The following is a 111,506-nucleotide window of genomic DNA, read 5'->3' on the forward strand; positions in this document are numbered from 1 at the left end:
TCAAGCGATGGGGCCAGCGCGACGGGCTGGGGCAGAAGATGTATGCGGCGCTCGACAAGGCCGAGGCCGTCGACGCCAACTCATTCAAGCTGGTTTTCAAGGACACCTTCGGCATGGTGCTGGACGCGCTGAGCAAGCCCTCGTCGAACCCGCCTTTCATCATGCCGGCGCGCGTGGCCGCCACGCCGCCCGACAAGCAGATCGACGACGCCACGGGATCGGGCCCCTACATCTTCAAGAAGGACGAGTACCGCCCGGGCGAGAAGATCGTGTACCTGAAGAACGCCAAATACGTGCCCCGCGCCGAAGCGCCCTCGGGCACGGCGGGCGGCAAGAACGTGTATGTGGACCGCATGGAATGGGTCATCCTGAAAGATGCGCAAACGCAGGCCAACGCGCTTGCCAACGGCGAGGTCGACATGATCGAGTGGCTGCCGCCCGAGCAGTACACGGCGCTGAAGGGCAACACGTCCATCACGGTCGACAACCCGATTCCGAAGGGCTCGTTCGCGCTGCACCTGAACCACGTCATTCCGCCCTTCGACAACCCGAAGATCGCGCAGGCCGCCATCATGGCCATCAACCAGGAGGCGCTCATGCGCGCCCAGATGGTGCATAAGGAGCTCTACAACAGCTGCGCATCGGTGTACCCGTGCGGCACGATCTTCTCCAGCGACAAGACCGGCTACTTCACCGGCAAGCCGCAGTTCGAGAAAGCCAAGGCCCTGCTGAAGGATGCCGGCTACGACGGCAAGCCCGTGGTGCTGATGTACCCGGCCGACTTTGCACTGCTCAACAAGTTTCCGCCCGTGATGGCGCAGCTGCTGAAGCAGGCCGGCTTCAATGTCGACATGCAGTCGATGGACTGGCCCACGCTGGTGACGCGCCGCGCCAAGAAAGACCCGGTCGACAAGGGCGGCTGGAATCTCTTCATCACCGGCTGGGGCATTGCCGACAACATGAACCCGATGTTCTATGCGCCGCTCACGGGCAACGGCGAGAAGGGCTGGTTCGGCTGGGCCACCGACGAGAAGCTGGAGCAGCTGAAATCCGACTTCCTCGCGACGGCCGACGAACCCCGGCGCAAGGAGCTGGCCACGGCCATCCAGCAGCGCGTGTACGACACCGGCATCTACGCGCCCATCGGCGAATACAAGCCGCTCACCGCCTACCGCAAGGCTGCGGTGAGCGGCGTGGTGCGCTCGCCCGTTGCCGTGTTCTGGAACATCAAGAAGAACTGACGGGCGCTCTTTTCTGGAAACCCCATGCTGATCTTCCTTGCGCGCCGAATCCTGTCGACCGTGCCGGTGCTCGTCATCGTTGCGCTGATCGTGTTTCTCATGCTCCGGCTGGCGCCCGGCGATCCGGCGGCCGCCATCGTGGGCGACAGCGGCACCAGCGAGAACATCGCCAAGGTGCGCGAGCAACTGGGGTTGAACGAATCGCTCCCCGTGCAGTTTCTGCACTGGAGCGGCCGCTTGCTGCAAGGCAACCTGGGCGAGTCCTACTTCATGAAGAAGACGGTGGTGGAGCTCATCGGCCAGCGCATCGAGCCGACGGTGTCGCTCGCGGCGGTGACGCTGGTGGTCACCATCCTCATCGCGGTGCCGCTCGGGGTTGTTGCGGCCTGGCGGCACGGCGGCTGGCTCGACCGCATGCTGATGGGCTTTTCGGTCATGGGCTTTTCCATACCGGCGTTCGTGATCGGCTATGTGCTCATCTGGATCTTTGCGCTGCACCTGCAGTGGCTGCCGGTGCAGGGCTACCAGCGGCTGAGCCAGGGGCCGCTGCCCTGGATCAAGCACCTCATCCTGCCGTCGATCACGCTGTCGATCATCTATGTAGCGCTGATTGCGCGCGTCACGCGTGCGGCCGTGGCCGAGGCCATGACCGAGGACTACATCCGCACCGCGCGCGCCAAAGGCATCTCGGAAAAGCGGGTGCTCATGCGGCATGCGCTTGCCAACGCGGCAATCCCCATCGTCACGGTGATCGGCATCGGCATTGCACTTCTGATCGGCGGCGTGGTGGTTACCGAAACCGTGTTCGCCATTCCGGGCCTCGGCCAGCTCACGGTGGATGCGGTGCTGTCGCGCGACTTTCCGCTGATACAGGGCATCACGCTGTTCTTTTCAGTCGTCTATGTGCTGGTCAACCTGCTGATCGACCTGAGCTACCTGGTGTTCGATCCGCGCATTCGCTATTGAGGCGCAAGAAGAAGCAAACACATGACCGATTCACTTGCCACTCCCATGCCTGCAGGCGAAGCCATCGTCGAACCATTGCCGCCGCCCAGGCGCCGGTCGCTGCTCAAGCGCATCCTGGCCGACTGGTCGGTGCGCGCCGGCGGCGGCGTGCTGATGCTGCTGGTGCTCATCTCGCTTGCCGCGCCATGGCTCGGCACCATCGACCCGACCGCCATCGACCCCGGCAGCGGCAACCTCTTGCCCGGCACGCGCGGCGAGTTCAACAGCCTGGCGGGCGACATTTTCGAGCACCTGTTCGTCATGGGCACCGACAGCCTGGGCCGCGACATCTGGAGCCGCACGCTCTACGGTGCGCGCGTGTCGCTCACCGTGGGCGTGTCAGTGGCCGTGCTGGCGGTGGTGTTCGGCATGCTCGTCGGCTTGCTGGGCGGCTACTTCCGGCGGCTCGACAGCGCGATCATGCGGCTGATGGACGGCGTCATGGCCATCCCCGGCATTCTGTTTGCGATCAGCCTGGTGGCGCTGTTCGGCGGCAAGCTGCTGACAGTGGTGGTGGCCATTGCGGTGCCCGAGATTCCGCGCGTGGCACGCCTCGTGCGCTCGGTGGTGCTCACGGTGCGCGAAGAGCCGTATGTGGAAGCGGCCATTGCGCTGGACACGCCGACGTGGAAGATTCTTGTGCGCCACATCCTGCCGAATGCCATTGCGCCGCTCATCATTCAGGCGACCTATGTGTGCGCCTCGGCGATTCTTGTCGAAGCCATCCTGTCGTTCCTCGGCGTCGGGCTGCCGGCCGACATGGCGACCTGGGGCAACATCATGGCTGAGGGCAGGGCGCAGTTCAACCAGTTCCCGCACAACGTGCTGTTCCCCGGTATCTTCCTGGCGCTCACGGTGCTGGCGGTCAACATCCTCGGTGACGGGCTGCGCGACACGCTCGACCCCAAGTTCAACAAGCGCGGGGGCTGAACATGACGCAAGCACCTGTTCTTTCCGTTCGCGACTTGGCCATTTCGCTTCCGCGCGGCGGCGATCGGCCGCATGCGGTCGACAAGATTTCCTTTGACGTGCCGCCCGGCAAGATCGTGTGCCTGCTCGGCGAGTCGGGCTCGGGCAAGTCGGTCATCGCCAATGCGGTGATGGGGCTGCTGCCTTCGGCCCTGGTGCCGGTGCGCGGCGCCATCGAACTGCAGGGCGAGAACCTGCTGGCCGCAACGCCCGCGCGCCTGCGCCAGCTGCGCGGACCGTCGATGGCCATGGTGTTCCAGGAACCCATGACCGCGCTCAACCCGGTAATGACCTGCGGTGCGCAGATCGACGAAATGCTGGCGCAGCACGTGCAGATGGGCTCGGCCGAGCGGCGGCAAAAAATCATGGCCATCATGGCGCGCGTTCGGTTGCCGGAGCCCGAGCGCATCTACGCTTCGTATCCGCACCAGCTTTCGGGCGGGCAGCGCCAGCGCATCGTGATTGCGATGGCGCTCATCCTGAAGCCCGTGCTGCTCATCTGCGACGAGCCGACCACCGCGCTCGACGTGACCACGCAAGCCGAGATCTTGCGGCTCATTCTCGAACTGCAAACCGAGAACGGAACGGCCGTGCTCTTCATCACGCACGATTTCGGCGTAGTTGCGGAAATTGCCGACGAGGTGGTGGTGCTGGAGCTGGGCGCCATGATCGAGAAGGGCGACAAGATGGCGGTGCTCACGGCCCCGCGCGAGCCCTACACGCGGATGCTGCTCGATGCCGTGCCCGAGCTCTCGCCGCCGCGCCGGCCGCCGGTGGTGGACAACTATCCCCTGCTCAACGCGGTGAACATCTGCAAGACCTACATCACGGGCAGCTGGCCCGGCAAGCGCCGCACGGTGAATGCGGCGCGCAACGTGTCGCTCGAAGTGCGGCCCGGCGAAACCGTGGGCATCGTGGGTGAATCGGGCTCGGGCAAGTCGACGGTGGCGCGTTGCATCGCGCGGTTGATCGACCCGAGCTCGGGCGACATCTTTGCAGACGGCCGCTCGGTGGCGCATGTCAAAGGGCGCGCGCTGTCGCCGTTCCGGCGCACGGTGCAGGTGATTTTCCAGGACCCGTACCGTTCGCTGAATCCGCGGCAGACCGTGGGTGCCTCGATCGTCGAAGGCCCGGTCAACTTTGGAACGCCCTACGAGCAGGCGTGGGCGCGCGCCGAAGAGCTGATGCGCCTTGTGCGCCTTTCACCCGATGCGCTGCGCCGCTACCCCAGCGAGTTTTCGGGCGGCCAGCGGCAGCGCATCTCGATTGCGCGCGCGCTGGCCTGCGATCCCAAGGTGCTGATTGCCGACGAGGCCGTGTCGGCGCTCGACGTCTCGGTGCAGGCGCAGATCCTTCGGTTGCTCGACGAGATCCAGCAGCGGCTGAAGATCGGCATTCTCTTCATTACCCACGACCTGCGCGTGGCCAGCCAGATCTGCGACAGCGTGCTTGTCATGAGCCAGGGCGAGATCGTGGAGCGCGGTTCGGTGCGCGACGTGTTCTTCGCGCCCAGCCACGACTACACGCGCAAACTGCTGGCAGCGGCGCCGGGCCGCGACTTTGCCTTTGCACGCAGCTGAAATTCTTCGTTCCCACGTTCAAGAAAAAAGGGATTCCATGAAAGTCTTCATCGCCGGTTTCCAGCACGAGACCAACACTTTCGCGCCCAGCAAGGCGGACTGGGCCGCATTCAACGCCGGCTCGAGCTTTCCTCCGTACCGGCGCGGCACAGAGATCATTGCCGCCTACGCGGGCAAGAACATTCCCATCGGCGGCTTCATCGATGCGGCGCGCGAGAACGGCTGGTCGCTCGTGCCGTCGGCATGGGCAGGTGCCACGCCGTCGGCCCACGTAACCGAAGACGCGTTCGAGCGCATTGCGGGGGCCATCACCGAAGACCTGGCCGCCGCGCTCGCGCAGGGCGGCATCGACGCGGTGTATCTCGACCTGCATGGCGCGGCCGTCACCGAGCATCTTGAAGACCCCGAAGGCGAACTGATTGCGCGCATCCGCAAGCTCGTCGGGCCCGACGTTCCCATCGTTGCGAGCCTTGATCTGCACGGCAACATCACGGCGCAAATGCTGGCCGAGGCCGATGCGCTGGCCACCTACCGCACCTATCCGCACGTCGACATGGCAGACACCGGGAAGCTGGCCGCCCGGCTGCTCGCGCGCCGCATTGCACGCGGCACGCGAGAGCCGCTGCATGCGCGGCGGCTTTCCTTTTTGCTGCCGCTCAATGTGCAATCGACCATGATCGAGCCGGCCGCCTCGGTGTACCGGCTGCTCAAGGAGCTGGACGAAAAGCACGATGCGGTGCTGAGCTTTGCCACCGGCTTTCCGGCTGCCGACATTGCCGAATGCGGCCCGGTGGTGTGGGGTTATGGCGACGACGCGGGTGCCGCCGTTGCCACGCTGTTCGAGCGCATCGACCAGCCACGCTCTCAATGGCGGCTCGAAGTGCTGGAGCCGCGCGCCGCGGTAGCCCGTGCGCTTTCGCTGGCCGAAGGCGCCGGCAAGCCGGTGGTCATTGCCGACACGCAGGACAACCCCGGCGCAGGCGCGGACAGCAACACTTCGGGCATGCTGCACGCGCTGCTGGCCGAAGGCGCGGGCAAGCGCTACCCGGGCAAGATCGCGCTCGGCCTGATGTTCGATCCCGCCGCCGCGGCGGCCGCCCACGAGGCGGGCGTGGGCGCGCAGATCCGCATCGGCGTGGGCACCTCGGTGCCGACCTGGGGCGGCAGGTTCAGCGACAAGCCGGTGGAAGGGCTGTTCACCGTGCGGGCGCTGAGCGACGGCGTCGTGACCTTCAAGGGCCCGATGTTCCGGGGCGGCGCGGTGCAGTTGGGCCCGAGCGCCTGCCTCGAGATCGATGGCGTGCTGATTGCCGTGGGCAGCGGCAAGAGCCAGATGCTCGACCGCGAGCTGTTCCGCTTCGTCGGCATCGAGCCGGAGGCGATGAAGGTGCTGGTCAACAAGAGCTCCGTGCACTTTCGCGCCGACTTCGCGCCCATTGCGAGCCACATTCTCGTGGCCAAGGCGCCCGGTCCGATGGCGGCCGACCCGGCCGACCTGCCGTGGACCCGGCTGCCCGCCTCGATGGCGCTGCAGCCCTGAGCAGACCTTCCGTCATCCATCCACCCATTCGCAACACGAGACCACGATGCCTCAAAGCGCCCAGCACTACCTCGAGTACATGAGAAAGAATGCCGCCGAATTCGTCACGGTGCGCCAGAAGATCCACCAGAACCCAGAGCTCGGCTTCGAGGAATTCGGCACCAGCGACCTGGTGGCCGAGCGCCTCACCGCCTGGGGCTATGACGTGGAGCGCGGCCTGGGCGTGACGGGGCTCGTGGGCCGCCTGAAGCGCGGCAGCGGAACGCGAGCCATCGGCATTCGCGCCGACATGGACGCATTGCCCATCGAGGAGAAGACTGGCCTTGCCTACCGCAGCGGACGGCCCGGGATCATGCATGCGTGCGGGCACGACGGCCACACCGCCATGCTGCTCGGCGCGGCCAAGTACCTCGCGCAGCACGGCGAGTTTTCGGGCACGCTCAACCTCATCTTCCAGCCGGCCGAAGAGGGCATGGGCGGCGCCGTGAAGATGATGGAAGACGGCCTGTTCGAAAAGTACCCGTGCGATGCGGTCTATGCCATGCACAACTCGCCGGGGCGCCGGCAGGGCGATCTGGTGTTTCGCGAGGGCGCGGCCATGGCCTCGTCGGACTACGCCACCGTCACGCTGACCGGCGTGGGCGGCCACGGCGCCATGCCGCACCGCACGGCCGACCCGATCGTTGCTGCGTCGAGCATCGTGATGGCGCTGCAGACCATCGTCTCGCGCAATGCCGATCCGCAAGAGATGGCGATCGTGACCGTGGGTGCCATTCACTCGGGCAAGGCCAACAACGTGATTCCCGAAACGGCGGTGCTCGAGATCAGCGTGCGTTCGCTCAACCGCGAAGTGCGCGTGCTGCTCGAAAAACGCCTGAAGGCCATCGTCACGGCCCAGGCCGAGAGCTTTGGGGTGAAGGCCCAGGTCGACTACCGCAAGGGCTATGCGGTGCTGGTGAACACGCCCGAAGAAACGGAGTTCGCACGCCGCATCGGCTACGAGCTGGTGGGCGCCGAACACGTCGAGCCGCAAGGCCCGGCGGTTACCGGCAGCGAGGACTTCGCGTTCATGCTCGAGAAGAAACCCGGATGCTATCTCTTCATCGGCAACGGCGCGACAGGCGAGCACGGCGGCTGCATGGTGCACAACCCGGGCTACGACTTCAACGACAGCAACCTGCCGATCGGCGCGGCTTACTGGGCGATGCTGGCCGAGAGCTACCTGCGATAGCGGGTAAAACAAATGCGGTGCGCCGGCCTCAGCGCCGCGGAACCGTCACCGCGCCCACATGCATCGTGCGCCCCGCGCCGAGGCCCGCAATCACCAGCGCAATGCCCAGCCCGATGAAGAGCCACGACGATGCGCGGAAGCTCCCGGTCCAGCCATGCAGCAAGCCGGCAAGCAGCGGGCCGCACGCGGCCACCATGTAGCCCACGCCTTGCGCCATGCCCGAGAGGTGCGCCGCCACATGCGAATCGGGCGAGCGCAGCACCATGAACGTGAGCGCGAGGGCAAAGGTGCCGCCTTGCGCAATGCCCAGCAGCACGGCCCAGAACCACACGCCGGAGAGCGGCGCAAACAGCATCGCCAGCATGGCGGCCAGGGTGAGCAGGGCCAGCCCCACGGCAAGGCCGCGCTGGTTGCGCAGCTTTACCGCCACCGCGGGAACGACGAGGCAGGTCACCACCTGCGTCATCACGGCGAGCGACACAACGTAGCCGGCGGTTTCGCCGCCGAGCCCGCGCTCGCGCAAGATCGGCGCGAGCCAGCCCATCACGATGTACGCGAGGGCCGACTGCAACCCCATGAAGAAGGTGACCTGCCAGGCCAGCCGGTCGCGCCAGAGCCCGCGCACGGTAAAGCCCGATTCGCTTGCCACCGGCTTCAGCGGCAGGGCCTGCGGCGCCCAGATCAGCGTGACGAGCAGGGCCGGCAGCGCCCACATGGCCAGCGCGGAGGTCCAGCCGCCGCCCAGTGCATGTTCGAGCGGTACCGTGAGCCCCGCGGCGCTGGCCGCGCCGCCGCACACCGCCATGGTGTAGAGGCCCATCATCAGCGCCGCCTGTCCAGCGAAGTCGCGCTTCACCAAGCCCGAGAGCAGCACGTTCGACACCGCAATGCCGCTGCCCGCAACGGCCGAAGCCACGAACAGCAGCGGGATGTTGCCGGTGCCGCGCAGCGCGGTGCCCACCAGGATGAGCAGCATGCAGCCGAGCAGCGTGCGCTCGGTGCCGAAACGCCGGCCCAGGCCCGGCGCCAGCGGCGCGAACACGCCCAGGCAGACGATCGGCAAGGTGGTCAGCAGGCTCGCGGCCGTGGCCGAAAGGCCGGTGGCCGCCATGATTTCGGGCAGCATCACCGAAAGGCTGGCAAACACTGGCCGCAGGTTGAAGGCAATCAGCACCACGCTCGCACCCAGCAGGATGCGGCGGGCCAGGCTCGGTGCCGGCGTGGGGTGCGGGGCGGGCATGCTGTCGGCCTCGGCGTCGATCAGCAGTTCACCGGCGGCCCGGTTCGTGGAGAAGGGCACTGCGCTCATCGGATGCCCTTCATGGCTCGGCTCGCGAGAGCGCGTCGATCATGGGTGCCATGAAAGCGCGAACTGCTTCCGCGGCGCGGTCGGGGTCGCGGCTGGCAATGGCTTCGACGATGGATTCGTGCGCCGCCTGGTCGGGTTCCGGCAGGCTGGTGCCGATCGAACTGCCGATGGTGTCCTTGATGTAGCCGGTAATGAAGCGGCAGGTTTCAGCCAGCGCCAGGTTGCCCGAAACGTCGACGATGGCCAGGTGGAAGTCCAGGTCACGCTGGATGAAGCTTGCGCCGCCATCGCTTGCGTCCGGCAAGCCGCGTTGGTCGAGCAGCGCCCTCAGGTTGCGCAGGTCCTTGGCGGTGTGGCGCACGGCGGCAAGCCGGGCGGCTTCTACCTCGAGCGCGCGGCGCACCTCGAACTGGTCGCGCAGGCTCGCGCGCCGCATCTTCTGCAAGTTGGCTGACGGGTCGAACCCCGAGCGCACATAGGTGCCGGAGCCCTGCCGCACTTCGAGCAGGCCGCGCGAGACCAGCGTTTTGACGGCTTCGCGCACGGTGCCGCGGCTCACGCCGAGAAGCAGCGCAAGCTGCGGTTCGATGGGAATGCGTGAACCGACGGCCCAGCGGCCGGCCGAAATTTCGGCGCGAATGCTGTTGGCGGCGCTGTCGGCCAGGGAGGTTCGGGGTGCTTGGGCCAGCATAGGAGTCAGAAAGGCCTATTCATTGAATCATTGGATGAATTGTCCGCCGGCTTCAATGCCGCAGTCGCAAGCAGGGGATTGCAGCTACCAGCTGCCGGATGCCCCGCCGCCGCTGCTGGAGCCGCCGCCCGATGAAGATGACGAAGACGACGACGAGGAAGAAGAGCTGCTGGAGGAACTGCTGCCGCTCCAGCCACTGTCGCCCGAGCTGTAGCGAACGCGGCCCGCGCCGTTCCCATTGCCGAAGGCGAGCGGAAGAAAGGCGAATGCCGATGTCACCACAGCCACCAACGTGAGCGGCATCCACATCGTGTCCTCTGCAATGCCCTGGAAGGCCGTCGCGCCCATCACGGCCATGGCACCGAGCACGAAAAGAAGGCGCAACCCGAAGCTGGCGAAGCTTGCGCGCCAGGCATTGCGCATGCCGAACGCCACGCCCGAGGCGAACGCAAGGCCGATCGTGGCGGCGAACAGATACATGGCGCCCTGCAGCAGCACGTCCGCTCCCACCCTGCGGGCCGCCACGACGAGCAGCACGATCAGCAGCACCGCGGCGGCGGTAACGCGCCGCGCCGTGCGCGAGCGGGCGCAGGCCATTCCCAGCCCGAAGCCGAGCGGGGCGGGCATCGTCGCAAGCATGAAAAGCATCACAGGTTCGCGCAGGATGACGGCGGCCGCCAGCGCAGGGGCCATGAGCATGCCGAACGACAGCTTCCAGTGGGAATGGGCGCGCAAGAAAGAATCCGGGGCCGGGGCGGCCGCGCGCCTGCGCTTCGGCTTGCCGGACCGCCGGCTGTGCCAGATGCCCACGCCAACGCTCCAGAGCAGAACGCCGAAGAGGGCCCAGCCCGCAGGCGTCACGCGGCCCATGCCGGTGGGGCCGCTTTCTTCCGGCTCTTCCTGTGCTTGCAGCGTGTGCTGTTCGTCCTCCGGCGTGTCCGGCTCGGCGATCATCATGGAGGGCTGCGTGCCGGCCCGCTGCGACAGCACCTGCAGCATCGCCTCGATGCCCTCCGCGAACTCGCCCTTGCGAAAGGCCGGCGTCATCTGCTCGTCGATGACGCGGGCGGCCTGTATGTCGGTGATGGCGCCTTCCAGGCCCGTGCCCACCTCAATGCGCATGCGGCGGTCTTTCAGCGCCACCAGCAGCAGCACGCCGTCGTCTTCTTGCTCGCGGCCCAGCTTCCAGGCGGCGAAGACACGCGTGGCGTACTGCTCGATCGAGTCTTCCCCGGTGGTCGGCACGATCAGTACCGCAAACTGCGCCTGGGTTTCGTTCTCGATGGATGCAATCTGCTGCCGCAAAGCCTCGGCTTGGGAGGGCTTCAGCGTCTTCGTCAGATCGACCACGCGCGACTGCATCGGCGGCACAGGCACCGGCTTGGCTTGCGCCGGCAAGGGCCACGCGAGCAATGCCGCCACATGCAGGCTCAACCACCACCAGAGCCGCAGAGCCCGTACCCCGCCGATGATCGCCTTCATCGGCGGGCGTTTTTCGCAACCACGCCTGCGCCGCGTACTTCGATCCTGCGCTGGTCGACCACCTTGCCCGTCGCGTCGACGAGTTCGATCACGTGGCGCCCCGGCCAGGGCAGCCATTGCGCGCTGTTGCCGCGCGCAAAGTGCTTGCCGTCGATGCGCCATTGCACGCCGCGGCCTTCGGACTCGAAGCGCACGCGCTGGTGCAGCGGCGGAATGTCCGGGTCGAGCGCGATGATGGTGCCGTCGACCGGCGCGATGATGCGCGCCGCCGCGGTGTTTGCCGCCGGCGTGCCCGCGCCGGTGTCGAGCGCAAAGAGCGGCTGCTCCGTGCCCTGCAGGAACCACTCGCTGCGCGCCGCTTCGAGCGGATTGCCGTCGGCGCCGGGACCGAAAGCCACGCGCGCCTCCACCAGGCCAGCGGGCGGCCTGGGCGCGCGGCTCGGCTCGCGTGCGTGCAAAAAGCGCATTACCTCGGCCCACACCGGGGCTGCGCCGCTGGTGCCGCTCACGTCCCACATCGACGCGCCGCTCGCGTTGCCGACCCACACGCCCACCGTGTAGCGCTGAGACCAGCCCACGGCCCAGTTGTCGCGCATGTCCTTGCTGGTGCCGGTTTTCACCGCGGTCCAGAAGCGCGTGGAAAGAATGCTGTCGAGCCCGAAGGTGCGCGTGCGCGCGTTCGCGTCGGACAGGATGTCGCCGACGATGAAGGCCGCGGCCGGGTCAAGCATGGGCGCGGCGGCGGATGCGTTGTCCCCAGCCTTGGCTTTTGTTGGCGAGGCCGCTGGCGGCGCGGCCGTGCGCGCCGTGAGCGTGGTCGTCTCGTAGCGCCCGCCGTTGGCCAGCATGCGATAGGCATTGGTGAGCGACAGCAGCGATACCTCGGCGCTGCCGAGCGCGAGGCTGTAGCCATAGTAGTCGCCGTTTTCGCGCAGCGGCAGCCCGGCCGCGCGCAACTGCCGCGCGAACGATTCGGGCGACACCATCACCAGCGTTCGCACGGCCGGCACGTTGAGCGATGCGGCAAGCGCCGTGCGCGCCGACACCGGCCCCTTGAACTGGCGGTCGTAGTTCTGCGGAATGTAGAGGCCGCTGGCGGTGTTGATCTGCGCCGACGAATCGTCGATGAGCGATGCCGCGGTGAGCCGCCGTTCGGCAATGGCCTGTGCATAGAGCAGCGGCTTGAGCGTGGAGCCCGGCTGGCGCAGCGCGGTGACGGCATCGACCTCGGCCGCCTGGCTCAGCGGGCCCGACGAGCCGACCCATGCCAGCACCTCGCCGCTCGCGTTGTCGAGCACCACGAGCGCGCCGTCTTCCACATGGCGGCCGCGCAGTTCCTTCAGGTGGCGCTGCAGTGCGTCGAGCGCAAAGCGCTGCAGCGGCGCGCGCAGGGTGGTGCGCACGGCTGTTTCCCTCGGGCCTGCTTGCCGCGCGGGCGCCGCGGACTTTGCGGTGGCTTCGGCTTCGGCCAACTCCTTCAGCACGCGCCGCGCCGCATGCGGCGCAATGCCTTCGTTCGCATCGAACGCCCGCCGCTGCACCGCCGCGCTGGTGAACATGTCGAGCGCATCGCAGTCGATCTTCTGGCCCGGCTCCATTGCGCGCATGACCTCGCATGCGCGCTGCGCCACCTGCGCGGGCTTGGCGTTGGGCGCGCGCACCAGCGCCGCGGCCACGGCCGCCTCGCGCGCGTCCAGCCCGCTCGGCGCCTTGCCGAACAGCGTGCGCGAAAGCGCATCGATGCCTACGATCTCGCCGCGGAACGGCACGGTGTTGAGGTAGGCCTCCAGGATCTGGTCCTTGCGCCAGTTGCGCTCCAGCTGAGTGGCCGCCATCGTCTGGCCGATCTTCTGCGTGAAAGTGCGCCCGCTGTTGGCGCGGCGCAGGTCTTCGTCGAGCAGGCCCGAGAGCTGCATCGTGATGGTCGAGGCGCCGCGCGTGCGGGTGTTCCACAGGTTGGCCCACGCCGCCGACGACACCGCGCGCCAGTCGATGCCGCTGTGCTCGTAGAAGCGCCGGTCCTCGCTCAACACCATGGCCATGCGCAGCGCCGGCGACACATCGGCCAGCGCAATCCATTGGCCGCGCCGCACCGTGGCGTCGGTGCGCACGCGCTGCAGCAGTTCGCCGTTGCGGTCGAGCACCGCGGTGTCCGACGAGCGAAACCCGCGCTTCACCTCGTCGAAACTCACCGCACCGGCGGCAAACGCCAGGCCCGGCTGCATGCAGCTTGCCACGATCAATGCAGCGGCAAGATGGCTGGCGGTAAATGACGGGCGATGCATGGAGGGCGTGAACTGGAGGCGGGCAAATAGATGTCGAAGCCGCGCCATTCTCGGCGATGCGCCCACGGGAACTGCACCTACTCCGACTCGGGCGTGCCGCCGCCTCCCTTGCTCAGAAATTACAGCCAAAGTTCGCAGCAAGGTTCCACATCCGGTAACGAACTTCACGCCCAAGCGTCATTCGGGATACGCAGCCGAGACGGAGGTGGCCTTAAATGCAGACGACGGCTTGCGGAGGCAGGCCGCGTTTAAAAACTCCAAGGAGAAAATCATGAAAAAGACATTGGCCATTCTGCTTGCCGCATCGGCTGTTCTGGCCGGCTGCGTGGTTGCACCTTACGACCGTCCGCCTCCGCCGCGCGGCCAGTACTACGGCGGCGACCGAGACCGCGACGGCGTGCCCAACCGCTATGACCGCGACCGCGATGGCGACGGGGTGCCCAACCGCTACGACCGCAGGCCGAACAACCCGTATCGCTGATCCAGGCTGCAGCGCGCCTCAGACGGGCCGGCGCGCGAGCAGCGCCCACACGCCCGCCGCGCTCAGCAGCGAGCCGCCCGCAAGGTTGAAGCGCCGCTGCGCGCGCGGCGATGAAAGCAGCTTGCGGGCCGATCCCGCAAACACCGCATAGAGCGTGGCATTGAGCGCCGCCATGGCCACGAAGGTGACCGCCAGCATCCACAGCTGGCGCGTCATGTCGGCCGCAGGGCTCAGAAACTGCGGCAAGAACGCGACGAAGAACACGATGCCCTTGGGGTTGAGCGCCGTCACCAGGTAGGTATTGGCAAACAGCCGCCAGCGCGAATCGGGCGCCGCAGGCGCCGCGACTTCGGACGACGTGATGCCCGCGCGCAGCAGCTTGATGCCGAGGTACAGAAGGTACAGGCCGCCCGCCCACTTCACCACCGTGAACCAGAACGCCGAAGCGGCCAGCAGCGCACCCAGGCCGAGCAGCGAAACCACCAGCGCCGTCGAATCGCCCAGCGCCACTGCCGCCACCAGCGGCACATTGGCGCGCCGGCCATGCGACATGGAATAGCTGATCACCGTGAGGATGGTCGGGCCGGGAATGATCAAGAGCACGGCAGATGCCGCCACGAAGGCGAGCCAGAGTTCAACGGGCATGAAAAGTCTCCAGGGTTGTTGTTGCGTTCAGGTGCCGAAGCGCGCGGCCGACCTGGCCTTGGCGCGCTCCGCCTCGATGGCCCGGTCGCGCGGCTCGGCAGTGGTAACCAGCGAATCGATCAGGCGCGCAGCCGTTGCAGCCACTTCGTCGACCGCGCGCTCGAAGGCCTCCTGGTTGGCCTTGGAAGGCACGCTGAAGCCGCTGAGCTTGCGCACGAACTGCAGCGCCGCAGCGCGGATCTCCTGCTCGGTGGCCGGAGGCTCGAAGTTGTAGAGGGTCTTGATGCTTCTGCACATGGGAACTCCATTTCACTCGATCAGTCCGCGCTCCGCGGCCTGCGCCTGGTTCTCGAAGACGGCCATGGCGGTCTTCATGCGCCTGAAGCCGAACTTTTCGTAGAAGGACTCCTTGCCGGCCACCGCATACAGAATGATCTTGCGGTGGCCCTTCGAAAGATCCATGAGCCGAGAGACGAGCTGCTTGCCGAGGCCCGTGCCCTGATGCGTGGGGTGCACCGCGACGTCGCAGATGTAGGAGCAGTCGAGCCCGTCGGCCACTGCACGCCCGGCGCCGACCATGCGGCCGTTGTCGTACACGAAGCACTTGAACATGCTGTTGGAGAACACGAGCTTCAGGCCGTCGGGCTGCTTGTTGCCGAGCGGTGCGGCCTGGTAGAGCCGGGAGAGTTCCTCCCAATCGATGCCTTCGAGCGAATGGCGCCATTCGAGTGTCATGGAGCGAGCCTCTCTGTTTTTGGCCGGTCACCCAGCCGCGTTCAACCGCAGAATGGCCTCCGCCACGGCCTCGATGCCTCGGTCCGTGAGGTCCGGCGCAGCCACCTGCTGGCGCAGCGGCCACTTTTCGAAATGGCGCGCCTGCGAGCGTTCGTAGTGCGGATCGTAATGAAGCGCCATCAGTTCCGCAAAAAGCTGCGGCAGGTCGCCCGCCATCGCCCATTCCTGCCAGCGCTGCACCACGGCCTTGCCTTGCATTTCCTTCAGCCTGCCTAGCTGTTCCGCGAGCGTCGCGCGGTCGTCGCCCAGGTAGGCATAGTCGCGCAGCAGGTAGTCGAGCCGGGCGGCCGCATCCGCCTGAATTTCGATGCATGCGGCGGCGCGCATGTGCGCGACCAGGGGAATGGGAACCGAGAGCCGGCCGATGCGGGCGCTTTCGCCTTCCACATACAGCGTGCGCGAGAGGTCGAGCGCACCGAAGCAGGTGGCAATGCGCGTTTCGAACTGCTTTTGCGACGGCTGCGGCACGCCGGGCAGGGCGCCCAGCAGCGAGCCCTTGTGGCTGGCGTAATGTTCCAGGTCGAGCACCTGTTCGCCGCGCGCGGCCAGCGCCTGCAGCACGCGCGTCTTGGCGCTGCCGGTGGCACCGCAGATCACCTTGAGCCGAAGCTTCGGCACCGCGGCCTCGATTTGCGCCAGCACATGGTGGCGAAAGCTCTTGTAGCCACCGGCAAGCTGCTGCGCGTCCCAGCCGACCAGGCGCAGCCAGGTGACCATCGAACCGCTGCGCAGCCCTCCGCGCCAGCAATACACGAGCGGCCGCCAGTTGGCGGGCTGCTCGCCGAAGCGTTCGCGCAGGTGCCGCGCGAGGTTGGCGGCCACCATGGCGCCGCCGACGCGCCGCGCTTCGAACGCGCCGGTCTGCTTGTAGATGGTGCCGACGATGCGGCGCTCTTCGTCGTCGAGCACCGGGCAGTTGATGGCGCCGGGAATGTGGTCGAGCGCAAACTCGGAAGGCGAGCGCGCATCGATGACGGTGTCGAACCGGTGCAGGTCCGCCACGCGCGTGGGCTGGTGGCGCGGGTTGTCGTGCTCACGCATGGGCGTGCCCCAGGTTGCGCCGCAGCCGGCCGCTTGCCAGGTCGACAAGCGCCACCAGGACGAACATTGCAATCAATACGGTCATGGCCTGCTGCTGTTGAAAGATCGACAAGTGAAAGTAGAGAAGCTGGCCCAGGCCGCCGCCGCCGACAAAACCCAGCACCGCGGCCATCCGGATGTTCATTTCCCAACGATACAGCGCATAGGCCACCCATTGCGGCAGCACGAGTGGAAGGCTGCCGTAGGCGAAGGCCGCCGCCGCGCCGCTGCCGCTGAGCGACAGCGCCTGTTCAGGCTCGCGCGGCGCGTTCTCAAGGCTTTCGGCGAACAGGCGGCCCAGCACGCCGGTGGTGTGCAGCGCGAGCGCGAGCGCACCGGCAAACGGGCCGATGCCCGCGGCCAGCACCATGAGCGCGGCCCACACCAGTTCAGGCACGCTGCGCAGAAAGTTGAGGACAAAACGGCAGCCCTGCCGTACCAAGAGGCCCGACCGGCCGGAGGCCGGTAACGCCAGCGCGGCGGCACCCGCGGCAGCCAGCAGCGTGCCGAGCGCCGAGACGGCCAGGGTCTGCAGTGCGCCCCACGCCGTCTTGGCGAGAAAGGCGCTCGACAAATCGGGCGGAAAGAACTCGGCGATGAACTTGCCCATGAAGCCGATCGACTCCGCTGTGAACAGCGCACGGTAGTCGATGGCCAGGTAGGCGAAGCTGGCCACCACGGCCGCGAGCACCAGCGCCGATGCGATCCAGCAGCGGATGCAGCGAGGTGGTCCGGCCAGGTCGACGTGCCCGTTCATGCCAGCAGCCGCCGCAACGCATTGCTCAGCGCATCGGCGAGCAACACCAGCACCAGGAACACCAGCAGGATGCTGCTGGCTTCGCCGCCGTTGAGCATCTTCATCGACTGGTCCATGAGCTGGCCCAGGCCGCCCGCGCCCACGAAACCCATCACCACCGAGGCCCTGACGGCGCATTCCCAGCGGTACACGGTGTAAGAGATGAGCTCCTGCGCGGAGTTGGGCAACAGGCCGTACACCAGTGCGGCAAAGCGCCCGCTGCCGCTTTCCAGCAACGCGCGGGCGGGGCGGGTGTCGGTCGATTCGAGCACTTCGGCATACACCTTGCCGAGCATGCCGCCATAGGTGATGGCCAGTGCCAGCACGCCGGCCGCCGGGCCAAGGCCCAGCGCACGCACGAAGACCAGTGCCCAGACGATCTCGGGCACGGCGCGCAGCACCATCAGCACCGAGCGCCCGGCTTGCCGCACCATGCCGGCTTGCGCACGGCCAGGTCCGGGGCCGATGCGCGAAACCGAGAGCGCGCGGGTGGTCACAAAAGCCAGCGGCGCGCCGATGACGAATGCCAGCGCCGTGCCGGCGGTGGCCATGGCCAGCGTCTCCAGCGTGGCCTTGGCCAGCATCGCCAGAAAATCCGGTGCGGTTTCCGGCGGCAGAAAGCCAGCGAGGAAACCGCCGATCACCTGCAGGTTGCCGGGCGCGAACAGGGCCGACGGCGCAAAGCCCGACAGCTGCAGCATCGGCCATGCGATGACCAGCGCGGCAAGCAGCCACACCAGGCGGCGGCGCGCCAAGGGGTCGCGCAGCGCGGGCGCTGTGCGTGGCGGCAATGGCTGCACGGTGCTCACAGGCAGTCCGGGCGTTCGATGGAGTTCACGGCGCCCGAAGCGAATCGACCCGATGCGAGGTCGAGAGGCTGTTGGCGCGCCTGCACCGGCAGGCCGCCTTCGCTTACGTAGAGGGCCACGAGCATCGACTCGGTCACGTTGCCTACGGGCTCGTCGAACACTACCTGCCCGCCGCGCATGCCCACGATGCGCGGAAACCAGCGCAGCGCCAGGTCGACCGCATGCAGCGAAGCCACGAGCGTGGCGCCGGTCGCTTCGCTTTGCGCCACCAGCTGCTGCAACGCGGCATCGGCCAGCGTCGGGTCGAGCGCGGACACGGGTTCGTCGGCCAGCAGCAGCGCGGGCCGCTGGTAGAGCACGCGCGCAATGCCCACGCGCTGCAGCTGGCCGCCGGAGAGGCGATCGCAGCGGTCGAACAGCCGGTCTTCGAGCGAGAGGCGCGACAGCACCTCGTGCGCCCCGGCAAGGTCTGACGGGCGCAGCAGCGAGGCCAGTGCGCGCATCGCGCTCCATTGCCCCAGCCGCCCCGAGAGCACGGCGGTGACCACGCGCAGGCGCGGCGCGATCGGCGGGCTCTGGTGCACGGTGCCGATGCGGGAGCGCAGCTTGCGCAATGCGGGCGCAGCCAGGCTCCAAGGCGATTCGCCGAGTAGCTGCACTGTGCCTTCGCCGGGCCGCAACGCAGCGCCGAGTACGCGCAGCAGCGTGGTCTTGCCCGCGCCCGAAGGCCCGATGACGGCGACCCGGTCGCCGCTGCGTGCGGCAAACGACACGCCTCGCAGCGCGCGATGGCCGTTCGGGTGAACCAGCCCGACATGGTCGAGCGAGAAACTCACGCGACGGCTCCGCTGGCGCGCCGCAATGACATCACTTGATCAGCCCAGCCGACTTGGCGGCGGCTTCGATGCCGTCGTAGTTGGACGACTTGGTGGCAACGAACTTGCTCGCGCGCTGTAGGGCCATGATGTCCTTCATGGCGGGGTTGGCCGGGTCCAGCTTCAGGAAGGCCTCGGTGAGCTTTTTCGTCAGTGCCGGATCGAGGCCGGGGCGCACCGTCCAGTTGTAGTCGTAGTAGGTGGGCGTGGTGGCCAGCACGCGCACCTTGGCGGCGTTCGGGTTCTTGCTTTCGACCAGCTTCTCCCACACCGATGCGTTCAGCACGCCGGCTTCGGCGCGCGAGGCGGCCACGAAGGCCACGGTGGCATCGTGCGCGCCGGAAAACGCGACCGTCTTGAAGTCCTTTTCCGGGTCGATGCCAGCTTGCATGAGGAAGTAGCGCGGCATCAGGCTGCCCGAGGTGGAGGAGGGCGCACCGAACGCGAAGGTCTTGCCTTTCAGGTCGGCCAGTGTTTTTACAGTGCTGTCGGTCGGCACGATGAACTTGCTGGTGAACACCTCGTCTTCCGCGCGCTGCACGATCGGCACTGCGCCGCCGTTGGTGCGAAGGCGGGCCTGCACGAAGGTGAAGCCGCCGAGCCACGCCAGGTCGATCTTGTTCGTGGCCAGGCCTTCGACCACCGCGGCGTAGTCGGTCACGGGCGTGAACTGCACCTCCATGCCGGTTTCCTTCTTCAGGTAGTCGCCCAGCGGCGAGAACTTGCGCTGCAATTCGGTGGGCGCCTCGTCGGGAATGGCGGAGACGCGCAGCACCTTGCCTTGTGCAAAGGCACCCAGGGCGAAGGCGGACAGCGAGAGTGCAAGGGCGATGCGAAGGATGGGTTTCATGGCGTGGCGCGGCATGGCGCAAGGAAGAAGGGACAACCTTCGATTGTAGAAACCCGTGTCCGGGCGCCGTTTGCGCGCGGCTTCGATAATGGGCGACTGCCCTGATACGGATTGCGCCATGACCGACACGCCGACGATTTCACCCCTCAACCCGCTGGCTCCGCTGCGGCTCACCAGCTTTTCGCACGGCGGCGGATGCGGCTGCAAGATCGCACCCGGCGTGCTGTCTGAAATCCTGAAGAACAGCGGCGGCGGCCTCATTCCGCCGGAGCTGATGGTGGGCATCGAAACGGCCGACGACGCGGCCGTGTACCGCCTGAACGACAAGCAGGCGCTGATCGCGACCACCGACTTCTTCATGCCCATCGTGGACGACCCGTACGAGTTCGGCCGCATTGCAGCCACCAACGCCATCAGCGATGTCTACGCAATGGGCGGCAAGCCGATCATGGCGCTGGCGCTGGTCGCAATGCCGGTCAACCAGCTGCCGGTGGAAGTGATCGGCGAGATCGTGCGCGGCGGGCAGGACGTGTGCCGCGCGGCCGGCATTCCGATTGCGGGCGGCCACACCATCGATTCGGTCGAACCGATCTACGGGCTCGTGGTGATGGGCCTGGTCGACCCGGTCCACGTCAAGCGCAACGCCGAGGCCCGCGCGGGCGACGTGCTGGTGCTGGGCAAGCCGTTGGGCGTGGGCGTGCTCTCGGCTGCGCTCAAGAAAGAAAAGCTTTCGCTCGCCGGTTACCGGCAGCTCATCGAGAACACCACGCGGCTCAACACGCCGGGCATTGCGCTGGCCACGATGCCGGGTGTGCATGCGCTCACCGACGTCACCGGCTTCGGGCTGGCCGGCCATGCGCTGGAGCTCGCGCGCGGCGCCAAGCTCACGGCCACCATCGACTGGCCGCGCGTGCCGCTGCTGGACGGCGTGGCCGCCATGGCGGCGGATGGTTTCGTGACGGGCGCCTCCGGCCGCAACTGGGCCGGCTACGGCGCGGAGATCGAGCTTGCGAAAGGCCTCCCGGCCATGGCGCAGGCACTGCTGAGCGACCCGCAGACCTCGGGCGGCCTGCTCGTGAGCTGCGCTGCCGAGTCGGCCGAAGCGGTGCTGCAGGTCTTTCGGCGCGAAGGCTTTGCGGATGCCGCTGTGGTCGGCCGCATGGAGCAAGGCCCCGCGCGCCTGCGCGTGTTGGCCTGAAGACCGTGCGGATGACGCCGAAAGCGCCGAGTTCGAGCCAGAATGATGCCAGGGGCAGACAACAACGCCAGGCTCCGGCAGCCAACAGCGAGGGTCGCATGATGCGCACAACGGTCTTTTTCATTTCGGTCTTTGCAGCCGCGGCCTTGGCGCATGCTGCAGACGTGGTTCGCTGCACCGACGCCAGCGGCGGCATCGTCTACACGCAGGGCCAGTGCCCGCCCGGTACCAAGCTTTCGCGCCAGGTGCCTATTTCCGAGCCGTTGTCGGTGGTACCGCCTGCTTCCTCCTCCGAAGAAGCGCGCCGCCCGGCCTACACGCCGCCGCCGTCGAGCGCGGCGTTGCCGCAGCCCCCCGTCAGCAATGTGCCGCAGGGCCCCGCCATCATTCCGCGCAACGTCGAAGAGCCGCGCGTGGCCCCCGAGCCGCCGCCGGTCTACAGCTGGGGGCCCGATCCGTACTACGACGGCGGCCGCCCGGTCATCCGCCCGCGGCCTCCTCGCCCGCAGGACCCGGGCCCGCCACCGGGCCAGCGGCCGTGCCAGAACCTGGCGGGCATCAAGCGCAGCAACTGCTGAGCCGACGCAGCCGATGCAACTTCGCCCGTGGACCGTGTACTGCGACGGCAGCGCCATGCCGAACCCCGGCCGCATGGGCGCCGGCGCGGTCATCACCGAGCCCGACGGCACCCGCCACACCTTGTCGCTGGCCAGCCACGCCACCGGCTGCAACAACGAAGCCGAGCTGAGGGCACTGACCCTTGCGCTCGAAGAACTGAAGGCAAGGGGAGCGACCGCGGTGCTGGCCTATACCGACAACAGCATCCTCGTCGAGCAGCTCGTCGAGCCCGGCGCCAGACCGATCGCGCGCATGGCCGGCTTGTTCGAGGATGCCCGAGCGCTGCTCGGCTCGTTTGAAGAAGCGAGCCTTCGGTGGGTGCCGCGGCACCGCAACCAAGAGGCCGACGCGCTCGCGCGCGCCTCGCTCGGGTTTGCGCCCAAGGCGCCCGCCAAGGCAACAAAGAAGCGGCGTTAAGCTGCGCGGTTCAGTTTTTCAGATAGATAACCGTTTATTCCATGACCGAAGCCAATTCCCTCCCGCCCCTTCCCGACCACCTGTCCACCGACCCGCGCAGCCCGCACCACGTCGCGGCCGTTTTCGAGCACGACATCGGCATCCGCTTCAACGACAAGGAGCGCCTGGACGTCGAGGAATACTGCATCAGCGAAGGCTGGATCAAGGTGCCCGCGGGCAAGACGGTGGACCGCAAGGGCAAGCCGCTGCTGATCAAGCTGAAGGGCAGGGTCGAGGCGTTCTATCGCTAAGAGAGCCCGCTCTCGCCCCGGTTGCCCGTTCATTCGACGCAGATCAAAGCCATGCCGAAAGCTCTTCGCGCCGTACGCGCCGACATCACCAAGCTGCAAGTCGATGCCATCGTCAATGCGGCAAATTCATCGCTGCTCGGCGGTGGCGGGGTCGACGGTGCCATTCATCGCGCGGCGGGGCCCGAGCTTCTGCATGAATGCCGCCTGCTGGCGGGCTGCAAGACCGGCGACGCCAAGCTGACCAAAGGCTATCGGCTACCGGCCAGGTTCATCATTCACACTGTGGGGCCGGTCTGGCGCGGGGGCTCGAACGGAGAGCCGGAGTTGCTTGCATCGTGCTATCGGAAGTCGATGGAAATCGCCGGACAGCACGGCGTCCGGACCATCGCGTTTCCGTCGATCAGCACCGGCATCTACGGCTATCCGATCGAGCTCGCGGCACCCCTTGCGGTGGCCACGGTTCGATCGGCACTGGCGGAGAGTGCCAGCGTGGAGGAGGTCACGTTCTGCTGCTTTTCGGACGCGGACCTGGCCGTGTACGAAGCGGCGCTTGCGGCAGCGGGGCCTGCCTAGAAAAGCAGGCCCCGCTGCACCTTGCCTCGCCTTACTTCGCCTTACTTCGCCGCCTCAACCTTCACTCGCGCATTCGGCGTTTCACCAAACATCTCGGGCGCATACATCGCTTCGACGCGGCTCGGCGGCAGCGCGAAGTCGCCCACGTTGTTGAGCCGCACGGTGTACTCCATCTTCACCACGCCCTTGGGCAGGTACTCGTAGTAGCTGCGGAAGGCTTCGAAGCTGCGCTCCTCGAAAGCCGGCCAGCCGGCACCCGACTTCTTCTCGCCTTGCGTGGCGATTTGCGAATCGCGGCCCAGGCCGCTGCCCAGGATGGTGGCGCCGCCGGGAATCGGGTCGCTGATCACGACCCAGGTCATGTCGGCGCTGGCGTTCACCTCGATGCTCACGCGCAGCACGTCGCCGCGCGTGTACTTGCCCGCGGTGGCTTGCTCGACGGGCGTGATGGTCTTCTTGAGCGCATAGCCGGCGGCGAACGGCGCCTTCAATTGCACGGCGGCAATCGACTGCATCGTGAGCCACGGCTTGCCGGTGCCTTGCTGGGTGACCAGCAGGGTGTCGCGCACCGGTGCACCTGAAGGCGAGGCCGCCCACGGCAGGAACATCGTGTTGTTCTTCAGGTTGCCCGGCGAGGCGGGCGCGCCGAAGAAGGTGCTCTGGTTGGGTGCACCGGCCGCATCGGTGGTCTTCACGCGCTCGACCTTGCTCCAGTCGACCTGTGCCTTGGCTGCGCCGAGCGTGGCGGCGGTGATGCCCGCGACGGGCGTGCTCTCGAACACCTTGGAGAACTTCTCGAGCGCGAGCCCGCCCCACAGGTTGGCGGTGGTGGTGTGCCAGGCGCCGTTCTGCTGCCGGCCGATGAAGCCGTTGGCGAGCTTGCCGATGTCGTCCTTCCATGCCGGGTCGTCCATCACGCTGAGCAGCAGGCGCGCGGTGTTGACGTCGCCGTTGGTCATGAGCCACCACCAGTAGTCGTCCCGCTCTGTGCTGAAGATGAGCTTGGTGCCCTGGTAGGACAGGCGCGCCTTCAGCACGTTGTTGGCCTCGTCGAGGCGCTGCTGACGCTGCGGCACGTCGGGCATGCGCTTGAGGATGTTGAGCCAGTCGATCACCGCGCTGGTGGGCCACTGGTTCGGCGCAATGGTGATGCTGCTGAGCATGCTGGCCTTGGCACTGCCGTAGCGCGACAGGGCCTCGAGCGCGGCGAGCTTGCGCACGTCCAGGTCCTTGCGCGGGCTCCAGAACTCGCGCTGGATGCGGCCTTCGACAAAAGCGATGAGGCCCGACTCCATGGGCGCGCGCAGGTCGTCCGCCAGCGCGAAGGCCGGGTTCAGCGCCGCGGCCTCGTGCGTTGCCGCCAGCAGGTACGAGGTGAGAATGTCGCTGCCGCGGTTGGCTTCGCCGTCGCGCGGTGGAAAGTAGTTGGCCAAGCCGTCGCTGTCCAGGTAGGTTGGCAGCTGGGCCAGCACGCCTTGCCACATCTTTGCGTCGCGCAGGCCGACCGATTTGCTGGTCTTCTGCTCGAGGCAGATGAACGGGTAGTTCGCAAACCAGTCGCGCACTCCCGGCAGGCCTTCGGCGAGCTTGGGCTGCAGGGCAAGCTTCAGGCCGCCGCGGCCCGGCAGGGCATCGGCCGGCGGCGCCACGTCGATGGTGAAGGGGCCGTCGAGCTGCACCAGCGTGGCCTGCTGCACCGTGAGCGGCACCGAAGGCACGATGCGCTGGCGCACCTTGAGCGCGTCGCGCGCGCCGCCGAGGGTGTCCTTGGCCTCGATCTCCCACAGGATGGCCTCGGCACGCGTCTGCGCAAGCTGCGCGGGTGCGGTCACGGTCCATGCAACTTCACGCGCCTCGCCGGGCGGAATTTCCACCGTCTGCGTCTCCAGCGTGAGCAGCGTGGCGCGCGGCGTGGCTTCCACCTTCATCGGCTTCTGCGTGGTGTTGCGCAGCGTGATCTGGGCGCGGAACTGGTCGTCCTCGCGCACCAGCGGCGGCAGGCCGCTGATGATCTGCAGGTCTTGCGTGGCCTGGATGCTGGCCTGGCCGGTGCCGAAGAGGCTGGTGCCCGCATCGGCCACCGCCACGATCTTGAAGGTGGTGAGCGCGTCGTTGAGCGGCACCGTCACCACGGCCTGGCCGTTGGCGTCGAGCACGACCTTCGGGTTCCACAGCAACAGCGTGTCGAGCAGTTCGCGCGTCTGGCCCTTGCCGCCGCCGCCGCCCGCGGGCACGGCCTTGCGCCCGTAGTGGCGCCGGCCGACGATTTCCATCTGCGCGGTGGAGGTGGAGACGCCCCAGCTGCGCCGCTGCAGCATGGCGTTGAGCAGGTTCCAGCTGTCGTTGGGCATGAGCTCCAGAAGCGCTTGGTCGACCGCTGTCAAGGCCACCTCGGCACCGGCCGCGGGCTTGCCGTCGGGCAGCTTGGCGGAGATGGTGATCTGCGCCTTGCTTCGCACCGGGTAGCTGGGCTTGTCGCTGGTCACGGTCACGTCGATCTGGTGCGCGCGCGTGCCGACGCGAATTTCTGCCATGCCCAGGCGATAGGCGGGTTTGCTCAGGTCGACCATGGCGGTGGGCGCGACGTATTCCTTGCCTTCGTACCAGAAGGCGGTCCACCATTCGCGCGGTGCCTTGAAGCCCCAGGTGAAGAAGCTGTACCACGGCACGTCGCGCAGGCGGCCGCGCAAGGCGAGCACGCTCACATAGGCGTTCGGTCCCCACTCGGGCTTGACCTGCAGGCTCACGGTCGGGTCCTTGCCGTTGAGCTGCACCACGTGCGTTTCGATGATGCCTTCGCGTTCCACCGACACCAGCGCGGTGGCAAAGCGGAACGGGCTGCGCACCTGGAACTTGGCGATCTCTCCGGGCTGGTAGCTCTTCTTCTCAGGCAGCACGTCGATGCGGTCGTTGTCCTCGCCGCCAAACCAGAGTTCGCCCTGCTTGGTCACGTACACCGAGCTGGCGGCGCGGCTGTCGCGGCCTTCGCTGTCGGTGGCGCTGGCCACCAGCTCGACCTCGCCGGCCTCCTTCAGCTCGGATTCGCACAGCAGCAGGCCGCGTGCGTCGCTCTTGCCGCTGCAGACCGTGCCGATGTCCTTGGTCTCGGTCTTGTTGTCGTAGGTGTAGAAGCCGCCCACCATGCGCTTGCGGCTGGTGGTGGTGATGCGTGCCACGGCGCGCACATTCAGCGTCACACCGGCCTGGGGCTTGCCCGAAAGGTCGAGCGCAAGCGCCTGGTACTTGAGCTTCTGGCTGGTCGAGACCCAGCCTTCGGTCTTGATGCCGGCAATGACGGAGGAGGGCCACAGCGTCTGCGTGCTGCGAATGGTCTGCACCTCGCCGTTCGGGTCGGCGTAGGTGGCTTCGAGCAAGAGCTCGCGCGCGGCCTTGACCTTGGGCACCTTGTCGATGGTGACCTTGCCGGCGCCGTCCTTGTTGAGCGTGAGCGGCAGCTTGTCGGCGATCACGCGGGTGTCGCTGGCGCTGTTGATGTCTTCCTCGCCGCCCGCGGCATCGGCGGCGGGCGTGGCCGCCTGGGCACCGTCGGCCTGCACGCGCGGCGGGCTGAAGCTGAAGGCCTCATGGTCGGCAAAGCTCAGGCTCTTGCCGCGCACCATGGCCGACACGCGCACCGGCAGGTTGGCGGCGCCGCCGCCCGCCACGTAGTTGATCTGCACGTCGGCCGGCACCGCGGTCACGCTCACCAGCGGCTTCTTGTCGGCGGGCGTGATGCGGCCTTCGAGCACCGGCAGGCGGAATTCTTCGACGCGGAACAGGCCGGTGGAGAAGCTCCGGTTGTAGTTGCCGTCTTCTCCGTCGCCTTCGGAGTCGCCGTCGCCGTTGCGCAGCATGACCTCGTACACGCCGAGCTTGGCGGCCGGCGGAATGGCGAAGGTGTTTTCGGCGCTCAGGCCGCCGGTCGGCGTCTTGCGCCATGCCAGCGGCTGCGTAAAGCGCTGGCCGCTGCCGGTGTGGGTTACCACCAGCGTGTCGGGCCGCTTTTCGGGCAGGCCGAAGCCCTTGCTGGTCTGGGTGCGGATCAGGTGCTTCATCGACACCGTTTCGCCGGCGCGCAGCAGCGTGCGGTCGAAGATGGTGTGGGCCACGCGGTCGGGCTCGGCCTGCAGGCTGGTGGGCACGTTGAAGCGCCAGGGCTCGATGCCGCGCTGCCAGTCGCTCCAGGTGAAGGCCAGGTCTTCGACGCCCTTGTCGTCCTTGGCGCGCGCGCTGACGAACCATGCGCCCGCGTTGTAGTCGTCCGGGCCGCTGCAGTTGGGCGCCTCGGGCGCGACGCCCGCCAGGTTGACCACGCCGTTGGCGTCGGTCTTGCCCGATGCGACGGCCACGCCGCGGCAGTCGGACACGCGCACTTCGGCGTTCGGCACCACCTTGCCCTTGTCGAGCGTGGTGACCCACGCCACCGAGTTTTCACGGCCGAGCTTGAAGTGCACGGCCAGGTTGGTGGCCAGCGCGGTGGTGCGCACATACATCGTGCGGCTGGCGCCGTAGCGCTCGTCGAGCAGCGCGTCGCCGAGCTTCTGCGACGCGATCTCGAGCACATGGAAGCCCGGCGTCAGCGGAATGCCGATGACTTCGAAAGGGCGTGGATCGCCGCTCTCGGCCTTGGGCATGTCGAGCGCCTTCACGCCGGGCTGGCCTGCCAGAAGGGACAGCATGCGGGTCTGGATGCGGGTGCGCTCGTTGGAGTCGATGACGGCGGGCAGCGCGCCCTTCACGTCCTTGCGCGCCTGCTCGCGGCTCACGGTGTACTCGTCGTAGCGGCGCACCTTGCGGAACCACGCAATGATCTCGGCGTCCGTCTTGGGGTTCATGTCGCTCACCTTGCCGGGCGTGAGCGCCTGCACCATGAGCGCGGGTTCCACGCGCCGCACGGTCACCGGCATCATGGCCGGTGTGCCGGGCTCGGCCAGCCGCTCGACCACGCCGAAAGGCGAGGCGGCAAACTTGGCCAGCGGCGGCATGGCGCCGGTTGCCACGTTCAGCGGAAAGCTGCCGGGCGAGGCCAGCGGCCGGCCCGATGCGTCCTCGAACTTGGCGGGCAGCTCGACGGTGAACTTGGTGTCCTCGGCGAGCGGCGGGCCAAAGCTTGCAGAGCTGACCACGTCGTCTTCGCTCGGCGTGCCGCCGTCGTTCTCAAGGGTGGCGGCAATCGATTTGCCGGCGCCCTTGAGCTGGATCTGCGAGGCCATCTTGCGCGTGACCGGCGCATTGAATTGCAACTGCATCGGCCGCAGCGGCAGGCAGGCGGCCTGCGCGTTTTCGCGCTCGCAGGTGAACGACACCGCGAACGGCTCGCGCACCTGGAAGCTCAGGCGGCGTTCCACGTTGTTGGCAACACCCGAAGGCGTGGCCACGCCCTTGCCGTAGACGATCTGCACCTTGCTGCCGGGCGTGAGCGTGCGGTTGCACTGCAGCGCAATAAAGCGCAGCGGGTCCTTCGCGGCTTCCTTCTCGCGGCTGAAGGCCTTGAGCAGGCCGGCGCGCTGCTCGCCTTCGAGCAGCCTGACGGGAATGCGCTCGCCAATGCCCTCGGCCGCGCACCACACGTTCTGGCGCACGCTTTCGACGGTGGCCGCGCCGTTGAGCTCGAGCATGAACATCTGCTGCTCGTCGATCCGGCCATAGCTGCCCGGCATGAAATTGCGCACGAACGGTCCGCCGCTATTGAATTGATAGCGTTCGGGCCCGGTCAACTCGCCGCCGCCGCTCGGCTTGAAGGTGGAAATCCGCGTGACGGTGCAGCGCACGCCGGGCGGCAGGTCGTTCTCGAAGTCGTACACCCACTGCTTGGCATCGGTCCAGCGGCCCGTTCCCTTGCCGGCCTGGGCGTCGGTGCAGCTCACGGCCAGCGGCGCGGGCGCCTTGGGATCGCCGAAATTCACGGCGGCCTGGTCGAACTTGGCAACGATCTGCCGTACGCGCGCCACTTCGCCCTGGGGCGTGAGGCTGGTGATCTGGAGGGCGTGGCCCGGGCCGGCAAGAAAAGCGCTGCCGGCCAGAAGCAGTGTTGGAATGGTTTTTTTCATTTATTCGTTTCTCCACCTTGAAGCACCGCGCAGCGTAGCCGATTTGAATGGCGGTTCGGCAGTGCCAGGAGTCATATGCCGTGGCGGTCTTCATACAATTGGAGGTGTCGTGCGTGCGCCGCGCGGACCGCCACCAAGACCTCGCCGCCGACCGATGAAACGCTACTGGGAAATTGACGCCTTGCGCGGGCTGATGCTCGTGCTGATGACCGTCACCCATTTGCCGACGCGTCTCACCGATCCGCTGGGGCAGCCGTTCGGCTTCGTTTCGGCGGCTGAAGGCTTCGTGCTGTTGTCGGCCTTTGTGGCGGGCCTGGTCTACAGCCGCATCGGCTACGTGCGCGGCGTCGATTCGATGCGCCAGGCCTTCTGGCGGCGCGTGCTCAAGGTGTATCTCTGCCAGGCGGCGATCCTGCTGTTCCTGTTCACGGTCATTGCCGCGCTCGGGCTGCACATCGACCAGCCGGCCGTGAAGAACCTGGTGTCGTACTACCTTGCGGAGCCGCGGGACGGGTTTCTGTTCGGGCTGCTGCTGGTCTACGAACCGGCGCTGCTCGACATCCTGCCGATGTACATCTTCTTCATGTTGATGAGCCCCTGGGTGCTGGCGTTTGCCATGCGGCACGGCTGGGCGCTGGTCATGGCCGTGAGCGCGACCGTGTGGGCCCTGGCCCAGTTCGGGCTCAGCGAATGGATCTACGGGCTGGCCGTGCACTACCTGGGCATTCCGGTGCCGTTCCATGAGATGGGCGCCTTCAACAGCTATGCGTGGCAGTTTCTCTGGTTCGCGGGGCTGTGCATCGGCGCCAGCCGCAACCTGCCCGATGCGCGGCCGATGCGTTTTCCGGCCTGGCTGTGGGTGCCCGCGCTGGCCATTGCGGTTTATGGCTTCTGGTGGCGCCACCACGGCATCAACGGCCAGGCGCCCTTCGGCGGCGACGTGGAGCTGAACCTGCTGTTCGACAAATGGCAGCTGGGACCGCTGCGCCTGGTCAACCTGGTGGCGCTGGGCATCCTGGCGGTGCGCTTCGGGCCTTGGTTCATGCGCAAGATTCCGCGCCTGCACTGGCTCGAGGCCATGGGCTCGGCCTCGCTGCCGGTGTTCTGCGCGCACCTGGTGGCGGTGCTGCTCGTGTTGGCCTTCTACGGCGACAGCCAGACCGCGCGGCCCTGGTGGGGCGATGGCTTGCTGCTGTTGGCGGTTTTTGCCGGCATGTATGCGGTGGCGCGGTTCACGCGCGGGGCCGACGTGCCGCCTCCGGCGGACGATGTGCCGACCGAGCCTGCGCAGGCCTGAGGCCGGTCAGGGCAGGGCAGGCGCCGGTGCCGGTGCCGTCGCAGGAACGGGCATGGGTGCCGGCGCGGGAACTGGGGCTGCCGCCGCAACGGCTCCCGGCAGCCGTGCCGCGATGATCGACTGCCAGAGCCGGTAGCCCTCGTCCGTCATGTGCAGCCTGTCGCTGCGGAACAGCTCCGGCCGCGGCCGGCCGTCGGCGCCGAGCATGGGCGTGAAGACGTCGATGTATTCGCTGTCGGGCAACCGGTTGAGGTAGGCCGCGATCACGTTGTTGGTTTCGCGCACCAGCGGCATCAGGTGCTCGCGCGAGGGACTCGGCTTGACGGAGATGAAGCTGATGCGCGTGTTGGGCAGTTCGGCGCGCACCGTGTTGACGAAGCGCGCAAAGCTTTCGAGCACCTGCAGCGGCGTGCGGCCTTCGGCCAGGTCGTTGTCGCCGGCGTACACCAGCACCTGCCGCGGCTTGTAGCGCACCACCAGGTCGCGCGCGAACAGGCTGCAATCGGCCATGGTCGAGCCGCCGAAGCCGCGGTTGACGACGCCGGGCACCTGGCGAAAGTCTTGCAGCAGGCTTTTCCACATGCGCACGGAGGAACTGCCCACGAACACCACGCCGCCGGGCGCCGGAAACTGCTGCTGGTCGGCGCGCGAAAAGGCCGCGAGCTCGTTGTGCCAGCGCGCCTTGGCCGCCAGGTATTCGGAAGACGTATCGACCGCCGTGCTGTCCAGCGACTCGTAGGGCAGCACGGCATTGTGGTTCTGGGCGTGCGAGGCGAGTGCCGCCGCGAGCAGCAAGGCCGCGGCCAGCGCGGTTTTGATCGAAGGCATCGGAAACAAGGCGGAACGCAAGTCAGGTGGTTTTTTCAGGCACGGCCCGAGGCTGGTCTTCGGCGCGGGCACGCGAGCGTCCTATTCTGACGCAGTCAGCTGCGGGGCGGCTCTGTCGCACCGGCCCATGCAATCCATTTGCGCTTGGCATGCGTACAAGCATGCGAGACCGTCCGGGCGCACGGCGCCGAGGCACGGACTCGCCTTCACGGGCTCGTCTTTTCATTCACCGCTCGCTCAGGCGACAAAGGAACCGACCATGACCATCCGCACCCTGACCGTCCTCGCAGCCGCCGCGGGCCTTGCCGCCTGTTCCGGCATGGGCGCCAAGCCCCCGATGTATTCCCAGGCCGGCCTGCCCGACGCGGTGAAGGTGCCGGCCGGCCACGCCGTGGTCATGGAAACCGTGGGCGCAGGCGACATCACCTACGAATGCCGCGCCAAGGCCAACATGCCCGGCCAGCACGAGTGGGTCTTCGTCGGCCCGGACGCCAGGCTGATGGATCGCGCCGGCAAGCAGGTGGGCAAGTACTACGGCCCGCCGGCCACCTGGGAGAGCATGGACGGCTCCAAGCTCACGGCCACCCAGGTGGCGGTGGCGCCCGCCGGCACCGGCAACATTCCCTACCAGCTGGTGAAGGCCAACCCGGCCATGGGCTCGGGCGCGATGCAGGGCGTGAGCTACATCCAGCGCGTCTCGACCCAGGGCGGCGTGGCACCGGCGGCGGCTTGCGGCGCCTCGAACATGGGCCAGAAGCAGGTCGTGAAATACCAGGCCGACTACATCTTCTACCGCGCCGTCTGACGCGGCTTTCAGGCCCCGTTCGCCGCCTCAGGAAACATTCGGCAACGTATACTTCCCCGCAAAATCGGAGCGGAGCGCACCCAGCGTGCGGGCGGGGAATGAAGCAAATTGCGATCGTTGTCGCGCTCTGCGTGGGCGCGTGGTACTTCTTCATCGGCGGGCGCAAGCTCGACGAATCGATGGTGCGCACGTACTACGAGAAAGAAGCCCACGCCATCTATTCGCGTGACGCCGACAAGCTGTGCAAGCAGCTCAGCAAGAAGGTCGTCATCCAGAGCAAGACGGTGATGATGGGCCGCACCACCGAGACCAGCAGCGACCGCGAACAGGCCTGCGACTCGTTGCGCAAGACTTTCAAGATGTTCGAGTCGGTGGGCGAGCGCATGGGCGGCATTCTCACCATCGAGTACGAGTACCACATCGACAGCATCGAGGTGGCTAGCGACCGCAAGAGCGCGACCGTCGAAGGCACCAGCGTGCTGAAGATGGGCGAGGCGGCCATGCAGTTCAAGAGCACTTTCACGCAGCGGCTGGAGCGCGAGCTCGGCCAGATGCGGCTGGTGCGCGGCGACGACGTCACCGTGGTGCGCATGGGCGGGCGCGGCGCCATGAGCCAGAGCGACTTCTTCAAGTAAGCGCGGAGCGCCGCCACCATGCTCGTCAACGACTCGCCGCCGCCCCCGCCGCCGTTCTGGCACCGCCTCAACAGCTTCTTCGCCTTTCCGTTCCAGCTGCGGCCGCTGATGTACGGCCTGGTGCTCGCGTTCTGCAGCCTGCTGTTCGAGGCCATTCCTTTTCTGCATCCCGGCCTGTCGCTGATCGTGATCGAGCTGGGCATCGTGCTGGCGGCCAGCCGCTACGGCTTCAAGGTGACCGCGCTCGGCTCGCGAGGCATCTGGCGTTCGGAAGATTTTCCGCGCGAGCTGAATGAAGACTGGGTCAACCTGCCGTGGAAGCTGTTTGCCATTTCGGTGGTGCAGGGCGCGCTGATCGGCTGGCTGGCCTGGTACGAGCCGGTGCTGGGCACCGTCGGGGTGTTCGTGGTGTCGTTCACGTTTCCGGCCGCGGTGATCGTGCTGGTGCAGTCGGGCAGCTTTTTCCAGGCCATGAATCCCGGCCACGTGATGGATGCGATGCGCATCATCGGGTGGCCGTATGCGCTGCTGTGCTTCTTCCTGTTTCTGTTGAGCGCGGGTGCGCAGATTGCCATTGGCATGGTGCTGCCGATGATCGACGGCCTCATCGTGCTGCCGATCGCCAATTTCGCGTTCATCTACTTCGGCTGGGTGATGGCCAGCCTGCTCGGCTACGTGATGTACCAGCACCATGACGCGTTCGGCATCGACCTGCTGCCCGGCGGCGGGGTGGACGACGGCGCGCCGGTAGACCGCCGCACGCCCGAGCAGATTGCCGCGCAGCGCACCGATGCCGAAGTGGCGCAGCTGGTGACCGACGGGGACGTGGCTGGCGCGCTGGGCGTGGCCTACGAGGCGCAGCGCGTGGCGGCGGCCGACGACCTGGCGGCGCAGCGCCGCTACCACCGCGTGCTGCTGCTTGTGCCCGACAAGGCGTCCACCTTGCTCGACCATGCGCGCCGCTACATCCCGCTGCTGCTGCGGCGCGACCTGGCGTCCGAGGCGCTCAAGGTCTTCAAGGCCTGCCGCGAAAAAGACAAGGCCTTTGCGCTGGACGACGCGCCCACGGTCATGACGCTGGCAAAAGCCGAATGGCGCAATGGCGATGCGCATGCCGCGCTGGCGCTGCTGTCGGGCTTCGACCGGCGCTTTCGCGGGCACGCGGCCATTCCGCAAGCCTACGAGCTGGCAGCCAGGGTGCTGGTGCAGGGGCTGGGCCGCGCCGACATGGCGCAGCCGATCCTGAAGACGCTCGAATCGCGCTTCCCGGACAGCGAGCAGACGCAGGAAGTGCGCTGGCTGCTGCGGCCCGCGGCCTGATCTTCGGCCGAGGCTAGGCGCGCTCGAGGGCGCGCGTCACCATGTCGTTGGGCGCGAGCCGGAGCAGATGCGGCAGCCAGCCCTTGGCCATCTCGCGCTCGCCGGCATGCAGCAATCCGTTGGCACAGGCCGACAGCGTATCGGCCAGTTCCGGATGGTCGGGCGCGGTCTTCAGCAGCACGCGGCACAGCTTGTCGGCGTCCTGGAACTGGCGCACGCGCGTGAAGCGCCGGGCGAGCCGGGCCATGTCGTCGGGCTTCAGGCGCGCGCCGGGCTTGGCCTGGTCGAGGTAGGTGGTGTAGCTGGCGTGCTGCAGCGCCAGCGTGTCGGGGTCGGTGGCGGGCAGGCGGAAGATGCGGCGCGCGGCCTGGTGAAAGTCTTCGCTCGCGGGCTGCAGCCGCGCGGTGTTGAACCAGGCGCGCAGTGTGTCGGTGTCGCCAGGTTGCAATGCGGCGGCGGCGCGCCATTCGGCGGCGGCGGCCTCGAACTTCATGGCGGCGCCCAGCCGCCGCGCCGCGGCCACGTGGCCGTTGAACTCCTCGTCGCCGTTCGATTGTTCCGAAGCCACGGTCTCCGGCGTCTTCACGCGGTTCAGCGCCATGGCGCAGGCCATCAGCGCCGCGCCGGTCAAAAGGCCGCCCAGGTGCGCCATGTAGGCAATGCCCCGGCCGCCCACCGCGTGCTGGAGCAATTCATTGGCAATCCACGCCGGCAGCAGCAGCAGGGCCGGCGCGGTGACGTAGTTGAAATAGAAGAACAGCTGGTAGAAGAACCGGATGCGCCGCAGCCGGTACATCACCGCGTACATGCCCATCAGCGCCGACACCGCACCCGAGGCGCCCAGGCCGTAGCTGCCCTTGCCCGCATAGGCCCAGTCGGCCAGCACCGAGGCGCCCACCGCGCCCAGGATGTAGAAGCTCAGGTAGGTGCCGCGGCCGAGTGCCAGCTCGACCGAAAAGCCGAACAGGAAGAGGAACAGCATGTTGCCCAGCAGGTGCCCCGTGCTGCCGTGCAGGAAGGCGGCGGTCACCCAGGTCCACGGCTTGAACTCCGCGTCCTTGGTGTAGTCCTGCGCCCAGCGCTCGGTGAACGGCGCGGGCTGCATCGATTCGTACTGCTGGCGGTCGCGCTTCCACTCGGCGTACCGAGGGTTCGCGGGTGTGACCACGCCATCTGCCCGCAGCTTTTGCAGGAACGCTTTTTCCTGCTGCATGCCGTCGAGCAGCGGCCCTGTCTGCTTGCGGGCCAGCAGCCGCTGCGCGGCCTTGGCGCGCGGGGAACGTGTTTCCTCGAGCCAGGCCACGAAGGGCGGCAGCTCCAGCTCGGGCAGCACGCTCTGCGCGTAGTAGTGGGCCGCGCGTTCGTCGGCCTTTTCTTCACTGCGCTGCGGCCCCCAGAACACGATCATGTTCACGAGGATCAGCAGCACCGTCATCCACGGTGGATTGCGCCAGCTCGGTTTGTTCTCGAGCGGGATGGCGTAGAACAAGCGGGGCCTTGAAGGTCAGGCGAGGCGTGCGCGATGGCGGGCGATCTGCGCCTTGACCTGCGCCGGCGCGGTACCGCCAAGGATGTTGCGCGCGTTGAGCGAGCCGCGCAGGCTCAGCACGTCGTACACGTCCTTCTCGATCTTCGGGTTGAACTGCTGCAGCACCGCCAGGGGCAGTTCCGCCAGGTCGACCTTGTGCGAGGTGGCGGCTTTCACGGCATGGGCCACGATTTCGTGCGCGTCGCGGAAGGGCAGGCCCTTCTTCACGAGGTAGTCGGCCAGGTCGGTGGCGGTGGCGTAGCCGCGCAGGGCGGCGGCCTCCATCGCCTCGGGCTTCACGGTGATGCCGCCGATCATCTCGGCGAAGATGCGCAGCGTGTCCTTGAGCGTGTCGACGGTGTCGAACAGCGGCTCCTTGTCTTCCTGGTTGTCCTTGTTGTAGGCCAGCGGCTGGCCCTTCATCAGGGTGATGAGCGCCATCAGGTGCCCGACCACGCGGCCGGTCTTGCCGCGCGCCAGCTCGGGCACGTCGGGGTTCTTCTTCTGCGGCATGATCGAAGAGCCGGTCGTGAAGCGGTCGGCGATCTGGATGAAGCCGAAGTTCTGGCTCATCCAGAGAATGAGCTCTTCGCTCATGCGGCTGATGTGCACCATGCACAGGCTGGCGGCGGCGGTGAACTCGATGGCAAAGTCGCGGTCGCTCACGGCGTCCAGGCTGTTCTGGCACACGCCGTCCATCTTCAGGGTCTTGGCGACCAGTTCGCGGTCGAGCGGGTAGCTGGTGCCGGCCAGTGCGGCGGCACCCAGCGGCAGGCGGTTCACGCGCTTGCGCACGTCCTGCAGGCGCTCGGCGTCGCGGCTGAACATTTCCACGTAGGCCAGCATGTGGTGGCCAAAGCTCACCGGCTGCGCCACCTGCAGGTGCGTGAAGCCGGGCAGGATGACGTCGACATTCTTTTCGGCGATGTCCACCAGCGAGACCTGCAGCGCGACGAGCAGGTCGGCGATCAGGTCGATTTCGCCACGCAACCACAGGCGCACGTCGGTCGCGACCTGGTCGTTGCGGCTGCGGCCGGTGTGCAGGCGCTTGCCGGCATCGCCCACGAGCTGGGTCAGCCGGGCCTCGATGTTCAGGTGTACGTCTTCGAGGTCGAGTTTCCACTCGAAGGCGCCCGATTCGATTTCAGCGCGGATCTGCGCCATCCCACGTTCGATTTCGGCGTGGTCCTGCTTGGCGATGATGCCTTGGGCGGCCAGCATGCCGGCATGCGCCAGCGAACCCTCGATATCGGCCTGCCACAGACGCTTGTCGAAGAACACGCTGGCGGTGTAGCGCTTCACGAGGTCGCTCATGGGTTCGGAGAACAGGGCCGACCAGGCTTCGGATTTCTTGTCGAGTTGGTTTTGGGTCATGGGAGCCGTTCGAGAGGCAATAATGGGTTGGTTACCCAATGTATCTGTGATGCGCAACCCGGCGATTTTATCGGCCACCTCCAACCCCACGCCTCCGTCCTCGCCGGAAAGAGGGCGTTTGCCTGCGCGCGGCGGTTCCGGGCTGTTCGACGCCTGCCAGATCGGCGTGGTCCTGCGCGCGGTTCTCTTCGTCGAGGCGCTGGTGGCAACCGCTACGCTTTTCGTATCGTCCTCCCCGGGCGAATGGCTGGTGCAGACCGCTACCGTCACCGGCGGTGCCCTGCCCGCTACGCTTCTTTGGCTGGTGGCGGCCTGCGCGCTCAAGAAGCCGCTCGGGCGCCTGCCGCGCCAGGCGCAGTACGCCGCGGGCGCAGTGCTGGGCGCGGTTTCGGCGCTCTACGGCTGCGGCCTGTTGCGGCTGACCGGTGTGCTGGGCACGGCGCCGTGGCTCGCCAGCGCCGTGGCGGGCGCCTTCATTGCCGGCATGGTCATGGCGGCCATGGTGCTGCGCGCGCGCGGCCAGACGCCCGCCGCCATGACCGCCCGGCTCGAGGAACTGCAATCGCGCATCCGCCCGCACTTTCTGTTCAACACCCTCAACAGCGCCATTGCACTGGTGCGCGAAGAGCCCGCCAAGGCCGAGACCATGCTGGAAGACCTGGCCGAACTGTTCCGCCAGGCGCTGGCCGACCCCGGCGAATCGGGCACGCTGGCCGACGAGATCGCGCTGGCCGAGCGCTACCTGGCCATCGAGCAGGTGCGTTTCGGCGACCGCCTGCGCATTCGCTGGGACCTCGATGCCGCGGCCAGCAGCGCGCGCCTGCCGCCGCTGCTGCTGCAGCCGCTGGTGGAAAACGCCATCAAGCACGGCGTGGAGCCCAGCCCCGAAGGCGCCAGGCTGCGCATCCGCACCGAGCGCCGGGGCGATGTGGTGGTGATCGAGGTGGTCAACAGCCTGCCGCCCCTGCGCTGGGCCGACGAGCCTTTGCCGCGCGGCCACGGCATTGCATTGGCCAACGTGCGCGACCGGCTGCGGCTGCTACACGACATGCAGATGCAGTTCAGCGCCGGCATGGACCAGAAGAACTACCGCGTGCGCATTGCCATTCCCGCCGAATCATGACCCTCAAGACCCTGATCGTCGACGACGAAACCCTTGCGCGTTCCCGGCTGCGCACCTTGCTGCGCGACTGCCGCTCGCCCGCGGCCGAAGTGGTGGCCGAGGCGGCCCAGGGCGCCGAGGCGCAGCAACACCTGGCGAGCATGGCAATCGACCTTGTGCTGCTCGACGTCCACATGCCCGGCGTCGACGGCATCGAGGTGGCGCGCATGCTGCGCGAGCAGGCGGACGCGCCAGCCGTGGTGTTCGTCACAGCCCACGCGGCCCATGCGGTCACGGCGTTCGATCTCGATGCGGTCGACTACCTGACCAAGCCGGTGCGGGCCGAACGCCTGCAGCAGGCGCTGCAGAAGGCCGAGCGTTTTCTGAAGGAGCGGCGGGCGCTGCAGGCCAACGCCGTGCAGGAGAGCGTGCTCATTCAAGACCGGGGCCGCGCCGAGCGGGTGCCGCTTTCGGAGGTGCTCTACCTGAAGTCGGAATACAAGTACCTCACGGTGCGCACCGCCACGCGCAGCCACATCCTGGACGGTTCGCTGAACGAATTCGAAGAGCGGTACCCGGGGCGCTTTCTGCGGGTGCACCGCAATGCGCTGGTGGCGCGCACAGCCATCCGCGCATTGGAGAAATACGATGACGGGGAAGACGCCGAAGGCTGGGCCTTGCGGCTCGACGCGATTCCCGAACCCGTCGCGGTTTCGCGGCGGCAACTGGCTGCAGTGCGCGAAGTGCTGAAGGAAGCCCGATGACCGACGACAAGAAAACCGCCGACGAGACAACGGCAGGACAGCCTCCGCCGGAGGCTGCCGAAACCCCACCCGAACTGCCCCCTGAGCCCGTTGCGGCGCCTCCGCCGCAAGCAACGGCTTCCGAGCCTGAACCGGAGCCCGAACCCCAGCGCATGCTGCTGCACATGCCGGTCGATGTGCGCAGCGCCTCGCTGGTGGTGCTCGCGGTGCTGGCCGGCGTCTTCGCGTTGCGATGGGCTTCGGCGGTTTTCATTCCGCTGATGGTGAGCCTGCTGCTGAGCTATGCGCTGTCGCCCCTGGTCGACCGGCTGGAGCACTGGAAGGTGCCGCGCTGGATCGGCGCCACGGTGATCCTGCTGGGCCTGACCGGCGGCCTGGGCTGGACGGGCTATTCGCTGTCGGGCAGCGCCTCGGAGCTGCTCGATTCGCTCCCGGTTGCCGCGCAAAAGCTGCGGCAGGCCACGCGCAGCAACAAGAGCGCCACCGCCACGCCGCTCGACAGCGTGCAGCAGGCCGCCGCGCAGCTCGAACGCGCGGCCGAGGAAAATTCGGCCCGCGTTGCGGCCCGCAAAGGCGTGGCGCGCGTCGTCATCGAGCGGCCGGCCTTCAATGTGCGCGAGTACCTGTGGAGCGGCACCGTCGGGCTGCTGGCCGCCGCGGGGCAGTTCACGCTGGTGATCTTTCTGACCTTCTTCGCGCTGTGTTCGGGCAACACGTTCCGGCGCAAGCTGATCAAGATCACCGGCCCCAGCCTCGAGAAGAAAAAGATCACCGTGCACGTGCTGGACGACATCACGCGCAACATCGAGCGCTACCTGTTGGTGCAGATACTCACCAGCGTGCTGGTCGGTGTGGCCACGGGGCTCGCGTTCTGGGGCCTGGGCCTGGAGAACGCGGCCGTGTGGGGCATTGTTGCGGCGGTGACCAACCTCATTCCGTACATCGGCTCCGTCATTGTCATGGCCGCCGCGGGGCTGGTGGCCTTCCTGCAGTTCAACACGCTTGAAATGGGGCTGCTGGTGGCCGGTACGTCGTTGCTCATCCACACCCTGGTGGGCAACCTGCTGCTGCCGTGGCTCACCAGCCGCACCAGCCGCATGAACCCGGTGGCGGTGTTCGTCGGCGTGATCTTCTGGGGTTGGCTCTGGGGCGTGTGGGGGCTGCTGCTGGGCATTCCCATCACCATGGTGGTCAAGTCGATCTGCGACCGGGTGGAAGACCTGCAACCGATCGGGGAGTTGCTGGGAGACTAGGCAGGTGGCGCCACAAGGGCTTCAGCCGGGCCGGGCGCTGGCCTGGTTCAGTCTCGAGAAGCGCACGATCATCCACGGTCCGAGCAGCGCACCCAGGCCGACGGAGCTCCATGCCGCCACCCAGCCGTAGGTGCTGCCGAAGCCGAAGTGCGACTGTCCCCAGTCCAGCGCCAGGCCGAACACCCAGGGGCTCAAGGCACCGGCGCCGAAGCCCATCACCGAGCGCACCGAGTACGCCACGCCCAGGCGGTGCGGCGCCACCACGTCGGCCAGCGCGGTCGAATAGACCGACGAGTCGGCGATGGCAAGCAGGTTGTAGATGGCGGCCATCGCGGCCAGCAGCCACAGCGGCCAGGCCCACATCCAGCCGAAGCTGAACGACATGCACAGGCTGGCCACCGTGGCAACCATCATGATTCGCGCACGGCCGAACCGGTCGGACGCGGCGCCGCCCGCGATGCTGCCGAACACGCTCACCAGGTGCGCAAGCGCGGCCAGTGCAATGCCCGCGCCTTGCCACGGCGCGCTACCGCCCGCGGACGCCACGAGGTAGGCGGGCAGCCACGCCCACAGGGCCATCAGCTCCCAGCAATGAAAGGCGTAGGCCCAGTTGCCGGCCATCGCGGGCTTGTCGCGCACCGTTTCGCGCAGCGCCTGCCAAGTGCCTTCGCGCGGCGTGCCGGCACTGGCGGGCGGTGCGGGTGGGCGCATGCGCCGCAGCGCGGGCAGGGTCAGCAATGCACCCGCCAAGGTGCAGCCCGCCGCCACGAACAGCCCGAGCCGCCAGTGCTGCACATGGCTCAGCACCGCCACCACCGCGAGCGACGAGGCATAGCCCATCGACGCCGCGCCGAGAAACAGCCCCATCGCGCGGCCGCGCACGGCAGGTTGGGTGTTGCGCGCCAGGAGCTGCAGGCCGGGCGTGTACGAGGCGCCTGCGCACAGCCCCGTCAGGCCGTAGAGCAGCATGGCCGAACGATGGTCGTGCGCGAACACCGCGAAAGCCGCTGCCGCCACAGCACTGATGATGCTGCCGATGAGGAACACGCGGTGCGGGCCGAAGCGATCGGCCAGCAGGCCCACCGCGAACAGCGAGCTCATGTAGCCGATGTGCCAGGCGCTCTGGATGGAACCTGCCTGCGCGGCCGTCATGTGCCAGTCGGCCATCATGAACGGCAGCACGCCGGAGTAGGCGGTGACGATCATTGCCTGCAGCAGCCGGCTCGCGCACAGCAGCGCCAGCCATCCGCGTGCGGGTGCGGCCTCAGCGCAGTGCACGTTGCATGAGCACGGTGTCGACCCACTGCCCGAACTTGAAGCCCACGTTGCGCAGCACGCCCACCATCTCGAAGCCGAGGCTTTGGTGCAGGCGCTGCGATCCGGCATTGGCGCTGTTGCCGACCACCGCCACCATCTGCGTGAAGCCGCCATCGGTGCAGCGCCCGATCACCGCCTGAAGCAGCGCCTTGCCGATGCCGCGGCCCTGCATGCCTTGCGCGATGTAGACCGAATCCTCCACCGTGTGGCGGTACGCGGACCGGCTGCGGTAGGGGCTTGCATAGGCATAGCCGGCCACCTCGCCGTCGTTCATTGCCACAAGGTAGGGCAGGCCGCGTGCAAGCACGTCGGCGCGCCGCGACTGCATCTGCTGGACGGTGGGAACCTCTTCCTCGAAGGAGCACAGGTCGTGCAGCACGTAGTGGCTGTAGATGGCCTGCACCGCGGGCATGTGATGCGGTTCGGCGTCGAGGATCTCCAAGGAGGTGGAGGCGAGAGTCTGTGAGGGCATGCCCCGGATCTTGACGCTCCTGCATGGATAAGTGAAGCTTGGCCAGCCTATGCAAAGCATAAGGAATACTTTGGAAAAGACATTGAACCTCGATCAGTTGAAGTCCTTCGGGCTGGTCATTGAAACCGGCAGCTTCTCCGCCGCGGCCGACAGGCTCGGTCTTACGCAGCCGGCGGTAAGCCTGCAGATCCGCCAACTGGAGCGCAAGCTGGCCGTGCGCCTGGTGGAGCGTGTGGGCCGGCAGGCCAAGGCCACGCCCGCCGGTGCGGCACTGCTGCTGCACGCCCAGCACATCGAGACCGCGGTGGAGAACGCCATCGACGCGTTGGCGGATCACACCAGCGGCGTGACGGGCCGCGTTCGGCTGGGCACCGGCGCAACGGCCTGCCTTTATTTCCTGCCGGGCTTGCTGCGCGGCCTGCGTGAGCGGTTCCCGGCGCTCGGCATCGTGGTGAGCACCGGCAACACCGACGACCAGGTCCGCAAGGTGGAAGAAAACAGCATCGATCTCGCGCTGGTCACGCTGCCGGCGGCGGGCCGCTCGCTGAGCGTGCTGCCGGTGCTCGACGACGAGTTCGTCGCCATCGGCCGCGGCGATCTCGCGCCGCTGAAAGCCCGCGTGGGGCCTGCCGACCTGGCCGCGCTGCCGCTGGTGCTGTTCGAGCCTGCGGCCAACACGCGCAAGCTGGTCGACCGGTGGTTTGCCGCCGAAGGCCTGCAGCCGCAGCCCGTCATGGAACTGGGCAGTGTCGAGGCCATGAAGGAGATGGTGGCCGCGGGGCTGGGCTACGGCATCGTGCCGCGCATGTCCATGGCGGGCCGCGGCGCCCACCCCGGGTTGAAGACAAGCCGGCTGAGTCCGGGCATGCACCGCACGCTGGCCATCGTGATCCGGCGTGACAAGCCGGTCAGCAAGGCCCTGCGCGTGGTGCTCGATGCGATTCTTGCGGCGGGCAAGAAGGGGAGTTCGGCCTTTACTCCGGCCGTTACTCCGGCCGTTATTCCGGCCGTCACTCCGGCGAAAAGGCCGAAGACGTAGCCCGTGCCGCGCCGCCGGGTGCGCGGCCCAGCGTGCCGACGATGAGCGCGGCAACCAGCACCAGCGCGCCGCTGAGCACCATCGCGCTCGAAATGCCGTAGTTGTCGACGGTCACGCCGCCGATCAGCGCGCCCGAGGCGATGGCCACCTGGAAGCCGCTCACGAGCAGTGCCTGGCCGGCTTCGGGTGCGTCGGGCACCGCTTCCATCATCCAGCCCGTGAGCGCCACCGGAATCAGGCCGAAGGCCACGCCCCAGATGAAGACCACGACCGCGCCCGCGACAAAGCCGCTGCCGATCACCGTCGAGAGCAGCAGCGCGGTTGCCAGCATCAGCGCCGCGAGCAGGGTGGTGCCGCGCACGCTGCGCGCCACCAGGCTACCGCCCAGGAACGTGCCGATGAAGCCCACGGCGCCGTACACCAGCAGCAGCGTGGAGACGGAGTGCGGCGCCAGGCCGAACACCTGCTGCAACAGCGGCTTCAGGTAGGTATAGGCGGCGAAATGGCCGGCAATGAAGAACAGCACGGCAAGCAGGCCGACCTGCGCCATGCGGCGCGTCAACGGCGTGAGCAGGTCGCGTGCGCCGATGGCGCGCACCGGCGGTATCGCGGGCAGCAGCCACAGCTGCACCAGCAGCACGACCGCGGCAAGCGCGCCGGTCACCGCGAACGAGGCGCGCCAGCCGAACAGCGTTCCAAGCAGGGAACCGGCGGGCACGCCGAGCACCGTGGCCGCGGACACGCCCGCCAGCACCAGCGACATGGCCCGCGCCTTCGAGGCTTGCGGCACCAGTTGCGTGGCTGCCGCCGGTGCAAAGGTCCAGAAGCCGCCCACGCACAGGCCCAGCATGAGCCGCGCAACCAGCATGGTGGCGAAGTTGGGCGCAAAGGCCGCCAGCAGGTTCGATGCGATCAGCAGCGTGGTGAGCGCGATCAGCACCGTGCGCCGGTCCAGGCGGCCCGAAGCGACGATGAGCCCGGGTCCTGCAAGAGCGGCAAGCACGCCTGGCATGGTGATCATGAGCCCCGCCGTGCCGTCCGACACATTGAGCCCGCGGGCGATGTCGGTCAGAAGGCCGATGGGCATGAACTCGGTCGAAACCATTGCAAAGGTGCCGACGGCAATCGAGCTGACGGCCAGCCAGGCGGAGCGGGTCGTCTTGACCGGCTCCGGCGATAGATCGTCGATGCAGGGGTTGCTGCTGGGTGAATTCATCATGGGAGGGTCCTGGAGTCGCACCGGCCAAAAAGGCGCGCGCCGATGCGTTGTTGCGAAAGGCTGTCCAGTGTCGAAGCGGACGGACTCTTCACAAAGGGCCTTGCCGGCAGTAGTCAGTTTCCCGGTGGCGAACAATCGCCGGTTTCAGCGCAACCTCAGGTGGCCGCCGAGCGATGCTGCAGCACCCGTCCGTCGGCGATGAAAGAGTCGCCGACCAGTACACGAAAGACCGCACCGTCGGGCAATCGCGCGCTTGCCGTCTCTGGCGTCAGCAGCTCGACGTCGAGCGCGTGCGGCTTTCCGCGTTCGAGCTGCGCGCCGTGCGGCACGAGCCAGCGCGCGGAAAAGCCTTCGTTGCCGATCACCAGCGCGCAGCGGTATTCGCCAGCGGCCAATGGCACGTCGTGCGAAGGCAGTGCCGGCGGACGCAGCGTGAGTTCGACGGAAAGATGCGGCGTGAAGGCGCGCGCCGAATCGAAGGTCGGAGGCTGCGCTGGCGGTGCACGCCGCGGCAGCTTGCCGATGAGCCACGCGATGACGTTGCCGATGATCGGCACCCACAACACCATCAGCAGCGTGCCGATGTCGCGCGTGGTCGAGCCGGGAGTTGCGTAGTGCCGCACGACCGCGCCGCCGACAGCCACGCACAGCAGAACGGCGACGATCAGCTTGCGCCGGGACTGTATGGTGCTCATGGCGGAGCGGTTGCCTGTGCGTTCACTCGCATCAGCCCGTGTTCCGCAAGCCGGCCGCCACCCCGTTGATCGAAATGTGGATGCCCCGCTGCAGCCGCTCGCCGCCTTCGCCCGCGCGGTAGCGCCGCATCAGCTCGACCTGCAGGTGATGCAGCGGGTCGATGTACGGAAAGCGGTGGCGCACCGAGCGCTGCATCTCGGCATTGCCTTCGAGGCGCTGCTTTGCGCCGGTGATCAGCGTGAGCGCGTCGGAGGTGCGATGCCATTCGGTGTCGATCATCGAGAACACCTTCTGGCGCAGCTTGCGGTCGCCTACCAGTTCGGCATAGCGCGAAGCCAATGCGAGATCGCTCTTGGCAAGCACCATGTCCATGTTGGAGAGCAGGGTGCGAAAGAACGGCCACTGCGCATACATGCGGCGCAGCAGCGCGACGCGTTCCTTGCGTGCGGCCGGCGTTGCGGCTGACGCGAGGAACTGCTCCACGCCCGAGCCGAAGCCGAACCAGCCCGGTATGGTGAGCCGGCACTGGCCCCAGCTGAAGCTCCACGGCACGGCGCGCAGGTCGTCGATCTTGTGGCTGGGGTTGCGCGATGCGGGGCGCGAGCCGATGTTGAGCTCGGCGATCTCGCGAATGGGCGTGGAGCCAAAGAAGTAGTCGCCGAAGCCCGGGGTTTCGTAGACCAGCTTGCGGTACGCCGCCATGCTCGCGGTCGACAGCTCCGCCGCCGCCGAAAGAAAGGTGGCGGGGGCCGACTTGCCCTGCGGCAGCAGCGTGGCTTCGAGCGTGGCGGCCACCAGTGTCTCGAGGTTGCGCCGGCCGATCTCGCGGTTGGCGTATTTCGAGCCGATGACTTCGCCCTGTTCGGTCAGGCGGATCTGGCCGCGCACCGTGCCCGGCGGCTGCGCGAGGATGGCCTGGTAGCTCGGGCCGCCGCCGCGTCCCACCGTGCCGCCTCGGCCATGGAACATGCGCAGGCGGATGGGGTTGGTCTTCTTTTTCTTGTTGAGCTCGTCGAACAGCGACACCAGCGCAATGCCGGCGCGGTAGAGCTCCCAGTTGCTGGTGAAGATGCCGCCGTCCTTGTTGCTGTCGCTGTAGCCGAGCATCACGTCCTGCTCAGCGCCGGAGCGTTCGATCAGCTCTGCAATGCCGGGCAGGGCGTAGAAGGCGCGAACGATGGGGGCGGCATTGCGCAGGTCTTCGATGGTTTCGAACAGCGGCACCACGATCAGGTCGCAGGTGGCGTTGCTGTTCATTGCACCGCGCAGCAGGCCCACTTCCTTTTGCAGCAGCAAGGCTTCGAGCAGGTCGCTCACCGTTTCGGTGTGGCTGATGATGTAGTGGCGGATGGCCGCCGCGCCGTAGCGGGCACGCGCAGTGCGGGCGGCCGCGAAGATCGCGAGTTCGCTCTGTGCGAGCGGCGAATATTCGGCATCGGGCACGCGCAGCGGACGTGCGTCGTCGAGCAGCTTGAGCAGCAATTGCTGCTTGGCTGCTTCGGCCAGCGACGCATACGAGGGCTCGATGCGCGCGGTGGCCAGCAGTTCGGCAATCACGGCCTCGTGCTTGTCGGAGCTCTGGCGCAAATCGACCGTGGCCAGGTGAAAGCCGAACACTTCCACCGCGCGAATCAACGGCCGCAGGCGTGGCGCGGCGAGCACGCTGCCGTGCTTTTCGTTGAGCGACTCTTCCACGGTGCGAAGGTCGGCCAGGAATTCTTCGGCCGCGGTGTAGGGGTTCTGCGGCGGCACCGCGTGGCGCGCAGCCTCGCCGCCGGTCAGGTCGCGCAGCGTGGCCGCAAGGCGCGCATACACGCCGGTGAGTGCGCGGCGGTAAGGCTCGTCCTTGCGGTGCTCGCTGGTGTCGGGCGAGCGCTCGGCCAGTGCCTGCATTTCGACCGATACATCCACCAGCGTGGCCGAGAGCGAGAGCTCTCCGCCGAGGTAGTGCACTTCGGTCAGGTAGTGGCGCAGCGCCAGCTCCGCCTGACGGCGCAATGCGTACTCGAGCGTTTCGGCCGTGACGTTCGGGTTGCCGTCGCGGTCCCCGCCGATCCACTGGCCCATGCGCAGGAAGGGGGCGACCGAAGGCACCACGCCGTTCTGGCCCAGTGTCTTTTCCAGGTCGGCATAGACGCGCGGTATTTCGCGCAGGAAGGTGGCTTCGTAGTAGCTCAGTGCGTTTTCGATTTCGTCGGCCACGGTGAGCTTGGAGAAGCGCAGCAGGCGCGTCTGCCAGATCTGCGTGACGCGGATGCGCATCTGCGTTTCGTTCTCGGCAAACTCGAGCGGCGTGAGCGCGTCCTTGCCGCCTGCGTAAGCGCTCTGGCGAAGCTTGATTTCGTCGCGCGTGGTGAGCAGCTGCGCAATGGCGCGCTCGGCGTCGAGGATGCTCTTGCGCTGCACTTCGGTCGGGTGCGCGGTGAGCACCGGCGACACGTAGCTGTGCGCGAGGGAGGCGACCACTTCGTCGGGCTTGACGCCGGCCTTGCGGATGCGTGCAAGAGCGGTCTGCAGGTCGCCGTCGGCGCTCTCGCCGGCACGCTCGGCCTCGGTGCGGCGGCGAATCAGGTGCCGGTCTTCCGCCAGGTTGGCCAGGTGGCTGAAGTAGGTGAAGGCGCGAATCACGCGCACTGTTTCGGCCGCGCTCAGGCCCTTGAGCAGGTTCTTGAGTGCGCGGTCGGCCGCATGGTCCGCGTCACGCCTGAAAGCCACCGAGAGCGTTCGGATCTTCTCGACCAGCGCGTAGCTTTCTTCGCCCTCCTGCTCGCGGATGACGTCGCCGAGGATGCGGCCCAACAGCCGGATATCGTCGATCAGTGGCTGGTCTTCGGCTTGCCGGCGCTTGGCGGGCGCAGGAGTCTTGCTGGCTTTCATTCGATGTTTTTCCTGGACTAGAAAGGAGACGTCGCCTGCGTTGCTGCGGCGCAACATGCTAGCATTCCGGCGGTCTGAAACATGTACTTTTTGGGAGCGATCTTGAGCAACATCGTGATCGCCACGCGCGAAAGCCGGCTGGCCCTGTGGCAAGCCGAACACGTGCAAGCGCTGCTGCAAGAAAGAGGCCACACGGTCAGCCTGCTGGGAATGACCACGCGGGGCGACCAGATCCTCGACAAGTCGCTCAGCAAGGTGGGCGGCAAGGGCCTCTTCGTGAAAGAACTCGAACTCGCCCTGGAAGAAGGCCGCGCCGATATCGCGGTTCATTCCCTCAAGGACGTGCCGATGGATTTGCCCGAGGGCTTTGTCCTGGCCTGCGTGCTCGAACGCGAAGACCCGCGCGACGCGCTGGTGTCGCCCCGCTATGCCTCGCTGGACGAACTGCCGCAGGGCGCAGTCGTCGGTACCTCCAGCCTGCGGCGCGTGGTGCTGCTGCGCGCCATGAGGCCCGACCTGCGCATCGAGCCGCTGCGGGGCAACCTCGACACCCGCCTTCGCAAGCTCGACGAAGGCCAGTACGACGCCATCGTGCTCGCTGCAGCCGGGCTCAAGCGGCTTGGCCTTGAATCGCGCATCCGGGTTGCGTTCGATCCCGACATCATGCTGCCGGCCGCAGGGCAGGGTGCGCTCGGCATCGAGGTGCGGGCCGACCGCGCCGACCTGATTGCATTGCTCGCGCCGCTGTCGTACCGCAGCGACTGGCTGGCCACCGCCGCCGAGCGCGCGGTGAGCCGATCGATGGGTGGCAGCTGCTCGATGCCGCTGGCGGCGCACGCGCGCTGGCAGGCCGACGGCACGTTGCGCATCGATGCGGCCTGGGGCGATCCGGAAGGCAACGCCGCGCTGGTGCGGATTCACGCCCAGGCCGAAACGGCCGATTTCGCGCAGGCAGGCGCGCTCGGCGAACGGGCCGCAGACCTGCTGCGCGGCGCAGGCGCGCACTGAGCGCAGACCAAAGACAGATGGCCGCCAAGCCCGTCATCGTCACGCGGCCGGCGCGCGAGGCCGCGCAGTGGGTGGACGACTTTCGCGCCGCAGGGCTGGTTGCTGCGGCACTGCCGTTGATCGTGATCGAACCGGCCGCCGACGCTGAACCCCTGCGGGCCGCCTGGCGCCGCATCTCGGACTATGCCGCGCTGATGTTCGTGAGCGCGGCTGCAGTGGAGCACTTCTTTTCCTATGCCGAGAAGAATGCCATTGCGGCGGGTCCGCGCTTCTGGGCCACCGGCCCCGGCACGGCGCGCGCCCTTCGGCGCGCCGGCGTGCCCGACGAAGCCATCGACGCACCGCCGCCCGATGCATCGAGCTTCGACTCCGAAGCCTTGTGGGAGCGCGTGAAAGGCCAAGTTTCGGCGGGCGTGCGGGTGCTCATCGTCCGCGGCGGCGACGCGGCGGGAAACCCGAAGGGGCGCGACTGGCTCGCCAATGAAATCGATGCCGCGCGTGGATTGCGCGACACGGTGGTCGCCTACCGCCGCCTGTCGCCCTCATTCGGCGACGAGGAGCGCGCACTCGCACTCGATGGTGCAGAAGGGCGCGCGGTCTGGCTGTTCAGCAGCTCCGAGGCCATCGCCAATTTGCAAGTGGCAATGCCCACGATCGGCTGGCAGGCAGCCAGCGCCGTGGCAACGCACGCACGCATCGGCGAGGCCGCGCGCGCCGCGGGATTCGGATCGGTGCGCGTGTGCAGTCCCCAGCGTGAGGCGTTGATCGCGTCGATAGAATCCTTCTCATGAGTGCCGCGTCTCCGTCCGACGACTTCTCCCCCCCAACTGCCGCCGCGCCGGTGCCCGCAACGCTCGTGGCGCCGCAGTCGCCAGAGGCGCTGGCGGCCGCCGCAACAACGCTCTCCCGTATCGGCTTGGGCCTGCTGGCCCTCGTGTCGCTCTCGGCATTGGCCATTGCGATTGCGCTCTGGCAGAAGGTGAGCGGCATGCAGGAGCAGCTGGCGCGCCAGAGCGCGGATGCGCAGGCCCAGTCGCTCGAGGCGCGCACGCTCGCGCGGCAGGCCATGGACACCGTGCGCGACACCGCAGCGCGCGCCGCCCTTACCGAAACCCGTGTGGCCGAAGTTGCGCTGCAGCGCTCGCAACTCGAAGAACTCATGCAAAGCCTCTCGCGTTCGCGCGACGAGAACTTGGTAGTCGACATCGAATCGGCCGTGCGCCTGGCGCTGCAGCAGGCCCAGGTCACCGGCAGCGTGGAGCCCTTGCTGGCAGCGCTCAAGTCCGGCGACCTGCGTATCGCGCGCGCCGCGCAGCCCAGGCTCGCGCCGCTGCAACGCGCCATGCAGCGCGACGCCGACCGCCTGCGCAGCAGTGCCAGTGCCGACAGCGGCGAGGCGCTGCAGAAACTCGACGAACTGATGCGCAGTGTGGACGATCTGCCGCCGCTCAACGCCGTGGCGACGCGCGGCTCCGGCGTCAACGCCTGGCAGCCCGAGCCCATTCCGGCCGATGCGGCGTGGTGGGAGCGCGCGCTGCTGACCGTGCGTGCCGAACTGCGCTCGCTGGTGCGCGTCGGCCGCATCGAGCGCCCCGAAGCCGTGCTGCTGGCGCCCGACCAGACGTACTTTCTGCGCGAGAACCTCAAGCTCAAGCTGCTCAACGCAAGGCTTTCGCTGCTCTCGCGGCAGGTGGATGCCGCGCGCAGCGAGCTCGCCACGGTGTCTGCATCGCTGAACCGCTATTTCGATCCCGCGTCGCGGCGCACGCAAGCGGCCGCCACGCTGCTGCAGCAGCTTCAGGCACAGGTGAAGACCTCCGAACCTCCGCGCATCGATGACACGCTGGCCGCGCTGGCAACCGCAGCGGCGGGGCGCTGATCATGCGGGCGGCACTCTGGCTTCTGGCGCTTTTCGCCATCGCCGCGGCGGTGGCGCTGTTCGCAGGCAACAACCAGGGCACGATCACCGTGTTCTGGCCGCCGTGGCGCGTGGATCTTTCGCTGAACCTGGTGCTGGTGATCCTGCTGGGCGCCTTCGCTTTGCTGCATCTTGCGCTGCGGGGCTTGGCGGCGCTGTTCTCTCTTCCGACCCAGGCACGCCAGTGGCGGCTGCAGCAAAAGGAACGCACGCTGCATTCGGCTTTGCTCGATGCCATGGTGCAGTTGCTCTCAGGCCGCTTCTCGCGTGCGCGCAAAGCCGCGCAAGCCGCGCTGGTGCAAGAGAAAACGCTGGCAGCGCTGGGCGCCAACCTGCCGCAGGCGCAGCAGGTCCGCGTGATCTCGCATCTGCTGGCCGCCGAGAGCGCACAAGCATTGCAAGACCGGCCGGCGCGCGATGCCCATCTGCAGCAAGCCCTCAATGAAAGCGTCGACCGGACCGTGCTGGCAAGCCCCGAGACGCGCGAGGGCGTGCAACTGCGCGCCGCGCGCTGGGCGCTCGAAGACCGCGATCCAGCAGGCGCACTGGCCCGGCTCGAAGAGCTTCCGCAAGGCGTGCAGCGCCGAACGCTTGCGCTGCGCATTCGCCTGAAAGCGGCCCGCCAGGACCGGCGCACGCTCGAAGCGCTGGAAACCGCGCGCCTGCTTGCCAAGCACCGCGCTTTTTCCGACGCCGCTGCGCAGAGCATCGTGCGCGGCCTGGCTACCGAACTGCTGGGCGGCGCGCACGACCCGGCGCAATTGCTCCGCGCCTGGGGCGAGCTCGACGCCGCCGAGCGCGAAATGCCTGAAGTGGCGATTCATGCCGCCCAGCGCATGGTGGCCCTGCGCGGCGACCTTGCCTTGGCACGCGGCTGGCTGCTGCCGGCCTGGGAGCGCATGGTGTCGCAGCCGCGGGGCCTCGGCGATGCATTGCGCGTCAGGTTGGCGCGCGCGCTCGAGGCGGGGCTCGATTCGGTGGACGCCGATTGGCTCGCCCGCATCGAGACGGCGCAACGCAACAACCCGAGCGACCCCAATCTGCAATACCTGGCCGGCATGGCGTGCATGAAGCGGCAGCTGTGGGGCAAGGCCCAGCAGCTGCTCATGCAGGCCGGCATGGGCTTGCAGGACACGGACCTTTATCGCCGTGCATGGCTCGCGCTGGCCGAACTGGCCGAGGCGCGTGGAGACGCGGAGCAGGCCGCTGCAGCGTGGAAGCGCGCGGCCCAGGCGGAGAAGGCCTGAGCATTCGGCTGCGACGTTGCTGCGGGTCGCTGTTGCCGGCAGGCATCTCTTCGTTTCCCCATAAAAAAACGGCGCCAATCGGCGCCGTTTTTTATTGCGTCAGGCCCGAGGGCCTGAGCATCTTCAGTTCACGCCTTGCGCGTCGGTCGAGGCCTTCTCGAAAGGCAGCGTCATTGCGCTGAGCTCGCGGCGGGTTTCGACCAGCACCAGCGGACCTTCATCGAGCGTGATCGCGGGCGGGCGTTCGCGCGGCACATGCACCGGCTTCGGCTCGGCCGCGATGGCGGCGCGGGCCTGTGCAATGCGCTCTGCATCGGAGTTGACCCACTGCAGACCCGAGCGCTCGGCGATTTGCGCGAGTTCGTTCAGCGGCAGTTCGAAGGGCTGAACCTTAGGCAGGGCACGGCCGTTGGCAGCGGGCTTGCTGCTGCTCTTTTCGACGGCAATCGGTGCCGCGACGGGAGCGGGAGCGAAGCTTGCCGCCGGTGCAACTGCTTCCACAGGCGCAACGGCTTGCACAGGTGCCACCGGAGCGGCAACCGGTGCAGGCGCCGCTGCAGGACGGTCGAAGTAGCTCCGCGGTGCTGCGGGTGCACGCGATTCTTCTTCGGGCATTGCAGCGCGGGCTTCGTTCGGCTCGGCCACGGCGTTGTCGGCCGATGCGCCCGCCACGTTGGCTTCGCTTTCGTCGCGCGGACCGCGTTCACGGCGGTCGCGGCCGTAACGGTCGCGCGAACGGCCGCGGCGCTCGTCGCCTTCACGGCGCGGTGCCTGATCGTTGGCATCGGTTTCGCCTTCAGCGCCCGGAGCGACGGCAGTTGCCTCGTCGGCGGGTGCCTGTGCTTCGCCGTTGGCAAAGCGCGGCTGGCCTTCATTGCGGCGCTCACGGCGGCCGTCGTTGCGCTCGCCACGCTGGCCACGCTCTTCACGGCCATTGCGCGGTGCGCGCTCGGCTTGCGAGCCGTCCTGCGGAGCGACGTTGTTGTCGTCGCCGGACGCTTCGCGCGGTGCGTCGGTGCCATTGCGCTGTTCGTTGCGCTCACCGCGTTCGCCACGGTCCGCACGTTCGCCGCGCTCACCGCCACGTTCACGGCGTTCGCCGCGGGCGCGGGGCGCGCGTTCTGCCGGGGCATTGCCTTCGTCGCCGGCGGGCGCGAGTTGCTGCGCTTCGAGGTTGCCGTCGATCAGCTCGGCCGATGCGGGCCGTGCTTCGCGGCCTTCGCCTTCGCGGCGCTCGCCGCGGCCACCACGGCGCTGTTCGCCTTCGCGCGGACCGCGTGCTTCACGGGGTTCGCGTTGTTCACGGGGTTCGCGCTGTTCACGCGGTTCGCGCGGCAGTGCGGCTTCGTTGCGCTGTTCGCCGCTGCGGCCTTCGCGGCCTTCGCGTCCTTCACCACGGCGCTCGCCACCGCGACCGCCGCGGCGTTCGCCGTCGCGGCCGCCGGAACGGCCACCGTTTTCGCTGCGGCCTTCGCCGCCGCGGCCACCGCGGCGCTGCTCGCCGTCGCGGGCGCCGCGTGCTTCGCCGTCACGGCCGGAACGGCCGCCATCACGGCGCGTGGGCTTCGGCGCTTCCACGGGAATCACGGCAGGTGCGGGCGCCGGTGCCGGCGTGCCGCCGAACCAGCTCTTGATGCGAGCGAAGAAGCCCATTTCGGCCGGTGCGGGTGCGCTTGCCACGGGCGGTGCAACCGGCGCCGGAGCAACGGCGGGCGTGCGCACGGCTTCGGGCTTGGGCGGCACCACGGGTGCCGGTGCGTCGGGCAGCACACCCTTGATGACCGGCGTCTGCTTGTTGGTCGGTTCCTGCGAACGGCGCGTGACGGCCGTCGGGTCTTCGATCTCGTCAGCCATCTTGTAGCTGGCTTCGATGTGGTCGAGGCGCGGATCGTCGTGCTTCAGGCGTTCGAGCTTGTAGTTCGGCGTTTCGAGCGTCTTGTTGGGCACCATCAGCACGGTGACGCGCTGCTTGAGCTCGATCTTGGCGATTTCAGGGCGCTTTTCGTTCAGCAGGAACGACGCCACTTCGACGGGCACCTGAACGTGCACGGCGGCCGTGTTGTCCTTCAGGCACTCTTCCTGGATGACGCGCAGGATCTGCAGCGCGCTCGATTCGGTGTCGCGGATGTGGCCCGAGCCGCCGCAGCGGGGGCAGGGGATCGACGAACCTTCGCTGAGCGCCGGCTTCAGGCGCTGGCGGCTCATTTCCATCAGGCCGAACTTGCTGATGGAGCCGAACTGCACGCGGGCGCGGTCTTGCCGGAGCGCGTCGCGCAGGCGGCTTTCGACTTCGCGGCGGTTCTTCGACTCGTCCATGTCGATGAAGTCGATGACGATCAGGCCGCCCAGGTCGCGCAGGCGCATCTGGCGGGCCACTTCGTCGGCGGCTTCGAGGTTGGTGCGGGTGGCGGTTTCTTCGATGTCGCCGCCCTTGATGGCGCGGGCCGAGTTCACGTCGACCGAGACCAGCGCCTCGGTGTGGTCGATCACGATGGCGCCGCCCGAGGGCAGCTGCACGGTGCGGGCGTAGGCCGATTCGATCTGGTGCTCGATCTGGAAGCGGCTGAACAGCGCCGCGTCGTCGCGGTACCGCTTCACGCGGGCGGCATGCTCGGGCATGACGTGCGCCATGAACTGCTGCGCCTGGTCGTAGATGTCGTCGGTGTCGATCAGGATGTCGCCGATGTCGTGATTGAAATAGTCACGAATGGCGCGAATGACGAGCGACGATTCCTGATAGATCAGGAAGGCGCCCTTGCCGCCCTTGGCCGCGCCGTCGATGGCGGTCCAGAGCTTGAGCAGGTAGTTCAGGTCCCACTGGAGTTCGGGCGCCGAGCGGCCGATGCCGGCGGTGCGCGCGATGATGCTCATGCCCTTGGGGTACTCGAGCTGGTCCATCGCCTCCTTGAGTTCGGCGCGGTCGTCGCCCTCGATGCGCCGGCTCACGCCGCCGCCGCGCGGGTTGTTGGGCATCAGCACCACATAGCGGCCAGCCAGCGAGATGAAGGTGGTGAGGGCTGCGCCCTTGTTGCCGCGTTCTTCCTTTTCGACCTGGACGACCAGTTCCTGGCCTTCCTTGATGACGTCCTGGATGCGTGCCTGGTTGGCGGAAACGCCTTCGGCGAAGTATTGCTTGGAGATTTCCTTGAACGGCAGGAAGCCGTGGCGGTCTTCACCGTAATCGACGAAACAGGCTTCGAGCGAGGGCTCGACGCGCGTCACGACGGCTTTGTAGATGTTGCCCTTGCGCTGTTCGCGCCCTTCGATCTCGATTTCGTAGTCGAGGAGCTTTTGCCCGTCGACGATGGCCAGGCGGCGTTCTTCGGCCTGCGTGGCATTGATCAGCATCCGCTTCATGATGCGTTGTCCTTATATGTATCGTTCTACCGGCCCATGACGGGCCAACGATGCACGGACGACGCCCGCGAAACGAGGGGAATTGCCGCTTGGCCCCGGATGCTGTCACTGCCGCGGCAAGCGCGAACAGGCCTCTTGAACGTCAGTTCAAGAAGACAGCCGGGGTGGGGGCGCGTGGATGGGCGCGAGCCAGATTCGGTGTTGAGCAGCTATCTTATTGATAGCTGGTTGCGCAATGGTGGCGCGCGGTGCGGATGACTCAATGCCTGAGGCCGCTGGCAAAAGCCAGGTGGGCCAACGCAGGCACAGTTGAATCAGCAGCATCAACACAAGGGACTCGCTTCGATCCGCCGGCAGCTTGGAAGCTGCAGGCTGGGTATTCCGTATCGGTGTTTCGTGGGTGTCGGCTTGACTTGGGTGCCGGGTCTGCCACTTTGCGCAATTGCGCGGGGTTTGCAGTCTCGGCGCCAAAGCGGCATCGACCTCGCAGCGTTGTCCTGGGCGTTTGACTGCAGTGATCTAAACTTCTGTCTAATCAAGCACTTACACGACCGCGCTGGTGAAAAACATTATAGGTGCGAAGCGAAGCCCCGCGGCCGCTCCAAATCCCGCAGTTCCGGATCCCGCGGCCCAAAAGGCCGTGGTGGACGCCGCAGCGCCGCACGCTTCAATCAAATTCATTACCGTGGATGCGGAATCCGCGGGCCAGCGGCTGGACAACTTCCTGTTCCGCCACCTGAAGGGCGTGCCCAAGACGCACGTCTACCGGATCATCCGGTCGGGCGAGGTGCGCATCAACAAGGGCCGGGCGCAGGCCGAAACCCGCATCGAGGCCGGCGATGTGCTGCGGCTGCCGCCGGTGCGCATATCGCCGCGCGCCGAAGAGGGCGCCACGCCGCCAGCGCCGGCGCGCGAATTTCCGGTGTTGCTGGAAGACGACGCGGTGCTGGCCATTGACAAGCCCGCCGGCGTGGCGGTGCATGGCGGCAGCGGTGTGAGCTTTGGCGTGATCGAGCAACTGCGTACCGCGCGGCCGGCCGCCAAGTTCCTGGAGCTGGTGCATCGGCTCGACCGCGAGACCTCGGGCATCCTGCTGGTGGCCAAGAAGCGCAGCGCGCTGGTCGCGCTGCAAGACCAGTTCCGCGACCGGGAAACGGGCAAGACCTATCTTGCACTGGTCGAAGGCGCCTGGCCGGCCAACAAGAAGGTGCTCGATGCGCCGCTTGCCAAATATCTGCTGCCGGGCGACGGCGCCGGTGCCGGCGAACGCCGCGTGCGCGTGGTCGCCAAGGACCATCCCGACGCGATGCGCGCCGTCACGCTGGTGCGCGTGCTGGCGCGGCTCACGCTGCCGGGCGACGCCACGCCGCTGTCATTGCTGGCGGTCACCATCAAGACGGGCCGCACCCATCAGATTCGCGTGCACCTTGCTTCGGCCGGCCACCCGATTGCGGGCGACGACAAGTACGGCGACTTCGAGCGCCAGCGCACGCTGCAAAAACTCGGCCTCAAGCGCATGTTCCTGCACGCCTGGCGCTTGCAGTTCAGCCACCCAGCGACCGGCGAGCGCGTGGCGCTGCAGGCCGGCCTGCCGCCTGAACTGCACGGCTTGATGCCCCCGCAGGCGCTCGAGGCGCTCGCCCAACATCCCACTCCCACGGCCAATGACTGATTCTTCCCGACCCCTGCGCTTCGACCTGATCGCCTTTGATTGGGACGGCACGCTTTACGACTCCACCCGGCTCATCGTGCGCTGCATTCAGGCGGCCGTGATCGATGTCGGCGGCGCCAAGCCGAGCGAAAACGATGCCGCATGGGTCATCGGCCTGGGCCTGGCCGAGGCCCTGGCGCGCGCGGCCCCCGATGTGCCAAAGGAAAAATACGCCGAGCTCGGCGCGCGCTACCGCTATCACTATCTGCAACACCAGGACGACCTGGTGCTGTTCGACGGCGTGCTGCAGATGATCGATGCCCTGCGCGCGCGCGGCCACAAGCTGGCCGTGGCCACTGGCAAGTCGCGCCGTGGATTGAACGAGGCGCTGAAAACGGTCGCGCTGCGCGACCGTTTCGATGCGTCGCGCACCGCCGACGAGACATTCGGCAAGCCGCATCCGCGCATGCTGCTGGAGCTCATGGAAGAGCTCGAGGTGCCGGCCGAACGCACCCTGATGATCGGCGACACCACGCACGACCTGCAGCTGGCGCTGAATGCCGGCTGCGCGAGCGTGGGCGTGAGCTACGGAGCGCACGAGCCCGAAAGCTTCGACGCGCTGAAGCCGCTGTTCATTGCCCACTCGGTGGCCAGCCTCGAGGCATGGCTCCTGGACAACGCCTGAGCGAAGATCTTGCGATGAGCGAAGAAGTGCCGATTCCCCTTTGCAACGCCTCGGACCTGGTCGAAGGCAGCCTCGCCGTACCGTTCGATGTGGTCTACGGCGGCGAAACCTGCCGTGCTTTTGCGGTGCGCTTCGAAGGGCAGCCGCACGCTTACCTGAACAGATGCAGCCACGTGGCCATGGAAATGGATTTCCAGCCCGACCGCTTCTTCGACGACAGCGGCCAGTGGCTGCTCTGCGCCACCCACGGCGCGGTCTACAAGCCGGACACCGGCGAATGCGCCGGCGGCCCGTGCCGCGGCGGCCTGGTGAAGATCGCCCTCAGCGAACGTGACGGCGTGGTGCACTGGCATACTGCCTGGAACCTCCATCCCCTGACCTTTTGACAATGACCGACCCGAACCGCACGGAACCTGAAGGTTTTGATCCTTTTGAGCCGGCCACTCCCATTGCGTCTTCTCAAGGCGCGCCGAAAAACATGGCCAAAGACCCCACGCAGCGTCCCGGGTGGGAGCGCGCAACGCTCGAAAAACTTGCCTTCGCCTCCTTGAACGAGCAGAAGGCCGCGCGCCGCTGGAAGACCTTTACGCGTCTGTCGTGGCTCGCCTTCTTCATCTTCCTTGTCTGGCTGGCCATGTCGCGCAGCACGCCGAGCACCGCCAAGACCACGGCCCACACGGCGGTTGTCGAGATCAAGGGCGAAATTGCCAACGGCGGCGACGCGAGCGCCGAATTCGTCATTGCCGCAATGAAGACGGCCTTTGAGGACGAGGGCGCCAAGGGCATCGTGCTGCTCATCAATTCGCCCGGCGGAAGCCCCGTGCAGGCGGGCATCATCAGCGACGAGATCAAGCGGCTGAAGGCCAAGCACAAGAAGCCGGTGTATGCCGTGGTCGAAGAAACCTGCGCCTCAGCCGCCTATTACATTGCCGCCGCCACCGACAAGATCTTCGTCGATAAGGCCAGCATCGTCGGCAGCATCGGCGTGCTGATGGACGGGTTCGGCTTTACCGGCGTGATGGAAAAGGTCGGCGTCGAGCGCCGGCTGCTGACGGCCGGAGACAACAAGGGCTTTCTCGACCCGTTCAGCCCCATGAGCGATGCGCAGCGTGCGCACGCCCAGGCCATGCTGAACCAGATTCACCAGCAGTTCATCAACGTGGTGAAAAGCGGGCGGGGCGACCGCCTCAAGCTCGACACCCCCGGTCTTTTCAGCGGGCTGTTCTGGAGCGGCGAACAAGCTGTCGAGTTCGGCCTGGCGGATCAGCTGGGCAACGTGGACTACGTGGCACGCGAAGTCATCAAGGCCGAAGAGGTGACCGACTACACGCGACGCGACAACGTGGCCGAAAAGCTCGCCAAGAAATTCGGCGCCGCCATGGGCGACGCCACGGTGCGCTCGCTGCAGTCCGCCGCCCCGGCGCTGCGCTAAGGCTTTCCCCCTGCGGCCGGCTCAGGCGGGCTGGTCGCCGCCGCTGTTCGTGTATCGGGCGGAGGCCGCAAGCGCCACGGCAAACACCACCACCACATACAGCGCGGCCGTCAGCGAACTGGCCCGTGCCAGCAAGCCGATGACTGCCGGCCCGGCCATGAATCCGAGATAGGCCACGGCCGAGACGGCGGCAATGCCGGTGGCGGGTTCGACGCCCGGCACGCGCGCCGATGCGCCGAACAGAATCGGCACCACGTTCGCAAAACCGACGCCCACGCCCGCAAAGCCGATCAGCGCAAGCCACGGAAGATTCGTCAGCAGCACCAGCGTCATGGCCGCCGCCGCCAGCACGCCGCTGCCGAGCAGCAGCGCGGCCGGCGAAAAACGGGCGCGCATGGCGTCCCCGCCGAAGCGCGCGGCCGCCATGGCCGCCGAGAAGCTCGCGTACGCCAGCGCGGCCTGCTTTTGCGGGCTGCCGAGTTCCTGCTGCATGTAGAGCACGCTCCAGTCGTAGATGGCGCCCTCGGCAATCAGGCCCAGGGCCGCCAGCACGCCCAGCACCGCTAGCGGGCCACGGGGCAGCCGGAATTTGCGGTCTGCGGCAGTTGCATCGCTTGCGGCCGGCGGGTTGGGCAGCATGCGCATCGAAGACACGGCCACCAGCAGCGCCATGGCGCCCGCAACCCACAGCAGGTGCGCCTGCGCGCCCAGGCCTGCCGCGAGTGCGGCGCTGCCGCTCGCGGCTCCGGCCATGCCGCCCAGGCTGAACATGCCGTGCATGCCGCTCATCAGCGGCGTGCCGCCATGCAGTTCGAGCTGCGCCGCTTCGGTATTGATCGCCACGTCGAACACGCTGGTCACCAGGCCGAAGGCCGCCAGCAACGCCAGCAGGGCGAGGTAGCCGGGCATGGCGATGAGCCCGGCCAACAGCAGTGCGTAGACGCAGCCGCAGACGGCCGCCATGCGCCGGGGGCCGTGGCGCCCGATCCAGCGGCCGGCGCTGGTCAAGCCGTACATCGCACCGGCACCGGCCGCGAGCATTGCGAGGCCGAGCTGGGCCTCGTCGATGCCGTAGTGGGCTTTGACGGTGGGAACGTGCACGCCCCAGGTCGCAAAGATGAAGCCGGAGGAAAAGAACTGCGCGCGAGAGGCCCAGCGGGTGCTGGCGGTGACCAGCATCGTCAACGCCCGATCGCGAACACCGCGGGCAGGCGTTCGTCCGTAGCGGTACCGGGCGCCTTGGCGCGCCAGGCCTTCACTGTTTCGCTGCGCACGTGGGCGGTTGCCAGCGTGAGGCCGCGCGCCACCGCAAGGCGGGTGTTGTGCTGGAGCGTTTGCACCAGCGCCTGGAGCAGCGCGGCGTTGCGATAGGGGGTCTCGATGAAAAGCTGCGTCTGGCCGGTCTTGAGCGCCAGCGCCTCGAGCTCGCGGATGCGGCTTTGCCGCTCGCCCGAGTCCTGGGGCAGGTAGCCGACGAAAGCGAAGTTCTGGCCGTTGAGGCCGCTCGCAGCCAATGCGAGCAGCAGCGACACCGGACCGGTGAGCGGCACCACGGCAATGCCCAGGTCATGCGCGGCGCGCGCCACCGAAGAGCCCGGGTCTGCCACTGCCGGCATGCCGGCTTCGCTCAGCAGGCCGATGTCGTGGCCTTCGAGAGCCGCAGCCAGCAAGGGCCGAGCATCGAATTGGCCGGCGTGGTCGCCCTTCTTGTGCACTTCGCGCGGCAACTCCCGGATGTCCTGCGCCTGCAGGGGAGCCGCCAGTGGAACGACGGCATCGATCCGCTTCAGGTACGCGCGGGCCGACTTGGCGTTTTCGCAGATCCAGTGGGTAATGCCGGCGGCCGCCTGCAGCGTGCCGAGGGGCAGGGCGTCCTGGAGCGGTGCCTGGGTGTCGCAGCCGAAGTCGAGCGGCGCGGGTACGAGATAGAGCTTGCCCGGCGTCACAGCAATTCGACTCCGGCGGAACGCAGCATGCGGCAGGTGCGAATCAGCGGCAGGCCGACCAGGGCGGTGGGGTCATCGCTGTCGATGGAGCTCAGCAATGCGATGCCGAGTCCTTCGCTCTTGGCGCTGCCCGCGCAGTCGTAGGGCTGTTCGGCCTGCAGGTAGCGCTCGATGGCCGCATCGCTGAGGTCCCGGAAAACGACCCGGACCGGCGCCAGATCGCGTTCGACGAAGCCTGTAGCTTGGCAAACGACGGCCACGGCAGTCTGGAATATCAGCGTCTGGCCACGCATCTTGCGCAACTGGGCCGTGGCGCGCGCGTGGTCGCCGGGCTTGCCGAGCGCCTCGCCGGCCAGGTCGGCCACCTGGTCTGAGCCGATCACCACGGCCTCGGGAAAGCGTGCGGCCACGGCGCGGGCCTTTTCCAAGGCCAGGCGCTCGGCCAGTTCGCGCGGGGTTTCGCCGGGAAGCGCGGTTTCGTCGACATCCGGGGGCTGCACGTCGAAGGGCAAATGAAGGCGGTTCAGCAATTCGCGCCGGTAGCGCGAGGTCGAGGCAAGAATCAGGGGGCGTTGCATGGAGACGATTGTGCGTGAGCCCGCAAGAGCCTTTGGCCGCACTGCGCCAATTCCCCCGGCTGGCGCGCTAGACTGGTGCGAATGAAGAGAGAATTTGTTCCCCAGCGGCTCGACGTGGCCGCCTTTGCCGCTGAAGCCGCGGTGCTTTCGGCTGACGACCCGGTACCTGATTACTCCCGTCTGGCGCAAGAACTGGCTGCGCCGGCGCCTGAAGCCCTGGTGCACTGGGAGGCGACCGGCGAGCAACGCACCGGCGCTGACGGCAAGGCCGAACCCTGGCTGCACTTGGTGGCCGAAACGACGGTGCCACTGGTGTGCCAGCGCTGCCTGGCACCGGTTGATACGCTTGTTGCATCCGACCGCTGGTTCCGTTTTGTGGCCGATGAGGCCACGGCGGATGCGGAAGACGACGAATCCGAAGAAGACCTGCTGGTCGTGAGCCGTGATTTCGACCTGCATGCCCTCATCGAGGACGAGCTTTTGATGGAAATCCCCGTCATGCCCGTCCACGAGGTGTGCCCCACGCCAATCCAGCTTTCGTCCAGCGACGAGGACTTCAAGGCGGCCGAAGAGGCCAAGCCCAACCCGTTTGCGGTGCTCGGCGCGTTGCGTTCGCGCAAGCCGGAAGAGGGTAAGTAGCCCTTTCTCGCAGGCTGGGCTATAATCATGGGCTTCGCGCGCGCCGCCGTGAGCAGCAAGACAGACAAAGGCATTCCATACATGCCCCTGTATTGCCACCGCAAGAGAGCGCATCCACTCACTCACCTAACAGTCCAGGAGCCATCATGGCCGTCCAGCAAAACAAGAAGTCGCCTTCCAAGCGCGGCATGCACCGTTCCCACAATGCGCTGGTCGTGCCCGGCATTGCCGTGGAACCGACCACCGGTGAAACGCACCTGCGTCACCACATCAGCCCGAACGGTTTCTACCGTGGCCGTCAGGTCCTCAAGAACAAGTCCGAAGCCTGATTTCGCATCCCAAGGCCGAGGCCCGAAGCTACTTTTGCTGTAGCGTCGGGCCTTTGTTTTGATGGTTACGTCTTCCTCCTCCGAATCCTCCGCCGCGCCCGCCGCAATCACGCTAGCCGTGGATTGCATGGGTGGCGATCATGGGCCGCGCGTCACGCTTGCGGCCTGCCGCGCGTTTCTCGATCGGCATGCCGAGGCCTCGCTGCTGCTGGTGGGCGCACCTGCGGCCCTGGCCCCCTTCGGCGAACACCCGCGGGCACGCATCGTTGCCGCCAGCGAAGTGGTGGGCATGGACGACCCGGTCGAAATTGCACTGCGCAAGAAGAAAGACTCTTCGATGCGTATCGCAATCCAGCAGGTCAAGGACGGTGCCGCCCAAGCCGCGATCTCGGCCGGCAATACGGGCGCGCTGATGGCAATTGCGCGCTACCTGCTCAAAACGCTCGACGGCATCGACCGCCCGGCGATCGCTCCGCAACTGCCGAACATCAAGGGCGGCGCCACCACCGTGCTCGACCTGGGTGCGAATGTCGATTGCGACGCCGAAGATTTGTTGCAATTTGCCGTGCTGGGCTCGGCGCTGGTTTCCGCGCTCACGGGCAACGAGTCGCCTTCGGTCGGCTTGCTCAATGTGGGCGAAGAAGCCATCAAGGGCAGCGAAACAATCAAAAAAGCGAGTCAACTGCTTCGTACTGCAGCTAATTCCAAAGATCTCAACTTCTACGGAAACGTGGAAGGCAACGATATCTTCAAGGGCACGACCGACATCGTCGTGTGTGACGGTTTTGTCGGGAACGTTGCGCTGAAGGCGAGCGAAGGCGTCGCGTCGATGATCGGCGAATTCATTCGCGTGGAATTTTCGCGGAGCATTTTCACCAAGGCTGCGGCTATCGTTGCCTATCCGGTGCTAAAAGCGTTTAAAAATCGCCTGGATCATCGTCGTTACAACGGTGCGGCCTTGTTGGGCTTGCGCGGGCTGGTTTTCAAGAGCCATGGCTCGGCTGACGAAGTGGCTTTCGGCCATGCGCTGGATCGCGCTTATGATGCCGCTCGCAACAACCTGCTCGATCGCGTGCGGGCCCGCATCGCCCACGCCGCGCCTTTGCTCGCGCGGCAGGAGCCAGCGGTGCCAGCGGACGCGACGGCCCTTCACGCTTGATGAGCCCTTATTCACGCATCACCGGCACTGGCAGCTATCTGCCTCCGCGCCGGGTGACCAATGACGACCTTGCCAAGGAATTGGCAACGCGCGGCATCGAAACCTCGGATCAATGGATCGTCGAGCGCACCGGCATCCACGCGCGCCATTTCGCGGCGCCCGAGGTGACGAGCAGCGATCTCGGCCTTGAAGCCGCCCGAAGCGCCCTCGAGGCTGCGGGACGCAAGGCGGAAGAGGTCGATCTGATCATCGTGGCCACGTCGACGCCCGACATGGTGTTTCCGTCGTCGGCCGCCATCCTTCAGAACAAGCTCGGCATCGCCGGTTGCCCTGCGTTCGACGTGCAGGCGGTCTGCAGCGGCTTTGTCTATGCGCTGACCGTGGCCGACGCCATGATTCGCACCGGCACCGCGCGTTGCGCGCTGGTGGTCGGCGCCGAGGTGTTCTCGCGCATTCTCGATTTCAACGACCGCACCACGTGCGTGCTGTTCGGCGACGGCGCCGGCGCCGTGGTGCTCGAAGCGAGCGAAGAGCCCGGCATCCTGGCGAGCGACCTGCATGCGGACGGCAAGCACGTCGGCATTCTTTGCGTGCCGGGCCATGTGTCCGGCGGCAACGTGCTGGGTACGCCCCTGCTGCATATGGACGGCCAGGCCGTGTTCAAGCTCGCAGTGCGCGTGCTCGAAGAAGCCGCGCGTGCCACGCTCGCAAAGGCCGGCAAGACCGACGCCGACATCGACTGGCTCATTCCGCACCAGGCCAACATCCGCATCATGGAAGGCACGGCCAAGAAGCTGAAGCTTCCGCGCGAAAAGCTCATCGTCACGGTCAACGAGCACGGCAATACCTCGGCCGCCTCGATTCCGCTTGCGCTTGATGAAGCCGTGCGCTCCGGCAAGGTGAAAAAGGGCGAAACCGTCATGCTCGAAGGCGTGGGCGGTGGCTTCACCTGGGGCGCGGTGCTATTGAACTTGTAGCGTGTTGCGGCGCCTGTAGGGGGCCGCAGTGCGACATGACGCTTTAAAACAATGAAATCCTTCGCTTTTGTCTTTCCGGGTCAGGGCTCGCAGGCGGTCGGCATGCTCGACGCCTGGGGCGACCACCCGGCCGTTGTCGAAACCTTGCGCGAGGCCTCCGAGGCGCTGGGCGAAGACATTGCCACGCTGATCAAGAACGGCCCCAAGGAAGAACTGGCGCTCACCACCAACACCCAGCCCGTCATGCTGGTGGCCGGCGTGGCGGCTTGGCGCGCCTGGCTGGCCGAAGGCGGCGCAGCCCCTTCCGTCGTGGCGGGACATTCTCTGGGCGAATACTCCGCGCTGGTGGCGTCCGGCGTGCTCACGCTGGCGCAAGCCGCGCCGCTGGTGCGGTTTCGTGCGCGGGCCATGCAGCAGGCGGTGCCTGTGGGCACCGGCGCCATGGCCGCCGTTCTGGGCATGGAAGCTGGCAAGGTCGTGGCGGGCTGCGCGGAAGCCACCGCGTCTTTCGGCGCGGGCAGCGGCGAGATCGTCGAAGCCGTGAATTTCAACGATCCGATGCAAACCGTGATCGCGGGCAGCAAGGCGGCCGTCGACAAGGCCTGCGAACTGCTCAAGGCCAATGGGGCCAAGCGCGCGTTGCTGTTGCCCGTGTCGGCGCCGTTCCATTCGAGCCTGATGAAGCCCGCGGCCGAAGCGCTGCGCGAAAAGCTCAGCACCATCACCCTCGCCGCGCCCCAGATTCCGGTACTCAACAATATTGACGTGGCCGTGGAAACCGATCCGGCCCGCATCCGCGAAGCCCTGGTGCGCCAGGCCGCCGGCCCGGTTCGCTGGGTTGAAAGCGTGCAGGCCTTGAAACTGCGCGGTGTAGCCGCCATCATCGAGTGCGGGCCCGGCAAGGTGCTGGCCGGAATGGTCAAGCGCATCGCCCCCGAGCTCGAAGCCGCGTCGGTGTACGACCCGGCAACGCTCGCGGACACCCGACAACTGCTCGCCGCCTGAACGGCGAAAGGCCCGGACACTTCTTTTATGAGCATTCCCAAATTCGAAGGGCAAGTCGCCCTGGTCACCGGCGCATCGCGCGGCATTGGCGCAGCCATTGCACTCGAGCTCGCCCAGCGCGGCCTCAAGGTGGTCGGCACCGGCACCACCGAAGAAGGCGCGGCCAAGATCACTTCGGCGCTCAGCGCCTTCGGCGGCCGCGGCCGCGCACTTGACGTGAACGACGGCGCCGCCGTCGAGGCCCTGATCGACGAGATCGTGAAGGCCTATGGCGCCATCCACGTGCTGGTCAACAACGCCGGCATCACGCGCGACACGCTCGCCATGCGCATGAAGGACGAGGATTGGGATGCTGTGCTCGCCACCAATCTCAAGGCTGTGTTCGGCCTTTCGCGTGCGGTGATTCGCCCGATGATGAAGCAGCGCTACGGCCGCATCATCAGCATCACCAGCGTGGTCGGCGCCTCTGGCAATGCAGGCCAGGCCAACTACGCGGCAGCCAAGGCCGGCGTTGCCGGCATGACCCGCGCGCTGGCACGTGAACTCGGCAGCCGCAACATCACGGTCAACTGCGTCGCGCCTGGTTTCATCGAAACCGACATGACCGCCAGCCTGCCTGAGGCACAGCAACAGGCGCTGCTCCAGCAGATTCCGCTGGGCCACCTGGGCAAGCCGGCCGACATCGCGCATGCGGTGGCGTATCTCGCATCTCCGCAGGCTTCCTATGTGACGGGGCAGGAACTGCACGTCAACGGCGGCATGCACATGTAATTGGCCGCAAGGCGCAATCTTTCCCCGTCCCGGGTGCACGGCAAATGCCACAATGCGCCCGGCTAAAATCCACCGATTACCTACAACCCTCAGAGGGAACCAAATGAGCGATATCGAAGCACGTGTCAAGAAAATCATCGCCGAGCAACTCGGCGTGGAAGAGTCCCAAGTAACGAACGAAAAGGCCTTCGTGGCCGACCTCGGCGCGGACTCGCTCGACACGGTCGAACTGGTGATGGCACTCGAAGACGAATTCGGCATTGAAATTCCGGATGAAGACGCCGAGAAGATCACCACGGTGCAAAACGCCGTCGACTACGCCACCAAGAATCAAAAGGCCTGATCGGGCCGGCTGCAACTGCGACGGCCGGCGGCGCTTCTTTCAAGCACCGTACGCGCCGCCAGCAGCTGTTCAGCGCTTCCAGAAAGGTTTGCCGGCATGACCAAACGCCGCGTCGTCGTGACCGGACTCGGTTGCATCGCTCCTGTCGGAAACACCGCAACCGAGTCCTGGGCCAACCTGTTGGCCGGGAAGTCGGGCATTGCGAACATCACCGCATTCGATGCAAGCGCCTTCGCCTGCAAGTTCGCAGGTGAGGTGAAGGGTTTCGACATCACCCAATACATCTCGGAGAAAGAAGCGCGCCACATGGACCGCTTCATTCATCTGGGGCTTGCCGCCGCCATCCAGGCGGTGCAGGACAGCGGACTGCCGACCGGCGAAGCGCTGTCGTACGAAGAAGCCGTGCGCATCGGCTGCAATATCGGCTCTGGCATCGGTGGCCTGCCGATGATCGAAGAGACGCATGGCGAATACGCCAGCCGCGGCCCGCGCCGCATTTCGCCGTTCTTCGTGCCGGCTTCGATCATCAACATGATCTCGGGCCACGTGTCGATCAAGTACGGCTTCAAGGGCCCGAACATTGCCGTGGTCACCGCCTGCACCACCGGCCTGCATGCCATCGGCACCTCGGCGCGCATGATCGAATACGGCGATGCCGACGTCATGATCGCGGGCGGCGCCGAGTCGACCATTTCTCCGCTCGGCATCGGCGGCTTTACCGCGCCGCGTGCACTGAGCACGCGCAACGACGATCCCGCCGCGGCCTCGCGTCCGTGGGACAAGGACCGCGACGGTTTCGTGCTGGGCGAGGGCGCCGGCGTGCTGGTGCTCGAAGAGTACGAACACGCCAAGGCGCGCGGCGCCAAGATCTACGCGGAAGTGGCGGGCTTCGGCCTGACCGGCGACGCGTACCACATGACGGCGCCCGACGTCGACGGCCCGAGCCGCTCGATGGCCATGGCGCTCGCCAATGCGGGCGTGAATGCGGACCAGGTGCAGTACCTGAATGCCCATGGCACTTCCACGCAGATCGGCGACCTCAACGAGACCAATGCGGTCAAGAGGACTTTCGGCGATCACGCGAAGAAGCTGGTCGTGAACTCGACCAAGTCGATGACCGGCCACTTGCTGGGCGGTGCCGGTGGCATCGAGTCGGTGTTCACGGTGCTCGCACTGCATCACCAGAAGAGCCCGCCGACCATCAACATCTTCAACCAGGACCCGGAGTGCGACCTCGACTACTGCGCCAATACGGCGCGCGATCTCAAGATCGATGTCGCGGTCAAGAACAACTTCGGCTTCGGCGGCACCAACGGCACGCTGGTGTTCAAGCGCGCTTGAGCGTTGCTCTTTCATGCACAGCGCACCGTCGGTGACCTATCCGGTGGGGCGCTCGCGCGGCGCAACCCGGATACTGATTGCCACCTGGGCCCTGGGCGCCTGCTGCGCAGGCCTCTCCTGCTATCTCTTCGATAGTGCGGGCTGGCGCCAGCTGCTCCTGGTTCTGAGTGTTCTGTTCGCCGGCATCGCGGCCGCGCTCGGCCTGCGAAGCGACGGCGCTGGCGTGTTGCACTTCGACGGGCTCCATTGGACCCTGACGGGTACCGACTGGGGCCGCGCCGTTCATGCCGCGCAGGCTTCCGTGGCGCTCGATCTTCAATCGCTGCTGCTGGTCCGACTGACCGAGCCAGGCCGCGCCGCGCGTTGGATATGGATTGAACAGCGCGCCCAGCCTGAGCGCTGGCGCGATTTGCGCCGTGCGGTATATTCGCGCCCCCCGTCCGCCTCGCCTGCCGCAGAGCCTTGGCGGGGGACCGTGCCGGCCGACGCGCCCTGAACCTCCCCGATGACCACTTCTCCGCCGCCAGTGCCACCGGACTCCGGCTTGACCGATGTGTCCGTCGAGGCGCCGCGCCCGGGTGAGGTCGATCTCCAGCTCGTCCAGCGCACGGTGGCGGGCGACCAGAAGGCGTTCGAGCTGCTGGTCATCAAATACCAGCGCCGGATCGAGCGCCTGATCGGGCGCATGGTGCGCGATGTCGACCTGGTCGAAGATATCGCGCAGGAAACCTTTATTCGGGCCTATCGGGCGCTTCACCAGTTCCGTGGCGACGCCCAGTTCTACACCTGGCTTTACCGGATTGCGGTCAACACCGCCAAGAAGGCGCTGGTCGACATGAAGCGCGACCCCACCATCTCCGAAAGCGCCTTGCGGCCGTCTTCTGACGAAGACGATGAAACTTACCGCCCCGGAAACGAACCAATCAGCGACGAAACCCCCGAATCGGTGCTGGCGGCAAACGAAATCGCCAGCGTGGTCGAAGCGGCCATGGAAGCATTGCCTGCCGAACTGCGGCAGGCAGTCACCCTTCGCGAGATCGAGGGCATGAGTTACGAAGAGATTGCCGAGGTCATGGATTGCCCTATCGGCACGGTGCGTTCGCGTATTTTCCGGGCGCGCGAGGCCATTTCGGCCAGGGTCAAACCGCTGCTGGACAACCAGTCGGGCAAGCGTTGGTAGGTAAGCAGGTGAATGAAATGAATCAGACGATGACGGCTCGTGAACAGGTGTCCGCACTGGCGGACGGTCATTTGCAGGGCGACGACTTCGCGCGGGCCATCGAAGCCGTCTGCGCCGAAGACGATGCGCGCGCTGCCTGGCGCTCCTATCACCTCGTGGGCGATGTTCTGCGCTCGGGTGCCCATGCGCCTTGCAGCGACAGCAACGCGTTCCTGACCCGGTTCCAGCAGCGCCTTGCGGCCGAGCCCGTGGTTGCAACCCCGATCCTGGCGCCGGTAACGGCCACCAAGGTGGTCACGCTGCAGCGCAGGGCCGATGCCGCCAACGAGCCGGTGTTCCGCTGGAAGCTGGTGGCCGGCGCCGCGTCGCTGGTGGCCGTGGCCGCCATCAGCTGGACATTGGTGGGCAACGGAGCGGGTTTCCCGTCTTCCGGGGCGCAGATTGCGGCCCAGCAGCAACCGGCCGCCAATTCGGTACTCGCCGCTGCAGCGGTCAACAGCCAATCGCCTGCGGCCAATACCCTGACGCCGACCCGCGTGATGGTCGGTAACGGCAGCCCGCAGGTCATGCTGCGCGACCCGCGGCTCGACCAGTTGCTCGAAGCGCACCAGCAGGCCGGCGGCGCTTCGCAAATGCCTTCGGGCTTTTTGCGCAACGCGACCTTCGAGGGGCCCACGCGCTGATTGCGCGCCTGTCGCTCCCAATGACCGTTCAGATGCCGATCTCCGTACGCGCGTTCGCGCTGGTGTTCACTGCTTTCTGCCTTGCGCAGGTCGCGACCGCACAGACCCGTTCAGGTCCGGTGAATGCAAAGGGAGCGGCCTCGGCGCAAGCCGGTGACGCTCCGCCGGCCATGGGTGTGGTCGAGTGGCTTCAGCGCATGCACACGGGAGCCCGGCAACGCAACTACGTGGGCACTTTCGTGGTTTCGGCAGCGGGCGGCGATCTTTCGAGCGCGCGCATCTGGCATGTGCGCGACGGCGACCTGCAGATCGAACGCATCGAGGCGCTGTCGGGGCCGCCGCGCTCGACTTTCAGGCGCAACCACCACGTCATGACCTTCCTGCCCGAGGCAAAGGTCGTAAAGGTCGAAAAGCGCGAAAACCTCGACCTTTTCCCCAACCTGCCCGACAAGCCGGATTCGTCGATCGGCGACTTCTACGACGTCCGCGCCATCGGCAAGGACCGTGTGGCGGGCTTCGACGCCGATGTCGTGCAGCTGGTGCCGCACGACACCCTGCGCTTCGGCTACCGCATCTGGAGCGAGCGCCGCTCCGGTCTCGTCATCAAGCTGCAGACCGTGGACGGCGATTCCCGCGTGGTGGAGCAATCGGCGTTTTCCGAATTGCAGCTCGATGCTCCGGTCAAGGCGCAGGCCCTCGCGCAGATGATGACCAATACAAGCGGTTACCGCATCGAGAAGCTCGAGCTCGAGCGCACCAGCGCGCAAGACGAGGGCTGGGTTCTCAAGACACCGGTGGCCGGCTTCAAGCCGCGCAGCTTCTATCGGCGCCCGGCCGGCGGCGACAAAACGGGGCAGGACCGCACCGTTCAGTGGACTTTCTCCGATGGCCTGGCTTCGGTGTCGCTTTTCATCGAGCGCTACGATGAAAAGCGTGCACCGCGCGACGGCGTGCTGACCATTGGCGCAACCAACGCGATTCGCCGGCGGTTGCCCGAGCCGGCAAGCGACTGGTGGCTCACCGCCGTGGGCGAGGTGCCGCAGCAGACGCTCAACGCGTTTGCCCAAAGCCTCGCGCGCACGCGTTGACCCGGCGCACATGCGCAGTTGGCGCTGAACCAAGTCCGCATCACAGACTCATAGCTCTTCTTTTGGTCGCTCTGTTCTTTTGAAAGAAAACCGATGATGTTCAAAGTCGAGGGACACAAGCTTCGTTCCTATCTCTTCGCATTCGGCCTGGCCTGTTCGGCCAGCGTGGGTTTCCTGCCGGTAACGTCGGCCATCGCCCAGACGCCCCAGACACCGCAAGCGCGCGGCTTGCCCGACTTCGCCGATCTGGTCGAGCAGGTCGGGCCTGCCGTGGTCGGGATCCGCACCGTCGAGAAGGTTTCCTCTCGCAGCGGTGGCGGTGGAGAAATGGACGAGGAAATGCAGGAGTTCTTCCGGCGCTTCTTCGGACAGCCGCTGCCCGGCAATCCGCGTCCGGGCCCGCGTCCCAACCGGCCGCAGCCCCAGGAAGAAGAGCGTCCGCGCGGCGTGGGCTCGGGCTTCATCCTGACGGCGGACGGCTATGTGATGACCAATGCCCACGTCATCGAGGATGCATCGGAGATCCTGGTCACGCTCACCGACAAGCGCGAGTTCAAGGCCAAGCTGATCGGCGCCGACAAGCGCAGCGACGTCGCGGTGGTCAAGATCGAGGCCACGGGCTTGCCCGTGGTGAAGGTTGGCGACATCTCGAAGCTGCGCGTCGGCGAATGGGTGATGGCCATCGGCTCGCCCTTCGGCCTGGAGAACACCGTCACCGCCGGCATCGTGAGCGCAAAGCAGCGCGACACCGGCGACCTGGTGCCGCTGATCCAGACCGACGTTGCCATCAACCCGGGCAATTCGGGCGGCCCGCTCATCAACCTGCGCGGCGAGGTGGTCGGCATCAACAGCCAGATCTACTCGCGCTCCGGCGGCTACATGGGCATTTCGTTCTCGATCCCGATCGACGAGGCGATCCGCGTCAGCGACCAGCTGCGCACCACCGGCCGCGTCTCGCGCGGCCTGATCGGCGTGACCATCGGTTCTGTCTCGAAGGACGTGGCCGAGTCCCTTGGCCTCGGCAAGGCGCGCGGCGCCGTGGTGAGCAGCGTGGTGCCGGGCTCGGCGGCCGACAAGGCCGGTGTGCGCGAAGGCGACATCATCACCAAGTACGGCGAGAAGGTCATCGAAACGCCGAGCGATCTCTCGCGCTCGGTGGCCAGCACCAAGCCGGGCGTGAAGAGCACGCTGACCGTATTCCGCAACGGCAGCTCGCGTGAACTTTCGATCACCGTGGCGGAAGGCGACCCCGAGACCAAGCCAACGAGCAAGCGCCAGTCGGACCGCGAGGAGCCGCAGGCCAAGCCGTCGTCCACCGCCGGAAAGTCGATCGGCCTCGTGGTCAGCGACCTGACGGACGCGCAGAAGAAGGAGCTCAAGGCGCGCGGCGTGCGTATCGACGCGGCGACCGATGCCGCCGCGCGGGCCGGTCTTCGCGAGGGCGACGTGATTCTTTCGGTGGGCAATATCGAAGTGACGAGCGTCAAGGAATTCGAATCCGCCTTGGCCAAGGCCGACAAGAACAAGCCGCTCAGCGTGCTGTTCCGGCGAGGCGAGTGGGCGCAATATGCCCTGATCCGACCTGCACGCTGAACTGGCGCTGCCGTCAAGTGGCCCCACCCGACAGTCGGGTTTGGGGCCTTTTTTTGAGGTGTTTGCGACGCTCGACAGCCCGGTCCAAAAAAAATTTCGGGCCGCGAAGAGTCGTTATTTTGTTTGTGTTCACTAACTTATCGATGGGCTTAGGACGGTTTTCGGTAGAATAGGAGCCCTTGGGCGGTGGGTCCATGCATAAGGAAGGTGAATTCCTTCACGATGCGAGATGTCAGACAGCAGTCCACCGCTGCTCCACAGATCGCCCACAAGTTGTTCATCGAGTGCTCCACCGATCCTGTGGATAAGTTGTTTATATCTTTCATGTTGTGGACCCGCAACGACCCGTTTTGACCCTGTCCCCGGATGTACGTGCCTCCCTTTTTGCCTACAATGAAGTTCCAACTACTGCAGTTGCCATTGCTTGTTGGTTCAGGGCGCGTCTCCAGAAGACGCGCCCTTTTTTCTTGCCTGTCGCACTCTGCGCACGAGCCAATTCAAGTACTTAAGCGTTCCCGTTGATGAATCACATCAGAAATTTTTCGATCATTGCGCACATCGATCACGGCAAGTCGACGCTCGCCGATCGCTTGATCCAGCGTTGCGGCGGTCTCGCGGAACGCGATATGGAAGCGCAGGTGCTCGACTCGATGGACATCGAAAAAGAGCGTGGGATAACCATCAAGGCGCAGACCGCTGCGCTGCATTACAAGGCGCTCGACGGACAGGTCTACAACCTCAATCTGATCGACACGCCGGGCCACGTCGACTTCTCATATGAAGTGAGCCGCTCGTTGTCGGCGTGCGAAGGTGCGCTGCTTGTCGTCGATGCATCGCAAGGCGTTGAAGCGCAGACAGTGGCCAACTGCTACACCGCGCTCGACCTCGGCGTCGAAGTGGTGCCGGTGCTCAACAAGATGGACTTGCCGAACGCGGACCCCGACAACGCGCGCAAGGAAGTCGAAGACGTGATCGGCATCGACGCGACCGATGCGATTCCGTGTTCCGCCAAGACAGGTCTCGGCATCGAGGAGATCCTCGAAGCCATCGTGCACAAGATGCCGCCGCCGCGCGGCAACCCCGACGGCCCGCTGCGCGCGATGATCGTCGATAGCTGGTTCGATCCGTACGTGGGCGTGGTCATGCTGGTGCGCGTGGTGGACGGCCGGCTGGTGAAGGGCGAGCGCATCAAGATGATGGCGTCCGGCGCGATGTACAACGCCGACAACATCGGCGTGTTCACGCCGGCCAACGAACCGCGCGCATCGCTCGAGGCGGGCGAGGTGGGCTACATCATCGCGGGCATCAAGGAGCTGCAGGCCGCCAAGGTCGGCGACACCGTGACGCTCATCAAGCCGGGCACGGGCGGCGCGGCCGCCACCGCCACCGAGGCGCTGCCGGGCTTCAAGGAAATCCAGCCGCAGGTGTTTGCCGGCCTCTACCCGACCGAAGCCAGCGAGTACGACTCGCTGCGCGACGCGCTGGAAAAACTCAAGCTCAACGACTCGTCGCTGCGCTACGAGCCCGAGGTGAGCCAGGCGCTGGGCTTCGGCTTCCGCTGCGGCTTCCTGGGCCTGCTGCACATGGAAATCGTGCAGGAGCGGCTCGAGCGCGAGTTCGACCAGGACCTGATCACCACCGCGCCGAGCGTGGTGTACCAGGTGGTGCGCAACGACGGCGAAGTCATCATGGTCGAGAACCCGTCCAAGATGCCCGACGTCGGCAAGATGAGCGAGATTCGCGAGCCGATCGTCACCGTGCACCTCTATATGCCGCAGGAATACGTGGGCGCGGTGATGACGCTGGCCAACCAGAAGCGCGGCGTGCAGATGAACATGGCCTACCACGGCCGCCAGGTCATGCTGACCTACGAAATGCCGCTGGGCGAAATCGTGCTCGACTTCTTCGACAAGCTGAAGTCGGTGAGCCGCGGCTACGCCTCCATGGACTACGAGTTCAAGGAGTACCGAGCGTCCGACGTGGTCAAGGTCGACATCCTGCTGAACGGCGAGAAGGTCGACGCGCTGTCCATCATCGTGCACCGCACCCAGTCGCAGTACCGCGGCCGGGCGGTGGTGTCGAAGATGCGCGAGATCATTTCGCGCCAGATGTTCGACGTTGCCATCCAGGCGGCCATCGGGGTGAACATCATTGCGCGTGAGACAATCAAGGCGCTGCGCAAGAACGTTCTTGCCAAGTGCTACGGCGGCGACATCACCCGCAAGAAGAAGCTGCTCGAGAAGCAGAAAGCGGGCAAGAAAAGAATGAAGCAGATCGGCTCCGTCGAGGTCCCGCAAGAGGCCTTCCTCGCGATTCTGCAAGTCGAAGACTGATTCTCAAAAAATGGCATTCATTACTACTCTGGTCCTCGCGGCCTTCACCGGCTACGTCGGTGCCTGGTACTTTGGTGCCATCGAAGGCAACTTCGCGCTGCTTCTGTTCTGCGCCACCGTGGTCACCGGGCTCTACTGGTTGGCCGAGCGCTTCTACTTCCTGCCGCGCCGCGAACGCGCCGCCGCCGCGCTCGAGGCTTCGCTGAGCGAGCGCAACGCCCGCCTGGCCGGCCAGGGCATCACGCAGGTGGACACGGTCGACGCCAAGGCGAGCGAGCGCCTGCTCATGCAGCCGTGGTGGCTCGACTGGACGGCCGGGCTGTTCCCGGTGATCCTGGTGGTGTTCCTGCTGCGCTCGTTCCTGTACGAGCCCTTCAAGATCCCGTCGGGTTCGATGATGCCGACGCTCCTCACCGGCGACCTGATCCTGGTCAACAAGTTCACCTACGGCCTCCGGCTGCCGGTCATCAACACCAAGATCACCGACGGCACGCCGCTGGCGCGCGGCGACGTGGTGGTGTTCCGCTACCCGCCCAAGCCCAGCATGGACTACATCAAGCGCGTAGTCGGCATTCCGGGCGACGAGGTGGCCTACCTGAACAAGAAGCTCACGATCAACGGACAGCCGGTTTCCAAGAACCCGATGCCCGACTACCTCGACGGCGACTCGATGCGCCTGCTCAAGCAGTTCACCGAAGACCTCGGCGGCAAGCAGCACAGGCTCCTCAACGACGACGCCGGCCCGGCTTTCGTCCAGGGCGCCACCGACTTTCCCTACCGCGAAAACTGCCGCTATTCGGTCGAAGGCGTGGTCTGCAAGGTGCCCGCCGGCAATTACTTCATGATGGGCGACAACCGCGATAATTCGGCGGACTCCCGGTTCTGGGGTTTCGTGCCGGACAAGAACATCGTGGGCAGGGCGTTCTTTGTGTGGATGAACTTCGGCGATCTGGGTCGCATCGGTCCATTTCAATAAGTAATCAGCATTGTTCGAGGGGTAAGAGGGCATGAGAACAAATCGGTCCATCCGCAGCAGGGCCGCGCACCAGCGCGGCATCTCGTTCATCGGTCTGGTGTTTGTCGCCGTGGTGCTGGGTTGCCTTGGCGTGGTCATCGCGCAGGTCATTCCAACGCTGATCGAGTACCAGGCCATCGACAAGGCCGCCAACAAGGCCAAGGAAGGCACCACCGTGCCCGAAGTGCGCGCCATCTTCGACCGGGCTCAAGCCATCGACGACTTCAAGTCCGTCTCGGGCAAGGACCTCGACATCAAGAAGGTCGGCGACAAGGTTGTCGTGTCGTATGCCTACGAGCGGGAAATTCCGCTGTTCGGCCCGGCCTACCTGGTGCTCAAGTACAAAGGCGAGACCCGCTGAACGCGGCGACACGCAAGGTGGACGGCGGCCTCGTAGCGCTGCAGGAGCGCCTCAAGCATTCGTTCTCCGACACGCGGCTGCTTCAGCTCGCGCTCACGCACCGCAGTTTTTCGGCTGACCACAACGAGCGCCTGGAGTTTCTCGGCGACTCGGTGCTCAACCTCGCGGTTTCGCACCTGCTCTACACCCGCCTGTCGGCCCTGCCCGAAGGCGATCTGTCGCGCGTGCGGGCCAACCTGGTCAAGCAGGACACGCTGCACCGCCTGGCGCTCGAACTGCAGCTGTCGCCGCTGCTTCGGCTTGGGGAGGGCGAAGCGCGTTCCGGCGGGCCCAACCGGCCTTCGATCCTGGCCGATGCCCTTGAAGCGCTGATCGGCGCGGTCTATCTCGACGCGGGCTTTGCGGCCGCCGAGGCGCTGGTGCGCCGCCTCTATGAGTCCGTGGAGATCAATCCACGCATGGAAGCGGCCGCCAAGGACCCGAAGACCGAATTGCAGGAATGGCTCCAGGGCCACAAAATGAAATTGCCGGTGTACCGCGTAGCGGCCACGCTCGGCGCCGCGCACAAACAGACTTTCGATGTCGAGTGCGAGGTGCCGGAGCTGGGCCTGCGCGAACGCGGCATCGGTGGCTCGCGCCGCGCCGGCGAGCAGGCTGCCGCGGCGGCCATGTTGATCCGGCTCAAGGCACGCGGGGCCGCGTGAAACCAGAATGAACGACGCTATAAATTCAGCAGCAGAAAACCCCGAAGACGCAGCGGGCGGTACGGGTACAACGGGGCCGCAGCACTGCGGCCTGGTGGCCATTGTCGGCAAGCCCAACGTGGGCAAGTCGACGCTGCTCAACGCGCTGGTGGGCCAGAAGATCAGCATTACCTCGCGCAAGGCGCAGACCACGCGGCACCGCATCACGGGCATGCGCACCATCGGTGCCACGCAGTTCGTATTCGTGGATACGCCGGGTTTCCAGACCCTGCACGCCAATGCGCTGAACAAGTCGCTCAACAAGACCGTGCAGGGCGCGGTCGGCGATGTGGACCTGATTCTTTTCGTGGTCGAGGCGGGCAGCTTCACGCCGGCCGACGAGCGGGTGCTCAAGCTGCTCGGCAAGGGCATTCCAACCGTGCTGCTGGCCAACAAGCTCGACAACGTGCACCGCCGCGGCGACATCGCGCCCTGGCTGCAGACCATGCAGGCGAAGCACCCCTTTGCCGAGTTCGTGCCCATGTCGGCCAAGAATCCGAAGGATGTCGAGCGCCTGTTCGGCATCTGCGAAAAATACCTGCCCGAACAGCCTTGGTTCTACGCCGAGGACGAGCTCACCGACCGCAGCGAGAAATTCCTTGCCGGCGAGCTGGTGCGCGAAAAGCTGTTCCGTTTGACCGGCGATGAACTGCCCTACACCTCGACCGTGATCATCGACAAGTTCGAGGAAGAGCCGCCGCAGAAAAAGGGCCAGAAGCGCCTGCTACGCATTGCCGCCACCATCGTGGTGGAACGCGACGGCCACAAGGCCATGGTCATCGGCGACAAGGGCGAGCGCATCAAGCGCATCGGCATGGAAACCCGTGTCGAGCTCGAGAAGCTGGCCGACGCCAAGGTTTTCCTCGAACTGTGGGTCAAGGTGCGGTCCGGCTGGGCCGACGACGAAGCGCGCGTGCGCTCGTTCGGCTACGAATGAAGTGGCGACCGCCCACCGCGTCTCGCACGAACCGGCGTATGTGCTCCATCGCTACGACTGGAGCGAATCGAGCCTGATCCTCGAGGTCTTCACCCGCCACCACGGGCGCATTGCGCTCGTGGCCAAGGGTGCCAAGCGGCCGAGCTCCAACTTCAGGCCGGTGCTGCTGCCGCTGCAGCCGCTGCAACTCAACTATGGCGGCGACGCCGAGATCCGCACGCTCAAGGGAGCCGAGTGGATGGGCGGCCATGTCATGCCGACAGGCGAGGCGCTGCTCTCGGGCTACTACGTCAACGAACTGCTGCTGCGCCTGCTGGCGCGGGACGATGCCCATGAGGCGCTGTTCGACGCCTACGCGGGCGTGGTGCAGGTGCTGGCGGGCGACCACGCCGGCGCGCAGGCGGCAACCCAGGCCGCCGCGCTGCGCGCTTTCGAGCTGCTGCTGTTGCGCGAAGTGGGCCTCTTGCCGTCGCTCGATGTGCAGACCCTCACGCTCGAACCGCTGGTGGCCGAGGCACGCTACAGCCTGGTGCCGGAGGCCGGCTTGCGGCTGGCGGGCGAGGGCGAGGCGGCCCTGGCCGGTGCCGATTGGCAATCGCTGCAGGGCGTGCTCGATGACCGCGCCCCCTTCACCGCCACGCTGCGAGAGGTGGCCACCATGAACGCCGGCAGCAACAGTGCCCTCAGAAACCAGCTGCGCGCCTTGCTCAACTACCATTGCGGTGTGTCCACGCTGCGCACGCGGCAGATGATGAGAGATTTGCAAGCCCTATGAGCACTTCCGGCCATTCCGCTACCACTTCGCTGTCGGTCAACCTCAACAAGGTGGCCCTTGTGCGCAACACGCGCCACCTGGGCATTCCGAGCGTGCTCAAGGCCGCCAGCGCCTGCCTGGCCGCCGGTGCGCACGGCATCACGGTGCATCCGCGGCCGGACGCGCGCCACATCCGCGCGCACGACGTGAGCGACCTCTCCGCGCTGCTCGCGAAGGACTGGCCGGGTATCGAGTTCAACATCGAGGGCAATCCGTTCCACAACCTGATGGACTTCGTGCGCGAACTGAAGCCGCACCAGGCCACTTTTGTGCCCGACAGCGAATCCCAATCGACCAGCGACCATGGCTGGAGCTTTCCCGAAGACGCCGAGCGCCTGCGTCCGGTGATCGCCGAAGCCAAGGCGCTGGGCGTCCGCGTGAGCCTGTTCATGGACCCGATCCCCGAGATGATGGCCGCGGTGAAGGCCGTGGGCGCCGACCGCGTCGAGCTGTACACCGAGGGCTATGCCGCATCGCGCGGCACTTCGAACGAAGCGGCCGTGCTTGCGCGCTACGTCGAATCGGCCCGTGCGGCGCAGGCTGCGGGCCTCGGCATCAACGCGGGCCACGACCTGAGCCGCGACAACCTGACCGCTTTCCTGCGTGCCGTGCGCGGCGTCCAGGAGGTCTCGATCGGTCACGCCTTCATCGCCGATGCGCTTGAATTGGGCTACGCGGCCACCACGCGGGAGTACCTGCGCTGCATCGACGAAGCCAAGTAAGCGCTCCAGCGGCATGATCTACGGCATTGGTACCGACATCTGCGACCTGCGTCGCATCGCCGCCACCTTCGAGCGGCAGGGCGAGCGCTTTGCCCACCGGGTGCTCAGCGATGCCGAGTTCGCAGTGTGGAAGGCCCGCAGCGAGCGCTGGCCCAAGCGCGGCCTGAGTTATCTGGCCACCCGCTTTTCCGCCAAGGAGGCCTTCAGCAAGGCCATAGGCCTGGGCATGCGCATGCCGATGACCTGGCGCCTGTGTGAGATTGCGAACCTGCGCAGCGGCAAGCCCGTCATCGTGCTGCATGGTGAGCTCAAGGAGTGGTTCGAGGCCAAGGGCCTCACGGCGCACGTGACGGTGACCGACGAAACCGAATATGCCGCGAGCTTCGTCGTGGTCGAATACAAGAACGAGGCATGACCCTGGCAACGACAACCCTTCACGCGCCGCTGATCATCGATGTGGCGGGCACGGAACTCAATGATGCGGATCGCCGCCGGGTAGCAAACCCCTTGGTCGGTGGCGTGATCCATTTCGCCCGCAACTGGCGGGACCGCGCGCAAATGACCGCGCTCAATGCAGAGCTGAAGGCCATCCGCCCCGATCTGCTGATCTGTGTCGACCACGAAGGCGGCCGCGTTCAGCGGTTTCGTACCGACGGCTTCACGCGCCTTCCCTCGATGCGCGCCCTGGGCGAGCTGTGGATGCGCGATGCGATGCGCGCCGCGCAGGCCGCAACGGCAACGGGCCAGGTGCTTGCGGCCGAGCTGCGCGCCTGCGGCATCGACTTCAGCTTTGCGCCGGTGCTCGACCTCGACCACGGCGGCAGCAGCGTGATCGGCGACCGCAGCTTTCACCGTGACCCCCGGGTGGTGGCGCTGCTGGCCAAGAGCGTGATGCACGGCATGCTGCAGATGGGCATGCGCAACTGCGGCAAGCATTTTCCGGGACATGGCTTCGTCACGGCCGATTCGCACGTCGAGATTCCGGTCGACCGCCGCGGATTGAAGGCGATCCTGGAAGACGACGCACGGCCGTTCGACTGGCTGGCGGGCACGCTCACGGCCGTGATGCCGGCACACGTGATCTACCCCAAGGTGGACAAGCGGCCTGCCGGTTTCTCTTCGAAATGGCTGAAGGATGTGTTGCGCACCCGGCTCGCCTTCGACGGGGCGATCTTCAGTGACGACTTGAGCATGGAGGCCGGGCGGTACATCGGCGGCGAACTGCTGAGCTATGCCGATGCGGCGTTGGCGGCGCTCGATGCGGGCTGCGACCTGGCGATGCTGTGCAACCAGAGCATCGGCGAAGGACGGGCGCTCGACGAGCTGCTCGACGACTTTGGCGGCGCGGCCAAGGCAGGGCGTTGGCAGCCCGAAGCCGCTAGTGAAGCGCGCCGGCGGGGGCTGCTCCCCGATGCAGCGCACGCCGACTGGAATGCGCTCGTCGGCTCGACGGGATACAGGCAAGCAAGGCAAGTACTGGCGAAGGCCGGCCTGGCCAGCGCCTGAGGCCTGGTTACGGGGCCTTGCCTCCAACCGGAGGCGGCGGCGAGTTCGTCCACAGGCGCTCGCCGCCCGAATCCAAGTGCGTCAGGTACAGCCGGACATCGAATTCCAGCCGGTGGTAACTCGGCTCCATGTGCTCGCACAGCGCATAGAAGCTCTTGTCGTGGTCCCGCTCCTTCATGTGCGCGAGCTCGTGGACCACGATCATGCGCAGCCACTCGAGCGGCACCTCCTTGAACAGGGTCGCCACGCGAATTTCGCGCTTGGTCTTGAGCTTGCTGCCTTGCACGCGTGAAACCGTGGTGTGCGTGCCGAGCGCATTGCGGATCACATGCAGCTTGCTGTCGAATGCCACCTTGGAGAGCGGCGGCGCCTTGCGCATGAAATCGCTCTTGAGCTCGCTCACATACTCATAGAGCGCGCGGTCCGTCTGCACCTCGTGCATGGGGCCGGGATAGCGGCTGCGCAGCAACGGCGCGAGTCCGTCGGTGTCGACCAGCTGCCGGACCTGGGCCAGCAGCGTGGGCGGATACCCCGCGAGATACTTCATGCAGCCGAGCCGGCGCAGGCGAGCCCGGTGGCCACGCCGCCGAACAGGTCGCCTTCGACGAGCGTCACGCCGGCGAAGCTCTTGCGCAAGGCCTGCTGGAATGGCCGCAGGGCCGAAGAGCCGCCGGTCAGGTAGATGGCGTCGAGATCGCCGCTGCGCAGCCCGGCGCGTTTGACGCAGGCGTGCGCGCAGGCAATCACGCCTTCGAGCAGTGGCGAGAGTTGCTGGCCCATGTCGGCTGGCGAGAGCGACGCGGCCAGACCCGGTTCGGCGCACGAGAGGTCGATGGCCGTGGCCGCATCGTTCACGGAGGTGTCGATCTTCGCCTGCTCCACTTCGCTGGCGATGCGGTGTCCGTGCCGTTCTTCGAGCACTGCCATCAGCCGGTCGTGCAGCCGCGTGTCGCTGTAGCTCGTGCGCAGGTCTTTTGCCTGCCGTACCGCCTTGGCGGCATACAACCAGTTGATCAGGTGCCAGGAGGAGAGTTCGAAGAACACCTTGCTCGGTACTTCACGCCCCTGCGGCCCCGTATGGCGAAAGCCGAATTCCGGCATGACGCGGTCGAGGTTCAGGCGCTGGTCGAAGTCGGTGCCGCCGATGTGCACGCCACTGGTCGCCAGCACGTCGTCGCTGCGGTCTTCACGCGCGGCGCGGTCAGGACCGACCCGCACCACGGTGAAGTCGGAGGTGCCGCCGCCCACGTCGACGATCAGCACCAGCGACTCCTTCGTGATGCGCTGTTCGTAGTCGAAGGCCGCCGCAATGGGTTCGAGCTGAAAAGCGATGTCGCGAAACCCCGCCGCACGGGCCGCATGGCGCAGGCTTTCTTCCGCGCGTTCGTCGCGCTTGGAATCGTCGTCCACGAAATGAACCGGCCGGCCGATGACGACACGCTCGGGCACCCGGCCCAGTTCACGGCCCGCCCGCACGGCGAGTTCGCGCAGAAAGCGCGCGATGATGTCCTCGAAGCTCACCAGCCCGTCGTAGATGGCCGTTTTCTCCTGCATCAGCGCGCTGCCGAGCAAGCTCTTCAGCGAACGCATCAGGCGGCCTTCGACGCCCGCAAGATAGAGCGCAACGGCATCGCGGCCGAAGTGCGTGGTGCGGTCTTCGGCGTTGAAGAAGATTGCGGTGGGCAAGGTGGTGGCCGCACCTTCGATGGGCAACAGGCGGGCCACGCCGTCGACCCGGCAGGCCACGGCGGAATTGGAGGTGCCGAAGTCGATGCCGATCGTCGGCAGCGACGACGGTAACTTCACGCTCAAGATTCCCTGCGCAGCGCCGGGAACAGGATCACGTCGCGGATGCTCGGCGAATCCGTCAGCAGCATCATCAGCCGGTCGATGCCGATGCCGCAGCCGCCGGTGGGCGGCATGCCGTATTCGAGCGCGCGCACAAAGTCGTGGTCGTAGTACATGGCTTCGTCGTCGCCGCTGTCCTTCGCGGCCACCTGCGCGTTGAAACGGGCGGCCTGGTCTTCGGCGTCGTTGAGCTCGCTGAAGCCGTTACCGAACTCGCGGCCCGTGATGTAGAGCTCGAAGCGCTCGGTGACCTCGGGCCGCTCGTCGTTGGCGCGCGCCAGCGGCGAGATCTCGGTGGGGTGCTCCATGATGAAGGTCGGCTGCCAGAGCTTCTCTTCCACGGTCTCTTCGAAGTACATCACCTGCAGGCTGGCCAAGCTGCGCTGCGAGAGCTTGTCCTTCTCTTCGCTCAGGCCGATCTTCCGCAGGGCGTTGATGAGCCAGGTGCTGTCATCGACGCCGGTACCGGCGTCCGTGTACTTGAGGATGGCTTCGCGGATCGTCAGGCGCTCGAAGGGCTGCGTCAGGTCGACCGGCTTGCCCTGGTAGGTGAGCTGCTGCGTGCCCACGGCCTTGTCGGCAATGGTGCGGATCAGCGTTTCGGTGAAGTCCATCAGGTCGCGGTAGTTCCAGTAGGCCGCGTAGAACTCCATCATGGTGAACTCGGGGTTGTGCCGCACCGAGATGCCTTCGTTGCGGTAGCTCCGGTTGATTTCGAACACGCGCTCGAAGCCGCCGACGATCAGGCGCTTGAGGTACAGCTCGGGCGCAATGCGCAGGAACATCTCCTGGTCGAGCGCGTTGTGATGCGTCTTGAAGGGCTTGGCATTGGCGCCCCCCGGAATCGGATGCAGCATGGGCGTTTCGACTTCGAGGAAGTCGTTGTCCACCATGAACTCGCGCAGCGCGCTCACGGCCTTGCTGCGAGCGGTGAAGCGCACGCGCGCCGATTCGTCGGTGATCAGGTCGACGTAACGCTGGCGGTACTTCTGCTCCTGGTCGGCCATGCCGTGGAACTTGTCGGGCAGCGGACGCAGGCTCTTGGTGAGCAGGCGCAGCTTGGTCACCTTGACCGAGAGCTCGCCGGTCTTGGTCTTCATGAGCGTGCCTTCGGCGCCGACGATGTCGCCCAGGTCCCAGCGCTTGAACTCGGCGTACGCCTCTTCGCCGATGGCGTCGCGCGTCACGTAGAGCTGGATGCGGCTCGTGGCATCTTGCAGCGTCGCAAAGCTGGCCTTGCCCATCACGCGCTTGAGCATCATGCGGCCCGCCACGCTCACGGAGACTGCCTGCGCTTCGAGTGCTTCGGCCTCGGTGGCGCCGTGCGCCTCGATCAGCGCAGCCGCACGATGACCCGGCTTGAAGTCATTCGGAAACGCGACGCCCTTGCCCTCGGCCTGCGCAGTACGCATCAGCTTGAGCTTTTCGCGGCGTTCGGCGATGAGCTGGTTGTCGTCGACGGCGGGTGCAGAAGCCGGAGCCGCAGCGGGCGTGGGAATGGAAGGGATCAGGTGGTCGGACATGGAAAGCGGAGGAGGGCGCAACGGGAGCGTGCGCAACCCGCCATTTTAGCCGATAGGGTTCGAATGGAACCGGCCTCCAGTGCCCGCCAATCCTGTGCGATACGCTATGAAAAAAGTAGCAAACTATTCAGTGATGCCCGCGCGCGCGAGCAGATCGCTGACCAGTTCGAGCCGCATCAGCGGGCTCTCGAGCTCCATGAGCCGTTGCCGCAGTTCGAGTTGCATGGGCACCAGTTCGCACCAGCGGTTGGCAACCCAGCCGCAATCGTTGAACTCGTAGGGCTCGCCGATGGGCAGTCGCACGGCCTCGGCGCCCTGCGCGCGGCGGCGTTCTTCGAGCGTGTCGACAAGGCGCCGCAACGCGGTGGCGGTGTGCTGCAGGTCGTCGGGAATTTCGATGGCGGTGTCTGCAATCACTGCCTCGACTTCGGCCACCCACAAGCCGTATTTCTGCAGCTCGGTCCGGCGAACCCGAAACCGCTGCGTGCCGACGCATTCGATCTGGAGCAGGCCGCTTTGCGGTGATTCGAATTCGCGAATGACGGCCAGCGTGCCGACGGCCGCAAAGCTTTCCGCATCGGCACCTGCCTTGCGCACTTCGCTGCCGCTCGTGAGGCTGACCACGCCGAACGGTGCATCGGCCTTGCGGCATTTGCCGACCATGTCGAGATAACGTACCTCGAAAATACGCAGTGGAAGCACGCCGCCCGGGAACAGAACCGTACCGAGCGGGAACAATGGCAGTGAATGCAAAAGGGGCTGTGTCGTCATCGAAGAACCTTGCATGGCTATCATCGCATTCCGCTCACGACCCTGCCCCATGCTCTACCAGATCCCCTCGTTTCTTCTCGACGTGATCGTCGGCCTGCTCGGCGGCGCCTGCCTGCTGCGCCTTTACATGCAGTACCACCGGGTGCCTTTCGGCAATCCGCTCGGGCGCTTCGTGTTTGCGATTACCGACTGGATCGTGCTGCCGCTGCGCCGCATCGTGCCCTCGGTCAAGCGCTGGGACCTGGCAAGCGCCATTGCGGCCTGGCTGCTGGTGATCGTGAAGTTTCTGATTCTGTGGCTGCTGATCGGCAACCTGGGGCGCATCGCGGCCTTGCCGCTGGTGTCGCTGGTGGGGCTGATGCAGCTCGCGGTGTCGGGCCTTACCGCGCTGCTGGTGGTCTATGCCGTGCTGTCGTGGATACCGGGCGCGTCACCGATGCTGCTCGACCTCATCTCGCGATTGGCCGAACCGCTGGTGCGGCCCTTCAGGCGTTTCATTCCGCTGATTGGCGGCGTGGACCTGTCGCCCCTGGCCGCCATCGTGGTGCTGCAGGTGATTGCCATCGTGCTGGGCAACCTGCTGGTCTGGGCCTACCGGCTGGGCTGAGGCCCTTCCGGCAGGATTCTTGTCAGATGACCGCGTCGGCCGGCTGACGCAGCAGCATCGCGAGCGTGCTCGCAATGGTCTTGCGCAGTTCGCGGCGGTCGCTGATGAAGTCGATGGCGCCCTTGGTCTGCAGGAACTCCGCGCGCTGGAAGCCTTCAGGCAGCGTCACGCGCACGGTCGATTCGATCACGCGCGGGCCAGCAAAGCCGATCAGCGCCTTGGGCTCCGCAATGACCACGTCGCCTACGAAAGCGAAGCCGGCCGAAACGCCGCCCATGGTCGGGTCTGTCAGCACGCTGATGTAGGGCAGGCCCTTCTTCGCAAGACGCGTGAGCGCCGCGTTGGTCTTGGCCATTTGCATCAGCGACAGCAGGCCTTCCTGCATGCGTGCGCCGCCGGTGGCGGTGAAGCAGATGAACGGCACCTTCTGCTCGATGGCCGTTTCGACACCGCGCACGAAGCGCTCGCCGACCACACTGCCCATGCTGCCGCCCATGAATTCGAATTCGAAGCAGGCCACGACCACGCTGATGCTGTGGACCGAGCCGCCCATGACGACCAGCGCGTCGGTTTCTCCGGTGTTCTCGAGCGCTTCCTTGAGCCGCTCGGGGTACCGGCGGCTGTCCTTGAACTTCAGCGCGTCGACGGGGAGCACTTCCTGGCCGAGTTCATAGCGGCCTTCCGCGTCGAGGAAGGCGTCGAGCCGTGCGCGGGCGCCGATGCGGTGGTGATGGCTGCAGCTAGGGCAGACATTCTGGTTGTGCTCGAGATCGGTCTTGTAGAGAACGGTCTCGCAGGCGGGGCATTTGATCCACAGGCCCTCGGGCACCTGGCGGCGCTCCGACGGGTCGGTTTGTGCGATCTTGGCGGGTAGCAGTTTTTCAAGCCAGCTCATAGGACTCCGAATTAGCTCCCCTCTTCCGCAATGCGGAAAAGGGGCTGGGTGAGGGCAGCGGCGATTATCTGCCAGCCGCGTTCTTGGGGGTAGCGGCTGGCAAGGCGTCCAGCGCCTCTCGGATTCCGGCGAGAAATTCGCGTACCGTGGGCACGACCTTTTCACGCGGCTGTCCGTCGATCAGCTGGATGATCTTGGTGCCGATCACGACCGCATCGGCGGCCGATCCCACCGCCTGGGCGGTGCGCGCGTCGCGAATGCCGAAGCCCACGCCGACGGGAATGTTCACATGCTCGCGAATGCGCGGAATCATCTGGCCGACAGCCTCGGTGTCGAGGTGGCCGGCGCCTGTCACGCCCTTGAGCGAGACGTAGTAGACATAGCCGCTCGCAATGCGCGCGACCTGCGCCATGCGCTCGTTGGTGCTGGTGGGGGCCAGCAGAAAGATCAGGTCGATGCTGGCCGCCTTGAGCTCCGCGGCAAAGTCTTCGCATTCCTCGGGCGGGTAGTCGACCACCAGCAGCCCGTCGACGCCCGCGGCGGATGCATCGCGGATGAAGGCCTTCTTGCCGTGCACAAGGTCATAGCGCTCGACCGGATTGGCGTAGCCCATCAGCACCACGGGCGTGGTGGTGTCCTTCTGGCGGAAGGCAGTGACAATGGCCAGCACCTGCTTCATGCCGACGCCCAACGCCAGCGCCGCTTCGCCGGCTTTCTGGATCACCGGGCCGTCGGCCATGGGGTCGGAGAACGGCACGCCCAGCTCGATCACGTCGGCGCCGGCTTCGACCATGCCGTGCATCAGCTCGGGGGTGATGTCGGCAAAGGGAAAGCCGGCGGTAACGTAGGGAATCAGCGCGCGGCGGCCGTCTTTTTTCAGCGCGGCGAAGGTGGCGGCAATGCGGCTCATCACTTGCCTCCCTTCACGCTCAGGCCGCGCATCGAGGGCCGGTCGTAGAAGTCGACGCCCGACAGGTCGGCCACGGTGCCGATGTCCTTGTCGCCGCGGCCCGAGAGGTTGACCAGAATCGATTGGTCCGGCCGCATGGTCTTGGCGAGCTTCATCGCGTAGGCCACGGCGTGGCTCGATTCGAGGGCCGGAATGATGCCCTCGGTGCGGCACAGGTAGTGAAAAGCTTCGAGCGCTTCGGTGTCGGTAATGCCCACGTATTCCGCGCGGCCGATGTCGGCCAGGTGCGCATGCTCGGGGCCCACGCCCGGGTAATCGAGACCGGCGCTGATGCTGTGGGTTTCGGTGATCTGGCCGTCTTCGTTCTGCAGCAGGTAGGTGCGGTTGCCGTGCAGCACGCCCGGGCTGCCGCGCAGGATCGATGCCGCGTGCTTGCCGCTGTCCAGGCCTTCGCCGGCCGCTTCGACGCCGATGAGCCGGGTGCCGGCAAACGGAATGTAGGGATGGAAGATGCCGATCGCATTGCTGCCGCCGCCCACGCAAGCGACCACCACGTCGGGCTGCTTGCCCTCGGCCTCTCCGGTAATGCCGTCGGCCGCGAGCATGGCGGGCATCTGCTCGATGCATTCGGTGCCGATCACGCTCTGGAAGTCGCGCACCATCGTTGGGTAGGGGTGCGGGCCGGCCACGGTGCCGATGATGTAGAACGTGTTTTCCACGTTGGTTACCCAGTCGCGCATGGCTTCGTTGAGCGCGTCCTTCAGTGTCTTGCTGCCCGATTCGACGGGCACCACCGTGGCGCCGAGCAGGTTCATGCGGTAGACGTTGGGGCTCTGGCGCTTTACGTCCTGGCTGCCCATGTAGACCACGCATTCGAGCCCGTAGCGCGCGCAGATCGTGGCCGTGGCCACGCCGTGCTGGCCTGCGCCGGTTTCGGCGATGACTCGGGGCTTGCCCATGCGCCGCGCGAGCATCGCCTGGCCGATCACGTTGTTGATCTTGTGCGCGCCGGTGTGGTTGAGGTCTTCGCGCTTCAGGTAGATCTGCGCGCCGCCCATTTCACGGCTGGTGCGGGCCGCGTGGTAGATGGGGGAGGGCCGGCCGACGAAGTGCTTCAGCTCGTAGTGGAATTCGGCCAGAAACGCCGGATCGTCCTTGAACCTGGCGTACGCATCGCGCAGTTCGTTGATCGCGTGGGTGAGCGTTTCGCTCGCGAAGGTGCCGCCGTAGTTGCCGAAATGGCCGGTGGCGTCGGGTTGCTGGTAGTCCTGAAATTGGCTTTGCATGGTTCTCGATCGTTGGGCCGCAGCCCGAAATCACGATCGGGTGCGGCGGCTAACTGGAGAAGGACGAGGCGTCCGCCGCTCTCACGGCGGCGACGAATTGCCGGATTTTTTCGGCGTCCTTCAGGCCCTTGTTTCCCGGGCCGTCGATTTCGACGCCCGAGCTCACATCAACGGACAGCGTCTTGCAGCGCGTCCGCAGGATGCGAATGCCATCGCTCACGTTTGCAGGTGTGAGCCCACCACTCAAGACGAGGTGAGCGTCGACGGCGGGTGGAAGAAGTGACCAATCGAATGCCTTGCCGCCACCGCCATAACCTTCGACATGGGCGTCGAGCAGGATGGCCTGGGCGTGGGAGTAATCGGAAGCGTATTTTACGAGGTCGAAGCCCGCTCCGGCAGCCCCCAGCGGAATACGGGCGGCGCGCATGTAGCGAAAGCGGCCCTGGCCGGTGGCTTCTTCGCATTGTTCCGGCGTTTCCTCGCCATGAAACTGCGCGATCGACCCTCTCACGCGTGCGAGGGATGCTGCGGTTTCAGGAGCAGCCTCGTTGACGAACAGCAGCACCGGCGTGATGAAGGGAGGGAGGCGCGAAGCCAGTTCCGCGGCGCGAGCGGCCGTTACGGCGCGGGGGCTCTTGGGATAGAGCACGAAGCCGACCGCATCTGCGCCCGCGTCGACCGCGGCATCCACATCGGCTTCACGCGTGAGGCCACAGATCTTGATGCGGGTGCGAGGCGACGTCATGGCGGCCCATCATAAGGAGCACCGCCGGCCTGCAGCGTGGCCTCGGCCGGCAGACCCCACTTGGCGTCGTACAAAGGCCCCAGAAAGTACAACCCGTCGGCGGAGAAGGTGGGCGCCGCCACCTTGCGGCTGCGCGCCTCGAGCACTTCCGTGATCCATTCGGGTCGCTCGTCGCCGCGGCCGATGCGCACCAGGCAGCCCATCAAATTGCGGATCATGTGGTGCAGGAAGGCATCGGCTTCGAACTCGAAGTGCCAGCGGCAGCGGTCTCCTTCGCCATGGCGCGTGATCTCGATGCGCCGCAGGTCCTTCACCGGTGAGCGCGCCTGGCAGGCCGAGGCGCGAAAAGAGCTGAAGTCGTGCTTGCCCACCAGCAGGGCGGCGGCCGCGCGCATGGCGTCGCCGTCGAGCGCATGCATCGACCAGCCGACCCGGCCCGAGTCGAGGCTGGGCCGCACGGGCGATTGCGAGAGCACGTAAAGGTAGCGGCGGGCCAGGGCGCTGGCGCGGCAATGGAACTCGTCGGGCACCGGATGCGCCCACTGCACGGCAATGTCGTCGGGCAGGTAGCGGTTGGTGCCGCGCATCCACGAGAAAGGCTCGCGTTCGACGTCGGTGTCGAAGTGCACCACCTGCATCAGCGCATGCACGCCGGCGTCGGTGCGCCCGGCGCACAGCGTGCCGATGGGCTGCGCGGCGAATTTGCCGAGCGCCGCTTCCAGCTTGTCTTGAACCGTGCGGCCCGAGCGCTGGCTTTGCCAGCCCTCGTATGCCTGGCCGTTGTAGCGGATGCCTAGCGCCAGCCTCACGAATTCAGGAAGAGGGGAAAACGCCGCTCAGCGCAGCTCGGCGAGCAGTTGCCTTGCCTGCGACTTGAGATCGCCGGCGCTTTCGGCTTCGACTTCTTCCACCAGCGAGCGGGCGCCTTCGACGTCGCCGATGGCCTGCAGCTCGCGGGCCAGCGACAGCTTGACCGCGTGGGGGCTGTCGTCGCCGTCGTCCTGCGGCATGGCTGCTGCGGGGCGGGTTGCTTCGGCGGTGCCGGCCACCGGGCGGGCGGGAAGGCCGGCCAGTGCGCTCATGTCGAATTCGATGAAGCCCGAATCCGCAGGAAGGTTGTTGCCGCTGCGCAGCGTTGCCGGGCGGGTGTTGTCGTCGGCGTCGTTCAGTCCCGCGGGGCGGCTGATCGGAGCCAGCGCGCCAGGAGCGGTGTCGAAATCGTTTTCGAGGTCGACCGGTGCCGGTGCATGCGCATGTCCGTTGGACAGGGGAGCGGATGCGGCGGGCGCGTAGGCCGTCTTCGGCAGGCTGGCGCTCACCGGAGCGGGGCTCGGTGCGAGTGCGGCCGGCTGGCTCAGGTCCAGGTCGAAGTCCAGCGGTGCGACGGACGGCACGAAGGCCGGCGCGGCGACAGCAGCTGCCACGGGAGCGGGCGCTGCGGCCGGAGGCGTTGCGGCAGCAGGCTTGGCCGCGGTGGCCAGGGCGCCGGCAAATGCGGCGCTTTCGGCCGCGCTCACGCCGCCCCGGGCCGTGCCCGACTCGTACAGCGGATTGCCCGGATCGAGGTCCTTGCCCATTTCGACCACGCGGTTCCAGTCGGAACCGGTGCCGTTGGTCAGCTTGTGCACTTCGGTCGCCAGGCCTTCATAGGCCCGGACGTCGCGGCGCTTGGCGTGGATTTCGAGCAGCTTGAGATGAATGGCCGTGCGGTCCGGATTGACGCGCAGCGCTTCGCGGAGGATTTCCTCGGCCTGCAGGTCGCGGCCATAGGCAAGGTACACGTCGGCCTCGGCCACGGGGTCGACATCGCCCGCGTCGAGCTGGCTCGGCGAGTACGACAGCGACGAAACCGTGGAATCGCCGCGGTGCTTGGTGTCGACCGATTCGCCGCCGCTTGCGCCGAAGAACGAGTCTTTGGGAATGCGGCTTTCGAGGAACACGCTTTCGCTCATTTCCTCGCGCCGGCGGCCCAGCACGCGGTAGAGCAGGAAGCCGATCAGCAGCGCGATCAGCGCCGCGCCGGCCAGCATCAGCGGGTTCTCCATCAACTCGTCGAGGAAGCTGCGCTCGACCGGGGGCGGCGGCGGGGCTGCCTTGACCACCGGCTTGGGCGCCGGTGCAGGTGCGGCGGCGCTGGCGGCAGCCGCGGGAGCGCCGGGCATGGTTTCAGCCGACGCGTTGGCGTCAGGGGCCGCGGCGGTGGGAGCGGTTGCGGGCGTTGCTGCCGCGACGGGCGCGGAAGCTTCTGCCGGGGCCGAAGCAGCGGCCGGTGCTGTGGCGGGCGCTGCAGCTGGAGCAGCAGGCGCTGCAGCCGGAGCCGCGGGAGCGACAGGCGCCGCAGCCGCAGCGGGCGCTGGCGCCGGGCTGGCCGCCGTCGGCGATGCCGTGGCGGCTACGCCCGGATTGGGAACCGGAATGCCCGGCGTAGCCGGGGCCGGTGCGGGCGCCGCGCCCGTGGCGGGAGCGGCCGAACCGGTGGCCGCCTTGAGCTTGGCCAGGTCGTTGATGTTCTTGGAAAGCTCCGCAACGCGGTTGTTGCTTTCCTGCGCCTGTCGTGCCTGCGCGACCTTCTCGTCGGCCGCACGGGCAGCCGCGCTGCCTTGGGAGATCGTCAGCTTGTCGGGTGCGCTTGCGGTGGCGTTGCGGTCTTCGACATTGGCTTGCACCTTGCCCGACGCATTGCGGCTGGCAGCGGCCACGTTGGCGGTGGGCGCGTTCTCTGCCAGGCGCTGGCGGTAGGCGCCGAAGTCGCGGCTTTGCGCGGTGATGGTGCGCTTCGCTTCCGCGGGAAGAATGGCACCGGCCTCGGCTGCACTCGGCAGGTCGAGCACCGCGCCGGCCTTGATGCGGTTGACGTTGCCGCCGATGAACGCATCGGGGTTGGAGAGCAGGAGCGCCACCAGCATCTGGTCGAGCGAGACGTCGGCGGACTTGTGGGCTCCGGCGATCTTGCTGGCGGTGTCGCCGCGCTGCACCGTGACCTGCTCGCCGCTTGTCGGACGAATCGGCGCCGCGGCGCTGGGGGCTGGGGCAGCCGGCGCAGCAGGCGCGGGCGCGGCGGCCGGCGGTGCGGTGACGGGCGCGACAGGCGCGCGCTCGCGGCGCGTGCGGGCTGCTGCCTGGCCCGAGCGTTCTGCCGGGGCCGTGCCGATCTGCGGCGTAGAAGGAGAAATCGGTGCGCTCGGCGCTGCCTGGCGCGTCACGGGCGGGTCGAGCAGCACCGTGTAGTCGCGCACCATGCGGCCCGACGAGCCGTTGGCTTCGAGCAACAGGTCGATGAAGGGGTCGTTGAGCGGACGGGTACCCGTGAGGCGCACCACGTACTGGCCGCCGGCGCGGCGCTGCAGCGTCGCTTTCACGTCGCTCAAGGCCGCGTTGTACGGAACGCCCGCGTTCTTGAAGGCGTCGGCGCTGGCAACGTTGATCTTCAGGCTGTCCGCTTCGGCGGCCGCCATTTCGGTTACGTCGATTTCAGCGCGAAGGGGTTCGCCCAGTGCCGATTGCACCTTCAGTTGGCCCAGTGCAAAAGCGCTCGCATCGGTGCTCGCAACGCCCAAGGCAACCGCCATGGCGGCACCGAGGACGGAAAGGCGGAGACCTTTCAAAGGCAGAGAAGGGCGAGCGGCCGATGGGCGGGCCGCGGGCAACAGATGTCTTGTCATGCTGATAGGGGGCGGCTCAGGCCCAGAAATTGTAAGAGGACGTTAGCACCAACACCGGGTACTGACAAGGCGCTGCGCCTGTTCTACCCAGTACGCGCATACTTACGCACACATCTTCCGTTGCTGCCAAGCAACATTTCGGGCTTATGGTGAGCCGGCGCGCCCCCATCAAGCCTCGAGCAAGATGCGCAGCATGCGGCGCAGCGGTTCGGCCGCGCCCCACAGCAGCTGGTCGCCGATGGTGAAAGCGCCGACGTATTCAGGGCCCATTGCAAGCTTGCGGATGCGGCCCACCGGGATGTCCATGGTGCCCGTGACGGCCACCGGCGTCAGGTCCTTGAGGCTGGCTTCGCGGGTGTTCGGCACCACCTTGGCCCATTGGTTGTCGGCCGCGATCATGGCCTCGATGTCTGCCAGCGGCACGTCCTTCTTGAGCTTGAAGGTCAATGCCTGGCTATGGCAGCGCATCGCGCCGATCCGCACGCAGAAGCCGTCGACCGGTACTGCGGCGGTACCGAAGGCCGCGCCCTGGCCGAGGATCTTGTTGGTTTCAGCGCCGGCCTTCCATTCTTCCTTGGAGGTGCCGTCGCCCAGGTCCTTGTCGATCCAGGGAATCAGCGAGCCGCCCAGCGGGGCGCCGAAGTTGGCAGTTTCGGCCGCGCTGAGGTTCTGCTGCTTGTGCAGTACCTTGCGGTCGATTTCGAGAATGGCCGACTTCGGGTCGTCCAGCAGCGCGCGCACTTCGGCGTTCAGGGTGCCGAACTGCGTCAGCAGCTCGCGCATGTGCTGCGCACCGCCGCCCGAGGCAGCCTGGTAGGTCATGCTGGTCATCCACTCGACCAGGCCCGCCTTGTAGAGGGCGCCCACGCCCATGAGCATGCAGCTCACGGTGCAGTTGCCGCCGATCCAGTTCTTGCCGCCGTTGGCGAGCGCGTTCTGGATGACCGGCAGGTTGACGGGGTCGAGCACGATGACCGCGTCGTTGTTCATGCGCAGCGTGGAAGCAGCGTCGATCCAGTGGCCGCTCCATCCCGCAGCGCGCAGCCTGGGGAACACCTCGCTGGTGTAGTCGCCGCCCTGGCAGGTGATGATGATGTCGCACTTCTTCAGTGCGTCGATGTCGTTCGCATCCTTCAGCGCGGTCTCGTTCCTGGCCATGGCCGGGGCCTTGCCGCCGGCGTTGGAGGTCGAGAAGAACAGCGGCTCGATGAGCCCGAAGTCGCCTTCGGCCTGCATGCGGTCCATCAGGACCGAGCCGACCATGCCGCGCCAGCCTACAAGGCCGACCAGAGGTTGAGATGCGTTCGCCATTTCAGTTTGCCCTTGTGAAAAAGAAAGAAATTGTCTTTTTTGCCCCCGACTCGTCGAGCCGGGGAGGGGCGTGACGAAGCGGGCTGCGGTTAGCCGGTAATCGTCTTTTTGGTGATTGCTGCAACAACCGCGTCGCCCATCTCACGGGTGCCGACGCGCTTCGTACCTTCTGACCAGATGTCACCCGTGCGCAGCCCGGAGGCGAGCACATGCTTGACCGCCGACTCGATACGGTCGGCAGCTTCGGCTTGGTTGAGTGAAAAGCGGAGCATCATGGCAGCGGACAGTATTGTAGCCAAAGGATTGGCAACCCCTTTGCCGGCAATGTCGGGCGCGCTGCCATGGCTGGGTTCATACAAGCCCTGGTTGCTCGAATTGAGCGAGGCCGAGGGCAGCATGCCGATGGAGCCGGTGAGCATGGCGGCCTCGTCCGAGAGAATGTCGCCGAACATGTTGCCGGTGACGATCACGTCGAATTTCTTCGGCGCCTTCACCAGCTGCATGGCTGCGTTGTCGACGTACATGTGGTCGAGTTCGATGTCCGGATAGTCCTTGTGCACTTCGGTCACCACGTCCTTCCAGAACTGGAAGGTCTCGAGCACGTTGGCCTTGTCGACACTGGTCACGCGCTTGTTGCGCTTGCGGGCCGCCTCGAAGGCCACGCGGGCAATGCGCTCGACCTCGGGGCGCGAATAGCGCATTGTGTCGAAGGCTTCTTCGGCGCCCGGAAAGTGCCCGTCCACGGCGGTGCGGCGGCCGCGCGGCTGGCCGAAGTAGATGTCGCCGGTCAGCTCGCGGATGATGAGGATGTCCAGGCCCGCGATGAGCTCGGGTTTGAGGCTCGATGCATCCACCAGCTGCTCGTAGCAGATGGCCGGGCGGAAATTGGCGAACAGGCCGAGGTTCTTACGCAGGCCAAGAATCGCCTGCTCGGGGCGCAGCGGGCGGTCGAGCTTGTCGTACTTCCAGTCGCCGACGGCACCGAACAGCACCGCATCGGCTTCCTTTGCAAGCTTCAGCGTCGACTCGGGGAGCGGATGGCCATGCGCCTCGTAGGCGGCGCCGCCGACCAGCGCAGTTTCCATTTCGAACGAGAGGTCGAGCGCGTCGAGCACGCGGATGGCCTCGGCCACGATTTCGGTGCCGATGCCGTCACCCGGGAGAACTGCGATTTTCATAAGTTGGTCTGAGGTTTGAAATTGGAGATGCGAAGCTTCAGGCGATCATCGTGTGCGCGAGCCACGGCTTCTGCGCCAGCCGCTCGGCCTCGAAGGCCTTGATCTTGTCCTTGTGGCGCAGCGTCAGGCCGATGTCGTCCAGCCCGTTGATCAGGCAGTACTTGCGGAAGGCCTGCACGTCGAAAGCGAACTCGCCGCCATCGGGCTTCACCACCACCTGGCGTTCCAGGTCGATGGTCAGCGAATAGCCGGGGAAGGCAAAGGTCTCGTCGAACAGCTGCGCCACCTGCGCTTCAGGCAGCACGATCGGCAGCAGGCCGTTCTTGAAGCTGTTGTTGAAGAAGATGTCGGCGTAGCTCGGCGCAATGATCGCGCGAAAGCCGTACTGGTCGAGCGCCCACGGCGCATGCTCGCGCGACGAACCGCAGCCGAAGTTCTTGCGCGCCAAAAGGATCGATGCGCCCGCGTAGCGCGGCTGGTTCAGCACGAAGTCGGGGTTCGGCTTGCGGCTGGCCGGGTCCTGGCCCGGAAAGCCGGCGTCCAGATAGCGCCATTCGTCGAACAGGTTCTGGCCGAAGCCGGTGCGCTTGATCGACTTGAGGAACTGCTTCGGAATGATGGCGTCGGTGTCGACGTTCTCGCGGTCCATGGGGGCGACGAGGCCCTTGTGCACGGTGAATTTCTGCATGTGAATCTCTCTTCTTGTTCAGGCGAAGGTGCGCACGTCGACGAAGTGGCCGTGCACCGCGGCGGCGGCGGCCATGGCCGGGCTCACCAGGTGGGTGCGGCCACCGGCGCCCTGGCGGCCTTCGAAGTTGCGGTTGCTGGTCGATGCGCAGCGCTCGCCGGGCTCCAGGCGATCGGCATTCATGGCCAGGCACATCGAGCAGCCGGGCTCGCGCCATTCGAAGCCCGCGGCCTTGAAGATCAGGTCGAGGCCCTCGCGCTCGGCCTGTTCCTTCACCACGCCGGAGCCCGGAACCACCATCGCGAGCTTCACGTTTTTCGCAACCTTCTGGCCGAGCTTCTTCACCACGGCCGCGGCTTCGCGCATGTCCTCGATGCGGCTGTTGGTGCAAGAGCCGATGAACACCTTGTCGATGAAGATGTCGTTCATTGCCTTGTTGGGCTCCAGGCCCATGTAGACCAGTGCGCGCTCGATGGCGCCGCGCTTGCTGGCGTCCTTTTCCTTGTCGGGATCGGGCACGCGGCCGTTGATGTCGACCACCATTTCGGGCGATGTGCCCCAAGTGACTTGCGGCTGAATCTGCGTTGCGTCGAGCTCGACCACGGCGTCGAACTTCGCGTCGGGGTCGGACTGCAGCGTGCGCCAATAGGCCACGGCCTGATCCCATTCCACGCCGGAGGGTGCGAGCGGGCGGCCCTTGATGTAGCTGATGGTCTTTTCGTCGACCGCCACGAGCCCCGCGCGCGCGCCGGCCTCGATGGCCATGTTGCAGACCGTCATGCGGCCTTCCATGCTCAGGTCGCGAATCGCCGAGCCCGCGAATTCGATGGTGTAGCCCGTGCCGCCTGCAGTGCCGATCTTGCCGATGATCGCGAGCACGATGTCCTTGGCCGTGCAGCCGAACGGCAGCTTGCCCTCGACCTTCACCAGCATGTTCTTCGCCTTCTTGCCGAGCAGCGTTTGCGTGGCCATCACGTGCTCGACCTCACTGGTGCCGATGCCGTGCGCCAGGGCGCCGAATGCGCCGTGCGTGGAGGTGTGCGAGTCGCCGCAGACCACGGTCATGCCGGGCAGCGTGGCGCCCGATTCGGGGCCGATCACGTGCACGATGCCCTGGCGCTTGCTCAGGAACGGAAAGAACGCCGCGGCGCCGAACTCCGCGATGTTCTTGTCGAGCGTGGTGACCTGCTCCTTGCTGGTCGGGTCGGCAATGCCTTCGTAGCCGCGCTCCCAGCCCGTGGTGGGCGTGTTGTGGTCGGCCGTGGCCACGACCGAGCTGATGCGCCACAGCTTGCGGCCGGCCTCGCGCAGCCCCTCGAAGGCCTGCGGGCTGGTGACCTCGTGCACCAGATGGCGGTCGATGTAGAGGATGGCGGTGCCGTCTTCCTCGGTGTGGACGACGTGTTCGTCCCAGATCTTGTCGTAGAGCGTGCGTGCCATGTCGTTCTCTTGTCTTTCGTGGGGAAGTGAATTGTCTTGTTTCTATGCGGCCATCGGCTCGGCCACATCGTGGGTGGCCGCCGGCGTATGCAAGTGGTTGACCAGCGTGCGCGCGGCCACGGGAAGGGTGGAGAAGTCGCGCGCTACCAGCCGGATTTCGCGGTTCGACCAGGCGTCATTCAGCGCCACGCTGCACAGGCGGCTGCCGATGCCGGCCTGCAGCAGTTCGAACGCGCGCTCCGGCATCACGCCGATGCCCAGGCCGTTGTCGATCATGCGGCACATGGCGTCGAGTCCGGTCACGTGGATGCGCAGCTTGACGCTGCGGCCCGCTTCAACCGCGGCCTGGTGCATGGCCACGTAGATCGAGCTGTTGGTGTGCAGGCCGACGTGGTCGAAGTCGAGCGAAGCCGTGAAATCGATCGAACCTTGCGTAGCGAGTGGGTGCCCTGCGGGCACGATCAGCACGAGCCGGTCGTGGCGGTAGGGCAACGTCTGCAATTCGTTGGTGCCGTCGGGAATATGGCAAATACCCAGGTCGGCGGCGCCTTCCTGCACCGCACGCACCACTTCGTTGCTCAGGTGCTCTTCCAGGTCGATCTTGATCGCGTCGTGCTCGCGCGTGAAGGCGCCGAGGTCTTCAGGAAGAAACTGCACGATGGCCGAGATGTTGGCGTGCACCCGCACATGGCCACGCACGCCCTCGGCGTATTCGCTGAGTTCGCCCTGCATCTTCTCAAGGCTGTAGAGCACCGAGCGCGCATGGTGCAGCAGGCTTTCGCCCGCGGGCGAAAGATCGACCCCGCGCGCGTGGCGGTAGAGGAGGGTGGTGCCCAGGGTGGCTTCCAGGTCGGACAGCCGCTTGCTGATGGCCGAGGCGGCGATGAATTCGCGCTCCGCGGCCCGCCCGATGCTGCCCAATTCGCACACGGCCACGAACAACTGCAGCGACGTGAGGTCGATGCGCCGGGCGAAGTTGCGTTCTGAAGTGCTCATGGGTGCTGGACATCGCGTCTGGCGATGAGTTCGCCATTTTCTCTGGGTTTTGATCAACTTGCCATCGTCATCTGAGATGGGTTTGTTGCCCTGAGGCGAGGAGTTCCAGCCCCGGAACCCGTGCAAGCGGTGAATTTCCCGCACCGCAGACGGCAAAACGCCCCGCTCCTCGCTTTTCAGGCGAGGGAGCGGGGCGTGCGTCAGAGCGCGGTACGCAGGCGAGGAAGCGGTCTTCCGGCGCCCGCGCGGGTCTTGGAAGACCCGGGGTCGGTGCCTGCTTACTGGCGCTTCTTGGCGGCGTCTTCTACTTTTTCGCCGCCCTTCTGGATGTCCTGGCCAGCACCCCGGAAGGTGTTGCAGCCGGACAGCGGGACGGCGAAGGCGAAGGCGACGGCAATCAGCGCGGCAATTTTCTTCATGACGGATCTCCTGAAGGCGTTGAAAAAGGCGGCCCGACCTCGGGCCTCCGATACACAACGTACCGACGCCGCACAACGAATCCTGTCAGCCAAGACGCAAAAAAGCTGCCCGAAGGCAGCTTTCCGCGCTGAGCGCCGGGGCGCCTTCAGCGCTTGCCGATGGGCTGCACGTCGCGCTTGGGCGAGCCTTCGAACAGCTGGCGCGGACGGCCGATCTTGTACTCCGGGTCGCCGATCATTTCGTTCAGCTGGGCAATCCAGCCGACCGTGCGGGCCAGCGCGAAGATTGCGGTGAACAGCGGCACCGGAATGCCGATGGCGCGCTGCACGATGCCCGAATAGAAGTCGACGTTCGGGTAGAGCTTGCGCGAGACGAAGTATTCGTCTTCGAGGGCGATCTTTTCCAGTTCCTTGGCCAGCTTGAAGAGCGGATCGTTTTCCAGGCCCAGCTCGGTCAGCACTTCGTTGCAGGTTTCCTGCATCAGCTTGGCGCGCGGGTCGTAGTTCTTGTACACGCGGTGGCCAAAGCCCATGAGCTTGACGTTCGAGTTCTTGTCCTTCACCTTCTTGATGAACTCGCCGATCTTCTCCACGCCGCCTTCCTTCTGGATGTCGTAGAGCATGTTCAGTGCCGCTTCATTGGCACCGCCGTGCGCCGGGCCCCAGAGGCAGGCCACGCCGGCCGCAATGGCCGCGAAGGGGTTGGTGCCCGACGAACCGCACAGGCGCACGGTCGAGGTCGAGGCGTTCTGCTCGTGGTCTGCGTGCAGGATGAAGATGCGGTCGAGCGCGCGCTCGAGCACCGGGTTCACCTTGTACTCCTCACACGGCGTGGCAAACATCATGTGCAGGAAGTTGCCCGCGTAGCTCAGGTCGTTCTTCGGGTACATGTACGGCTGGCCGATCGTGTACTTGTAGGCCATGGCCACGAGCGTGGGCATCTTCGCGATCAGGCGGATCGCGGCGATCTCGCGGTGCTCGGGATTGTTGATGTCCGTGCTGTCGTGATAGAAGGCCGACAGCGCGCCAACCAGGCCGGTCATGATGGCCATCGGGTGCGCATCGCGGCGGAAGCCGCGCAGGAAGAACTGCATCTGCTCGTTGACCATCGTGTGGTTGGTCACGAGCTTGGTGAAGTTGGTCTTCTTGGCCTGGTCCGGCAGCTCTCCGTAGAGCAGCAGGTGGCAGGTTTCGAGGAAGTCGCAGTTGGTTGCGAGCTGCTCGATGGGGTAGCCGCGGTACAGCAGTTCGCCCTTGTCGCCGTCGATGTACGTGATGGCCGACTGGCATGCGGCGGTCGACATGAAACCCGGGTCATAGGTGAACATGCCGGTCTGTGCATACAGCTTGCGGATGTCGATCACGTCCGGGCCCACGGTGCCCTTGTAGATCGGCAGTTCGACGCTGTCGCCGCCGTTGCTGAACGACAGCGTGGCCTTGGTATCGGAAGCTTTCATTTCGGGTTTCTTTCAGAGAGTATTCAGGAAGGCGAAGAGGAAACGGAGGCGGAAACAGAGGTGGAGGGACGCTGCGCGCCGTCGGTGCGCATCAACTGGAGCAACTCGACCACCTCGGCCCCGGCCCATGCGGGCTCGGGCTCCCTTCTTCGCAGCAGAAGATCGAGGAGGTCGTTGTCCGACAGGTCCATCAATGTCTCCATCGCTCCCGCCTGGCCGACGGTCATGTGCGACTCGTGCCGCTCGAAGAAGCGCGCGATGAACAGGTCGTTCTCGAGCAGACCGCGCCGGCAGCGCCATTTCAGCTTGCTCAGCGCACGTTCGCTGAGAGGCTGTGCGAGTTCGGCGGCGGTTTGCATGGTTTCTCTCGGCAAAGGATCAGATGGCGCGGCGCACCATCAGTTCCTTGATCTTGCCGATCGCCTTCGTCGGGTTCAGGTTCTTCGGGCACACGTCCACGCAGTTCATGATCGTGTGGCAGCGGAACAGGCGGTACGGGTCCTCGAGGTTGTCCAGGCGCTCGGCGGTGGCTTCGTCGCGGCTGTCGGCGATGAAGCGGTAGGCCTGCAGCAGGCCGGCCGGGCCCACGAACTTGTCGGGGTTCCACCAGAAGCTGGGGCAGCTCGTGGAGCAGCTCGCGCACAGAATGCACTCGTACAGGCCGTTGAGCTCGTCGCGCTCCTCGGGCGACTGCAGGCGCTCCTTCTCGGGCGGCACGTTGTCGTTCTGCAGGTACGGCTTGATCGAGTTGTACTGCTTGAAGAACTGCGTCATGTCGACGATCAGGTCGCGGATGACGGGCAGGCCCGGCAGCGGCTTCAACACGATCGTGCCCTTGAGCGTGAGCATGTTGGTGAGGCAGGCGAGACCGTTCTTGCCGTTGATGTTCATGGCGTCCGAGCCACAGACGCCTTCGCGGCACGAGCGGCGGAACGACAGCGTGGGATCCTGCGCCTTGAGCTTCATCAGGGCGTCGAGCAGCATGCGCTCATGGCCGTCGAGTTCGATCTCGATGGTCTGCATGTAGGGCTTGGCGTCCTTGTCCGGGTCGTAGCGGTAGATCTGGAATGTGCGCTTCATCGTGAAACCTTGTGATGTTGTTCTTGCTTGCTTAGAACGTACGGACCTTGGGAGGAACGGAGTCGACCGTCAGCGGCTTGAGGTTGACCGGCTTGTAGGAGAGGCGGTTGCCCTCGCTGTACCAGAGGGTGTGTTTCATCCAGTTGGCGTCGTCGCGGCCGAGCGGCGCAACCGGGTCGTCCGACGGACGCTCGTAGTCTTCCACCGTGTGGGCGCCGCGGCATTCCTTGCGGGCGGCCGCCGAGACCATGGTGGCTTGCGCCACTTCGATCAGGTTGTCGACTTCGAGCGCTTCGATGCGCGCGGTGTTGAACACCTTCGACTTGTCCTTCAGGCCAATGGCGTTGACGCGCTCGCGCACGGCGGCGATCTTGACCACGCCTTCGTCCATGGAGGCTTGCTTGCGGAACACGGCGGCGTGCTGCTGCATGACGGCGCGGATCTCGCCCGCCACATCCTGCGCGTATTCACCGCCGGTGGCTGCTTCAAGGCGGTTCAGGCGTTCCAGCGTACGGTCGGCGGCATCGGCCGGCAGCGGCTTGTGCTCCTTGTGCTTGTCGTTGAACTCGACGATGTGGTTGCCGGCCGCGCGGCCGAACACCAAGAGGTCGAGCAGCGAGTTGGTACCCAGGCGGTTGGCGCCGTGCACGCTCACGCAGGAGCATTCGCCCACGGCATAGAGGCCGTTCACCACGGCGCTGTTCTGCTCGCCCTGCTGAATCACGACCTGGCCGTTGATGTTGGTCGGAATGCCACCCATCTGGTAATGGATGGTCGGCACGACGGGGATCGGTTCCTTGGTGATGTCGACGTTGGCGAAATTCACGCCGATTTCGTACACCGAGGGCAGGCGTTTGTGGATGGTCTCGGCACCGAGGTGGTCGAGCTTCAGCAGCACGTAGTCCTTGTTGGGACCGCAGCCGCGGCCTTCCTTGATTTCCTGGTCCATCGAGCGCGAGACGAAGTCGCGCGGTGCCAGGTCCTTCAGCGTGGGCGCATAGCGTTCCATGAAGCGTTCGCCGTTGCTGTTGAGCAGAATGGCGCCTTCCCCGCGGCAGCCTTCGGTCAGCAGCACGCCGGCACCGGCCACGCCGGTCGGGTGGAACTGCCAGAACTCCATGTCCTGCAGCGGAATGCCCGAACGCGCGGCCATGCCCAGGCCGTCGCCGGTGTTGATGAAGGCGTTGGTCGAGGCCTGGAAGATGCGGCCCGCGCCGCCGGTGGCCAGCAGCACGGTCTTGGCCTGCAGGATGTGCAGGTCGCCGGTTTCCATTTCGAGGGCCGTGACACCGACCACGTCGCCTTCGGCGTCGCGGATCAGGTCGAGCGCCATCCACTCGACGAAGAACTGGGTGCGTGCCTCGACGTTCTTCTGATAGAGCGTGTGCAGCATGGCGTGGCCGGTGCGGTCGGCCGCGGCGCAGGCGCGCTGCACGGGCTTTTCGCCGTAGTTGGCCGTGTGGCCGCCGAATGGGCGCTGGTAGATGGTGCCGTCGGGGTTGCGGTCGAACGGCATGCCGAAGTGCTCGAGCTCGTACACGACCTTGGGTGCTTCACGGCACATGAACTCGATCGCGTCCTGGTCGCCGAGCCAGTCGGAGCCCTTGATCGTGTCGTAGAAGTGGTAGTGCCAGTTGTCCTCGCTCATGTTGCCGAGCGACGCGCCCACGCCACCTTGGGCAGCCACGGTGTGCGAACGGGTGGGGAACACCTTGGAGAGCACCGCCACGTTCAGGCCCGCGCGGGCCAGTTGCAGCGAAGCGCGCATGCCGGAGCCGCCGGCGCCGACGATCACGACGTCGAACTTGCGCTTGGTGATTTGTTCTTTTGTGTAGGTCATGGTGGGGTCAGATCTTCCAAAGCACTTGAATGGCCCAACCCGCACAACCGACAAGCCAGACGATGGTGAAAATTTGAAGGGCGAGGCGAATGCCGACGGGCTGGACGTAGTCCATCCACACGTCGCGCATGCCAACCCACACGTGATAGAGCAGGGAAGCGATCACGGAGAAGGTCAGCACCTTCATCCACTGCGCGGCGAAGATGCCGGCCCAGAGGTCGTAGCCGAGCGGGCCACGCGTGAAGATCAGTTGCGCGAGCAGGATGATCGTGAAGAGCGCCATGAGGCCGCCCGTGATGCGCTGGCTGAGCCAGTCGCGCAAACCGTAATGTGCGCCGACGACGATGCGCTTGGAGCCGTAATTCACAGACATGGTTGGCTCCTTCTCAGTACAGGCCGAACAACTTGGCGCCAAGCACCACGGTGAGCAGAACGCTCAGTGCCAGCGTGACCAGGGCGGAGCTGTGTCCGAATTCCTTGGTGACGGCGGCGTGGCTCACATCCATCCAGAGGTGGCGCAGGCCGGCGATGAAGTGGTGCAGGTAGGCCCAGATCAGCGCGAGAGCGACCAGCTTGAAGAACCAGCCCGGAACGAAACCAAGGCCGCTGTTGAAGGCGGCCTTGAATCTGGCGAACGAATAGTCGGACGAAAGCGAGGTATCGAACATCCAGATGATGAATGGCATCAGCAGGAACATCAGCACGCCGCTCACGCGGTGCAGGATCGACACGATGCCGGCCGGCGGCAGCCGGTAGGTCGTGAGATCGGTGAAGGCATTGATGTTCCGGAATTCGCGACGCGGCGGCCGGGGAGGGGTTGCAAGCTCTGTCATTGGGGGGAGGCTTTCGTGGCTTGGTGGCTTGTTCTGATAGCGAACGCTTTTGTTTCTTCTGCGGAATGCAAACAACGCAAAATTCTATTGCAATGCACCATTGCATGGCGGAGGTGCCCGCGTCGGCGCAGTGCCGCAGTCGGATGCTATTGACTTCGGAGCGTGCTGCGCGCGGTGCGCAGGTGCTGCAATGCGGTTCGATCGTGGTTTCATCTTGGCGCGATCTCAGCCGAGCTGATTGCGGTAATGGTGCGTGTCGGTGCGATACAAGCCGCGGCGCAGTTCCATCGGCGTGTCGTGGTACGTGTGCGCCAGGCGCTCCACGCTGAGCAAGGGCATCTGCAGCGACACGTCGAGCAAGGCCGCCTGCTGCTCGTCGGGCAGCACCGCGCGGATTTTTTCTTCGGCGCGCACCATGCGCACGCCGAATTCGGTTTCGAACATCGCGTACATCGGGCCCGGCCAGGCCCGCAGCCGCTCGGCCGTGAGGCCCTTGAACGGCGCCCCGGGGAGCCACAGGTCTTCGAGAATGGTCGGCACGCCCACATAGGCGAGCACGCGCCGCACCTGCAGCACCGCGTCGCCCGTGCGCAAGCCCAGTGCGCGCGCCACGTCGGCCGATGCGCGCTGGCGGCGGCAATCGATGATGGTGCGCTCGGCGGGGCCTTCGGTGCTTGGCGTGCCGACATCGGGCACGAGCTTCAGAAAGCGGTACTGCACGTGCTGCTCGGCGTGCGTGGCAACGAAGGTGCCCTTGCCCTGGCGCCGCACCACGAGATTTTCGGCCGCCAGCTCGTCGATGGCCTTGCGCACCGTGCCCTGGCTCACGCGATAGCGCACCGCAAGATCCATTTCGCTCGGAATCGGCTCGCCCGGCTTCCACTCGCCGGCCTGCAGGCTCTGCAGGATCAAGGTCTTGATCTGCTGGTAGAGCGGACTGAAGGAAGGCGTCGCGGAGTCTTCGAGGACGGTGGCATTCATGGCAGCGGTGGGGTGCGCCGTGGCGGAACCTCCGAGCATATCTTATATAAGACATAAGACGGGCTGCATCGATTCGGCTTAAAATGCGGGCCGGCCTGCGCCGCGGGAAGGATTCCCGCCCTGCAGGACACCGGCGCCAAGCGCGCCCGCCGATACCGTTTTCACCATCTTCTGGAGTCTTCCCATGAGCAAAAAACCCGTCCGCGTTGCCGTCACCGGTGCCGCCGGCCAAATCGGTTACGCCCTGTTGTTCCGTATCGCGTCGGGCGAAATGCTCGGCAAAGACCAGCCGGTCATCCTGCAACTGCTCGAAATCCCCGACGAGAAGGCCCAGAAGGCGCTCAAGGGCGTGATGATGGAGCTCGACGACTGCGCTTTCCCGCTGCTGGCCGGCATGGAAGCCCACGGCGACCCGATGACCGCCTTCAAGGACGCCGACTACGCCCTCCTGGTCGGCTCGCGTCCGCGCGGCCCGGGCATGGAGCGTGCCGAACTGCTGGCCGTCAACGGCGCCATCTTCACGGCACAGGGCAAGGCGCTGAACGCCGTTGCCAGCCGCAACGTGAAGGTGCTGGTAGTCGGCAACCCCGCCAACACCAACGCCTACATCGCGATGAAGAGCGCCCCTGACCTGCCGCGCAAGAACTTCACCGCCATGCTGCGCCTGGACCACAACCGCGCCGCCAGCCAGATCGCCGCCAAGACCGGCAAGCCCGTGGCCGACATCGAAAAGCTCGTCGTGTGGGGCAACCACTCGCCCACGATGTACGCCGACTACCGCTTTGCCACCATCAACGGCGAAAGCGTCGCCAAGATGATCAACGACCAGGAATGGAACGCCAACACCTTCCTGCCGACCGTCGGCAAGCGCGGCGCGGCCATCATCGAAGCACGCGGCCTGTCGTCGGCCGCCTCGGCCGCCAACGCAGCCATCGACCACATGCGCGACTGGGCCCTGGGCACCAACGGCAAGTGGGTCACCATGGGCATTCCGTCGGACGGCCAATACGGCATTCCGAAGGACACGATGTTCGGCTTTCCCGTGACCTGCGAGAACGGCGAATACAAGCTGGTCGAAGGCCTGGAGATCGACGCATTCAGCCAGGAACGCATCAACAAGACCCTGGAAGAGCTGCAAGGCGAGCAGGCAGGCGTCGCCCACCTCCTGTAATCGCAATCGCAGCATCGGCATGCTCGACTGGAACCCCGCGCTCTATCGTCGCTACGAGGACGAGCGCACCCGGCCCGCACAGGAGCTCCTGGCGCGGGTGCCGTTGTCCGAGGCGGCCCATGTGGTCGACCTCGGCTGCGGACCGGGCAATTCCACCGAGCTGCTGTTTCACCGGTTTCCGAAGGCGCGTGTCGTCGGAACCGACAACTCCGAAGCCATGCTGGCCAGCGCGCGCGAGCGCCTGCCGCAAGCGCGCTTCGAGTTGAGCGACATTGCGACCTGGGCGCCGCAAGACCGAGCGCCCGACCTCATTTACGCCAACGCAGCCCTGCAGTGGGTGCCGGATCACGAAACGCTGATCCCGCGCCTCTTTGCCGCGCTGGCCCCGGGTGGCGTGCTCGCCGTCCAGATGCCCGACAACCGCCAGGAGCCCACGCATCGCCTGATGCGCGCCGTGGGCTCCGAGGCGCCGTGGGCCGAGCCCATCGGCGACGCCGACCGAATGCGCACGCTGCTGCTGCCGCTCGGCGGCTACTACGACCTGCTGGCGCCCGAGGCGGCCAAGGTCGATGTCTGGCACACCATCTATCAGCATCCCATGGCCGACGCCGCAGCCATTGTCGAATGGGTGCGCGGCACGGGGCTGAAGCCTTTCGTCGACCGGCTGCCTGACGAGCTGCGCGCAAGCTACCTGGCCGAATACGAGCGCCGTATCGACCAGGCCTATCCCGCCCGTGCCGACGGCAAGCGGCTGCTCGCCTTTCCGCGCATGTTCATCGTGGCGCAGAAAAAAGCATGACGAACCCGGTCCATCCCGCTGAAGTGCTGCTCGGAGCGCAAGCCGGCGCTGTGACGCTGCCTGTGTGCGACCACTACAGCGGCGTTGAAGCGCGCATGAAGAAGAGCCTCGCGCTCCAGGCCGAAATGGCCGAGGAGTTCGGCGCCTGCGTGTTCGACGTCACCCTCGACTGCGAAGACGGCGCCCCGGTCGGCGGCGAGGCCGAGCATGCCGCGCTCGTCACCGAACTGGCACTTGCCGCAAAGCCGGGCATGCGTGTCGGCGTGCGCGTTCATCCGGTCGATCACCCGGCCTTCGCCGGCGACGTGGTCACCATTGCCGGGCGTGCCGGTCACCGGCTCAGCCACCTGATGGTGCCCAAGGTCGAGTCCGTCGCCGACGTGGCGCAGGCCGTGGCGGCGCTCGAGGCGGCCGACGCTGATGCGTTGCCGCTGCACGTGCTCATCGAATCGCCGCTGGCGGTGCACAACGCATTCGAAATTGCCGCGCATCCGCGCGTGCAATCGCTGAGCTTCGGCCTGATGGATTTCGTTTCCGCCCATGCGGGCGCCATTCCGGCTGACGGAATGGGGGCTGCCGGCCAGTTCACGCACCCGCTGGTGGTGCGTGCCAAGCTGGCCATTGCATCCGCTGCGCACGCCTACGGCAAGGTGCCTTCGCACTGCGTGGTCACCGAGTTCAACAACACCGACGCCATGCGCACGGCGGCCCGCAAGGCGGCCTCCGAATTCGGCTACACGCGCATGTGGAGCATTCACCCGAACCAGATCCGGCCGATCCTCGAAGCGTTTGCGCCGGACGAGGCCCAGATTCAGATTGCCGTAGAAATCATTACAAATGCCGCACTCGCGGATTGGGCACCGACACAAATTGATGGCACATTGCACGACCGCGCGAGCTATCGCCATTTTTGGCAAGTGCTGACGCGTGCCCACGCAACAGGGCGCGCGTTGCCTGTAGAGGCAAAAGCCTGGTTTGCACTCGCGGCCTCCTGAAACTTACGAATCCAGCCTCAAGGAAACACCCATGAAGAAAATCGCTCTGATCGCAGCCCTGGCCCTGGCGCTCCCGTTTGCCGCCACGGCGCAAAACACGCCTGCCAAGCCGGCCGCCAAGGCTGAAGCCAAGAAGGCCCCCCCCAAGAAGCAGGTCACCCGCAAGGCCGCCAAGGCCGTCGAAGAAGTGACGCCCATCGCCGATGAAACCAACATCGTGCTGACCGACGCCGACCTCGAAGTCGCCAAGCGCGTTTCGCTCGGCAAGGCCCAGTGCGAACTCGGTGCCGACGTGACCGTGGCCGCCGACGAGAAGAAGCCCGGCTTCTTCAACGTGTCGACCAAGGGCCTCAAGTACCGCATGCACCCGGTCGAAAGCCGCACCGGCGCCATCCGCCTCGAAGACCCCCGTGCAGGCGCCATGTGGCTGCAGCTGGGCAACAAGTCGATGCTGATGAACCAGAAGGCGGGCCTGCGCATTGCCGACGAATGCCAGACGGCCGAGCAGGTCGCGTTTGCCGAAGAAATGAAGAAGAACCCGCCGAAGAGCCTGTTCGAAGGCGCCGACGCGGCCAAGAAGTAAGAGTACCGAACCAGGGGTGCGGCGCGGCTCTTGCTTGCCGCACTGCACGCCCGCCAGCCCCAGTTTCCGGAGAAAAGAAGATGTTGCAAGCCTACGTTGACCATGTTGCCGAACGCGCCGCGCTCGGTATTCCGCCGCTGCCATTGAGCGCGAAGCAAACCGCCGAAGCCATCGAGCTCCTCAAGAGCGCGAATGCCAAGGACGGTGCCTTCCTGCTCGATCTGCTCACCTATCGCGTGCCCGCCGGCGTCGACGACGCGGCCAAGGTCAAGGCGAGCTACCTGGCGGCCGTGGCCCACGGTACCGAGAAGAACGCGTTCATCACGCGTGCCCGCGCCACCGAATTGCTCGGCACCATGCTCGGCGGCTACAACATCAGCCCGATGATCGACCTGCTCGACGACGCCGAAGTGGGCGCCGTGGCGGCCGAGGGCCTGAAGAAAACCCTGTTGATGTTCGACCAGTTCCACGACGTCAAGGAAAAGGCCGACAAGGGCAACGCCAACGCCAAGGGCGTGCTGCAAAGCTGGGCCGATGCCGAATGGTTCACCAGCCGCCCCGAAGTGCCGCAAAGCCTGACCATCACGGTCTTCAAGGTGCCCGGCGAAACCAACACCGACGACCTGTCGCCCGCGCCCGACGCCACCACGCGCCCGGACATCCCCATGCACGCGCTGGCCATGCTCAAGAACAAGCGCGAAGGCACGGCCTTCGAGCCGGAAGAAGACGGCAAGCGCGGTCCGGTCAAGTTCATCGAATCGCTGAAGCAGAAGGGCCACCAGGTCGCCTACGTGGGCGACGTGGTCGGCACGGGTTCCAGCCGCAAGTCGGCCACCAACTCGGTGCTCTGGTTCACCGGCGACGACATTCCGTTCATCCCCAACAAGCGCTTCGGCGGCGTGTGCCTGGGCACCAAGATCGCCCCGATCTTCTACAACACCATGGAAGACGCGGGCGCGCTGCCCATCGAGCTCGACGTGAGCCAGATGGACACGGGCGACGTGGTCGAGCTGCGCCCCTACGAAGGCAAGGCACTGAAGGACGGCAAGGTCATTGCCGAGTTCAAGGTGAAGAGCGATGTGCTGTTCGACGAAGTGCGCGCCGGCGGCCGCATTCCGCTGATCATCGGCCGTGGCCTCACGTCCAAGGCACGCGAGGCGCTGGGCCTGCCCGCTTCCACGCTGTTCCGCCTGCCCCAAAGCCCGGTCGACACCAAGAAGGGCTTCTCGCTTGCACAGAAGATGGTCGGCCGCGCCTGCGGTCTGCCTGAAGGCCAGGGCGTTCGCCCGGGCACGTACTGCGAACCCAAGATGACCTCGGTCGGCTCGCAGGACACCACCGGCCCGATGACGCGCGACGAGCTGAAGGACCTGGCCTGCCTGGGCTTCTCGGCCGACCTCGTGATGCAATCGTTCTGCCACACGGCGGCCTACCCCAAGAAGGTGGACGTGAAGATGCACCACGAACTGCCCGACTTCATCAGCACGCGCGGCGGCGTGTCGCTGCGCCCGGGCGACGGCGTGATCCACAGCTGGCTCAACCGCCTGCTCACGCCCGACACCGTGGGCACGGGCGGCGACAGCCACACGCGCTTCCCGATTGGCATCAGCTTCCCGGCCGGTTCCGGCCTCGTGGCCTTCGCGGCCGCCACCGGCGTGATGCCGCTGGACATGCCCGAGTCGGTGCTCGTGCGCTTCAAGGGCAAGATGCAGCCCGGCGTCACGCTGCGCGACCTGGTCAACGCCATTCCGCTGTACGCCATCAAGAGCGGCCTGCTCACGGTCGAGAAAAAGGGAAAGAAGAACATCTTCTCGGGCCGCATTCTCGAAATCGAAGGCCTGCCGGACCTGAAGGTGGAGCAAGCCTTCGAACTGAGCGACGCCTCGGCCGAACGCTCGGCCGCCGGCTGCACGGTGCACCTGAACAAGGAACCGATCATCGAATACATCAACAGCAACATCACGCTGATGAAGTGGATGATCGCCGAAGGCTATGCCGACGCCCGCACGCTGGCACGCCGCATCGCCGCGCAGGAAGCCTGGCTCAAGGACCCGCAGCTGCTCAAGGGCGACGACGACGCCGACTACGCGGCCGTCATCGAGATCGACCTGGCCGACATCCATGAGCCGATCGTGGCCTGCCCGAACGACCCCGACGACGTGAAGACGCTGTCCGACGTGGCCGGCGCGCAAATCGACGAAGTGTTCATCGGCTCGTGCATGACCAACATCGGCCACTTCCGCGCCGCGTCGAAGCTGCTCGAAGGCAAGCGCGACATTCCGGTCAAGCTGTGGATTGCACCGCCCACCAAGATGGACGCGCACCAGCTCACCGAGGAAGGCCACTACGGTGTCTTCGGCAATGCCGGCGCCCGCACCGAAATGCCGGGCTGCTCGCTGTGCATGGGCAACCAGGCACAGGTGCGCGAAGGCGCGACGGTCATGTCGACCAGCACCCGCAACTTCCCGAACCGCCTGGGCAAGAACACCAACGTGTACCTTGGCTCGGCGGAACTGGCCGCCATTTGCTCGCGCCTTGGCCGCATCCCGACACGCGAAGAGTACATGGCCGCAACGGGCGTGCTCGATGCATCGAGCGCGCAGATCTACCAGTACCTCAACTTTGACAAGCTCGACGAGTACAAGACCGAAGCGGCTGCTGCCGTGGCGCCTGCCGTAGTCGCAGCCTGATCGGTGCGCATAACTCGCGGTTAAGAAAGCCCCGCTTCGGCGGGGCTTTTTTCATGTCGGCTGTGCCGCCAGCGCGGTCAATGCCGTGGCCGTTTGCGCAT

105 protein-coding genes (2 of these 105 running past the window's edge) are annotated in these 111,506 nt (G+C 66.3%); 56 read left to right on the top strand and 49 right to left on the bottom strand.

Features of this window, described 5'->3' with window-relative positions; genetic code table 11:
* The 6 genes in view from V9K97_RS06550 to V9K97_RS06575 are tightly spaced (at most 46 nt apart) and all read left to right on the top strand, a layout consistent with a single transcriptional unit that may run on beyond the window.
* On the top strand, positions 1-1,241 hold the 3' portion of the coding sequence (locus V9K97_RS06550) for an ABC transporter substrate-binding protein (RefSeq protein ID WP_337317100.1). The gene continues 343 nt to the left of window position 1, outside the view; 1,241 of the gene's 1,584 nt are visible here — the last part of the coding sequence; its start codon lies beyond the left edge, outside the window; its stop codon occupies positions 1,239-1,241.
* 24 nt (positions 1,242-1,265) lie between these two features.
* Complete coding sequence (locus V9K97_RS06555) at positions 1,266-2,207, top strand: ABC transporter permease (RefSeq protein ID WP_337317101.1); 942 nt, start codon at positions 1,266-1,268, stop codon at positions 2,205-2,207.
* A gap of 21 nt (positions 2,208-2,228) precedes the next feature.
* Positions 2,229-3,176, top strand: a complete 948-nt coding sequence (locus V9K97_RS06560; RefSeq protein ID WP_443302757.1) for an ABC transporter permease — start codon at positions 2,229-2,231, stop codon at positions 3,174-3,176.
* A 2-nt stretch (positions 3,177-3,178) separates the two neighbouring features.
* Positions 3,179-4,795 carry an ABC transporter ATP-binding protein gene (locus V9K97_RS06565; protein ID WP_337317103.1) on the top strand — a complete coding sequence of 539 codons (1,617 nt, stop codon included), beginning with the start codon at positions 3,179-3,181 and terminating at the stop codon, positions 4,793-4,795.
* Between the two features lie 37 nt (positions 4,796-4,832).
* The gene (locus V9K97_RS06570; protein ID WP_337317104.1) at positions 4,833-6,335 is read left to right on the top strand and encodes a M81 family metallopeptidase; all 1,503 of its coding nucleotides are present in this window, start codon (positions 4,833-4,835) and stop codon (positions 6,333-6,335) included.
* 46 nt (positions 6,336-6,381) lie between these two features.
* Positions 6,382-7,566, top strand: a complete 1,185-nt coding sequence (locus tag V9K97_RS06575) for a M20 aminoacylase family protein (protein ID WP_337295602.1) — start codon at positions 6,382-6,384, stop codon at positions 7,564-7,566.
* 28 nt (positions 7,567-7,594) lie between these two features.
* Here V9K97_RS06575 and V9K97_RS06580 read toward each other — a convergent pair whose 3' ends face one another.
* From V9K97_RS06580 to pbpC, 4 genes are all read right to left on the bottom strand, one after another.
* Positions 7,595-8,875: a CynX/NimT family MFS transporter gene (locus tag V9K97_RS06580; protein ID WP_337317106.1), complete on the bottom strand. Its 1,281-nt coding sequence runs from the start codon at positions 8,873-8,875 to the stop codon at positions 7,595-7,597.
* Between the two features lie 10 nt (positions 8,876-8,885).
* Entirely contained in the window at positions 8,886-9,566 is a 681-nt protein-coding gene (locus V9K97_RS06585; RefSeq protein WP_337295600.1) for a FadR/GntR family transcriptional regulator, read from the bottom strand.
* 84 nt (positions 9,567-9,650) lie between these two features.
* The gene (locus V9K97_RS06590) at positions 9,651-11,048 is read right to left on the bottom strand and encodes a TPM domain-containing protein (RefSeq protein ID WP_337317107.1); all 1,398 of its coding nucleotides are present in this window, start codon (positions 11,046-11,048) and stop codon (positions 9,651-9,653) included.
* Complete coding sequence (pbpC, locus tag V9K97_RS06595) at positions 11,045-13,333, bottom strand: penicillin-binding protein 1C (RefSeq protein ID WP_337317109.1); 2,289 nt, start codon at positions 13,331-13,333, stop codon at positions 11,045-11,047. Before pbpC ends, V9K97_RS06590 begins: the two co-directional genes overlap by 4 nt.
* A gap of 271 nt (positions 13,334-13,604) precedes the next feature.
* Here pbpC and V9K97_RS06600 point away from each other — a divergent pair, with 271 nt between their 5' ends.
* On the top strand, positions 13,605-13,814 hold the full coding sequence (locus V9K97_RS06600) for a thrombospondin type 3 repeat-containing protein (RefSeq protein ID WP_258504674.1): 210 nt from the start codon (positions 13,605-13,607) through the stop codon (positions 13,812-13,814).
* A gap of 18 nt (positions 13,815-13,832) precedes the next feature.
* On the opposite strand, the gene V9K97_RS06605 is transcribed toward V9K97_RS06600, so the two are convergent.
* The 8 genes from V9K97_RS06605 to V9K97_RS06640 are packed head-to-tail and all read right to left on the bottom strand — an operon-like array spanning position 13,833 to position 19,664.
* Complete coding sequence (locus V9K97_RS06605; protein ID WP_337317110.1) at positions 13,833-14,459, bottom strand: LysE family translocator; 627 nt, start codon at positions 14,457-14,459, stop codon at positions 13,833-13,835.
* Positions 14,460-14,486: 27 nt separating this feature from the next.
* Positions 14,487-14,756, bottom strand: coding sequence for a DUF2277 domain-containing protein (locus V9K97_RS06610; RefSeq protein WP_281149528.1), 270 nt, complete (start codon positions 14,754-14,756; stop codon positions 14,487-14,489).
* 12 nt (positions 14,757-14,768) lie between these two features.
* Positions 14,769-15,194 (bottom strand): GNAT family N-acetyltransferase, encoded by a 426-nt coding sequence (locus tag V9K97_RS06615; RefSeq protein WP_337317111.1) that lies wholly within the window; start codon positions 15,192-15,194, stop codon positions 14,769-14,771.
* A gap of 27 nt (positions 15,195-15,221) precedes the next feature.
* Positions 15,222-16,295 (bottom strand): tRNA 2-selenouridine(34) synthase MnmH, encoded by a 1,074-nt coding sequence (gene mnmH, locus V9K97_RS06620; protein ID WP_337317113.1) that lies wholly within the window; start codon positions 16,293-16,295, stop codon positions 15,222-15,224.
* Positions 16,288-17,091 (bottom strand): phosphonate ABC transporter, permease protein PhnE, encoded by an 804-nt coding sequence (gene phnE, locus V9K97_RS06625; RefSeq protein ID WP_337317114.1) that lies wholly within the window; start codon positions 17,089-17,091, stop codon positions 16,288-16,290. The genes mnmH and phnE overlap by 8 nt, the downstream gene beginning before the upstream one ends.
* Entirely contained in the window at positions 17,088-17,939 is an 852-nt protein-coding gene (locus V9K97_RS06630; protein WP_337317116.1) for a PhnE/PtxC family ABC transporter permease, read from the bottom strand. Before V9K97_RS06630 ends, phnE begins: the two co-directional genes overlap by 4 nt.
* Complete coding sequence (locus tag V9K97_RS06635) at positions 17,936-18,775, bottom strand: phosphonate ABC transporter ATP-binding protein (protein ID WP_337317117.1); 840 nt, start codon at positions 18,773-18,775, stop codon at positions 17,936-17,938. The genes V9K97_RS06630 and V9K97_RS06635 overlap by 4 nt, the downstream gene beginning before the upstream one ends.
* A gap of 31 nt (positions 18,776-18,806) precedes the next feature.
* The gene (locus V9K97_RS06640) at positions 18,807-19,664 is read right to left on the bottom strand and encodes a putative selenate ABC transporter substrate-binding protein (protein WP_337317119.1); all 858 of its coding nucleotides are present in this window, start codon (positions 19,662-19,664) and stop codon (positions 18,807-18,809) included.
* Between the two features lie 118 nt (positions 19,665-19,782).
* Between V9K97_RS06640 and selD the strand changes: the two genes are divergently transcribed.
* From selD to V9K97_RS06665, 5 genes are all read left to right on the top strand, one after another.
* Positions 19,783-20,862, top strand: coding sequence for a selenide, water dikinase SelD (gene selD, locus V9K97_RS06645; protein ID WP_337317120.1), 1,080 nt, complete (start codon positions 19,783-19,785; stop codon positions 20,860-20,862).
* A 98-nt stretch (positions 20,863-20,960) separates the two neighbouring features.
* Positions 20,961-21,440 (top strand): hypothetical protein, encoded by a 480-nt coding sequence (locus V9K97_RS06650; RefSeq protein WP_337317122.1) that lies wholly within the window; start codon positions 20,961-20,963, stop codon positions 21,438-21,440.
* 13 nt (positions 21,441-21,453) lie between these two features.
* Positions 21,454-21,897, top strand: coding sequence for a ribonuclease HI family protein (locus V9K97_RS06655; protein WP_258504692.1), 444 nt, complete (start codon positions 21,454-21,456; stop codon positions 21,895-21,897).
* Positions 21,898-21,938: 41 nt separating this feature from the next.
* Positions 21,939-22,187, top strand: coding sequence for a DUF3297 family protein (locus tag V9K97_RS06660; RefSeq protein ID WP_021006088.1), 249 nt, complete (start codon positions 21,939-21,941; stop codon positions 22,185-22,187).
* 51 nt (positions 22,188-22,238) lie between these two features.
* A complete protein-coding gene (locus tag V9K97_RS06665) occupies positions 22,239-22,760 on the top strand; it encodes an O-acetyl-ADP-ribose deacetylase (RefSeq protein WP_337317125.1) in 522 nt (173 codons plus the stop codon).
* Between the two features lie 41 nt (positions 22,761-22,801).
* On the opposite strand, the gene V9K97_RS06670 is transcribed toward V9K97_RS06665, so the two are convergent.
* Positions 22,802-28,810 carry an alpha-2-macroglobulin family protein gene (locus V9K97_RS06670; RefSeq protein WP_337317127.1) on the bottom strand — a complete coding sequence of 2,003 codons (6,009 nt, stop codon included), beginning with the start codon at positions 28,808-28,810 and terminating at the stop codon, positions 22,802-22,804.
* Between the two features lie 154 nt (positions 28,811-28,964).
* Between V9K97_RS06670 and opgC the strand changes: the two genes are divergently transcribed.
* Positions 28,965-30,107 (top strand): OpgC domain-containing protein, encoded by a 1,143-nt coding sequence (opgC, locus tag V9K97_RS06675; RefSeq protein ID WP_337317128.1) that lies wholly within the window; start codon positions 28,965-28,967, stop codon positions 30,105-30,107.
* 6 nt (positions 30,108-30,113) lie between these two features.
* Here opgC and V9K97_RS06680 read toward each other — a convergent pair whose 3' ends face one another.
* The gene (locus V9K97_RS06680) at positions 30,114-30,935 is read right to left on the bottom strand and encodes an SGNH/GDSL hydrolase family protein (protein ID WP_443302768.1); all 822 of its coding nucleotides are present in this window, start codon (positions 30,933-30,935) and stop codon (positions 30,114-30,116) included.
* 259 nt (positions 30,936-31,194) lie between these two features.
* On the opposite strand from V9K97_RS06680, the gene V9K97_RS06685 reads away from it, so the two are divergent.
* The 3 genes from V9K97_RS06685 (at position 31,195) to V9K97_RS06695 (ending at position 33,695) form a co-directional block, all read left to right on the top strand.
* A complete protein-coding gene (locus tag V9K97_RS06685; protein WP_337317130.1) occupies positions 31,195-31,740 on the top strand; it encodes a DUF3455 domain-containing protein in 546 nt (181 codons plus the stop codon).
* 98 nt (positions 31,741-31,838) lie between these two features.
* A complete protein-coding gene (locus V9K97_RS06690; protein WP_258504697.1) occupies positions 31,839-32,375 on the top strand; it encodes a hypothetical protein in 537 nt (178 codons plus the stop codon).
* A gap of 18 nt (positions 32,376-32,393) precedes the next feature.
* Positions 32,394-33,695 (top strand): tetratricopeptide repeat protein, encoded by a 1,302-nt coding sequence (locus V9K97_RS06695; RefSeq protein ID WP_337317131.1) that lies wholly within the window; start codon positions 32,394-32,396, stop codon positions 33,693-33,695.
* Positions 33,696-33,708: 13 nt separating this feature from the next.
* On the opposite strand, the gene V9K97_RS06700 is transcribed toward V9K97_RS06695, so the two are convergent.
* Positions 33,709-35,184, bottom strand: coding sequence for a rhomboid family intramembrane serine protease (locus V9K97_RS06700; protein WP_337317133.1), 1,476 nt, complete (start codon positions 35,182-35,184; stop codon positions 33,709-33,711).
* A gap of 15 nt (positions 35,185-35,199) precedes the next feature.
* Positions 35,200-36,597: an argininosuccinate lyase gene (argH, locus tag V9K97_RS06705; RefSeq protein WP_337317134.1), complete on the bottom strand. Its 1,398-nt coding sequence runs from the start codon at positions 36,595-36,597 to the stop codon at positions 35,200-35,202.
* 49 nt (positions 36,598-36,646) lie between these two features.
* Here argH and V9K97_RS06710 point away from each other — a divergent pair, with 49 nt between their 5' ends.
* Genes V9K97_RS06710 through V9K97_RS06720 form a run of 3 tightly spaced genes read left to right on the top strand, consistent with a single transcriptional unit; the run spans position 36,647 to position 39,716 of the window.
* Complete coding sequence (locus V9K97_RS06710; protein ID WP_443098542.1) at positions 36,647-37,720, top strand: histidine kinase; 1,074 nt, start codon at positions 36,647-36,649, stop codon at positions 37,718-37,720.
* Positions 37,717-38,463, top strand: coding sequence for a LytR/AlgR family response regulator transcription factor (locus tag V9K97_RS06715; protein ID WP_337317136.1), 747 nt, complete (start codon positions 37,717-37,719; stop codon positions 38,461-38,463). The genes V9K97_RS06710 and V9K97_RS06715 overlap by 4 nt, the downstream gene beginning before the upstream one ends.
* On the top strand, positions 38,460-39,716 hold the full coding sequence (locus tag V9K97_RS06720) for an AI-2E family transporter (protein ID WP_337317137.1): 1,257 nt from the start codon (positions 38,460-38,462) through the stop codon (positions 39,714-39,716). Before V9K97_RS06715 ends, V9K97_RS06720 begins: the two co-directional genes overlap by 4 nt.
* Before the next feature lie 21 nt (positions 39,717-39,737).
* Here the strand turns inward: V9K97_RS06720 and V9K97_RS06725 are convergent, their stop codons facing one another.
* Complete coding sequence (locus V9K97_RS06725; protein WP_337317139.1) at positions 39,738-40,994, bottom strand: MFS transporter; 1,257 nt, start codon at positions 40,992-40,994, stop codon at positions 39,738-39,740.
* Positions 40,981-41,505, bottom strand: a complete 525-nt coding sequence (locus tag V9K97_RS06730; RefSeq protein WP_337317140.1) for a GNAT family N-acetyltransferase — start codon at positions 41,503-41,505, stop codon at positions 40,981-40,983. Before V9K97_RS06730 ends, V9K97_RS06725 begins: the two co-directional genes overlap by 14 nt.
* 49 nt (positions 41,506-41,554) lie before the next feature.
* Here V9K97_RS06730 and V9K97_RS06735 point away from each other — a divergent pair, with 49 nt between their 5' ends.
* A complete protein-coding gene (locus V9K97_RS06735) occupies positions 41,555-42,544 on the top strand; it encodes a LysR family transcriptional regulator (RefSeq protein ID WP_337317142.1) in 990 nt (329 codons plus the stop codon).
* On the opposite strand, the gene V9K97_RS06740 is transcribed toward V9K97_RS06735, so the two are convergent.
* The 3 genes from V9K97_RS06740 to ppc all read right to left on the bottom strand — a co-directional run bounded on the left by V9K97_RS06740 (position 42,516) and on the right by ppc (position 47,336).
* Positions 42,516-43,763 carry an MFS transporter gene (locus tag V9K97_RS06740; RefSeq protein WP_337317144.1) on the bottom strand — a complete coding sequence of 416 codons (1,248 nt, stop codon included), beginning with the start codon at positions 43,761-43,763 and terminating at the stop codon, positions 42,516-42,518. The genes V9K97_RS06735 and V9K97_RS06740 overlap by 29 nt on opposite strands.
* Positions 43,764-43,918: 155 nt before the next feature.
* Entirely contained in the window at positions 43,919-44,458 is a 540-nt protein-coding gene (locus V9K97_RS06745; protein WP_337317146.1) for a hypothetical protein, read from the bottom strand.
* Positions 44,459-44,489: 31 nt separating this feature from the next.
* Positions 44,490-47,336 (bottom strand): phosphoenolpyruvate carboxylase, encoded by a 2,847-nt coding sequence (gene ppc, locus V9K97_RS06750; protein WP_337317147.1) that lies wholly within the window; start codon positions 47,334-47,336, stop codon positions 44,490-44,492.
* 81 nt (positions 47,337-47,417) lie between these two features.
* Between ppc and hemC the strand changes: the two genes are divergently transcribed.
* The 4 genes from hemC to V9K97_RS06770 are packed head-to-tail and all read left to right on the top strand — an operon-like array spanning position 47,418 to position 51,509.
* Complete coding sequence (hemC, locus tag V9K97_RS06755; RefSeq protein WP_258504717.1) at positions 47,418-48,344, top strand: hydroxymethylbilane synthase; 927 nt, start codon at positions 47,418-47,420, stop codon at positions 48,342-48,344.
* A 17-nt stretch (positions 48,345-48,361) separates the two neighbouring features.
* Positions 48,362-49,135 (top strand): uroporphyrinogen-III synthase, encoded by a 774-nt coding sequence (locus V9K97_RS06760; protein ID WP_337317149.1) that lies wholly within the window; start codon positions 48,362-48,364, stop codon positions 49,133-49,135.
* Positions 49,132-50,223: a uroporphyrinogen-III C-methyltransferase gene (locus V9K97_RS06765; RefSeq protein WP_337317151.1), complete on the top strand. Its 1,092-nt coding sequence runs from the start codon at positions 49,132-49,134 to the stop codon at positions 50,221-50,223. The genes V9K97_RS06760 and V9K97_RS06765 overlap by 4 nt, the downstream gene beginning before the upstream one ends.
* Before the next feature lie 2 nt (positions 50,224-50,225).
* On the top strand, positions 50,226-51,509 hold the full coding sequence (locus tag V9K97_RS06770; protein ID WP_258504722.1) for a heme biosynthesis protein HemY: 1,284 nt from the start codon (positions 50,226-50,228) through the stop codon (positions 51,507-51,509).
* Positions 51,510-51,632: 123 nt separating this feature from the next.
* On the opposite strand, the gene V9K97_RS06775 is transcribed toward V9K97_RS06770, so the two are convergent.
* Complete coding sequence (locus V9K97_RS06775) at positions 51,633-54,866, bottom strand: Rne/Rng family ribonuclease (protein WP_337317154.1); 3,234 nt, start codon at positions 54,864-54,866, stop codon at positions 51,633-51,635.
* 559 nt (positions 54,867-55,425) lie between these two features.
* Between V9K97_RS06775 and V9K97_RS06780 the strand changes: the two genes are divergently transcribed.
* From V9K97_RS06780 to V9K97_RS06795, 4 genes are read left to right on the top strand one after another with little or no spacing between them, the layout of a single operon-like run.
* Positions 55,426-56,538, top strand: a complete 1,113-nt coding sequence (locus V9K97_RS06780) for an RluA family pseudouridine synthase (protein WP_258504726.1) — start codon at positions 55,426-55,428, stop codon at positions 56,536-56,538.
* Positions 56,531-57,202, top strand: coding sequence for an HAD family hydrolase (locus V9K97_RS06785; protein ID WP_126745738.1), 672 nt, complete (start codon positions 56,531-56,533; stop codon positions 57,200-57,202). Before V9K97_RS06780 ends, V9K97_RS06785 begins: the two co-directional genes overlap by 8 nt.
* 14 nt (positions 57,203-57,216) lie before the next feature.
* Entirely contained in the window at positions 57,217-57,588 is a 372-nt protein-coding gene (locus V9K97_RS06790; RefSeq protein WP_337317156.1) for a Rieske (2Fe-2S) protein, read from the top strand.
* 2 nt (positions 57,589-57,590) lie between these two features.
* Positions 57,591-58,634: a S49 family peptidase gene (locus V9K97_RS06795; RefSeq protein WP_258504729.1), complete on the top strand. Its 1,044-nt coding sequence runs from the start codon at positions 57,591-57,593 to the stop codon at positions 58,632-58,634.
* Between the two features lie 21 nt (positions 58,635-58,655).
* Here V9K97_RS06795 and V9K97_RS06800 read toward each other — a convergent pair whose 3' ends face one another.
* Genes V9K97_RS06800 through V9K97_RS06810 form a run of 3 tightly spaced genes read right to left on the bottom strand, consistent with a single transcriptional unit; the run spans position 58,656 to position 61,158 of the window.
* Positions 58,656-59,813, bottom strand: a complete 1,158-nt coding sequence (locus tag V9K97_RS06800) for an MFS transporter (protein WP_337317159.1) — start codon at positions 59,811-59,813, stop codon at positions 58,656-58,658.
* Positions 59,814-59,815: 2 nt separating this feature from the next.
* The gene (locus V9K97_RS06805) at positions 59,816-60,580 is read right to left on the bottom strand and encodes an SAM-dependent methyltransferase (protein ID WP_337317160.1); all 765 of its coding nucleotides are present in this window, start codon (positions 60,578-60,580) and stop codon (positions 59,816-59,818) included.
* The gene (locus tag V9K97_RS06810) at positions 60,577-61,158 is read right to left on the bottom strand and encodes a Maf family protein (protein ID WP_337317162.1); all 582 of its coding nucleotides are present in this window, start codon (positions 61,156-61,158) and stop codon (positions 60,577-60,579) included. The genes V9K97_RS06805 and V9K97_RS06810 overlap by 4 nt, the downstream gene beginning before the upstream one ends.
* A gap of 81 nt (positions 61,159-61,239) precedes the next feature.
* Between V9K97_RS06810 and V9K97_RS06815 the strand changes: the two genes are divergently transcribed.
* From V9K97_RS06815 to nagZ, 22 genes are all read left to right on the top strand, one after another.
* Positions 61,240-61,797 carry a YceD family protein gene (locus V9K97_RS06815; RefSeq protein WP_337317164.1) on the top strand — a complete coding sequence of 186 codons (558 nt, stop codon included), beginning with the start codon at positions 61,240-61,242 and terminating at the stop codon, positions 61,795-61,797.
* A 146-nt stretch (positions 61,798-61,943) separates the two neighbouring features.
* A complete protein-coding gene (gene rpmF / locus V9K97_RS06820; RefSeq protein ID WP_007830466.1) occupies positions 61,944-62,126 on the top strand; it encodes a 50S ribosomal protein L32 in 183 nt (60 codons plus the stop codon).
* A 61-nt stretch (positions 62,127-62,187) separates the two neighbouring features.
* The gene (gene plsX, locus V9K97_RS06825) at positions 62,188-63,285 is read left to right on the top strand and encodes a phosphate acyltransferase PlsX (protein ID WP_337317166.1); all 1,098 of its coding nucleotides are present in this window, start codon (positions 62,188-62,190) and stop codon (positions 63,283-63,285) included.
* Positions 63,285-64,262, top strand: a complete 978-nt coding sequence (locus tag V9K97_RS06830; protein WP_337295562.1) for a beta-ketoacyl-ACP synthase III — start codon at positions 63,285-63,287, stop codon at positions 64,260-64,262. The genes plsX and V9K97_RS06830 overlap by 1 nt, the downstream gene beginning before the upstream one ends.
* A gap of 51 nt (positions 64,263-64,313) precedes the next feature.
* Positions 64,314-65,267, top strand: coding sequence for an ACP S-malonyltransferase (fabD, locus tag V9K97_RS06835; protein ID WP_337317168.1), 954 nt, complete (start codon positions 64,314-64,316; stop codon positions 65,265-65,267).
* Between the two features lie 27 nt (positions 65,268-65,294).
* Positions 65,295-66,038 carry a 3-oxoacyl-ACP reductase FabG gene (fabG, locus tag V9K97_RS06840; RefSeq protein WP_337317170.1) on the top strand — a complete coding sequence of 248 codons (744 nt, stop codon included), beginning with the start codon at positions 65,295-65,297 and terminating at the stop codon, positions 66,036-66,038.
* 103 nt (positions 66,039-66,141) lie between these two features.
* Positions 66,142-66,381 (top strand): acyl carrier protein, encoded by a 240-nt coding sequence (gene acpP, locus V9K97_RS06845; RefSeq protein WP_007830471.1) that lies wholly within the window; start codon positions 66,142-66,144, stop codon positions 66,379-66,381.
* A 96-nt stretch (positions 66,382-66,477) separates the two neighbouring features.
* Entirely contained in the window at positions 66,478-67,722 is a 1,245-nt protein-coding gene (gene fabF, locus V9K97_RS06850) for a beta-ketoacyl-ACP synthase II (RefSeq protein WP_337317172.1), read from the top strand.
* Between the two features lie 13 nt (positions 67,723-67,735).
* Positions 67,736-68,218 (top strand): hypothetical protein, encoded by a 483-nt coding sequence (locus V9K97_RS06855; RefSeq protein ID WP_337317174.1) that lies wholly within the window; start codon positions 67,736-67,738, stop codon positions 68,216-68,218.
* A gap of 9 nt (positions 68,219-68,227) precedes the next feature.
* Positions 68,228-68,902 carry an RNA polymerase sigma factor RpoE gene (gene rpoE, locus V9K97_RS06860; protein ID WP_258504745.1) on the top strand — a complete coding sequence of 225 codons (675 nt, stop codon included), beginning with the start codon at positions 68,228-68,230 and terminating at the stop codon, positions 68,900-68,902.
* Between the two features lie 17 nt (positions 68,903-68,919).
* Positions 68,920-69,585, top strand: coding sequence for a sigma-E factor negative regulatory protein (locus V9K97_RS06865; protein ID WP_258504746.1), 666 nt, complete (start codon positions 68,920-68,922; stop codon positions 69,583-69,585).
* A 20-nt stretch (positions 69,586-69,605) separates the two neighbouring features.
* On the top strand, positions 69,606-70,673 hold the full coding sequence (locus V9K97_RS06870; protein WP_443302783.1) for a MucB/RseB C-terminal domain-containing protein: 1,068 nt from the start codon (positions 69,606-69,608) through the stop codon (positions 70,671-70,673).
* A gap of 93 nt (positions 70,674-70,766) precedes the next feature.
* Complete coding sequence (locus V9K97_RS06875; protein WP_258504749.1) at positions 70,767-72,266, top strand: DegQ family serine endoprotease; 1,500 nt, start codon at positions 70,767-70,769, stop codon at positions 72,264-72,266.
* Between the two features lie 521 nt (positions 72,267-72,787).
* A complete protein-coding gene (gene lepA / locus V9K97_RS06880; RefSeq protein WP_258504750.1) occupies positions 72,788-74,599 on the top strand; it encodes a translation elongation factor 4 in 1,812 nt (603 codons plus the stop codon).
* A 10-nt stretch (positions 74,600-74,609) separates the two neighbouring features.
* Complete coding sequence (lepB, locus tag V9K97_RS06885) at positions 74,610-75,575, top strand: signal peptidase I (RefSeq protein WP_157612811.1); 966 nt, start codon at positions 74,610-74,612, stop codon at positions 75,573-75,575.
* A gap of 31 nt (positions 75,576-75,606) precedes the next feature.
* The gene (locus V9K97_RS06890; protein ID WP_126745756.1) at positions 75,607-75,975 is read left to right on the top strand and encodes a DUF4845 domain-containing protein; all 369 of its coding nucleotides are present in this window, start codon (positions 75,607-75,609) and stop codon (positions 75,973-75,975) included.
* A gap of 17 nt (positions 75,976-75,992) precedes the next feature.
* A complete protein-coding gene (gene rnc, locus V9K97_RS06895) occupies positions 75,993-76,679 on the top strand; it encodes a ribonuclease III (RefSeq protein WP_126745757.1) in 687 nt (228 codons plus the stop codon).
* A gap of 7 nt (positions 76,680-76,686) precedes the next feature.
* Positions 76,687-77,655 carry a GTPase Era gene (gene era / locus V9K97_RS06900; RefSeq protein WP_337317176.1) on the top strand — a complete coding sequence of 323 codons (969 nt, stop codon included), beginning with the start codon at positions 76,687-76,689 and terminating at the stop codon, positions 77,653-77,655.
* A gap of 1 nt (position 77,656) precedes the next feature.
* Complete coding sequence (recO, locus tag V9K97_RS06905; RefSeq protein ID WP_337309321.1) at positions 77,657-78,430, top strand: DNA repair protein RecO; 774 nt, start codon at positions 77,657-77,659, stop codon at positions 78,428-78,430.
* Positions 78,427-79,191 (top strand): pyridoxine 5'-phosphate synthase, encoded by a 765-nt coding sequence (locus V9K97_RS06910; protein ID WP_337317178.1) that lies wholly within the window; start codon positions 78,427-78,429, stop codon positions 79,189-79,191. Before recO ends, V9K97_RS06910 begins: the two co-directional genes overlap by 4 nt.
* 13 nt (positions 79,192-79,204) lie before the next feature.
* Positions 79,205-79,606: a holo-ACP synthase gene (gene acpS, locus V9K97_RS06915; protein WP_126745761.1), complete on the top strand. Its 402-nt coding sequence runs from the start codon at positions 79,205-79,207 to the stop codon at positions 79,604-79,606.
* Entirely contained in the window at positions 79,603-80,697 is a 1,095-nt protein-coding gene (gene nagZ, locus V9K97_RS06920) for a beta-N-acetylhexosaminidase (protein ID WP_337317180.1), read from the top strand. The genes acpS and nagZ overlap by 4 nt, the downstream gene beginning before the upstream one ends.
* Positions 80,698-80,704: 7 nt before the next feature.
* Here nagZ and V9K97_RS06925 read toward each other — a convergent pair whose 3' ends face one another.
* The 4 genes from V9K97_RS06925 to V9K97_RS06940 all read right to left on the bottom strand — a co-directional run bounded on the left by V9K97_RS06925 (position 80,705) and on the right by V9K97_RS06940 (position 84,839).
* Entirely contained in the window at positions 80,705-81,244 is a 540-nt protein-coding gene (locus tag V9K97_RS06925) for a M48 metallopeptidase family protein (protein ID WP_337317181.1), read from the bottom strand.
* Entirely contained in the window at positions 81,241-82,503 is a 1,263-nt protein-coding gene (locus V9K97_RS06930) for an Hsp70 family protein (RefSeq protein WP_337317183.1), read from the bottom strand. The genes V9K97_RS06925 and V9K97_RS06930 overlap by 4 nt, the downstream gene beginning before the upstream one ends.
* A 2-nt stretch (positions 82,504-82,505) precedes the next feature.
* On the bottom strand, positions 82,506-84,068 hold the full coding sequence (lysS, locus tag V9K97_RS06935) for a lysine--tRNA ligase (RefSeq protein WP_337317185.1): 1,563 nt from the start codon (positions 84,066-84,068) through the stop codon (positions 82,506-82,508).
* A gap of 123 nt (positions 84,069-84,191) precedes the next feature.
* Positions 84,192-84,839 carry an LON peptidase substrate-binding domain-containing protein gene (locus V9K97_RS06940; protein ID WP_337317186.1) on the bottom strand — a complete coding sequence of 216 codons (648 nt, stop codon included), beginning with the start codon at positions 84,837-84,839 and terminating at the stop codon, positions 84,192-84,194.
* 49 nt (positions 84,840-84,888) lie between these two features.
* On the opposite strand from V9K97_RS06940, the gene V9K97_RS06945 reads away from it, so the two are divergent.
* Positions 84,889-85,446, top strand: a complete 558-nt coding sequence (locus V9K97_RS06945) for a YggT family protein (protein WP_258508309.1) — start codon at positions 84,889-84,891, stop codon at positions 85,444-85,446.
* Between the two features lie 22 nt (positions 85,447-85,468).
* On the opposite strand, the gene accD is transcribed toward V9K97_RS06945, so the two are convergent.
* The 19 genes from accD to V9K97_RS07040 all read right to left on the bottom strand — a co-directional run bounded on the left by accD (position 85,469) and on the right by V9K97_RS07040 (position 105,167).
* Positions 85,469-86,341: an acetyl-CoA carboxylase, carboxyltransferase subunit beta gene (gene accD, locus V9K97_RS06950; RefSeq protein ID WP_126745767.1), complete on the bottom strand. Its 873-nt coding sequence runs from the start codon at positions 86,339-86,341 to the stop codon at positions 85,469-85,471.
* 64 nt (positions 86,342-86,405) lie between these two features.
* Complete coding sequence (gene trpA, locus V9K97_RS06955; protein ID WP_337317188.1) at positions 86,406-87,251, bottom strand: tryptophan synthase subunit alpha; 846 nt, start codon at positions 87,249-87,251, stop codon at positions 86,406-86,408.
* A complete protein-coding gene (trpB, locus tag V9K97_RS06960) occupies positions 87,251-88,537 on the bottom strand; it encodes a tryptophan synthase subunit beta (protein ID WP_126745769.1) in 1,287 nt (428 codons plus the stop codon). The genes trpA and trpB overlap by 1 nt, the downstream gene beginning before the upstream one ends.
* Before the next feature lie 49 nt (positions 88,538-88,586).
* Positions 88,587-89,282, bottom strand: a complete 696-nt coding sequence (locus tag V9K97_RS06965) for a phosphoribosylanthranilate isomerase (protein ID WP_337317189.1) — start codon at positions 89,280-89,282, stop codon at positions 88,587-88,589.
* Positions 89,279-90,091 (bottom strand): tRNA pseudouridine(38-40) synthase TruA, encoded by an 813-nt coding sequence (gene truA / locus V9K97_RS06970; RefSeq protein ID WP_337317191.1) that lies wholly within the window; start codon positions 90,089-90,091, stop codon positions 89,279-89,281. The genes V9K97_RS06965 and truA overlap by 4 nt, the downstream gene beginning before the upstream one ends.
* A 27-nt stretch (positions 90,092-90,118) precedes the next feature.
* On the bottom strand, positions 90,119-92,851 hold the full coding sequence (locus tag V9K97_RS06975; protein ID WP_443302793.1) for a FimV/HubP family polar landmark protein: 2,733 nt from the start codon (positions 92,849-92,851) through the stop codon (positions 90,119-90,121).
* 261 nt (positions 92,852-93,112) lie between these two features.
* Positions 93,113-94,255, bottom strand: coding sequence for an aspartate-semialdehyde dehydrogenase (gene asd / locus V9K97_RS06980; protein WP_337317194.1), 1,143 nt, complete (start codon positions 94,253-94,255; stop codon positions 93,113-93,115).
* Positions 94,256-94,344: 89 nt separating this feature from the next.
* Positions 94,345-95,433, bottom strand: a complete 1,089-nt coding sequence (gene leuB, locus V9K97_RS06985) for a 3-isopropylmalate dehydrogenase (RefSeq protein ID WP_258504774.1) — start codon at positions 95,431-95,433, stop codon at positions 94,345-94,347.
* A 37-nt stretch (positions 95,434-95,470) separates the two neighbouring features.
* A complete protein-coding gene (gene leuD / locus V9K97_RS06990) occupies positions 95,471-96,121 on the bottom strand; it encodes a 3-isopropylmalate dehydratase small subunit (protein WP_157612826.1) in 651 nt (216 codons plus the stop codon).
* Between the two features lie 18 nt (positions 96,122-96,139).
* On the bottom strand, positions 96,140-97,561 hold the full coding sequence (leuC, locus tag V9K97_RS06995) for a 3-isopropylmalate dehydratase large subunit (protein WP_258504776.1): 1,422 nt from the start codon (positions 97,559-97,561) through the stop codon (positions 96,140-96,142).
* A 42-nt stretch (positions 97,562-97,603) separates the two neighbouring features.
* Entirely contained in the window at positions 97,604-98,557 is a 954-nt protein-coding gene (locus V9K97_RS07000; RefSeq protein WP_337317196.1) for a LysR substrate-binding domain-containing protein, read from the bottom strand.
* Positions 98,558-98,835: 278 nt separating this feature from the next.
* On the bottom strand, positions 98,836-98,976 hold the full coding sequence (locus V9K97_RS07005; RefSeq protein ID WP_337317198.1) for an entericidin A/B family lipoprotein: 141 nt from the start codon (positions 98,974-98,976) through the stop codon (positions 98,836-98,838).
* Positions 98,977-99,122: 146 nt separating this feature from the next.
* Complete coding sequence (gene gltA / locus V9K97_RS07010) at positions 99,123-100,433, bottom strand: citrate synthase (protein ID WP_126745779.1); 1,311 nt, start codon at positions 100,431-100,433, stop codon at positions 99,123-99,125.
* Positions 100,434-100,456: 23 nt separating this feature from the next.
* Positions 100,457-100,792, bottom strand: coding sequence for an FAD assembly factor SdhE (locus V9K97_RS07015; RefSeq protein ID WP_337317199.1), 336 nt, complete (start codon positions 100,790-100,792; stop codon positions 100,457-100,459).
* Positions 100,793-100,811: 19 nt separating this feature from the next.
* Complete coding sequence (locus V9K97_RS07020; protein WP_055804283.1) at positions 100,812-101,513, bottom strand: succinate dehydrogenase iron-sulfur subunit; 702 nt, start codon at positions 101,511-101,513, stop codon at positions 100,812-100,814.
* A gap of 31 nt (positions 101,514-101,544) precedes the next feature.
* Positions 101,545-103,353: a succinate dehydrogenase flavoprotein subunit gene (gene sdhA, locus V9K97_RS07025; RefSeq protein ID WP_337317201.1), complete on the bottom strand. Its 1,809-nt coding sequence runs from the start codon at positions 103,351-103,353 to the stop codon at positions 101,545-101,547.
* Between the two features lie 7 nt (positions 103,354-103,360).
* Complete coding sequence (sdhD, locus tag V9K97_RS07030) at positions 103,361-103,726, bottom strand: succinate dehydrogenase, hydrophobic membrane anchor protein (RefSeq protein ID WP_281149609.1); 366 nt, start codon at positions 103,724-103,726, stop codon at positions 103,361-103,363.
* 13 nt (positions 103,727-103,739) lie between these two features.
* Positions 103,740-104,186 carry a succinate dehydrogenase, cytochrome b556 subunit gene (gene sdhC, locus V9K97_RS07035; protein WP_281149610.1) on the bottom strand — a complete coding sequence of 149 codons (447 nt, stop codon included), beginning with the start codon at positions 104,184-104,186 and terminating at the stop codon, positions 103,740-103,742.
* Between the two features lie 225 nt (positions 104,187-104,411).
* Positions 104,412-105,167, bottom strand: a complete 756-nt coding sequence (locus tag V9K97_RS07040) for a GntR family transcriptional regulator (RefSeq protein ID WP_337317203.1) — start codon at positions 105,165-105,167, stop codon at positions 104,412-104,414.
* A 184-nt stretch (positions 105,168-105,351) separates the two neighbouring features.
* Here V9K97_RS07040 and V9K97_RS07045 point away from each other — a divergent pair, with 184 nt between their 5' ends.
* The 5 genes from V9K97_RS07045 to V9K97_RS07065 all read left to right on the top strand — a co-directional run bounded on the left by V9K97_RS07045 (position 105,352) and on the right by V9K97_RS07065 (position 111,405).
* The gene (locus tag V9K97_RS07045) at positions 105,352-106,338 is read left to right on the top strand and encodes a malate dehydrogenase (protein WP_309950168.1); all 987 of its coding nucleotides are present in this window, start codon (positions 105,352-105,354) and stop codon (positions 106,336-106,338) included.
* A gap of 19 nt (positions 106,339-106,357) precedes the next feature.
* Entirely contained in the window at positions 106,358-107,137 is a 780-nt protein-coding gene (gene tam, locus V9K97_RS07050) for a trans-aconitate 2-methyltransferase (protein WP_337317204.1), read from the top strand.
* Positions 107,134-108,132: an HpcH/HpaI aldolase/citrate lyase family protein gene (locus tag V9K97_RS07055; RefSeq protein WP_337317206.1), complete on the top strand. Its 999-nt coding sequence runs from the start codon at positions 107,134-107,136 to the stop codon at positions 108,130-108,132. Before tam ends, V9K97_RS07055 begins: the two co-directional genes overlap by 4 nt.
* A gap of 31 nt (positions 108,133-108,163) precedes the next feature.
* Complete coding sequence (locus V9K97_RS07060; protein WP_337317207.1) at positions 108,164-108,715, top strand: hypothetical protein; 552 nt, start codon at positions 108,164-108,166, stop codon at positions 108,713-108,715.
* Positions 108,716-108,795: 80 nt separating this feature from the next.
* On the top strand, positions 108,796-111,405 hold the full coding sequence (locus V9K97_RS07065) for a bifunctional aconitate hydratase 2/2-methylisocitrate dehydratase (protein ID WP_337295538.1): 2,610 nt from the start codon (positions 108,796-108,798) through the stop codon (positions 111,403-111,405).
* 51 nt (positions 111,406-111,456) lie between these two features.
* Here V9K97_RS07065 and V9K97_RS07070 read toward each other — a convergent pair whose 3' ends face one another.
* A protein-coding gene (locus V9K97_RS07070) for a helix-turn-helix domain-containing protein (protein WP_337317209.1) crosses the window boundary here: on the bottom strand, positions 111,457-111,506 show its 3' end. It continues 793 nt past the right edge of the window; the window shows 50 of its 843 coding nt (coding positions 794-843); its start codon lies off the right edge, out of view — the gene reads right to left on this strand; its stop codon occupies positions 111,457-111,459.

Origin of the sequence: Variovorax sp. CCNWLW186 (genome assembly GCF_037203865.1) — a bacterium.
Classification (GTDB): domain Bacteria; phylum Pseudomonadota; class Gammaproteobacteria; order Burkholderiales; family Burkholderiaceae_C; genus Variovorax.

What these genes read in the sequence shown, in the direction of transcription:
- V9K97_RS06555 (WP_337317101.1), top strand. Translation starts at nt 1,266, where the DNA reads ATGCTGATCTTCCTTGCGCGCCGAATCCTGTCGACCGTGCCGGTGCTC.
- V9K97_RS06560 (WP_443302757.1), top strand. Translation starts at nt 2,229, where the DNA reads ATGACCGATTCACTTGCCACTCCCATGCCTGCAGGCGAAGCCATCGTC.
- V9K97_RS06565 (WP_337317103.1), top strand. Translation starts at nt 3,179, where the DNA reads ATGACGCAAGCACCTGTTCTTTCCGTTCGCGACTTGGCCATTTCGCTT.
- V9K97_RS06570 (WP_337317104.1), top strand. Translation starts at nt 4,833, where the DNA reads ATGAAAGTCTTCATCGCCGGTTTCCAGCACGAGACCAACACTTTCGCG.
- V9K97_RS06575 (WP_337295602.1), top strand. Translation starts at nt 6,382, where the DNA reads ATGCCTCAAAGCGCCCAGCACTACCTCGAGTACATGAGAAAGAATGCC.
- V9K97_RS06580 (WP_337317106.1), bottom strand. Translation starts at nt 8,875, where the DNA reads ATGAGCGCAGTGCCCTTCTCCACGAACCGGGCCGCCGGTGAACTGCTG.
- V9K97_RS06585 (WP_337295600.1), bottom strand. Translation starts at nt 9,566, where the DNA reads ATGCTGGCCCAAGCACCCCGAACCTCCCTGGCCGACAGCGCCGCCAAC.
- V9K97_RS06590 (WP_337317107.1), bottom strand. Translation starts at nt 11,048, where the DNA reads ATGAAGGCGATCATCGGCGGGGTACGGGCTCTGCGGCTCTGGTGGTGG.
- pbpC (WP_337317109.1), bottom strand. Translation starts at nt 13,333, where the DNA reads ATGCATCGCCCGTCATTTACCGCCAGCCATCTTGCCGCTGCATTGATC.
- V9K97_RS06600 (WP_258504674.1), top strand. Translation starts at nt 13,605, where the DNA reads ATGAAAAAGACATTGGCCATTCTGCTTGCCGCATCGGCTGTTCTGGCC.
- V9K97_RS06605 (WP_337317110.1), bottom strand. Translation starts at nt 14,459, where the DNA reads ATGCCCGTTGAACTCTGGCTCGCCTTCGTGGCGGCATCTGCCGTGCTC.
- V9K97_RS06610 (WP_281149528.1), bottom strand. Translation starts at nt 14,756, where the DNA reads ATGTGCAGAAGCATCAAGACCCTCTACAACTTCGAGCCTCCGGCCACC.
- V9K97_RS06615 (WP_337317111.1), bottom strand. Translation starts at nt 15,194, where the DNA reads ATGACACTCGAATGGCGCCATTCGCTCGAAGGCATCGATTGGGAGGAA.
- mnmH (WP_337317113.1), bottom strand. Translation starts at nt 16,295, where the DNA reads ATGCGTGAGCACGACAACCCGCGCCACCAGCCCACGCGCGTGGCGGAC.
- phnE (WP_337317114.1), bottom strand. Translation starts at nt 17,091, where the DNA reads ATGAACGGGCACGTCGACCTGGCCGGACCACCTCGCTGCATCCGCTGC.
- V9K97_RS06640 (WP_337317119.1), bottom strand. Translation starts at nt 19,664, where the DNA reads ATGAAACCCATCCTTCGCATCGCCCTTGCACTCTCGCTGTCCGCCTTC.
- selD (WP_337317120.1), top strand. Translation starts at nt 19,783, where the DNA reads ATGACCGACACGCCGACGATTTCACCCCTCAACCCGCTGGCTCCGCTG.
- V9K97_RS06650 (WP_337317122.1), top strand. Translation starts at nt 20,961, where the DNA reads ATGATGCGCACAACGGTCTTTTTCATTTCGGTCTTTGCAGCCGCGGCC.
- V9K97_RS06655 (WP_258504692.1), top strand. Translation starts at nt 21,454, where the DNA reads ATGCAACTTCGCCCGTGGACCGTGTACTGCGACGGCAGCGCCATGCCG.
- V9K97_RS06660 (WP_021006088.1), top strand. Translation starts at nt 21,939, where the DNA reads ATGACCGAAGCCAATTCCCTCCCGCCCCTTCCCGACCACCTGTCCACC.
- V9K97_RS06665 (WP_337317125.1), top strand. Translation starts at nt 22,239, where the DNA reads ATGCCGAAAGCTCTTCGCGCCGTACGCGCCGACATCACCAAGCTGCAA.
- V9K97_RS06670 (WP_337317127.1), bottom strand. Translation starts at nt 28,810, where the DNA reads ATGAAAAAAACCATTCCAACACTGCTTCTGGCCGGCAGCGCTTTTCTT.
- opgC (WP_337317128.1), top strand. Translation starts at nt 28,965, where the DNA reads ATGAAACGCTACTGGGAAATTGACGCCTTGCGCGGGCTGATGCTCGTG.
- V9K97_RS06680 (WP_443302768.1), bottom strand. Translation starts at nt 30,935, where the DNA reads ATGCCTTCGATCAAAACCGCGCTGGCCGCGGCCTTGCTGCTCGCGGCG.
- V9K97_RS06685 (WP_337317130.1), top strand. Translation starts at nt 31,195, where the DNA reads ATGACCATCCGCACCCTGACCGTCCTCGCAGCCGCCGCGGGCCTTGCC.
- V9K97_RS06690 (WP_258504697.1), top strand. Translation starts at nt 31,839, where the DNA reads ATGAAGCAAATTGCGATCGTTGTCGCGCTCTGCGTGGGCGCGTGGTAC.
- V9K97_RS06695 (WP_337317131.1), top strand. Translation starts at nt 32,394, where the DNA reads ATGCTCGTCAACGACTCGCCGCCGCCCCCGCCGCCGTTCTGGCACCGC.
- argH (WP_337317134.1), bottom strand. Translation starts at nt 36,597, where the DNA reads ATGACCCAAAACCAACTCGACAAGAAATCCGAAGCCTGGTCGGCCCTG.
- V9K97_RS06710 (WP_443098542.1), top strand. Translation starts at nt 36,647, where the DNA reads ATGCGCAACCCGGCGATTTTATCGGCCACCTCCAACCCCACGCCTCCG.
- V9K97_RS06715 (WP_337317136.1), top strand. Translation starts at nt 37,717, where the DNA reads ATGACCCTCAAGACCCTGATCGTCGACGACGAAACCCTTGCGCGTTCC.
- V9K97_RS06720 (WP_337317137.1), top strand. Translation starts at nt 38,460, where the DNA reads ATGACCGACGACAAGAAAACCGCCGACGAGACAACGGCAGGACAGCCT.
- V9K97_RS06730 (WP_337317140.1), bottom strand. Translation starts at nt 41,505, where the DNA reads ATGCCCTCACAGACTCTCGCCTCCACCTCCTTGGAGATCCTCGACGCC.
- V9K97_RS06735 (WP_337317142.1), top strand. Translation starts at nt 41,555, where the DNA reads ATGCAAAGCATAAGGAATACTTTGGAAAAGACATTGAACCTCGATCAG.
- V9K97_RS06740 (WP_337317144.1), bottom strand. Translation starts at nt 43,763, where the DNA reads ATGATGAATTCACCCAGCAGCAACCCCTGCATCGACGATCTATCGCCG.
- V9K97_RS06745 (WP_337317146.1), bottom strand. Translation starts at nt 44,458, where the DNA reads ATGAGCACCATACAGTCCCGGCGCAAGCTGATCGTCGCCGTTCTGCTG.
- ppc (WP_337317147.1), bottom strand. Translation starts at nt 47,336, where the DNA reads ATGAAAGCCAGCAAGACTCCTGCGCCCGCCAAGCGCCGGCAAGCCGAA.
- hemC (WP_258504717.1), top strand. Translation starts at nt 47,418, where the DNA reads ATGTACTTTTTGGGAGCGATCTTGAGCAACATCGTGATCGCCACGCGC.
- V9K97_RS06760 (WP_337317149.1), top strand. Translation starts at nt 48,362, where the DNA reads ATGGCCGCCAAGCCCGTCATCGTCACGCGGCCGGCGCGCGAGGCCGCG.
- V9K97_RS06765 (WP_337317151.1), top strand. Translation starts at nt 49,132, where the DNA reads ATGAGTGCCGCGTCTCCGTCCGACGACTTCTCCCCCCCAACTGCCGCC.
- V9K97_RS06770 (WP_258504722.1), top strand. Translation starts at nt 50,226, where the DNA reads ATGCGGGCGGCACTCTGGCTTCTGGCGCTTTTCGCCATCGCCGCGGCG.
- V9K97_RS06775 (WP_337317154.1), bottom strand. Translation starts at nt 54,866, where the DNA reads ATGAAGCGGATGCTGATCAATGCCACGCAGGCCGAAGAACGCCGCCTG.
- V9K97_RS06785 (WP_126745738.1), top strand. Translation starts at nt 56,531, where the DNA reads ATGACTGATTCTTCCCGACCCCTGCGCTTCGACCTGATCGCCTTTGAT.
- V9K97_RS06790 (WP_337317156.1), top strand. Translation starts at nt 57,217, where the DNA reads ATGAGCGAAGAAGTGCCGATTCCCCTTTGCAACGCCTCGGACCTGGTC.
- V9K97_RS06795 (WP_258504729.1), top strand. Translation starts at nt 57,591, where the DNA reads ATGACCGACCCGAACCGCACGGAACCTGAAGGTTTTGATCCTTTTGAG.
- V9K97_RS06800 (WP_337317159.1), bottom strand. Translation starts at nt 59,813, where the DNA reads ATGCTGGTCACCGCCAGCACCCGCTGGGCCTCTCGCGCGCAGTTCTTT.
- V9K97_RS06810 (WP_337317162.1), bottom strand. Translation starts at nt 61,158, where the DNA reads ATGCAACGCCCCCTGATTCTTGCCTCGACCTCGCGCTACCGGCGCGAA.
- V9K97_RS06815 (WP_337317164.1), top strand. Translation starts at nt 61,240, where the DNA reads ATGAAGAGAGAATTTGTTCCCCAGCGGCTCGACGTGGCCGCCTTTGCC.
- rpmF (WP_007830466.1), top strand. Translation starts at nt 61,944, where the DNA reads ATGGCCGTCCAGCAAAACAAGAAGTCGCCTTCCAAGCGCGGCATGCAC.
- plsX (WP_337317166.1), top strand. Translation starts at nt 62,188, where the DNA reads ATGGTTACGTCTTCCTCCTCCGAATCCTCCGCCGCGCCCGCCGCAATC.
- V9K97_RS06830 (WP_337295562.1), top strand. Translation starts at nt 63,285, where the DNA reads ATGAGCCCTTATTCACGCATCACCGGCACTGGCAGCTATCTGCCTCCG.
- fabD (WP_337317168.1), top strand. Translation starts at nt 64,314, where the DNA reads ATGAAATCCTTCGCTTTTGTCTTTCCGGGTCAGGGCTCGCAGGCGGTC.
- fabG (WP_337317170.1), top strand. Translation starts at nt 65,295, where the DNA reads ATGAGCATTCCCAAATTCGAAGGGCAAGTCGCCCTGGTCACCGGCGCA.
- acpP (WP_007830471.1), top strand. Translation starts at nt 66,142, where the DNA reads ATGAGCGATATCGAAGCACGTGTCAAGAAAATCATCGCCGAGCAACTC.
- fabF (WP_337317172.1), top strand. Translation starts at nt 66,478, where the DNA reads ATGACCAAACGCCGCGTCGTCGTGACCGGACTCGGTTGCATCGCTCCT.
- V9K97_RS06855 (WP_337317174.1), top strand. Translation starts at nt 67,736, where the DNA reads ATGCACAGCGCACCGTCGGTGACCTATCCGGTGGGGCGCTCGCGCGGC.
- rpoE (WP_258504745.1), top strand. Translation starts at nt 68,228, where the DNA reads ATGACCACTTCTCCGCCGCCAGTGCCACCGGACTCCGGCTTGACCGAT.
- V9K97_RS06865 (WP_258504746.1), top strand. Translation starts at nt 68,920, where the DNA reads ATGAATCAGACGATGACGGCTCGTGAACAGGTGTCCGCACTGGCGGAC.
- V9K97_RS06870 (WP_443302783.1), top strand. Translation starts at nt 69,606, where the DNA reads ATGACCGTTCAGATGCCGATCTCCGTACGCGCGTTCGCGCTGGTGTTC.
- V9K97_RS06875 (WP_258504749.1), top strand. Translation starts at nt 70,767, where the DNA reads ATGATGTTCAAAGTCGAGGGACACAAGCTTCGTTCCTATCTCTTCGCA.
- lepA (WP_258504750.1), top strand. Translation starts at nt 72,788, where the DNA reads ATGAATCACATCAGAAATTTTTCGATCATTGCGCACATCGATCACGGC.
- lepB (WP_157612811.1), top strand. Translation starts at nt 74,610, where the DNA reads ATGGCATTCATTACTACTCTGGTCCTCGCGGCCTTCACCGGCTACGTC.
- V9K97_RS06890 (WP_126745756.1), top strand. Translation starts at nt 75,607, where the DNA reads ATGAGAACAAATCGGTCCATCCGCAGCAGGGCCGCGCACCAGCGCGGC.
- era (WP_337317176.1), top strand. Translation starts at nt 76,687, where the DNA reads ATGAACGACGCTATAAATTCAGCAGCAGAAAACCCCGAAGACGCAGCG.
- V9K97_RS06910 (WP_337317178.1), top strand. Translation starts at nt 78,427, where the DNA reads ATGAGCACTTCCGGCCATTCCGCTACCACTTCGCTGTCGGTCAACCTC.
- acpS (WP_126745761.1), top strand. Translation starts at nt 79,205, where the DNA reads ATGATCTACGGCATTGGTACCGACATCTGCGACCTGCGTCGCATCGCC.
- nagZ (WP_337317180.1), top strand. Translation starts at nt 79,603, where the DNA reads ATGACCCTGGCAACGACAACCCTTCACGCGCCGCTGATCATCGATGTG.
- V9K97_RS06925 (WP_337317181.1), bottom strand. Translation starts at nt 81,244, where the DNA reads ATGAAGTATCTCGCGGGGTATCCGCCCACGCTGCTGGCCCAGGTCCGG.
- lysS (WP_337317185.1), bottom strand. Translation starts at nt 84,068, where the DNA reads ATGTCCGACCACCTGATCCCTTCCATTCCCACGCCCGCTGCGGCTCCG.
- V9K97_RS06940 (WP_337317186.1), bottom strand. Translation starts at nt 84,839, where the DNA reads ATGACGACACAGCCCCTTTTGCATTCACTGCCATTGTTCCCGCTCGGT.
- V9K97_RS06945 (WP_258508309.1), top strand. Translation starts at nt 84,889, where the DNA reads ATGCTCTACCAGATCCCCTCGTTTCTTCTCGACGTGATCGTCGGCCTG.
- accD (WP_126745767.1), bottom strand. Translation starts at nt 86,341, where the DNA reads ATGAGCTGGCTTGAAAAACTGCTACCCGCCAAGATCGCACAAACCGAC.
- trpA (WP_337317188.1), bottom strand. Translation starts at nt 87,251, where the DNA reads ATGAGCCGCATTGCCGCCACCTTCGCCGCGCTGAAAAAAGACGGCCGC.
- trpB (WP_126745769.1), bottom strand. Translation starts at nt 88,537, where the DNA reads ATGCAAAGCCAATTTCAGGACTACCAGCAACCCGACGCCACCGGCCAT.
- V9K97_RS06965 (WP_337317189.1), bottom strand. Translation starts at nt 89,282, where the DNA reads ATGACGTCGCCTCGCACCCGCATCAAGATCTGTGGCCTCACGCGTGAA.
- V9K97_RS06975 (WP_443302793.1), bottom strand. Translation starts at nt 92,851, where the DNA reads ATGGCGGTTGCCTTGGGCGTTGCGAGCACCGATGCGAGCGCTTTTGCA.
- asd (WP_337317194.1), bottom strand. Translation starts at nt 94,255, where the DNA reads ATGGCGAACGCATCTCAACCTCTGGTCGGCCTTGTAGGCTGGCGCGGC.
- leuB (WP_258504774.1), bottom strand. Translation starts at nt 95,433, where the DNA reads ATGAAAATCGCAGTTCTCCCGGGTGACGGCATCGGCACCGAAATCGTG.
- leuD (WP_157612826.1), bottom strand. Translation starts at nt 96,121, where the DNA reads ATGCAGAAATTCACCGTGCACAAGGGCCTCGTCGCCCCCATGGACCGC.
- leuC (WP_258504776.1), bottom strand. Translation starts at nt 97,561, where the DNA reads ATGGCACGCACGCTCTACGACAAGATCTGGGACGAACACGTCGTCCAC.
- V9K97_RS07000 (WP_337317196.1), bottom strand. Translation starts at nt 98,557, where the DNA reads ATGAGCACTTCAGAACGCAACTTCGCCCGGCGCATCGACCTCACGTCG.
- V9K97_RS07005 (WP_337317198.1), bottom strand. Translation starts at nt 98,976, where the DNA reads ATGAAGAAAATTGCCGCGCTGATTGCCGTCGCCTTCGCCTTCGCCGTC.
- gltA (WP_126745779.1), bottom strand. Translation starts at nt 100,433, where the DNA reads ATGAAAGCTTCCGATACCAAGGCCACGCTGTCGTTCAGCAACGGCGGC.
- V9K97_RS07015 (WP_337317199.1), bottom strand. Translation starts at nt 100,792, where the DNA reads ATGCAAACCGCCGCCGAACTCGCACAGCCTCTCAGCGAACGTGCGCTG.
- V9K97_RS07020 (WP_055804283.1), bottom strand. Translation starts at nt 101,513, where the DNA reads ATGAAGCGCACATTCCAGATCTACCGCTACGACCCGGACAAGGACGCC.
- sdhA (WP_337317201.1), bottom strand. Translation starts at nt 103,353, where the DNA reads ATGACCTACACAAAAGAACAAATCACCAAGCGCAAGTTCGACGTCGTG.
- sdhD (WP_281149609.1), bottom strand. Translation starts at nt 103,726, where the DNA reads ATGTCTGTGAATTACGGCTCCAAGCGCATCGTCGTCGGCGCACATTAC.
- sdhC (WP_281149610.1), bottom strand. Translation starts at nt 104,186, where the DNA reads ATGACAGAGCTTGCAACCCCTCCCCGGCCGCCGCGTCGCGAATTCCGG.
- V9K97_RS07040 (WP_337317203.1), bottom strand. Translation starts at nt 105,167, where the DNA reads ATGAATGCCACCGTCCTCGAAGACTCCGCGACGCCTTCCTTCAGTCCG.
- V9K97_RS07045 (WP_309950168.1), top strand. Translation starts at nt 105,352, where the DNA reads ATGAGCAAAAAACCCGTCCGCGTTGCCGTCACCGGTGCCGCCGGCCAA.
- tam (WP_337317204.1), top strand. Translation starts at nt 106,358, where the DNA reads ATGCTCGACTGGAACCCCGCGCTCTATCGTCGCTACGAGGACGAGCGC.
- V9K97_RS07055 (WP_337317206.1), top strand. Translation starts at nt 107,134, where the DNA reads ATGACGAACCCGGTCCATCCCGCTGAAGTGCTGCTCGGAGCGCAAGCC.
- V9K97_RS07060 (WP_337317207.1), top strand. Translation starts at nt 108,164, where the DNA reads ATGAAGAAAATCGCTCTGATCGCAGCCCTGGCCCTGGCGCTCCCGTTT.
- V9K97_RS07065 (WP_337295538.1), top strand. Translation starts at nt 108,796, where the DNA reads ATGTTGCAAGCCTACGTTGACCATGTTGCCGAACGCGCCGCGCTCGGT.